A 115343-nucleotide genomic window follows, 5' to 3' on the forward strand; every position below is an offset into this window, starting at 1 on the left:
CGGAGCCGGCTTGCGGCGGCGCAGCGTGCTGGCGGTGGTGCCGCCCGCGCGGCCCCGCAAGCTGGCGAAGGTGCCCTTCGTCGAGCTGGCCGACGGGCGGTTGCAGGGCGTCGTCTCCAGCGGGTCGGACATCGAGCGGGTCTACGTCTCGTCGATCTCCGCCGGCACCCACGCCTACCAGTGCAGCACCAACAACAACCGACCCTGCGGCGGCCTGCGCGGCGCACCGTGCAAGCACCTGCACGCGCTCACCGACGAGGCGCTCCTCCAGTACGGCGCCGACCGGGTCGCCCGCTACCTGCGGGTCGACATCGGCGACGGGGTGGCCGGCGGCGCGGACCTGCTGGCCCGACTCGACGGCCAGCCCGAGCCGGCCTCGGCGGCGATGGTGTTCAGTCGCTTCCTGCGTCACCTGTCGTACCTGGAGCTGCCGGGCAGCACGAGCGCGCTTCCCGAGCTCCAGTGGTTCCCGGGCACCGGGGCGACCCGCTGATGCGCGGCACGCACCTCGCGCAGCTCCGCGAGGTTCCGGTCGGGTTGGCCGACACGCTCGACGTGGTCGCCGGCTTCGACGACGCCCTCACCAACGGCTTCGGCCGGGTCGGCGAGCGGGACGGGGCAGCACTGGCCGCGTTCGCCCACGCGTTCGTCGGCACGCCGCTGGCCGACCCGGTCGCCGCCGCTGTCGCCGCGATCACCGCCGGGTCGGTCAGGCCGGAGCACCTCGGCGCGCTCGCCGGGGCACGCTCGGCGCTGCTCGGCGCGGCACACGACGCACTGCTGACGCAGTTCGACACTGCGGCGACCCGGGCACGGTCACCATGGACGGCTCCGACGGTCCAAGCCGCCGAGGCGTTGCCCGCCCTCGCGGGTGCGCGGGCGTGGTGGCACGAGGTGGCGGTCGCCGGCTGGCGCGGTGTCGACCACGAACTGCTGTCCTCTGCCGCCTCGACCGTCGAGGCCGCCCTTGCCGTGCCGGCGCTCCGTCGGCTCGCGGTGCTGCTCGACGGCCTGGCCGCCGAGCTGCGGGCCTGCGTGCCGATCGCCACGATGGCGGAGGTGCCGGCACAGCGCTGGGCCGATCTCTGGGCCCGGGGCGTGCTCCTCACCGAGGGCACCCAGGTCACCGACGAGGCACCACGGGTCTCCGGGCGACTGCTGCCGCTCGGCGTGGACCTGCACGTCCACGACACGGCAGTGCAGGTGCAACTGCACGCCGTTCTGGAGCCGACTGACGGCGGGCAGCCTCTGCTGGTCCGCACGGCGGTCGCCGCCGCGAAGGTGGCCACAATCGTCGGTCCGGCAGTCTGGCGGTTGCTGTCGACGCATCCGACGCTGCTCACGGCGCTGGCCGAGCAGCGGGCACTGACAGTCACCGAGCTGCCGCTGCACGGCGGCGACCTGGGCTGGGCCGACGAACGGGTCCGACTCGACGAGCCTGCGGACCCGTTCGCCACTGCCCGGGTGCTGCTGCCCGCGGCCGTCGCGGCGGCGACCGCCCCACTGGACAGACACCCGACAGCCATCGGCGAGCCCGTCCTCATCGAGGGCACCCCGCTCCGCGACGAGGACGGGACGCTCGCCGTCGAGGTGGACGGCGAACGGGTCGTCCTGGCCGTCGACCGGTTACCGGCCGCCGGTCCCCTCACGGCAGAGCTGGTGGCCGCCTCGTCCGCCTGCCTGGGCCTGCTGCGCTGGGACGACTGCCGGTGGCAGCTCCAACCATTGGCGGTACGCGCCACTGTCAAGCGGCGGACGGTGCAGGCGCACAACGGCGACTGGGCGTGCGGCGTCACCGATCCGAAGATCGCCAAGGAGGAGGCCAGGGCAGGCGATGCCGTGGCCGTGTTGCGCGAACGCGCGGGACGGTTGCTGCGCCGATGACCGAGCCCACCACCACCGCCGCGTCCGCCGACGCCAACCGCCGCCAGGTCCTCTACTGGAGGCTGCTGTCACGCCTCTTCGACCGCGACGAGCAACCCAACCTGGAGTCGGCAAGCGTCGCACTTGTCGACGATCTCGGGCTGCCCGCCGCCCTGCTGGACCCGGCGGTCTCGGTGGACACCATCGTGCAGCGCTTCCCGGCGCTCGCGGCCGAGCTGCGCGGGCTGCTCACCTCCGACGAGGAGTCCGCCGCCGGCAGCTCTGCTGCCGACGCCCCTGGTGCCGGTCCTGGTGCCAGTCCTGGTGCCGGTCCTGGTGCCGACAGCTCTGCCGACGACGGCCCAGTTGCCGGCGCGATCTACCGGCCGGGCGAGGCCGAGGTGCGCCGGGCCGCGCTCGTGTCGAAGGTACTGCTCAACGTGTTCGCCACCGGCTCCGGTCCGGTAAGCGCCACCCAGCTGGCCCGCTGGCAGTCCGACGCCGGCTGGTTCGAGCAGGCCCTCGGAAGCGAGCCCGGCGACCTGCGCCGCGAAGGCAGTGGGCTGGGTGCCACCCTCGCGGGGCTGGAGGGTGACCTGGTCCGGCGGATGCACCTGCGGGAGGTGCTCGCCGACCCGGCGCTGGCCAAGGCGTTGACACCGAGCATGTCACTGATCGAGCAGTTGCTGCGGGACAAGGCCAACCTCTCCGGGGTGGCGCTGGCCAACGCCAAGGCGTTGATCCGGCGTTTCGTCGACGAGGTCGCCGAGGTGCTGCGTACGCAGGTGCAGCAGACCAGCGTGGGCGAACTGGACCGGTCGGTGCCGCCCAAGCGGGTGTTCCGCAACCTTGACCTCGACCGGACCATCTGGCAGAACCTGACCAACTGGAGCCCGGAGGACGAGCGGCTCTACGTCGACCGGCTCTACTACCGGCAGACCGCCCGGCGTACGACGCCGGCCCGGCTCATCGTCGTCGTCGACCAGTCCGGCTCCATGGTCGACTCGATGGTCAACTGCACGATCCTCGCGTCGATCTTCGCCGGGTTGCCGAAGGTCGACGTGCACCTGGTCGCGTACGACACCCGGGCACTTGACCTCACGCCGTGGGTGCACGACCCGTTCGAGGTGTTGCTGCGTACCCAGTTGGGCGGCGGCACCGACGGCACGGCAGCGCTGGCGCTGGCCCGGCCGAAGATCGCCGAGCCGAAGAACACAGTGCTGGTGTGGATCTCCGACTTCTACGAGGTCAACAACCAGGCGGTCTTCGACGGTCTACAGGCCGTCCACCGCTCCGGTGCACGGGTCATCCCGGTCGGCTCGGTAAGCAGTTCCGGGCAGCAGAGCGTCAACCCCTGGTTCCGGCAACGCCTCAAGGACCAGGGCACCCCGGTCATCTCCGGGCACATCCGCAAACTCGTCGTCGAGCTGAAGAACTTCCTCACCTAGGAGACCAACCCCCTCATGTCCGAGATGCTGCGCGCCCCCGCCGAGGTCACGTACGCCGACGAGCTGGATTTCCTCGAGTCGGTCGACACCGGCCCGAAGCCGTTCTCCTGGCGGCTGAGCCCACGCATGGTCCGTCTGTTCATCCTTGGCTCGGAGCGGGCCGACGGCCTGTCCCGGGAGATCCCGCAAAAGTGGTTCGGCGACCGCAGCTTCGTCGAACGGGCCATCGTCACACTGGCCTCGGATCGCGGCCTGCTGCTGATCGGTGACCCCGGCACCGGCAAGAGCTGGTTGGCCGAGTTGCTGGCCGCCGCGATCTGCCGCAACTCGACACTTGTCGTGCAGGGCACCGCCGGCACCACGGAGGACCACATCAAATACTCGTGGAACGTCTCCATGGTGATCGCCAAGGGACAGTCCCGGGACTCGATGATCCCGTCGCCGATCATGACGGCGATGGAGCAGGGTGTGGTCGGCCGCTTCGAGGAGCTGACCCGTTCCACAAGCGACGTGCAGGACGCGTTGATCTCGATCCTGTCCGAGAAGTACGTGGCCATCCCCGAGTTGGACCACGACAACATCGTCTTCGCCCAGCCCGGCTTCTCGATCATCGCGACCGCGAACAGCCGCGACAGAGGTGTCAACGACCTCTCCTCCGCGCTCAAGCGGCGGTTCAACTTCGTCCGGATCCCAGTGGTGACGAACAAGCGCAGCGAGGCCGAGATCGTCCGCTTCCGCACCGAGGAGCTGCTGCGCCGGCACCGCATCGAGCTGGACGTGCCGCCCACACTGCTCGACATCCTGCTGCAGAGCTTCGCCGACCTGCGGGCCGGTGCCGCCGCCGCGACAAGCGACGACGAAAAGCTGGAGTCGGCGCTGTCCACCGCCGAGCAGATCGGCGTACTGGAGGACGCCATCCTGCACAGCCAGTTCTTCGGCGACCGTACGCTGCGGGCTGCCACGATCGCCGGCTCCCTGGTCGGCTCGCTGGCCCGGCGCAGCCCGGAGGACCTGGCGATCCTCAACAAGTACCTGCACGGCGTGGTGGAGCCGCGCGCGCGTAAGGACGCCGACGGGTGGGCGGGCTTCCTCGACGGCGGTCGCCAGGCGATCGCGTCCCTGTCGTGACCGCACCGACCGTCGCCGGCACGTTCGGCGCGCTGCGCGAGCAGCTCACCGACGCGGCATCCGCGTTCGCGGGCTCCCCCGACGCGCTCGGTGCGATCCTCGCGGGCATCGTCGACGACGTCGACCGCGCCCTCGGCGAGCGGTTGGAGATCTTCCCGGTCTGCCACCACTCACCGGCGTCCGCGCTTGCCATGGTGCGCCGACTGCGGGCCAAGCAACCCCGGGTGATCTACCTGGAGCTGTGCGAGGATCTCCAGCCACTGCTCGGCGAGCTGCGCAACTGCCGTCTGCCGGTGGCGGTGCAGGCATTCGCGTCGGAGCTGTCCGGTTTCCCCGCAGACTGGGGGCCGCTAAGTGTGGTCGCGCCCGTCACGGAGGCGTCGGCGGAATACCAGGCCATCGCGTACGCGCTGGAGACCCCGGGCGTGGAGCTGGTGCTTGTGGACCGCTCCACCGACCACGTCTTCCAGTGGTCGCCGCGCCCGGATCCGACCGCCGAGGGCGGCGACACCGTGCCGGCCGCGCAGACCGGCGAAGAGTCCGGGTTGCACGGCGACGCCGTCGGGGTGGAGATCGGTGACCTGCGGCCCCGATTCGCGGAGCTGGAGGCGTACCTGCTGCACCACGGCAAGGTGCGGCACTGGTCGGAGTGGTGGGACCAGTACGTCGAAGGCCCGCTGGCCGACGCCGACTACGACACCTACCGACAGGTGATGGTGCTGATCGGCAGCCTGTTCCGGCGGCTGCGCCCGACCGGCACGGACCGGCTGGACCGTGACGAGGACCGCGAGCGGTACATGTGGACGCGGATGCGCCAGCACCTGGCCGCCTCCGGCGTCGATCCCTCCGAGTGTCTCTACGTCTGCGGCGCCTTCCACGCCGCAAGCCGGGTCGAGCAGTTCGGGCTGGACTCCGTCGCCGCCGATTTCACCATCACCCCGCGCACCGACACCCGCTGGCGGTACGGGCTGATCCCGTCCAGTCACTCCGCTATCGAGGCGCAGTTCGGCCTGGCGCCCGGCTCGGTGTCGATCGCCGCAGCGACGTGGACGAAGGCGGTGAGCCGTCACCGGCTGTCCCCGTACCGGCTGGAGGGTCAACGCACCACGGCGACCCGGGGCCGGCGGGGCCGCGCCCCGGCGGCGCCCTCCCCCGTCGACGGTCCGGTCAGCGACGTACTCACCGGTTTTCTCTCCGCCCCGCCGGCCCTGGACGGCCTCGACGAGGCGGAGCTGCGCGGCTGGTGCGTCGACATCGTCCGGCTGGCCCGCCGCAACGGGTACCTGGCCAGCACCGCCGACGCGATAGCCGTCTTCGAGACCTCGGTCCTGCTTGCCGGTCTGCGCAATCGGGCCCGACCCACCCCGTACGACTTCGCCGACGCGGCGGTCACCTGCATCGAGAAGGACGTGGTACCCGGCCGTCGCGACGTGCGGCGGCTCTGCGAGATCCTGTTGGGCGGCGACCGGGTCGGTCAGGTCGGCTACGACGCCCTCCCGCCCCTGGCCCGCGACGTCCTCGACAGGCTCCAGCCGCTCGGCCTGGCACTGGAGAAACGGTCCGTCCAACGGGCTCTGCTGGACCTGGCCGGTCACCCGGAGCTGGCCCCCTGCTCGGACCTGCTGTGGATCCTTCGGCACCTGCTACCGCCGGCCGCGGTACGCCCGATCATGGGTGAGCGCCGGCTCGGGCACCGTTCGATCCAGGAGAGCTGGGACCTGGCACTCGGCCACCACCAGCGCGCGCTCATCGAGCTGGGCTACGAAGGTGTGACAGTCGAGCAGGTCCTGGAGCAGCGGCTGCGCCGGGCGGTACGCGGCCCCGACGCCACCGCCTCAGGTGCGCTCGCCGCCGTGGAGGACGCCATCCGGCTGCTCGGCAGCCCCCGCCTGGTCGACGAGTTGGGCGCGCGGGCGGTGGACCTGCTCGCCGCCGAGCGCACCGTCGACGGCGCCCCGGACGTGCTGCGGCGTATCCGTCGACTGTTGGCTCACTACCGGGCCACCACGGCGAGCCTGCCGGCCTGGTGCGAGGCGTTCGTCACCACCGGGTACGCGCACTACTGCACCCTGCTGCCGACCGCCGTGACAGCGGAGGAGACGGAGGTCCGGCAGGTCGCCGCGATGCTCGGCTTCCTGTTCTCCATGGAGGGCCTGGCCCTGTCACTGGGCTGTGATCGGCACCAGTTGGAGTTGGCGGTCGCACAGTCACATCCGACGGCTCCGGCGAAGGTCGCCCTGCTCTGGGCGGGTCAGCACCAGCTCGGCCAGCTGCCGCTCGCCGAGCTGCGGGTCCGGTGCGCCGAGCTGCTGGCCAATCCGCTGGTGGTCCCCGCCTTCCCGCAGTACCTTGCCGGGCTCGTGCACGCGCTGGAGCCGGTGCCCGGGTTGGCGCCGTTCGTCGTCGAGACGATGTCCACCGCCTTCGCCCAACTGCCCGACCCGGTGCTGCTGCCCTGGCTGCCCACCCTCATCACCACACTGCGGGACCAGGGGCCGGAACTGGTCCCGTTGCTGGTCCGCGAGGCGGGGCGCATCTTCCCGGGGGCGCTGCCGGAGCTGGATGCCTGGGTGCCGCCGTGGCTGGCGCCTCCGACCCCCACGGGCGCGGTCGCCGCTGCCGCGCCACAGCCTCTGGTAGGCGCCCTGCTGGCCGCCCATCCCGAGACCGCCGAGGCCGTGAGCGCGCTCCTGGCACAGCGTGGGCGTGGGCGCCCCGCGATGTGATCTCCGGGCATGCGCTCGGCGGCGCCGGGTAGGCAGCGGCCCGGCGTCCTGTCGACACCCGCCGGGCAGGAGGCTCCGATGAGCACGTACCGGGATGAACAGGACGCGGCGTTTCCTCCCCCAGAGGCGGATGCGCTTGAGCAACGGCAGAACGCCGTCGACTACGGGCCGCCGGACCGGGTGTCTGGTGACATCGACCCGGAGGCGTCCGAGGCGGATCTGGCCGAGCAGGGCGCCCTGCCGGCGGGAACGCTTGAGGAGGTCACGACCCTTCCGGCCGACGCCAACCCGGCGGACGCCCTCGAACAGCGCCAGGAGATCCCCACCCGCGACGAGGGCCGCCGGACCTGACCGAGACCCAGCCAGCCGGGCCGGGCCCGGCCCCTCCCCGACGCGGTGATGTCTGTGAGTCATTTTGATGACTCACAGACATCACGCGGACGGCGGCGGCAACCGACCGCCCGGCCGGCTCGGACTCACAGGCCTCACGCTCGCGCCGCACGACGGCGGCACAGCGGGCGGTTCAGCCGGCGACGACCTGCCAGAGCAGGAACGCGTTCAGCGCGACCACCAGCAGGGCCACGAGCGATGCGGCGGCGGTGGTGAGGGGGTGGTTGACCAGGTTGCCCATGAGGTCGCGCCGGCGTGTGAAGGCGACCACCGGGATCAGCGCGAACGGGATGCCGAAGCTCAGGATGACCTGCGACAGCACGAGAGCGCGGGTGGGGTCGAGGCCGATGGCGAGCACTGCCAGCGCGGGCAGCAGGGTCACGAGTCGGCGCAGCAGCAGCGGGATCCGTCGGCGCAGGAAGCCCTGCATGATCACTTCGCCGGCGTAGGTGCCGACGCTTGTGGAGGCGAGGCCGGAGACCAGCAGGGCGATGGCGAAGCCGAACGCGGCGGCGGTGCCGATGGTCTCGCCGAGACCGCCATGCACGCCTTCCAGGCTGTCGGCGCCGGCCGGGCCGCCGCCGCGGAAGCTGGCCGCGGCGATCAGCAGCATGGCGAGGTTGACCGCGCCGGCCGCCGTGAGGGCGAGCAGCACGTCGGTCCGCTGGCCACGGAACAGCGTACGGCGCTCGGTGTCGTCGGCGGCGGGGATGCGGTCCCGGGTCAGAGCCGAGTGGACGTAGATGACGTGCGGCATGACTGTGGCGCCGAGGATGCCGGCGGCCAGCAGGACGCTGTCCGTGCCCTGGAGCCGAGGCACCAGGCCGGCCACGGCGGAGCCCGGGTCGGAGCCGGCGGCGAGCAGGTTGGCCGCGAAGGCCAGGACGATGATGCCGAGCCCGATCGCGATGGCGATCTCGAAGGCGCGGAAGCCCCGCGAGCGCAGGGCGAGCACGGCGAACGCGCAGGTGCCGATGATGATGCCACCGGGCAGCAGTGGGATGCCGAAGAGCAGGTACAGGGCGACCGCGCCACCGATCACCTCGGCCAGGTCGGTGGCCATCGCCACCAGCTCGGCCTGCACCCACATCACCCGGTTCAGCGGTCGGGGCAGGCGTTCCCGGCACAGCTCGGGAAGGCTGCGACCAGTGGCCAGGCCCAGCTTGGCGGTGAGCGTCTGCACCAGCATGGCCATCAGGTTGGCCACCACCACGACCCAGACCAGCAGGTAGCCGTAGCGGGCGCCGGCGGCGGAGTTGGTGGCGAAGTTGCCCGGGTCGACGTAGGCGACGGCGGCGACGAACGCCGGACCGAGCAGGATCAGCCGCCCCCGTATCCGGCCCCGGGCGCGGGCGATCTGCAACGGCGTCGCCGTCGTCGCCCTGACTTCGTTGGTGACCACCGAACACCTCCTGTCTTCGTGGGATCGCGTGCCCGTTCCCTTCCCGGCCGCTTGGCCCTTCGGTGCCAACGTGTGGCCCGGACGTGCCACACCGGATCGGGTGGGATCGGCGGCGACTCGCCGCGATGCCCTTGACAGCGCTGCGCCATCCGCCGAAGCTGTCTATTAGTCCTACTGTCGTAGGACAATAGAAGGGATCATCCCGAGTGATCGAGTTCGTGCTGGACAGCCGGTCGAAGGTGAACACCTACATGCAGCTCGTGCAGCAGGTGAAACAGGCGCTGCGGGTCGGCCTGCTGTCGCCGGGAGATCAGCTGCCAAAGGTGCGGGACGTCGCGCAGTCCCTGGCGATCAACCCGAACACGGTGCTCAAGGCGTACCGGGAGTTGGAGATCGAGGGTCTGGTCGGCGGCCGACCAGGGGTGGGCACGTTCGTCCAGCGCACCCTGGCCGGCGCCTCCCTGCCCAACCAGGCCGAGCTGCGCGACGACCTGGTCGCCTGGCTGCACCGGGCGCAGGCCGCCGGCCTCACGGCCGAGGACGTCATCGCCCTGGTGGAGACCACGCTGCGCGCCACCCTCGCCGACGACGCCCCGCAGAAGGAACCCGCATAGCGGAACGAGAGGACAGAGATGGACATGGTCTTGGAGGCCGACCGGCTGGGCAAGCGGTACGGCGGCACGTGGGCGTTGCGGGACTGCTCGCTGCACCTGCCCGCCGGCCGGATCGCCGCGCTGGTCGGGCCCAACGGCGCCGGTAAGAGCACACTGCTGCACCTGGCGGTCGGGCTGCTCAAGCCCGACGCGGGCGCGGTGCGGGTGTTCGGCCGGTCGCCGTACGGCGACACGGAAGGACTGGCGGACATCGGGTTCGTCGCCCAGGACACCCCGTTGTACCGGGACTTCACCGCCGCCGAGCTGGTCACGGCCGGCGGCAAGCTGAACCGGCGGTGGGACGCCGCGCTGGCCCGTACCCGGCTGGCACAGCTCGGGATACCGCCCGACAGGCCGGTCGGCAAACTCTCCGGCGGGCAGCGAGCCCAGGTGGCCCTCGCGCTGGCGCTGGCCAAGCAGCCTCGGCTGCTGCTGCTCGACGAGCCCGTGGCCAGCCTCGACCCGCTGGCCCGGCGGGAGTTCCTCCAGTCGCTGATGGGCAGCGTGGCAGACGCCGGGACCACCGTTCTGCTCTCCTCGCACCTACTGGCCGACCTGGAACGCGTCTGCGACTACCTGATCGTGCTCAACGCCGCCCAGGTGCAGCTCGCCGGCGGTGTCGACGATCTGGTGGCCGAGCACCGTCAATTGGTCGGCCCACGGCACGATGGCGGCCCGATCGGGGGCGTCGCCGCCATCGTCCGGGCCAGCCACACCGACCGACAGTCCACGTTGCTGGTCCGCACCGACGGCCCGATCACCGATCCCTCCTGGACGGTGCGCGAGGTCAGCCTGGAGGACGTCGTCCTGGCCCACCTGGCCGACGGCGCCACCCGGACGAGCCACAGCGAGTGGGGAGTGCCGGCATGATCTGGTTGACCTGGCGGCAACACCGCAAGCAGGCGCTCTACACCTTGCTGGGGTTCGTGGTGCTGGCCGCGGCCCTGGTGCCCATCGGCCTGTCGATGCGGAGCACCTTCGCCGACCTCGGCCTGGCCGACTGCGTACGTCAGCTCAACGACGCGAACGTCGCCCAGGCGACGCGAGAGACCTGCGAGGCGTCCTTCCACCGCTTCAGCAACAGGTACGGCAGCCTCAACCTGGTGGCCGTCCTGCTGATCACCCTGCCCGTACTGGTCGGCCTGTTCTGGGGCGCCCCGCTCGTCGCACGCGAGGTGGAGCAGGGCACCCACCGGTTCGTCTGGACCCAGGGCGTCGGCCGTACCCACTGGGCGCTGGTGAAGTTCGGGCTCGTCGGCGCCGCGGTGCTGCTCCTCGCGATCGGCTACGGGCTGGGCATGTCGTGGTGGGTCGCACCGCTGACCGAAGCCGCCCGGGAGGGTCGACTCGGGCTGATCGTCTTCGACCTGCAGGGCATCGTCCCGATCGGATACACCCTGTTCGCGGTGGCGCTCGGCATCTTCGCCGGCACCGCGTCGAAGCGGGTGCTTCCGGCCATGGGCATCACCCTGGCCGGCTTCATCGGGGTACGAGCGGCGGTGGAACTGCTGGCCCGCCCGCACTACCAGCCGGCCCGCACGCAGACCTTTCCGATCGAGGGTGTCGGGGCGCCGGAGGGCGACCGTGGTGACTGGATCCTCTCCCTCGGGATCCGGAACGCCGATGGGACGATGGTGGCGGAGGATACGCGGATCCAGTGCCCATCGGGCGGCAGCGGCCCGGACGGCCGAGCCTGCGGCGCCGAACTGGGCCTCCAGCCCGGGGCGTACAACTGGCAGCTCTACCAGCCGGCGGACCGATTCTGGCTGTTCCAGGGCATCGAGACGGGCATCTTCGTCGCTCTCGCCCTGATCCTGCTCTATCTCGCGGTGCGCCGGATCCGCCGGATCGCGTAGCCGGGCGACGGGCCACCGACATGACCCGGCCCACGGAGTCGGATTCCAGGCCGGTCGCCAACGCGACTGAACGCGTCTGTCCGATCTCGATCAGTGCTCCGATGTGGACCGTGAGCCCGCGTCCGGCGGGCCGCAGGGATGGGAGCGCACGCGTGAAGTCCAGAATCCTCAGTCGGGTCGCCGCGTCGGCCGTGGCGCTCGCCTGCGCCATGGCCGGTGCGGTGGCGCTACCGGCCGCCCCGGCCGCCGCCAGTCCGATCCGCAACGCCACCGCCTGGTCAGTGCTGCTGTGCAAGTTCAGCGACAAGCCGGCCGAGCCGCGAACGCCGACGCACTTCGCCAACTTCCTCACCGCCGCCGGGATCGGCACCGGCGGGGTGGCGGACTACCTGGCCGACCAGTCCGGCGGACGGGTATCGCTGGCCGGGTCGGTCGTCCGAGGCTGGTACACCATGCCGTACACGCTGGCGCAGTTCCAGTCGATCAACCGGGGCACCCGGATCCAGCGCTGCGTGGACACCGCGGCGACCGCCGGCTACACGGTTCCGGCCGGCAACCGGATCGCGGTCATGCTCAACGACTGGGTGGATTCGGGTGCGTCCGGCGGGCGGGTGCTGCTCGACCCGGGCGCCTGGAACGTCGGCTTCGCCGCGCACGAGATGCTGCACGGCTACAACCTGGGGCACTCGTTCTCCAACGACACCACCTACCAGAACGCGTCCTGGTCCCAGCCGGGCGAGTACGACGACCCGTGGGACGAGATGAGCGCCATGCACATCTTCGCGTTCACCACCGCGAACTACGGCACCAGCGCCGTCGGACTCAACGGACCCAACCGCGACGAGTTGGGCTGGCTGCCCAAGAACCGGATCTTCACCATGGCCGCCGACGGGGTCGGCTCGCGTACCCTCACCATGGCACCGCTGGAGGCGCCCGGCGCGACCGGCCCACAGTTGATCCGCATCCCGTTCGACCCGGCCGACCTCTTCCACTACTACACCGTCGAGTTCCGCCGCAAGACCGGCTGGAGCGCCGGCATCCCCGCCGACACCGTGCTGCTGCACGAGGTCCGCGACGGCACCCCCACCCTGCTCCGCACCGGCCCGGGCGGCGGGCCGGCCCAGTCGCTCAACGCCAACGGCGTCCAGATCGGCGTGAACTGGATCTCCGGCAACGCCGCATCGGTGACCGTGACCACCGATGTGGTCAACCGCTGCCTGCAGGGGTACGTCTGGCGCGAGGCCCGCCCCGGCGACCTGGTCTGCGTCACGGGCACCACCCGGAGCCAGGTGTGGGCGGACAACGCCTCGGCGGCCAGTCGCTGGGTGAACGGCCCGTACGGGCCGCACACCTGCGTCGCCGGCTACGTGTGGCGCGAGGCGTACGCCGGGGACGACGTCTGCGTAACCGGCACGCAGCGCAGCCAGGCCGCCGCCGACAACGCCGCCGCCGCGTCGCGGCGTAACCCGGCCCGACTGGTGGCCGGCCCGAACACCTGCGTCAGCGGGTACGTCTGGCGCGACGCCGACCAGTCCGACTACGTCTGCGTGACGGGGGCGACGCGTACCCAGGTGCTCGCCGACAACGCCTCGGCGGCGAGCCGCTGGATCAGCGGCCCGTACGGGCCGCACACCTGCGTCGCCGGCTACGTGTGGCGCGAGGCGTTCATCGGCGACGACGTCTGCGTAACCGGCACCCAGCGCAGCCAGGCCGCCGCCGACAACGCCGCCGCCGCGTCGCGGGTGTTGCGTCCCGGGGGCTGACCGACGCGCCCCCGGTGGCCGGGCCCACCGGGGGCGCACCCGCCCACTACTCAGCCGGCCGGCCGCCGGTAACGGGCGACCGAGAGTGGGAGGAACACGGCGACCAGCACTATCGGCCAGGCCACGGCCAACCAGGGGTAGTGCTGCGCCGCCCAGGAGTCGCCGCCCCAGCCGGGGTTGCCGAACATCTCGCGGGCGGCCCCGACAGTCGCCGAAAGCGGGTTCCACTCGGCCACCGCGCCGAGCCAGGCCGGCATGGTGGCCGGTGCGACGAACGCGTTGGAGAGGAAGCCGAGCGGGAACTCCAGGGTCTGCACGGCGACCACGGCCGACTGACCGCGGGTGACCAGGCCGAGGAAGATGCCGACCCAGACCAGGGCGAACCGCAACAGCAGGATCAACCCCACCGCGCCCAGCGTGGCGCCCGTCCCGCCGTGCGCCCGCCAGCCCACCGCGAGGCCCGTGACCAGCAGCACCGCCAGGGTGACCACGGCGAACAGCATGTCGGTCACGGCTCTGGCGACGAGGGGGGCAAGTGGTGCGACAGGCATCGAACGAAGCCGGTCGGTCACCCCGCGCTCCAGGTCCTCGGCGACGGCGATCGTGGTGAGACTGATGCCGAACACCATGGTCATCACGAACATGCCGGGCATCAGGAACTCCCGGTAGCTGCCACCGCCGGGCACCTGCAACGCCCCGCCGAACAGGTACGCGAACATCAGCACGATCAGGATGTTGAAACCGAGCGAAGCGACCAACGGGCTTGGATCGCGGCGCCACCGGGCCAGGCCGCGCCAGACGAGCGTGCCGCTGTCGGCCAGCGGAGCGGGTCGGCCTGGCGTCAGGTCCACCGTCGAGGGCAGGGTCACGCTCACGCTGCCACCTCCTCGGCGACACCGCGTCCGGTGAGGCGCAGAAACACGTCGTCCAGGGTGGGACGACGAAGGGCGCGGCGTCGAGCGCCCGCAGCACCTCCACGAGGGCACCGGGTCGATGCCCGCGTGGACCAGCTCCCGGATCGAAGCCCACACCTCGTTACGGCCCCGTGGGTCCAGCCCGGTCGTGGGCTCGTCGAGGAAGAGCACGGCAGGCGCCAGGACCATGCCGGCGGCCAGGTCGAGGCGACGACGCATGCCTCCGGAGTACGTGGTTACCGGTCGCTCGCCGACGTCGGCGAGGGGGAACCGCTCCAACAGCTCGTCGGCACGCTGGCCGGCTCGGCGGCGACCGAGCTGGAACAGCCGGCCGAAGAGCACGAGGTTCTGCCGGCCACTGAGCGCCTCGTCGAGCGCAGGGTGCTGCCCCACCAGGCCGATCCGGCAGCGCACCTGGTCGGGCTGGCGGGTCACGTCGAAGCCGGCAACCTCGGCCCGCCCTCCGTCCAGTCGCAGCAGGGTGGACAGGATCCGTACCGACGTGGTTTTGCCGGCCCCGTTCGGGCCGAGCAGGCCACACACCGTCCCGGCGTCCACCCGCAGGTCGAAGCCGTCCAGGGCGTACCGGTCCCGATACCGCTTCCGTAGCCCCTCGGCGACTATCGCCACACCGCTCGTTGTCACATCCATCCCCTTCCGACGCATCGAAGGCGCCTACCGTACAACATACGGTAGGAGATACGGGACCAGTTGATCGAGTACCTTCGGCGGCATGACGATCTCGTTGGACGGTCGGCGTTTCGCCGCCGAGGCAGATGTGGTGGCCGGCGAGGTGGGAACGGAGACGGTCTTCGCGTACCACGAGCGGGCCGGCGAGGTCTGGGCCGAGTACGCCGGGGGGTCGATCCGTCGCGGCTACCTCGTCGGCACCCGCGAGGGCGACCGGCTGGACTTCCGCTACGTCCAACTCAACGCCGAGGGGCAGACGTCGTCGGGGCACTGCGTCTCCGAGGTGACGGTGCTTGCCGACGGCCGGCTGCGGCTGGACGAGACCTGGTCCTGGGAGTCCCGGCCGGGCAGCGGCACGAGCGTGGTGCAGGAACTGCCCGCGCCTCGGCAGTAGGAGCGACAGCACCGGGCCAGGGCACCTACGCCGAGTCGGCGCACCCCAGCTGGCCGGCGACGCCGACGTTGAGTGGGTCGGCCAGCAGCTTGTCGAAGGCCAGTTCGGCGGCGCCGATCAGGACGGCGTTCTCGTCGAGGGCCGCCGGTTGCAGCCGCAGGTGCTCACGGGAGATCGGCAGCGGCATGGTGTCCAGCCGCCGACGGACGACGTCCGCGCCGGCGATGAAGACGTCGCGCAGCGAGCCGCCGAACACGACGGCATCCGGGTTGACGACGTTCACCAGGTTGCCCACGCCGAAGCCGAGCCAGTCGGCGACCTGCTCGACGGCCTCCCTCGCCCTCGGGTCGCCGTCTGCTGCCGCGGCCAGCACCTCGGTCACGGCGGCGCGGTCACCGGCGTCCCGGCCGGCGTGGCGCAGCAGGGCGGCCTCGCCGACCTCGGTCTCCCAACAGCCGCGCGAGCCGCAGCCGCAGGGCAGTCCGTTCGGGTTGACCACCATGTGGCCGACCTTGCCGCTGTGGCCCTGGTGGCCCATCACCAGCCGTCCGGCGACGATGATGCCGGCGCTGATGCCCACGTCGCCGTGCAGGTAGATGAGGTCGTCGACGTCCGCTGCCACGCCTCGGATGTGCTCGGCGAGGCCGGCGATGTCGGCCAGGTCACCGGTCACGAAACCCGGGCCGGGCCCGAACTCGGCGTCGAGGGCGGCACCCAGACTCTCGTCGACGCTTGCGATCCGAATGCGGCCGTCCGGATCGCGGGTGGTGTCGGTGACGGCGACCGCGCCGCCGACGAGCAGTGTGTCGGGTGCGACGGCGCGTTCCATGTCGCGGACGAGGTCGGCCAGGGGGCCGACGGCGTCGATCGCCGACATGCCTCCGGGTCGGACGACCTCCCGCAGGTCGAGGATGCGCCCGCCCAGGCCGACCCGTGCGGCACGCAGCCGGTCCGCGTCGATGCTCAACGCGTTTGCGTAGACGCGGTCGGAGCGCGGGCTGACCACCAGTGAGGGACGGCCGGCGCGGCGAGCGGTGGTCGGCACCTCCTCGGTGACCAGACCACTTGCGGTCAGTTCGGCAGCCAGGGCGCCGATTGTGCTGCGGTTGAGGCCGAGCCGGCTCGTCAACTCGGCCCGGGACGTCGGTCCGTGCAGGTGGACGTAGCGCAGGACGGCGCCGAGGTTCTGCCGCCGGATCTCCTCCTGGCTCGCGCCGGGGACCGACTGCAGTGGGGATTCGGGGTTGCGGCCGACTCCGGCGGGTCCGGACCGTGCGGGTGTTGCCACGGTCAGACCTCCTTCCGGTTCGGCACCGGTGGTGCCGGAACGACGATGGGTCCCGGAACAGGAGATCCGGGACCCATCGGCATTACCTGCGGTACAGAATTACTTGGTGAGCGGCGCGAGCTTCGGGTCGTTGGCGTACGCCTCGGCCGCGTTCGCCTTGGTGACGGCGACCGGCGGGAGGAGGTACGTCTCGACGACCTTGCTGCCGTTGTTGTAGGACTCGGTGTCGTTCACCTGCGGCTTGTCACCGGCCTGGAGAGCCTTGACCATGTTGATGGTCTCCTTGACCAGGTTCCGCGTGTCCTTGTTGATCGTCATGTACTGCTCGCCAGCCACGACCGACTTGACCGACTCGACCTCGGAGTCCTGACCGGTGACGACCGGGATCGGCTTGCCAGCACCCTTGACCGAGGTCAGGATCGCGCGGGCCAGCGTGTCGTTCGGGGAGAGGACGCCGTCCAACTCCTTGTTGCCGTAGGTCGAGGTCAGCAGCTGGTCCATGCGGGCCTGCGCACCCTCGGCCTTCCAGCCCTGGATGGCGGCCTGCTTGATGTCCTTCTGACCCGAGGTGACGACAACGTTGCCCTTGTCGATCTCCGGCTTGAGCACGTCCATCGCGCCGTTGAAGAAGACAGTGGCGTTGTTGTCGTCCGGCGAGCCGGCGAACAGCTCGATGTTGTACGGGCCGTTCGGCTTCTTGGCCTTCATGCCGTCCAGCAGGGCCTGGCCCTGGAGCTGGCCGACCTTGAAGTTGTCGAACGCGACGTAGTAGTCGAGGTCCGCCGTGTTCATGATGAGCCGGTCGTAGGCGATGACCTTGACGCCGGCCTGGTGGGCCGCAGCGACCTGGGTCGACAGCTGAGCGGCGTCGGTCGCGCCGATGACGATGACCTTGGCGCCCTTGGTCACCATGGCGGTGATCTGAGCCTGCTGGTCGGCGACAGTGGTCGACGCGCCGGCGTACTGCACGTCAGCCTGGAAACCGGCCTCCTTGAGACCGTTGGTGAAGAGGTCGCCGGCGAGGACCCAGTTCTCCGAGGTCTTGGCCGGCAGGGCGACACCGATCAGCGAGTTCGCCGCGAAGCCCTTGGCGTCTCCGTTGGAGCCACCGGACTCCTCGCTACGGCCGGAGCCGCAGCCGGCGAGGGCCAGCATGGCGGCGGCGCTGATGGCCACCACCGACGTGCCGAAGGATTTACGCATGGTGAGGACTTGCCTTTCTGGAAAGGGTGGAGACGGGTGGTGAGGGTCGGTGGCCGTTCAGCCGGACACCGCTGCCTTGGCGGGCTCGCGCTCCGCGTCCGGCGGTGAGGCGGGCGGTCCGGATTCCTCGCGACGGAATGGCCGCATCAGGCTTCCGATGATCGAGAAACGACCCTGGCTCTTGTTGTAGACGTCGATCGCGACGGCCAGCAGCAGGACCAGCCCCTTGATGATCTGGACGCGGTCGGTGCCGACGCCCATCAGTTGCAGGCCGTTGTTGAGCACGGCCATCACGAGACCACCAACGATCGACCCGCTGATGGTGCCGATACCTCCGGAGACGGCCGCGCCGCCGATGAAGACCGCGGCGATCGCGTCCAGTTCCCAGCCGTTGCCGTCCTGCGGACCGGAGGCCGCCGAACGGGCCACGAAGATCATGCCGGCCAGCGCTGCCAGGACGGACATGTTCATCATGACGAAGAAGTTGACCCGCTTGAGCTTCACGCCGGACAGCTCGGCCGCCCGGGAGTTGCCGCCCACCGCGTAGATGTGCCGGCCACCTGCCGTGTTGCGGGTGTAGAAGGAGTACGCGATGACGAGCGCGACAAGGATGATGCCGGAGATCGGGAAGCTGGTGCCGACGCGACCGCTGGCGAAGCGCAGCGCGGCGAAGGCGATGACCCCGACCATGACGCCCATCCGCAGGATGGAGATCCACATGGGCGCCGGGTCGGCGTCCATCTCGCGGCGGGTCTTGCGCGCCTGGAGTTCGCGCCACACCACGGCCACCGCCGCGGCGAGGCCGAGCAGCAGTGTGGCGTTGTTGTAGCCGGTGTCCGGCCCGAACTCGGGCAGGAAGCCGGAGCCGATCTGCCGGAAGCCCTCGGGCACCGGAATGGTGTTGGCGTTACCGATGAACTGGTTGCCGCCGCGGAAGAGCAGCATGCCGGCCAGGGTCACGATGAACGCCGGTACCCCGATGTAGGCCACCCAGAAGCCCTGCCAGGCACCGATGAGGGCACCGACTCCGAGGCCGAAGAGGATGGCGAGGGGCCAGGGCAGTGACCAGTCGGCCATCGCCTTCGCCACGAGGATGCCCGAGAAGGCGGCGACGGACCCGACCGAGAGGTCGATGTGCCCGGCGACGATCACCATGAGCATGCCGATGGCCAGGATCAGAATGTACGAGTTCTGCTGGAACAGCGCGATCAGGTTGTCCGACCGCAGCGTCAGGCCGTCGGTGAGGATCTGGAACAGGACGACGATCGCCACCAGGGTGAAGATCATCCCGAACTGGCGAGCGTTGGAGGTGGTCCCTCCGAACAGGTTCTTCTGAAGGTCCTTCAATCGGCTCATCGTGTCAGCATCTTCTTCGTCGAGGTCATCTGCTTCATGAGGTTTTCCGGTGTGGCATCGGCCCGGGCGATCTCGCCCGTGATGGCGCCTTCGAACACGGTGTAGATGCGGTCGCAGAGCCCGATCAGCTCAGGCAGCTCCGAGGAGATGACGACGACGCCCTTCCCCTGGTCGGCGAGCCGCTGGATGATGCCGTAGATCTCGTACTTGGCACCCACGTCGATACCGCGCGTCGGCTCGTCGAGGATCAGCAGGTCCGGGTCCGTGAACATCCACTTCGCCAGCACCACCTTCTGCTGGTTGCCGCCGGAGAGCTTGGAGACGCCCTCGTCGACCGTCGGCGCCTTCGTCCGCAACTCCTTGCGGTACGACTCGGCCGCCTTGTATTCCTCCACCTGGTTCAGCACGCCGCGGTGGGAGATCTTCGACAGCTTGGCGGCCACCGTGGACGCCTTGATGTCGTCGAGCAGGTTGAGGCCGATCGCCTTGCGGTCCTCGCTGACGTACGCGAGCCCGTGGTCGATGGCGTCGGCCACCGACTTCAGGACGATCTCCTTGCCGTCCTTGATGATCGTGCCCGACTCGTACACCCCGTACGAGCGGCCGAACACGCTCATGGCCAGCTCGGTGCGGCCCGCGCCCATCAGGCCGGCGAAGCCGACGATCTCGCCGCGGCGCACCACGAAACTCTCGTTCTTGCAGACCTGCCGGTCGGCGGAGATCGGGTGCCGCACGTTCCAGTCGCGGACCTCGAAGAAGACCTCGCCGATCTTCGGGGTGTGGTCCGGGAATCGGCTGCCCAGCTCGCGACCGACCATGCCCCGCACGATGCGGTCCTCGTCGACACCGTCGGCCTTGACGTCGAGCGTCTCCACCGTCCGGCCGTCGCGCAGGATGGTGATCTGGTCGGCGATCGCCTCGATCTCGTTCAGCTTGTGCGAGATCATGATCGAGGTGATGCCGCGTGAGCGGAACCCGCGCAGCAGGTCCAGCAGGTGCTTGGAGTCGGCCTCGTTGAGCGCGGCCGTCGGCTCGTCCAGGATGAGCAGCTTGACGTCCTTGGCGAACGCCTTGGCGATCTCCACCAGCTGCTGCTTGCCGACCCCGATGTCCTTGATCAGGGTGTCCGGGTCCTCCTGGAGGCCGACCCGGGCCATCAGGTCCAACGCCATCCGGTTCGCGGCCTTCCAGTCGATCGCGCCCCACTTGCGTGGCTCGTTGCCGAGGAAGATGTTCTCGGCGATCGACATGTCCGGGATGAGCGCGAGCTCCTGGTGGATGATCACGATGCCGGCGTTCTCGCTGGCCCGAATGTCGGAGAACTTGCTCTCCGACCCCTGGTAGATGATCTGGCCGTCATACGTGCCATGCGGGTAGACCCCGCTGAGGACCTTCATCAGCGTGGACTTGCCTGCGCCGTTCTCGCCGCAGATGGCATGGATCTCGCCGGCGCGAACCACCAGGTTGACGTCGGAGAGGGCCTTGACTCCGGGGAACTCCTTGGTGATGGAACGCATCTCAAGGAGGATCGGCACGTCGCTCATCGCTCGTACCACCTCGCCAACGTCATCGTTGCCTCCGGAAGGTTGGACCTTCACTTGGTTTTGTTGTTGTCGGCAACGTATTGCGGCGGACGGCCGATCTGCAAGGCGAGAGCCTGTTGAAAAGGTAACAATCCGGCAATATTGACGTGATCCATTGTTCACGTGCACCAGCAGTCCCAGCAGCCCCTCCCCGCCCGCGAGCAGCAGCCGCCCGACCCGGAGGACCTGCGGTTCCGCCTTGATCGAAACCGACCTTCGGCCGCGGGGCTCCCACCAGGCAGGACCCAGGGCCGCCGGGCGCGAGGCAGCCGGAGGCCGGCGGCCGGCACCGCACACCAGCCCACCCGGCAGCGGTACGCACCACCGGCGTTAAACCAAAATATTTCGCTGTTATCGATAACTCTGTTGGCCGTACCAATCAAAAAGGAGCGGTGCCCCACACTCGTCACCTCACGGCGCTCCGAAGCCCTGCCGTGACACGCTGTCTCTCGCTGCGCCGATCGTGCCCGTCTGCCCGGCCCACGCATCGGACGATCACGCCCGAGCCGGACGCCGTCGGCGCGACGCGATCCCCCGCGACGAACCAGGCCCCGCTGACGCTCAACTCGGGTGCAGCACCGCCTTGATCACTCCGTGCTCCCGGCTGTCGAAGCTGCGGTACAGCTCCGGGGCGTCGGCGAGGCTGCCGTGGTGGGTGACGATCATGCTGGGTCGGGCACGGCCGGCGACGACCACGTCCCGCAGCAGCACCGTGTAACGGCGGTCGTGCGTACGCCCGAATCGCACCGCGACACCCTTGCCGAACAGCGTCCCCCAGGGAGCACGCAGGTCCTCGTGGATGCTCGCCCCGGGGCGGGGATGCAGGTCCCTCTCCGGGTACACCCCGGCCACGGCGATCGCGCCGGCGGGGTTCACCAACCGGGCCGCGTCGGCGATCACCTGGTCCGGGCGCTCCTGGTCGGGGTGCTCCCGGTCGCGGGCCTGGAACCCGACCGCGTCGATGACCTTGTCGATCCCGCCCAGCTTCTCCTCGCCCAGCGGCAGCCCGGCACGGGCGCGGTCGGCGCGGATCTGTTCGACCGGGTCGCCGCGCCGGAAGTCGACAGGCGCCGCGCCGATCTCACCGGCCTTGTCGAGCCGGGCGTCGACGCCGTCGACGCAGTACACCACCCGTGCGCCCCGGATCAGCGCCGAGTAGGCGCTGAGCAGGCCGATAGTGCCGGCACCGAACACGGCCACCGTGTCGCCGGGCTGCACGTCGGCGAGCGCGGAGGCGGCGTGCCAGCCGGTGACGAACGCGTCCGCCAGCAGGACGAAGTCGTCCTCGTACGCGTCACCCGGCTCCCCCGGCAACGGCACGCAGTTCGCGTCGGCCCACGGCACCCGCAGCAGATCGGCCTGCGCACACCGGTAGGGACCCATCCCGGCGTAGCCGTACGCGGCGCCCGGCCCCTCGGCGCGCGCCCGCAGGCAGGCCGCCGAGAGCCCTCGGGCGCACATGACGCACGTACCGCAGAACAGATGCGTCGGCATGACCACACGGCTGCCCGGCCGGACGGTCTGCACTCCACTGCCCACCTGCTCCACCACGCCCAGCGGCTCATGACCGAGCACCAGCCCGGGGTCCGCGCCGGTGCGCCCGTCGTACATGTGCAGGTCGGTGCCGCACAGGGCGGTGGAGGTGATCCGCACGAGCGCGTCTGTGTCCGCCTCCAGCGTCGCGTCGGGCACCTCCCGCACGGCGACGGACCACACGTCGGCGTACACGACGGCTCTCATACCGACCCCCTCGCGCGGTGACGCCTGAAACGCCGGTCTTCCCGCCGCCCGCGCGATCATGCAACCCGTACCCGGGAGCGCGCTGGTCGGCGTCGCGACAGACATCGCATCGGCGAGGCACGATATTCAGGCGGACACGTCACCGACAGGATCGGGCCTTCGCCATGACGACCGAGCAGAGCACACCGACGGCCATGCGGGGGTACGCCGACACGGCCCGGATCGACGACCTGCGCGCCACCGAATACCGGCACCTCGACCAGGGCGGCCGGGTCTATCTCGACTACACCGGGGCGGGGGTCGCCGCCCAGGCGCAGGTACGCGCCCACCACGACCGGTTGCTCGCCGGCCTGTACAGCAACCCGCACTCGGAGAACCCCACCTCGGTGGCCTCCGGCGCGACAGTGGGATCGGCCCGCCGCGCGGTGCTCGACTTCTTCCGTGCCGACCCCTCCGAGTACGCGGTCGTCTTCACTCCGAACGCCAGCGGAGCGTGCCGGCTGGTCGGCGAGGCGTACGACTTCGGCCGGTCGTCGCCGTTGGCGCTGACCTGGGACAACCACAACTCGGTCAACGGCATCCGCGAGTACGCCCGATCAGCCGGAGCGCCGGTGCGGTACGTGCCGCTTGCCGGCCCGGAGCTGCGGGTCGCCGAGTCGGATCTGGTGCGGGTGCTGGACGCCGGCCATCGTCGGCTTCCCGGGTTGTCGGGTCGCCCATCCCGGCGTGGACTGTTCGCGTACCCGGCGCAGAGCAACTTCTCCGGGGTGCAGCATCCGCTGAGCTGGGTGGAGCTGGCCCACCAGCACGGCTACGACGTGCTGCTCGACGCCGCCGCGTTCGCGCCGACGAACCGGCTGGATCTGAGCGTCGTACGACCGGAGTTCGTCTGCCTGAGCTGGTACAAGCTGTTCGGGTATCCGACCGGCGTGGGCGCGCTGCTGGCCCGTCGGGACGCGCTGGCCCGGCTGCGCCGGCCGTGGTTCTCCGGCGGCACGATCCGCGCGGTGAGCGTGCAGGGCGACTGGCACCGCACGATGGACGACGAGTCGGCGTTCGAGGACGGCACTCTCAACTTCCTGAGCATCCCGGACGTGGAGTTCGGGTTGCGCTGGCTCGACTCGATAGGCGTGGATCTCGTGCACACCCGGGTCGGGCTGCTCACCGAGTGGTTGCTGGCCCGGTTGACCGCGTTGCGGCACGGCACCGGCCAGCCGCTGGCTCAGGTGTACGGGCCGGTGACGGGCGAGGGTCGGGGTGCCACTGTGACGTTCAACCTCCGTCGCCCGGACGGCACGCTTGTCGACGAGCGGCTGGTCGCGCGGGAGGCCGCATCGGCCGGATTCCTGCTGCGGACCGGCTGTTTCTGCAATCCGGGCGCGGGCGAGGAGGCGTTCGGGATCAGCCGGGGCCTGCTGCGGCGACGGGTGCCCGCCCGGCTCGACTCGATCGACCAGTACCTCCACGCGCTGCGGTTGCCGATCGGCGGCGCGGTTCGCGTCTCGTTCGGGCTGGTGTCCACGGCGGACGACGCGCAACGGTTTCTCGCGTTCGTCGAGTCGACCTATCTGGACCGCGACGCCACGAGCGGGCCGCCCCTGCCGCCCCGGCTGCGCTGTTGACCGGCTGCGCGGCCCGGTGGCGGGGTGTCGCTAGCTGACCTGGGCGACCGGCGCGGCGGTGTGCCGCTTCGTCTCCTCCATGAACGGGAACCGGGCGGTGAGCTCGGCGAGCGTCGCCCCGGCGTGCCAGGCCGCAGCCATCTGGGCGACCTGGAGCAGGTCCATGGCGTCGCCCCGGGCCTGCACCTCACCGTCGACCCGGAGATCGACCATGAAGTACCGGGCCTGTGAGCCGAGCCCGACGCAGACGACTCCCTTGTCGGAGTGCAGTTCGGCGCAGGTGAACCGGGCCCGTCCCTGGTCGGGGGCTGTCACCCGGCCGATGTCGAGCTGGTGCGCGGTGGCGGTTTCGATGAGCGCGGGGGCCAGGCCATCCCGCTCGACCAGGTCCGGGTAGAGGCGCACACCCAGCGCCGTCGACGCGTCGCTCATGACTGACTCCCACTTCCTTGTGACAGAGACCAGCAGCTCGCACGTTACGGCGAGGTTTCGAGCGAGCTTTCGTCATCCTGTCCCGCGTGGACGCCGACGGCAATAGCAGGAGTCGATTCATCCCCTATCGGAGGAAGGCGCGCTTCGCCCTTCTGGCAGGGCGACTCGGCCACTCCTTTAATTGGAAGGACTCTTGACAGAAAGGCGCCATATCGACATCCTTCGTCGAAAGAGCGCTCTCCGGATTTTCCGGCGCGAAGCCTCCGCCACCTCTCCCGCTGAGGAGCCTCCCGTGTTCACAGCCCGTCCCGCCCCCCGCCTGCGACCCTTCGTCCTCGCGGCGGTCGCGCTCATCGCCACCGCCGCCGCCCTCGTCGTACCCGGACACAACGACCAAGCCGAGGCCGCCATCGGCCCGATCACCTGGCAGGACGAGTTCAACGCCTCGGCCGGCACGCCCGTCGACCAGAACAAGTGGCGTTTCGACATCGGAGGCGGCGGCTGGGGCAACAACGAGCGGCAGTACTACACGAACAGCACAAGCAACGCCGTGCACGACGGCCAGGGCAACCTCGTCATCACCGCCCGCCGGGACAACCCGGCCAACTACCAGTGCCACTACGGGCGCTGCGAGTACACGTCGGCGCGACTGCTGAGCGCGTCCACATTCACCCAGACGTACGGCCGGTTCGAGGCCCGCATCAAGATTCCGCGCGGCCAGGGCATCTGGCCGGCATTCTGGATGCTCGGCACCGGCGGCGGGTGGCCCGACGCCGGCGAGATCGACATCATGGAGAACATCGGCCGGGAGCCCAACACCGTCTACGGCACCGTGCACGGCCCCGGCTACTCCGGCGGCGGCGGCATCACCGGCAGCCGCACCGTCGGCAGCCCGCTCGCCGACGGCTTCCACACCTACCGGGTGGACTGGGAGCCGAACCTCATCACCTGGTACCTGGACGGGGTGCAGTACCACCAGGTCAACCCGGCGCGGCTGGGCGGCAACCGTTGGGTGTTCGACCACCCGTTCTTCATGATTCTCAACGTGGCGGTCGGCGGCAACTGGCCCGGCTACCCGGACGGCTCCACCCAGTTCCCGCAGCAGATGCTCGTCGACTACGTCCGGGTGTCCGGCTACACCTCCGGTGGTGGCGGCGACCCCGCACCCGGCACCAGCCGGATCCGCGGCGCGCAGAGCGGTCGCTGCATCGACATCCCCAGCGCCAACCCGGTCGACGGCGCGAAGCTCCAGATCTGGGACTGCAACACCACCGCCGCGCAGGCGTGGACCTTCGCCTCGGACGGCACCGTCCGCGCCATGGGCAAGTGCATGGACCCCGCCTGGGCTGGCACCGCCAACGGCACCGAGGTCAACCTGGTGACCTGCAACGGCAATCCCGCGCAGCGCTTCACGCTCAACGGCGCCGGCGACCTCGTCAACATCAGCGCCAACCGCTGTGTGGACGTCCGGGAAGCCAACCCCAACAACGGTGGCAAGCTGCACCTGTGGGACTGCAACGGTGCGTCGAACCAGAAGTGGTCCCGCATCTGAGCACGGCACCGACGGCCTGCGGGCCGCCCGACACCGTTGTCGGGCGGCCCGCTGCCGGCAATCAGTCCAGACCCAGGCCGCGCCGACCGGTTGAGTTCAGGTCGTCGGCCTGGAAGCGGTTGGACCAACTGCGCTCGTAGTGCTCGGCCGGAAAGTCGGTCGGGCTGGACCCGGTCCGGAAGGCGTCGCGGACGGCCGCCGAGTACCGCTCGTTGCGCGGGCACCACGGCGCCGCGGGGATGTACATGACGTTGCCCCACCCCTGCTGGTCCCGCACCGGCGCGACGCTGTGGATCATGTCGCAGTGCCACCACACGGAGTCGCCCGCCCGGACGTCGGGAATGCCGGAGAGGGCCTCCAGCAGCAGCGGATGCCACCGCTCGCTCACCGGAAAGACCTGGTTGACGGTGACGCCGCACATGTCGTCCACCGGCACGTCGGCCAGCAGCGGCCGCAGCATCAGGTAGGCCATCGCCTCGGGGATCGGCACCGTGTGCAGCACCCCCTGGTCGTGGTCCATGTCGGACAGCGCGGTCCAGCCCTGAAAGGTGCGGAACGCCGAGCACATGGTGCTGCCGGGGTACTGCGGGCCTGCGGTGCGGTGGGCGGCGTCCCAGGGGTCGTACTCCTCGACCGTTCCGTCGAAGAGGTGCCGGAAGGCCCTCTGGTACGCCTCGGTCATCCACAGGTCCAGGGTGCCGGGGTCGAGGTGGGTGCCCAGGCCGTTGGAGTCGGCGCCCGGTGGCCGGCGGCGGATCCGGTCCGGGTAGAGCGAGTCGCGGTCGGGGTCGAACCAGCGCACGCCGTCGGACTCGTGCTTCCACTGGCTGTTGAGGAACGCCTGGACCCGGGCCATCCGGTCGCTCTGCCGGGCCTGCATCTGTGCTGGCGACCAGTAGATCGGGTAGATCTCGGGCTTCGACCCCACGCTTCCGAAGAAGTCGTCGCCGGGGCCCCGGTAGGTCTCGAAGAACCTGTTGGCCTCGACGTAGTCGACGATGTCGCGGTCCCAGTCCAGCGCCTGCTGGCGGTCGAAGTGCCCGCGTACGACGAGACAGCCCCGCTGGCGGAGCTTCGCCACCGCCTCAGGCGACACGGTGCCGGCGGCGATGTCGGCGTACTCGATGATCGGCCAGATCGTCTCGCCGCGGTCCCTGGCGGCGGCGATCTCCTCGACCCGCGCCCGGACGCGCTCCTCGACGACCGCGAACACCTCCTCGACAGTCCGGCCGGACGCCGCGATCCGGGCCCGCAGCGCCGCCTTGATCTCACCGATGGCGGCGGGCAGGTCGGCCGGGGTCGACTCCCAGTGCGGCAGTGACGGGAGCGGGGCGACGGCCAGGTCGGGCTGGGCGTTCATGGCGCGACTCCTTCTAGTAAGGGCTCCTTCTTGGAAAAGACTCTAGGCGCGTTCGCCATTCCAGGCAAGACTCCTGCCTAGAATCCTGGCGTGACCACCGCCAAGCCCTCCCTGGAGTTGCTCCGCTCGCTCACCGACGAGCACGTGCTCCGGGAGCTGATGCGGCAACGGCGGCTGACCCGGGCCGACCTGGCAACCCGCAGCGGGCTGTCCAAGCCGACCGTCGGGGAGAGCGTGCGCCGGTTGACCGAGGCCGGGCTTGTCGTCGACACCGGGGAACGCACCCCGGGCGGGCGAGGCATGGGCCGTGTCGGCTCGTACTACGCCCTCGCCGACTCGGCGGGCACCGCCCTGGCCGTCAGCATCGCCCCGGACGGGGTGGTGGTCGAGCGGATCGACGCCCACGGCGACATCGTCGGACGGACCCGGCACGACATCAGCCGGCCCGCGCACGCCGACCGGGTCGCCGCCGCACTGGGCACCGCCGCGACCCAGGCGGGAAAGGGCGGCGCAGGAGCCATCCGGCTGGCCGTCGTCAGCGCCGCCGACCCGGTGCACCGGGTCACCGGCCGGCTGGTCCGGCTACCGGACGCGCCGTTCCTGCTCGGCGACCTCGACCCGGTCGCCGTGCTGACGCCACACGTCGCCGGACCGGTCCTCGTCGACAACGACGTCAACTGGGCGGCGCAGGCCGAACGCGACCTCGACCCGGCTGGCCTGAGCGACTTCGCCTACGTCTTCCTCGGCGAAGGGCTGGGGTGCGCTGTCGTCAGCGACGGCGAGGTCCGCCGAGGCCACAGCGGTGTCGCGGGCGAGATCGCGCACCTGCTGACCACCGGCCCGGACGGTCGGGCAATCCGGTTCATCGACGTGTTCGCCGAGCTGGGCGTGCGCCACGCCGGCACGACGGCCATCGACATCGAGCGGGTCCGCCGCCTTCCGGCAGCCGGCAGGGCCCTGTTGGGACATGCCGTCAGCGGCGTACTCGCCGCCGTCGTCGCGCTAGCCGACCCCCGGCTCGTGCTGATCGGCGGCTCCTGGGGCACCCATCCGCCGATCCTCGACGCCGTCACCACGGCGTTCAGCGGGATGCCCCGGCACGTCGAGGTGCGTCCGGCCCGACTCACCGACGATCCGGCGCTGACCGGCGCCCGCGCGGAAGCCCTCGACCGTCTCCGCTCGGCAATCATCGCCCGCCGGACACCCTGACCGCGACGGCCCTCCGCCGGGCGTCACGCGCCCCTCGGACCTGGCCGTGCCAGGCACAGAGCGGACCCCGCCGGCCAGGCCGACGGGGTCAGTCCGCGAAATATGGGGAGGCTGTCAGCCAGCGATGTCGCGCGGGTCCCGGCTGCGCGGGTACGTGTTCTTCTCCCCGATCGTGCCGTCCTGCTTCTTGATCACGTGCTCGACGCCACGGTCGGCAGCCATCTCCCGGCCCTGGGCCTGCGCGTCGGCCTTGGCCTCATGCGTGCTGCTGGCCCGCTCGTTGCCCTCCGCCTTGTTCTTCCACTGCCCGTCCTCGTGGTACGTGTCGACGTCACCCTTGGCCATGGCCTGCTCCCTCCCTGCGTCTCTGCACTGTCCTTCGATCAGTGCCCCGAGCGGGGTCGGGCAAAACGCCGTCCTCAGGAGACGCAGTTGTTGCTCGTACGCCGCAGCGTCTGTTCGCGTTCGTCGGTGGTGATGCCCGACGGCGTACCGTCGAAGTAGGTTTCGACCTTCTCCCACCCTCGGCGCTGCTCGTAGTGCAGGTGCGGAGCGCCGGAGTTGCCGGTGCTGCCGAGCCGCCCGATCTGCTGGCCCTGCGTGACCTTTTGGCCCTCCTTCACCAGCGGCGGTTCGAGCAGGTGCAGGTACTGCGTCTCCCACTTGCCACCGTGGTCGATCTTCACCCAGTAGCCGCCGCCACGGCCGCGCGGACCGTCCGGGTTCTCCGGGGTACGCCCACCCAGGGTCCCGTTGATGCCCGCCACTGTGACAGTGCCGCCGTAGGACGCGAGCACGGGCCGCCCCCACGCCTCGCCCTCGATCGGGAACAGGTCGACGTCGAAGTCGTCGTGACCGGGATAGGTGCTCAACTGCCAGGTCTCGCCGCAGGCCACAGGCATCTGGAAGAGCGGGCGCGGACCCGCCGGACGCAGCAGCGGCACGACGACCACTGCCACCCCGACGACGACCGCAAGCGCGACGAGCCCGACGAGGACACCGATCAGCCGACTCCGGGGGCGGCGGTGGTTGCGGGCTCTGCGAGGGCTGCCGGTCGTCACCGGCCCGAGCATGACAGACGCCGGCAACGCGTGGGCTCCGGGTCGCGGCATCCCAGCCCGTACGCCAGCTCACCGCTGCCCAGCGGCGGTGAGCTGGCGTCAGGCCGTGCCGTCAGCAGCGCGGCACGTTCGGGATGTATCCGTCGTAGCCGGTAAGCAGGTACGCGTCGGAGACGTACCTGTTGGTGCCGATCCGGTTCCACACGGAGGTCGTGCCGTACGGGCCGGTGACAGTACTGCCGGCGGCCTGGCAGTAGATGGCAACTGTCGCGCCGTCGGCGACCGAACCCACGACCGGATAGCTGGCGCCGGGGCCGGAGCGCACGTTGAGGGTGCTCGCACTGGTGCTCACCGTTCCGGAGCCGACGCCGGTGATCCCGTTCACCAGTTGCATGTAGTAGGTCCAGTTCCAGTTCGGGCCCGGGTCGGTGTGGGTGGCGCCGGGCACCTCGTTGTGCCCGATGATGTACGCCCGAGTCTTGGGGATGCCGTACCTGTTGGCGAGGGTGCGGGTGAGCGCGGCGGATGCCCGGTACATGGCGTCGGTGAGCCAGGCGGCGTTGTCGACGTACCCCTCGTGTTCGATGCCTATCGACTGGGTGTTGTAGGTCCAGTTGCCGGCGTGCCAGGCGATGTCCTTCTCCCGCACCGACTGGGTGACGGCCCCGTCGGAGGACCGGAAGGTGTAGTGCGCGCTGGCCTGCGCGGCCGGGTTCTGGAACCAGTTGACGGTGCCGGAGTACGAGCCCTGCGCGGTGTGGATGACGATTCGGGTCACCTGGTGGCTGCCCGGCCGGCTGGCCACCGTGTAGTTGCTCGTGCTCGCCGGTGCCCACGCGGCCGGCCCATAGTCGGTGCTGAGGGTGCCGATCCCGCTGGGGTCGGCGGCGGCCGGTGCGACGACCGCGACGGTGAGCGCAGTGGTGAGCGCGGTGGTCAGGGTGAGCAGGAGGCGGCCTCGGAGGATGGGTCGAACGGACATCTGCACTCCTCGCGGGAACGGAGGTTGGCGACCCGTGGGGCCGCCAACCTCGGCGGTCGTACTCGTCAGCACCAGCCGTTTACCGGACCGTTCACACCTGTCGACAGGTACGCGTCGGACACCCAACTGCCGTCGCTCAACCGGTTCCAGAGCGCCGTGGTGCCGTACCGGCCGGTGTGGGAGGTGCCGTTCGCGGAGCAGGAGATGGTGACTGTCGCGCCGTCGCCCACCGAGCCGAGCGAGCCGTAGCCCGTTCCCGGACCGGCCCGGCGAGTGAGCGCGCCACCGCCGTTCGCGTCGACAACGCCCTGGTTGAAGCCGAGCGCGCCGTAGTTGTAGAGGCCACCGCCGACGCCGGCGAAGGCCGACCCGTGCCGCGCCCCGCCCTGGTAGGCGGCGCCGCCGTTGGCAAGCACCCACTTGCCGATGTCGTGCCCGGCGATCGGCACGTACGCGCTGTTCTGTCGCAGTCCGAAGTGGACGTGCCGGCCGTAGGCAGCCCCACCGCAGGTGACGTCGGTGCCGGTGTTGCCCAGGACTGCACCCTGCCCGACGCTGGCGCCGTTGACCGAGATGCTGTTCCACAGGTGGTAGTAGTCGGTCGAGTAGCCCCGGTCGTGGATGACCCGGATCCATCCCCGACACATGGTGTACGCCGCTCCGGCCCGGGTCGCGCGAACCACCTGGTCGCCGCCGGCCAGGTCGATCGAGCTGTACGGCGACTCGGTCCCGCCCCAGCCGTGCGGGCCGCTGGTGAGCGTCCACGTCTGTCCGACACCGAACGGCAGGGCCATTCCGGTCCGGTAGTCCCCGCCCGCGTACATCGGGGTCGGTGTGGTGGTGAGCACGCTTCTCTCCTGGCCGCCCACCAGGGGCGACTCGGCGGCCAGTTCGCCGAAGGCGGCCTCGCCGTCGAAGGCGATCCGCCATCCGGCGCGGTCGGCGCGGGCGATGAAGACCGACCCGGTCGGGTGGGCGTCCTCCTGCCGGGGGGCGACCGCGACGGCGGTGCCGAACGCCCACCGGCCACTGCTGCGGCTGACGGTGATCCGGGTGTCCTGTTGCGCGCCGGCGGTCGACATCTTCGCGGTGCCGAGGAGTTTGGCGGTCACCGCCTCGGTGAGCGCGGAGGCGTCGGCGGTCGGCGCGGCGACGCTGGGGGTCGCCCAGAACAGGCTGGTGACCGTCAGCAGGGCCGCGGCTGCGCCGCCTGCCCATCGTCGATCGAGTCTCATCGTGACCTCACTTTCGATACGGGGATCGAGGCCGGGGCGATGGAGAGCCTGCGGCCGCTGGCGGGGTGGGGGTACCGGCGAGGCTGAGCGGAGTGCCGCATAGATAGAGAGGAACGTGAATATTGACGATGATTGTTGTGTAGTAAACCGTCGAAGTCAACGTGCGCATCGAAGGTTTCCTACACTCTGCGCGCTTTGGCCAACCCGTCAGATCAGCGGTGACGAGACTCCGCGACGGGCAGCGATAACGACAGCGGCACCGGCGCTGCGGTGCCGCCTCCCTGGCCGGCCCTGGGGTGTGTCCGGTTCCCTGTAGAGCTGCCCCAGAAATGGGGCAGCGCCGACCGGATCACCGCGAGCAGCCGGAGCACCACAACCATCTCCGCAGGGCACGGTCCATATGTGGGGCAGCTCTACAGGACCACCGACAGGTGGGTCGACCCTGCAGGGCGGCTCAGGCATCGCCGCGGGAAGCCCTCAACCAGCGTGCCAGGCACCGGCGCGGGGTCGAGGCGGGCACGGTGTGCCTACCGACCACCTGTTGACGCGTGGCCCCTGCCCGCAGAGGCGGGCAGGGGCCACGATCGTGCTCTTGCGACGTCAGCGGGCCGTTCCGGCGCGGCGCTTGTTGTAGACGTCGAACGCGACAGCGACGAGCAGGACGAGCCCCTTCACCACCGACTGCGTCGACTGGTCGATTCCCATCAGCTGCATGCCGTTGCTCATCACCGCCATGATCAGACCGCCGACCATCGCGCCCACGACCGTACCGACCCCGCCGGTGACCGCCGCGCCTCCGATGAACGCCGCGGCGATGGCGTCCAGCTCGAACATGTTGCCGGCGGCGGGTTGCGCCCCGTTTGACCGGGAGGAGTAGATGACCCCCGCCACCGCCGCCAGGAAGCCCATGTTGACGAACATCCAGAAGTTGACGGTACGGACCTTCACCCCGGACAGCGCCGCCGCCGACAGGTTGCCGCCGATCGCGTAGACCTGCCGGCCGAAGACCGTACGACGGGTGAGCAGGCCGTAGACCAGCACCAGGACCGCCAGGATGATCAGCACGATCGGCAGGCCACGTGCGTGCGCCAACTGCCAGGCGAAGTACATGATGACAGCGCCCACCGCGACGACCCGGGCGACGAACAGCGGGAACGACTCGACGGGCTGCTGGTAGCGGATCCGTGCCACGCGGGTGCGGAACCCGCTTACCGCGTACCCGGCGACGGCGACGGCACCGATGAGCAGCGTGAAGGCGTCGAAGCCCTGACCGCCGAGCAGCCCGTTGAGGAAGCCCGCGGCGACGCGCTGGTATTCGGCCGGGAACGGCGACAGCGAGATGTTGTCGAGTACCTGCAAGGTCAGCCCACGGAACAGCAACATTCCGGCCAGGGTCACGATGAACGCGGGAATCCCGGCGTACGCGACCCAGAAGCCGTGCCACGCGCCGACCGCGACGCCCACGGCGAGCGCGGCCAGGACACCCACCCACCACGGGTATCCCTGCTGGATGACCAGGACGGCGGAGACCGCGCCGGTCAGCGCGACAACCGACCCCACCGACAGGTCGATGTGCCCGCCGATGATCAGGATGACCATCCCGATCGCCAGGACCAGGATGTACGAGTACTGGAGAACGATGTTCGTGATGTTGCCAGGGCTGAGTGACACCCCGTCGGTGAGGATCGCGAACAGCGCGACGATGACGGCCAGGGCGACGTAGATCCCGCTCTGCCGCAGGTTGTTCAACACAAGCGCCCGCAGGTCGCTCGTCCCGGTGTGCAGGGCGGCGGCCGGCGTGGCGTCCGGTGGCGTCGGGCGCTCCGTCGAAGGGGTCTTGATGCTTGTCATCCGACGAGCTCCTTGTCCTTTGTCATCAGCTCCATGAGGCTCTCCTGGGTCGCCTCACCCACCGGCATCTCGCCGGTGATCCGGCCCGCGGCGAGGGTGTAGATGCGGTCGCACATCCCGAGCAGCTCCGGCAGCTCGGAGGAAATGATGATCACCGCTTTGCCGTCGGCCACCAGCCGGTTGATGATCGTGTAGATCTCGAACTTGGCCCCGACGTCGATCCCGCGCGTCGGCTCGTCGAGGATCAGCACGTCCGGGTCGGTGAAGAGCCACTTCGACAGCACTACCTTCTGCTGGTTGCCGCCGGAGAGCTTGCCGACCACCGCCATGACACTCGGTGCCTTGATGTTCATGTCCCGGCGGCTCGACTCGGCGACCTTGATCTCCTCGTTACCGTTGACCCAGCCCATCCGGGACAGCCGGTCCAGGGCGGCGGCCGACACGTTGCGCCGTACGTCGTCGATGAGGTTGAGGCCGTACCGCTTGCGGTCCTCGGTGACGTACGCGATGCCGTTGTCGATGGCCTCCGCGACGGTACGGGCGTTGACCTGCCGGCCGTGCATGAACAACCGGCCGTTGATGTCCCGGCCGTACGACCTGCCGAACACGCTCATCGCCAACTCGGTCCGGCCGGCGCCCATCAGCCCGGCGATGCCGACGACCTCACCGGCGCGCACGGACAGGCCGACACCTTCGACGACCATCCGCTCCTGGGTGGGGTGGCGCACCGACCAGTCCTCGATCCGCAGCACCTCCTCGCCCGGCGACGACTCGCGGTCGGGGTAGAAGCTGTCCAGGTCGCGCCCGACCATGCCCCGGATGATGCGTTGCTGGTTCACGTCGTCGGCGCGCATGTCCAAGGTCTCCACAGCGCGCCCGTCGCGGATCACTGTCGTCGAGTCCGCGATCGCGGTGATCTCGTTGAGCTTGTGGGAGATCATGATGCAGGTGATCCCCCGGTCTTTGAGCTGTCGGAGCAGCCCGAGCAGGTGCGCCGAGTCGACGTCGTTGAGAGCGGCGGTCGGCTCGTCCAGGATGAGCAGGCGCACCTTCTTCGACAGCGCCTTGGCGATCTCCACTAGCTGCTGCTTGCCCACGCCGAGCTGGATGACCGGGGTGACCGGGTTCTCGTGCAGCCCCACGGACGCCAGCAGTTCCGCCGCCTCGGCGTTGGCCCGGTTCCAGTCGATGAGGCCGCTGCGGCCCCGGCGCTCGTTACCGAGGAAGAGGTTCTCGGCGATCGACAGGTGCGGCACCAGGGCGAGTTCCTGGTGGATGATGACGATGCCGTTTGCCTCGCTGTCCCGGATTCCCCGGAAGTGCATCGCCTTGCCGTCAAAGAGGATCTCTCCGTCGTACGAGCCCGATGGGTGTACGCCGGACAGCACCTTCATGAGTGTGGATTTGCCGGCGCCGTTCTCGCCACAGATGGCGTGGATCTCTCCCCGGCGCACCGCGAGGGTGACGTCCTCAAGGGCGGTCACCCCGGGAAAGGTCTTCGTGATGCGACGCATCTCGAGGATGGTGTCGTCCATGGTCGCTGTCCTCTGTCAGGTCCCGACGTGGTCCGCCACGACGTCGGGCCCGGCGGGGTGACCGCCGAGCCCGACGAATGGCTTACTTCTTGGCCTGACCGGCGGCGACCTCTTCCGCCGTCCAGTACCCGGAGTCGATCAGCGCGGTCTTGATGTTGTCCTTGTAGACCGTCACGAACGGCAGCAGGTACGACGGGACGACCTTGACGCCGTTGTTGTACGTCTGCGTGTCGTTGGCCTGCGGCTGCTTGTCCTGGAGGAACGCCTCGGCGGCGTTGACGGCCTGGTCGGCCAGCAGCCGGGTGTCCTTGAAGACGGTGCAGGTCTGCACGCCATCGTTGATCAGCTTGATCGAGGCGATCTCGGCGTCCTGGCCGGTCACCGCGGGCAGCTTCTTCTTGCCGCTACCGCCGTAGCCGGCGTTCTGCAGGGCGGTGATGATGCCCCGTGAGATGCCGTCGTACGGCGACAGCACGCCGTCGACCTGCGAGCCGTCGTTGTAGCTGGAGGTGAGCAGGTCCTCCATCCGCTTCTGCGCGGTCTCCTGTTGCCACCGCAGGATGGCCACCTGCTCGATGGTGGTCTGGCGCGACTTCACCTTCAGCGTGCCGGCGTCGATGAACGGCTTCAGCGTGTCCATGGCGCCGCCGAAGAAGTACTGGGTGTTGTTGTCGTCGAGCGAACCGGCGAACAGCTCGATGTTGAACGGGCCGGTGGCCGTACCCTTCGAGCCGTCCTGGTTCTGCAGGCCGAGGCCGACAAGCAGCCCGGTGGCCTGGGCGACGCCGACCTTGTAGTTGTCGAAGCTCACGTAGAAGTCGACGTTCTTGCTGCCGCGGATGAGCCGGTCGTACGAGATGACCGGGATCTTCGCGTCGGCTGCGGCCTGGAGCTGGCCGCTGAGCGCCGTTCCGTCGATCGCCGCGATGACCAGGACGTCCGCGCCCTGGGTGATCATCTGGTCGACCTGCTGCGACTGGGTGGGGATGTCGTCGCCCGCGTACTGGAGGTCGACCTTGTAGCCCTTGGCCTCCAACTTCTGCTTCACGGCGTTGCCGTCGGCGATCCACCGCTCGGAGGTCTGGGTCGGCATCGAGACGCCGATGGTCAGGTCGCCGGGCTTCTTCTCGCTCGTGTTACCGCCGCTGCCGGCGCCTTCGCCACTGCATGCCGCCAGGCTCAGCGCCAGCATCGCGCTACCCAGAGCAACCAGGAATTTCCTGCTCACGGGCCTCTCCTCCTCCGGATTCCCCCGCCGACCGCCGGGGCCCACGTGTCACCTTTGGGGTAGTGTTAGCGCTCACATAAGACACGTCAACAGTTGATCTGAAATACCGGTGTCACGGTCTCGTAACGAGAGGCTTTCCGACGGCGCGGCCTGGGATTCCGCCGTCCACAGTGGATGTCGTCGCCTCGATCGCACGCTGGGTAGCGGCTGCCTCAGCGTGACCGCCCACCACCGTCAGCGCAACGGGCGGCGGGACATCGTCGACCAGACGCGACGGGCCCTCAACACGACGGGCCGGCAGAACACCGCCGACAGGATGCGACAGGCCGGCAGGGCTCCGTCGACGACACGCGACGCGCCTCAGCGCGAAGGGGGCGGGGCAACGCTGTCGCGGGCGACAAGTGTCGGTGCGATGGTCTGCCGCAGAGCCCCGCCGCTGCCCGACTCGATCTGGGTCAACAGCATCTGCAGACTCGCCCGTGCCACAGCGTCGAAGTCGGGCCGGACGGTGGTCAGCGGCGGGATGAAATACGCGGCCTCCGGCACGTCGTCGAAGCCCACCACGCTGATCTCGGCCGGCACCCGCCTGCCGAACTCGTGCAACGCCCGCAGCACGCCCAGAGCGAGGTGGTCGTTGGCCGTGAAGATGGCGGTGACCTCGGGCATCCGTGCCAGCATCTGCCCGCACCGGTAACCCGATGCCGCCGACCAGTCCCCCGGCATCAGCGGCGGCGGGCTGATCCCGGCGGCCAGCAAAGTCTCCCGCCAGCCCTCGATGCGACCGGCACCGTCGAACCAGTCGGACGGCCCCGACACGTGCCACACGGTGCGGTGCCCGGCGTCGAGGAGATGCTGGGTCGCCGCCCGCGCGCCCGCCACCTGGTCGACAGTCACCAGCGGCATCGGCCGATGCGGGTCGCCGTCGACGGTGACCAACGGGACGTCCTGAGGCAGCCGCTCCAGCGCCTCGCCGGCCGACTCGACCGGCGCGATGACGACGATGCCGGCGACCCGGTGCGCCAGGTGCCGCTCGACCGCGGCCGAGATCGACCGGTGGTCGAGGTCCCGGACACTGCCCACGCTGACCGCGAAGCCCTCTTCCGCTGCGGTCTGCTCAAGGGCCGCCAGGAGCGACGCCGGGCCGTAGAGGGTGGTGTTCTGTGCCACCACGCCGATCACCTGCGACCGGCCGGTCACCAGGGCGCGTGCCGCGCCGTTCGGGCGGTAGCCGAGTTCGGCGATCGCCGCCCGCACCCGCAAACGGGTCTGCTCACGCACGTTGGGGTGCCCGTTGAGCACCCGTGACACCGTCTGGTGGGAGACACCGGCGAGACGAGCGACATCAGTCATCGCGGGACCATGGACGGCCATTTCACTCCCCCCGCCAAATCCGGACCGCAGCCCGTCGACGTCGACTGGAAGCGGCCCGGCCTGATCCCCCTCGCTCAGTCACCACGCCGGTGCTGAATCCCAGGTGACCAGCGCTGGATCGCCGACAGTCTACGCCAGCCATCGGCCTGGACAGGGCCTGGCTGTGGGCGAACGGCGCGACGGGTCGCAGGTCGGCGGCCCGGCCCACCCGTCACCCACACCGAGGGCGACGAACGGACCGGGCGGCGCCCGCGCCACCGACCGGTTCCCCGTTCCCGGAAGGGGCACGGAGCAGGGCGGCGACGGGCACGAACAGTGGCGCGGACCGCCCGTCCGAGATCCGGACGGGAAGTCCGCGCCACCGGTCAGATCGACAGCTGTGTGACAGGCGTCACGGTGTCGTCAGGTCGAACCGGTTGACCGTCACCGCTCCCCCGAGCGCCTGGGTGGCGTGGTTGAAGATGGCGAACCGGTAGCCCATGAAGAACTGCCAGTTGTTGGCGAGCGTCAGGGCGTTGCCGAACGACGTGAAGTTGACCCCGTCGGTGCTGTACGAGAAGCGGGCCTGACGGCCGGATCCGGGTCTGATGTCGGCGTTGGCGCGCAACCAGATCCGGCCACCGGAGACGGCGGTGCTCGCCACCTCGCTGCCGGTGCTGGTGGTGTTCCAGTTGCTGTCCATCGTCAAGCCGTTCTGCATCACCAGACGCGTGGAACCGTTGTCCCGCCGGATGCCGATCCAGGCCGACGAGTTGCGCAGCACCGCCAGGCCCGTGCGGTCACCGTCGCGCATCGTCGAGTAGTCAAGCTCGATGGTGGCGGTGGAGGTGGGGCCCTGGATGCGGTGCGTCAACGTGTTCCGGGCGGCGTACAGGTCGCCGGTGACGGTGGCGGTTTGCAGGCGGAGCCCGTTGTTTACCGAATACCGGCTGGTGTCCGGGTTGTGGTTCCACTCCCACTGCGGGCCGAGGGTCGTGCCGGAGAACGTGTCGGTGCCGGTGAGTGGCTTCACCGCCCGGGGCGCGGCGGGCAGGTTCGGCTTCGGGTACGAGCTGCCCCACGCGCCGTTCACCGTCTGCAGGACGGGCCACCCGTCGCCGGTCCAGGTGATCGGCGCCATGGCGGGCATCCGACCACCGGGGTACGCGTCGACGAACGCCATGTAGTACCAGTCGCCGTTCTGGGTCTGCACCAGTCCGCCCTGGTGCGGAACCCCGCCGCCGGAGATCGGGCCGGGCAGGTTGAGCAGCACCTGGCGCTGCTCGTACGGGCCGAACGGGCCGTTTGTCGACTTCAGCACGTACTGGCCGTTGGCCGGTCGGGTGAGCCAGATGTAGTAGGCGCCGTTGCGCTTGTAGAAACGCGCGCCCTCAAGCGTCCCGATGCTCGATGGCGTCTGGTACACCTGCTGGGCGCGGACCTGCGACTTCCCGTCGGCGGACAGCTGGGCGACGCTGATGGTGCCGTTGCCGTACGCCACGTACATGGTGTCGTTGTCGTCGATGAGCATCCCCGCGTCGTAGTAGCAGTTGGGGATTGTGGTGTGCTTGCTCCAGGTGCCGTCCACGGCGCTGGCGGTGTAGATGTGGGTCTGCGCGAAGTCGATGCACCCGGCCCAGTAGAACGTCCTGTTGCTCGGCCGGTAGTTCAGCGTCGACGCCCAGATCCCGTCGACGTACGCGTTACCGCCGCTCATGTCGTACTTCGACCCGAACTCCAGGCGTGGCACCGAGTGCCCGGCGAACTCCCAGTTGACGAGGTCGTACGAGCGCAGGACGGGAGCGCCCGGCGAGTAGTGCATTGTGGACGCCGACATGTAGTAGGCGTCGCCCACCCGGATGATGTCGACGTCGGCGAAGTCCTGCCAGACGACCGGGTTGGTGTACGTCCCGCCCGTCGGGGGCGGAGTCGTCGGCGGCGGTGTGGTGGGGTTGCCTCCGCTGCCCACCTGAACGAGCTGCCACTGCTGGTTGTTGCCGCCCCAGTCGTCGTACTGCACGATGTTGCCGCCGTCGGCGGTGGAGGCGTTCTGCACCTCGACCGCCTTGTTGCTGTTGCGGTTGATCAGTCGCACGTAGCCGCCCGAGGAGTCCGCCAGGCGGAACTGCTGGTTCACCCCGTTGCCGTCGGCCCACTGCACTATCGACGCGCCGTTGGCGGTGGAGAAGTTGTAGACGTCGAGCACCTTGCCGGAGTGCCGGGACTTCAGCCGGTAGTAGCCGCCGCCGGAGTCGACGAACTGCCACTGCTGCCACGCGCCGTCGTTGCGCGCCCACTGCGTGATCCGCGCGCCGTCGTTCGTGGCCTGGTTGTACACGTCCAGCGCCTTGCCGCTGTTGCGGTTCACCAACACGTACCAGGCGTTGGTGTCCACCGTCGCTGCCGATGCGGGTGACGCGGCCACCGCGGTGAGCGTGCCGCCCACCAGCACCGCCGCCGCGGCGGCGGTGAGCCGCCGCAACCACCCGCGCCGACGCGCGGGTGGTGTGGCCCAGGGAACCCGACCGATGGCAACCATGATCCTCCTTCGAGAACGCGAACCGAAGCGGTCTGGGCCGGCATCCCCCGGCACCGGGCGGGGTGCCGTGCCTGGCCACGGGCCCGACCGATGTGATCGCTAACATCGCTCCCCGTGCCGCGAGGGCGGCAATCAGTGAAAACCGGGGGGCGGACGCGATTCGCGGGCGGGTCAGCCGCAGATATTGACTGTCTTGGTTATAGACTGTGAGCGATAACACGCCCTTAGTCAAGACGTAACACAGCTGGCTCGCGGTCGTGCTAGGCGCACACGCAGACGGGTGGCGCGTCCCGACCGACAACGGCCGGTGGTGACGCCCCACCCGTCTGGGAAGGTGCTGCCGCGTGGGTCAGAAGCCGCGCGCCAACCGGTAGTAGGCCTGGTTCCACCGGATCTCGTCGGCGAAGCGACGCGGCTCGGTGTCGGCGTCGATGACGACGAGTTCGGTACGGCTCATCTCGGCCAGGTCGTGCAACTCCTCCACGCCGACTGCCTGGGACAGCACCGTGTGATGGGGAGCGCCAGCGGTGATCCACGCCTCGGCCGAGACAGGCAGGTCGGGTCGGGGACGCCAGACGGCCCGTGCCACCGGCAGTCGGCGCAGCGGCTGCGGCGGCGTCACCACGTCGATCTCGTTCGCCACCAGCCGGAAGCGCTCCCCCATGTCGGCAAGCCCCAGCACCACAGCCGGGCCGGGCTCGGCGTCGAAGACGAGGCGCACCGGGTCCTCCCGCCCGCCGATGCTCAGCGGGTGGATCTCCACGTTGGGTACGCCGGACGCGATGGTCGGGCAGACCTCCAGCATGTGGGCACCGAGCACCAGCTCCGAGCCGGGGGTGAGGTCGTAGGTGTAGTCCTCCATGAAGGACGTGCCGCCCTCCACGCCCACCGACATCGCCTTGAGGGTGTGCACGAGCACGGAGGTCTTCCAGTCGCCCTCGCCGCCGAAGCCGTAACCGTCGGCCATCAACCGCTGCACCGCGATGCCCGGCAGCTGACGCAGCCCGCCGAGGTCCTCGAAGTTCGTGGTGAACGCCCGGAACCCGCCGGCGTCCAGGAAGGCGCGCATGCCCAGCTCCAGGCGGGCCGCGTACCGCAGGGAGTCGTGCTGCTCACCCCCGGCCACCAGCGCCGGGACGACACGGTACGTGTCCTCGTACTCCTTCACGAGGTCGTCGACCTGCGAGTCGGTGACCTCGCCGACCACCTTGACCAGGTCGTTGACGCCGTAGGTGTTCACCGACACCCCGAAGCGCAGCTCCGCCTCGACCTTGTCGCCCTCGGTCACCGCGACGTCGCGCATGTTGTCACCGAAGCGGGCCAGGCGCAGCGACCGCATCGCCGACCAACCCAGGGCCGCCCGCGCCCACGCGCCGACCCGGCTGGTCACCCTCGGGTCGCTGACATGCCCCGCGACGGTCTTGCGGGCCACACCGAGACGCGTCTGGATGTACCCGAACTCGCGGTCGCCGTGGGCGGCCTGGTTCAGGTTCATGAAGTCCATGTCGATGTCGTCCCACGGGAGCAGGACGTTGGCCTGGGTGTGCAGGTGCAGCAACGGCGTCTGCAACGCGTCCAGGCCGGCGATCCACATCTTCGCCGGGGAGAAGGTGTGCATCCACGCGATGACCCCGATCGCGCCCTGAGCGGCGGCGTCGCGGCAGATCTGGAGGATCTCGCCGCTGTTGGTCAGGACCGGCTTCCAGACCACCCGGGCAGGGATCTGCGGCGAGTCGTCGAGCGCGGCCGCGATCTGGCGGGACTGCTCGGCGACCTGCCGGAGCGTCTCCTCGCCGTACATGCCTTGGCTGCCGGTGAGGAACCAGATCACGGGTTCGGGGTGTGGTGCCATGGGGTTGCCTTCCGCGAGAGGGGCGGTCACTTGTAACGGATTCCGATGAGGCGCTGCAGGAGGATGAAGACGAAGAGCAGACCCCCAATCACGATCTTGGTCCACCAGGAGTTGAGGCTTCCATCGAAGGTGATGAGCGTCTGGATCACGCCCAGGACCAGTACGCCGAGCACCGTGCCGAAGACGTACCCGGAACCACCGGTCAGCACGGTGCCACCGATGACGACGGCGGCGATGACGTCCAACTCCATGCCGACGGCGATCAGCGGCGCGCCGGAGAGCGTGTAGAAGGACAGCAGGATGCCGCCGATCGCCGAGCACAGACCACTGATCGTGTAGACGGCGATCCGGGTCCGCCCCACCGGCAGGCCCATCAGCAGCGCCGACTGCGGGTTGCCGCCGATGGCGTACACGTTGCGCCCCAGCCGGGTGTAGGCAAGCGTGTACGCGGCCACGGCCACCACGGCGAACGCGATGAGCACGCTGATCGAGACGAAGTTGCCCTTGGGGTCGCCGATCCGCTCCTGCGACATCCTGGTCCAGAACCCGTCGGTGATCGGGATGGACGAGCCGGAGATGAACGTGCACATGCCCCGGGCGAAGAACATCCCGGCGAGCGTGACGATGAACGGCTGGATCTCGAAGAAGTGGATGGCGCAGCCCATCAGCAGACCGAGCGTCGGGCCGATGAGCAGGGCGATGACGAGCACCAACGGCGCCGGCATACCCCCCTGGAGCAGCCAGGCCGACACCATCGCGGTCATGGCGACCACCGACCCCACCGACAGGTCGATACCGCCGGTGAGGATCACGAAGGTCATCCCCACCGCGACGACGAGCAGGAAACCGTTGTCGATGAAGACGTTGAAGATGACCTGCACGTTGGAGAACGCCGTGTACTGCGACACCCCGATGCCGTACATGACCAGGAGCAGGGCGAGCGTCGCCAGGACCGGTATCTGCCGCCTCGGCAGCCGGAACCGGGCGCGGCCGGCGGTGAGTGATCCAGTGGTCATGCCGGCACCTGCTCCTTCGGCTTGTCGGCGATGGCGGCGGGCGGCGGAGCGTTTCGCCTACGGCGGGCGAACCGGGCCCGGAAGGCCGGCGCCTGGATGAGGCAGACGGCGATGACGACGACCGCCTTGAACAGCAGCGCGGTCTGCGGCGAGATGTTCATTGCGTACACAGTTGTGGTGAGGGTCTGGATGATCAGCGCGCCGAGGATCGTGCCGCTGAGGAAGAACCGGCCGCCCGCGAGGGACGTGCCGCCGATGACCACCGCGAGGATGGCGTCGAGTTCGACCCAGAGGCCGGCGGCGTTGCCGTCGGCGCTGGAGACGTTGGCCGTCATCATGAAACCGGCGATCGCGGCGCACGCGGCGCTGATCACGTACGTGAGGAAGATGACCCGGGCGGATCTGATGCCGGCGAGCCGACTGGCGACGGCGTTGCCACCCACCGACTCGATGATCACGCCGAGGGCGGTCCGTCGGGTGAAGGCGGCCACCAGCAGGGCTGCGGCGAGGGCGATGAAGATGGCAAGCGGCAGGGTCAGCGCGTGGCCCAGACCGATCGCCCGGTACGGCTCCGAGTTGATCGTGATGATCTGACCCTCGGTGATCAGCTGGGCGAGACCCCGGCCGGCCACCATGAGGATCAGCGTGGCGATGATCGGTTGAATACCGATCACCGCCACCAGCACCCCGTTCCAGGCGCCGAGCACGAGCGCCACACCCAGCGCCATCGCGAGAGCGGTAAGCACCACCGTGAGGCTGTTCTGGTCGGGCTGCTTGCTGATGTACATGCAGGCGATCGCGCCGCTGATCGCGCAGACCGACCCGACCGACAGGTCGATGCCGCCGGTCGAGATGACAAGGGTCATGCCCAGCGCGACGAGGATGAGCGGTGCGCTCAGCCGCAGGATGTCGATCGGCGTGCCGTACAGGTGCCCGTCCTTGAGTTCGACGGACAGGAACCCGGGCCGGTAGATCGTGTTCGCGGCGAGCATGGCGACCAGCACGGCGGCGGGCCAGAACAGCCGGTGACCGATCATCGTCCGGTAGCGGCCCATTGTGTCGTTCATCGGTCTGCCTCCTCCCGGTGGGATCCGCTGGCGATGGTCTGCATGACGCGGTCGGCGTCGAGGTCGTCGTCGTTGGCGAGCTGGGCGACCATCTGCCGGTCCCGCATCACTGCCACCTTGTGGCTGAGGCGCAGTACCTCCTCCAGCTCGGCGGAGATGAACAGCACCGCCATCCCGCCGTCGGACAACTGCGTCACGAGCTTCTGGATCTCGGTCTTCGCGCCGATGTCGATACCCCGGGTCGGTTCGTCGAGGATCAACAGCCGTGGCTCGGTGATCAGCCAGCGGGCCAGCAGCACCTTCTGCTGGTTGCCGCCGGACAGGTTGCGCACCGGCACCTCCGGGTCAGCGGGCCGGATGTTGAGGGCCTTGACGTACTTGTCGACCAGTTCGTCCTGACGGCGACGCGGAATGGGCCGCAGCCAGCCGCGGGCGGCCTGCATGGCGAGAATGATGTTCTCGCGGACCGACAGGTCGGGCACGATGCCCTCCGCGCGACGGTTCTCCGAACAGAACCCGACACCCTGGTCGATGGCCTGCGCGGGCGTACGCAGACTGCTCGACGAGCCGTCCACAACCACCTGACCGCCGTCGGCCCGGTCGGCGCCGAACAACAGCCGCGCGACCTCGGTACGCCCGGAGCCCAGCAGGCCGGCCAGACCCACCACCTCGCCGGCATGGATGGTCAGGCTGAACGGCTCGACCGCGCCGGACCGGCCGAAGTTCGACACCGCCACCAGCGGCGTGCCCTCCTCAAGCGTGGCCAGGTCCCGTCGGGAGCTCTCCTCGATGCCCTCCAGGGCGTCGAGCTCCTTGCCGATCATCTTTTCGACGAGGCTGAGCTGGGGCAGTTCGGCGGTCTGGTACTCACCGACGAGCCCGCCGTTACGCAGCACTGTGATGCGGTCGGCGATCTCGTAGACCTGGTCGAGGAAGTGCGTCACGAACAGGATCGCGATGCCCTCGTCGCGCAGTTGGCGCATGATGCGGAACAGCTGCGCGACCTCACCCGCGTCGAGGCTGGACGTCGGCTCGTCCAGGATCAGCACCCGGGCCTTGATGTCGATGGCGCGGGCGATGGCGACCATCTGCTGGATCGCGAGGGAGTACGAACCGAGCGGCGCACTGACGTCGAGGTCGAGGTCGAGGCGGGTCAGCAGCGTACGGGCGCGGCGGCGGACCTCACCCCAGCGGACGGCCCCGAGGAGCCGGGGTTCCCGGCCGATGAAGATGTTCTCCGCCACCGACAGGTTGGTGCAGAGGTTGACCTCCTGGTAGACGGTGCTCACCCCGGCGGCCGTCGCCTGCATCGGCCCGCTGAAGGACACCGGCTCGCCGTCGAGGGTGATCGCGCCCGCGTCGGTGTCGTAGACACCGGTGAGCACCTTGATGAGGGTCGACTTGCCGGCGCCGTTCTCGCCCATCAGGGCGTGCACCTCGCCGGGAAAGAGCCGAAAGTTGACGTCGTGGAGTGCGCGCACCCCGGGGAAGGACTTGCTGATCCCGGTCATCGTCAGGACCGGACGGCTATCCGTCATCCCATCAGACCTCTTCTGGGGGTTGTCGACGCGGAAGGGCCGTCGCGCTCCCGCCGAGCCCGCCCGAGCCGCCCCGTGAGGGGCGGCTCGGGCGGGCGTGTCACGGGGTGATCGCGGGCCATGCCCGGTCCGTTGAGGGTTGGGGGCGACGCGGCGGGGCCGCCACGCGAGCGCGGCGACCCCCGGCGTCGATCAGTACTTGCGGTTGGGCAGGGCCTCCTTGGCCTGCTCACTCGTGAAGGTGGTCTCCTCGGTCTCGATCCGGGCAGGCACCTCCTCGCCCGCGTGCACCTTCTTGGCCAGTTCCATCAGCTGTGGGCCGAGGAGCGGGCTGCACTCCGCGATGAAGTTGAACTTCCCGTCGGCGAGAGCCTGCATGCCGTCCTTGACCGCGTCGACAGTGATGATGGTGATGTCCTTGCCCGGCTCCTTGCCGGCCGCGGTGATCGCCTCGAGCGCACCCAGACCCATGTCGTCGTTGTGCGCGAACAGCACGTCGATCTTCGGGTTGGCCTTGAGGAACTGCTCCATCACCTGCTTGCCACCGGCCCGGGTGAAGTCCCCGGACTGCGACGCGATGACCTTCAGGTTCGGGTTGGCGGCGATCGCCTCGGCGAAGCCCTTCTTGCGGTCGTTGGCCGGGGCGGCACCGGTGGTGCCCTGCAACTCGACGATGTTCACCGGACCCGAGGCGCTCTTCTTCTGCTCGACGAGCCACTCACCGGCGAGCCGGCCCTCCTTGACGAAGTCCGAGCCGAGGAAGGTCTTGTACAGGCTCTTGTCGGGCGAGTCGACCGAGCGGTCGGTCAGGATGACCGGAATGCCGGCGTCCTTGGCCTCCTTGAGGACGGTGTCCCAGCCGGATTCCACGACCGGCGAGAAGGCGATCACGTCGACCTTCTGCTGGATGTAGTTGCGGATCGCCTTGATCTGGTTTTCCTGCTTCTGCTGCGCGTCGTCGAACTTCAGCTCGATGCCCGCGGCGGCGGCCGCCTCCTTGATCGAGGTGGTGTTCGCGGTACGCCACCCGCTCTCCGCACCGACCTGCGAGAAGCCCATCGTGATCTTGCCGTCGTCCGTGGACCCGCCGCCGCCGGTGTCGCTGTTGCCGCAGGCCGCCACGCCGCCGACGAGCAGCACGCTGGCGAGGACCGCGACAGCGCGCCACGGCGCGGACTGCGTACGCATCTTTCTCATCAGTTCTCCTTGGCTGGGTGTGGTGGGGACCGCGTCAGCCGCCGACGTACGAGAGGCGACCTCTGCGGGTGGTGCGTGCTGGTACGTCGGTGGTGCAGACCTGCGACCCTGATCCACGCTGGACGCTCAGGAGCTCGCCGGTGCGACTGGTTGTTGACCGTAGACGTTCTGGTAGCGGTGATACAGGGCATCGATGTCCGCCTGTGCCATCGGCACCGGCTGACCGAGCGCCCGGGCCAGGTGCGCGGTGCGGGCGACGTCCTCACACATCACCGCTGCCTTGACCGCCGCGCGGGCGTCACGGCCGATGGTGAACACGCCGTGGTTGCGCATCAGCACCGCTGGTGAGCGGTGCCCGGCGAGCGTGGCGACGATGCCCTTGCCGATGTCGTCGCCGCCGATCAACGCGAACGGGCCGATCGGGATCTCGCCGCCGAACTCGTCGGCCTGCGCGGTGAGGTGGCAGGGAATGGACTCACCACGGGCCGCCCAGGCGGTCGCGTACGAGCTGTGGGTGTGCACGACCCCGCCCACCTCGGGCATGGCCCGGTAGACGTAGGCGTGGGCGGCGGTGTCGCTGGAAGGGGCGAGGTCGCCCTCGACGAGAACGCCGTCGAGGTCACAGACCACGATGGTGTCGGCCGTGAGGTCGTCGTAGCTCACACCGCTCGGCTTGATCACCATGAGGTCGCTGCCCGGTACGCGCGCCGAGACGTTGCCGGCCGTCCAGGCCACCAGCTGGTAGCGGGTCAGCTCGGAGTGCAGACGGGCGACCGTCTCACGCAGCTCGCGGATCTGTCGGGTCACCTCGATGGTCATGCGACGACCTCCAACGGGGTCTCGTGAGCGGTCACGGGGGCGCTGTCGGCCGGCGCCTCGGCGGTCCCCACCGCCGCGTTGCGGATCGCCCGCAGGCGGAGCATGACGTCGTTGCCGCCCCGGCCGAAGTGGTCGTGCAACGCCCGGTACTCCGCGTAGAGGGCGTCATAGGCGCGGGCCCGGTCGGGGTCCGGCCGGTAGACGGCCTCGTGCACCTTCCCCATCGCCTGCGACGCCTCGTGCACCGACGGGTACGCGCCGGCGGCGACGGCAGCGTGGATCGCCGATCCGAGCGCCGGGCCCTGCGCGGAGGCGATGATGTTCAGCGGCCGCCGGGTCACGTCGGCGTAGATCTGCATCAGCAGCTCGTTGGAGGTGAGACCACCGGCGATCACCAGGTCGTCGACCGGAACACCGGCTTCGACGAACGCCTCGATGATCATGCGGGTGCCGTAGGCGGTGGATTCCAGCAGCGCCCGGTAGATGTCCTGCGGCCGGGTGGCCAGGGTCATCCCGACGATCATCCCGCTCAGGTCGTGGTTGACAAGCAGCGAGCGGTTGCCGTTCCACCAGTCCAGCGCGACGAGGCCGTGCGCGCCGACCGGTTGGCTTGCGGCCAGCGCGGTGAGGTGCTCGTGCGAGGCGGCCCCGGCCGGGGCGGCGTGCTCGACGAACCAGCCGAAGATGTCGCCGACACCGCTCTGCCCGGCCTCGTAGCCCCACGCGCCAGGGCTGATGCCGCCGTCGACCACCCCGCACATGCCGGCCACCTCGGCGGGTTGCCGACCGTTTACCACGTGGCAGGTGGAGGTGCCCATGATGGCGACGAGCCGACCGGGCTCCACGGCCTGCGCCGAGGCCGCTGTGACGTGCGCGTCGACGTTGCCGACGGCCACAGCGATCCCCTCCGGCAGCCCGGTCCACGCCGCCGCGGTGGCGGTGAGCGTGCCGGCCTTGGCGCCCAGGGGCAGCAGCGGACCGTCCAGCTTGGCCACGAAGTCGCCGAAGCCCGGGTTGAGCGCGGTCAGGAAGCCCTCGGACGGGTACTGGCCGTCCTGGAGGATCCCCTTGTAGCCGGCCGTGCAGACATTGCGGGTCTCGGCGCCACAGAGCTGCCAGACGATCCAGTCGGCGGCCTCGATGAAGCGCTCGGCCCGGTGGTAGACCTCGGGGTCCTCCTCCAGGATCTGCAGGCCCTTGGCGAACTGCCACTCGGCGGAGATCTTGCCGCCGTACCGGCCGATCCACGGCTCGGCCCGCTCATGGGCCAACGCGTTGATCCGGTCGGCGTGCGGCTGCGCGGCGTGGTGCTTCCACAGCTTGACCCACGCATGCGGCCGGTCGCGCAGCTCAGGATCCTCGCAGAGGGGGGTGCCGTCGGCGAACGTCGGCAGCACCGTGCAGGCGGTGAAGTCGATGCCGATGCCGATCACGGCGGCCGGGTCGATCCCCGCTGCGGACACCGCTGCCGGCACGGCGTAACGCAGCACGTCGCGGTAGTCCTGCGGGTTCTGCAGCGCCCAGTCCGGGGGCAGCGGCCGGCCGCTGGGAAGCGCAGCGCTGATCACCCCGTCGCCGTACTCGTGCACAGCGGTCCCCACCTCGGCACCGTCACCGACCCGGACCACGAGTGCCCGCCCGGAGAGGGTGCCGTAGTCGACACCGACGACGTAGCTTTCGGCAGCTCCGTCCACACGGTTCATGTTCACCTCCGCCGTTAACGGGGATAGTGTTAACGCTCACATCCAGCCTCGTCAAGACATCTACCCGCAACAGCTCCGTAACGGAACGCGGAGGCCCCTCCAGGCACGCAGACCGCCAACAGACTGGGGCAAAGCGCGGAATTCCGGCATTCTGGGGACATGCTGACGGGTCGGCGGCCCCGTAGGGGCCTGCCTCGACGACGGCACCCTCCCCGACGGTCCCGGGACGAGTCGCCCGCCGTCGACCACGATCGCGAGGCGGACGTCCGAACAGGAGCGACTGCCGCCAGGCCCAGTGTCAGCGATAACATCATCGGGCTTCGAGGTCCTGTGGTCGGATCTCTGGATCGACCGACAGGTCACCACACTGCCCAGGATCAAGCGCTCCGGCGGCCAGCGGCGGCCCCGCCCGGCCGACTCGGCAAGACGTTGTTATCGATAACATTTGATGTTTGGTCGAACCCGTTCCGAGGGCCGACGCGAACCACGTCCGCGCCGGCAGCCCGGCCCATCGGGGCCGGGCTGCCGGGTGATCGTGCGGGCCGCCTCCGTTCGCGCCCCGCCTCGACCGGGGACCGCGCCGCGAGTCACGACGGGTGCGTGTCGGGTCAGGCGCTCGGGTCGCGGTTGTACAACGCCCTGGCCCAGAAGAAGCAGACCACGCTGATGGCCGCGCACCACGCGACCGCCTCGATCGCGTTACTGCCGATACCGGTGCCGAAGAACAGGCCGCGCAGGGTCTCCATGACCGGGGTGAAGGGCTGGTGGTCGGCGAACCACCGCACCGGGGTCGGCATCGAGTCGGTGGGGACGAACCCGCTGCCGAGGAAGGGCAGCAGCACCAGCGGCATGGGCAGATTGCTTGCCGTCTCGACGCTCTTGGTGACCAGGCCGAGCGCGACAGACAACCAGGTGACCGCAAAGGTGATCATGGCGAGGACGCCGACCGCGGCGATCCACTCGATCGCCGTGGAGTTGGGCCGGAACCCGACGAGCAGTGCCACCCCGGTGACCGCCGCGAGGCTGAGCAACGCCTGGACCAGGCTGCCGAGCACGTGGGCGGTGAGCACCGACGGCCGGAAGATCGCCATGGTACGGAAACGGGCGATGATGCCTTCGGTCATGTCCATGGCGACCGAGATGGCGGTGCCCTGCGCCGCGCTCGCCACGGTGATGAGCAGGATGCCCGGGGTGACGTAGTTGGCGTAGTCGGCGCGGTCGCCGGAGGGCCCGAGGCCGGCGCCCAGGGTGCCGCCGAAGACGTACACGAAGAGCAGCAGCAGGATGACCGGGATGCCGACGAGCATGAGTGTCAGCGACGGGTAGCGCCGCATGTGGAGCAGGTTGCGCCGCAGCATCGTGCCCGAATCGCGGGCGGCGAGGGTGAGGGTGCTCATCGCGCCATCGCCCCTTCCTTGTCGGTCTGGCCGGTGAGGGTGAGGAAGACGTCGTCGAGGTCGGGGGTGTGCACGGCGAGGCCGGCCACGCTTATCGACGCGCGGTCGAGCTGGTCGAGGACTGAGCGCAGCGATCCGACGCCACCGTCGCTCGGCACCTGAAGGGTGAGCGCCGCGTCGTCCCGGGTCGCACCGGCGAACGTACGGGCCGCCGCGTCGAGCCCGTCGTGGTCGGCGAACCGCAGTACGACGTGCCCACCGGGGATGAGCCGCTTGAGCGCATGCGGGGTGCCCTCGGCGATCAGGCGGCCGTGGTCGAGGAACGCGACGCGGTCGGCGAGGTGGTCGGCCTCCTCCAGATACTGCGTGGTGAGCAGGATGGTGACACCTTCGGCGGAGAGGTCGCGGATGATCTGCCACATGGAACGGCGGCTACGGGGGTCGAGGCCCGTCGTGGGCTCGTCGAGGAAGATGACGCGGGGGTCGCCGACAAGTGTCATGGCGAGGTCGAGCCGCCGTCGCATGCCCCCGGAGTACGTCGCCGCCGGCTTGTCCGCCGCTTCGACAAGGTCGAACTGCTCGAGCAGATCGGCGGTACGCCGTCGACCTGCCGCCCGGCCCAGGTGACACAGGTCAGCCATGAGGCGGAGGTTCTCCCGCCCGGTGAGCAGGCTGTCGACGGCGGAGAACTGGCCGGTGACGCCGATTAGCGCGCGGACCGCGTCCGGCTCCCGGGTCAGGTCGTGGCCGGCGATGCGGGCCTGGCCGGCGTCGGCGCCGATCAGGGTGGACAGGATCTGCACCGTGGTGGTCTTGCCGGCCCCGTTGGGACCGAGCAGCGCGAAGATCGTTCCCGCGCGGATCTCCAGGTCGATGCCGTCGAGGACCACCTTGTCGCCGTAGGACTTTCGCAGGCCGCTCGCGACGATCGCGGGCTGGGTTGGCACGGTCATGGCTCCTCGATTCGTGTCCGGTGTCGCCCGGCGGTCAGGCACGGCGGATCATGATGTCGCCGTAGGAGGTGTTGGCCCGGATCTCGACGGTCTCGTCGGTCTCTGCCGGGCTGTCGGTAGTAGAGAGCGCGTTGTGGACCCGGCCGTGCCGGGAACCGACGTCGAGCCACGCGGCGGTCCCCCGCCGGACACCGACCTCGATGGCCCCATACGAGGTCTGCAACTCCACGGACCCGCGGGCGACCTCGCCGAGTCGCACGTTGCCGTACGCGGTGCGTGCCGTCACCGAGGCCGCCGACTTGTCGACGGCGATGTCGCCGTGTGCGGTGTTGATCCGGATGTCTCCGCCGCCCCGGCCGATCCAGCAGTCGCCGGAGGAGTTCTTGATCTCGGCGGTGCCGCCGACCTCGCCGAGGCGCACCTTGCCGGAGGACGCCTTCACCCGGGCGGGGCCGTCGACACGTGTCACTGTGACCTCGCCGTGGTTGGTGTCGATGTCAAGCGGCCCGGTCTCGTCGAGTCGGATCGCGCCGCCGGTCTTGACGTGGCACTCGCCGAGCCGGCCCTCACCGCGGAACGCCGCCCACGACGCCTCGGCGTGCATCCGTGAGCCGGCCGGCACCTCGATGAGGACGTCGACCGAGGGCCCGGGGCCGGGGCCGTAGCGGCGCCAACTCTTCGGCACCCGGATCGTCAGTCGGCCGGAGGCGTACTCGATCGTGGTCTGTTGGGCGGCGCTCACGTCGGCCTTGCTCGACGGATCGCGGGGCCGCACCTCGACGACGGTGTCGGTGCGGTCGGACGCGGAGATCCACGCGTCGCCGACGGGCAGTTCGACATGCACGTTGATGGGCTCGGGTGTGTCGAAAACAGGCATGGTGGTCTCCCGGGAGGATGCCAGCGGCGTCGCCGCTGGTGAGCGGGGTGGAAAGAAAAGGAGGACGGGTGGGTCAGCGCGCCCAGCCGGTGAAGTGCTGGCCGGCGCGGGGCTCCGGCCGACGGGCGGTACGACGGTTCGCGTCACCGGCCCCGACGGCAGCGGCGACAGCCCGCACCAGCCAGGCGTTCACCGACAGCCCGGCCCGGCCGGCGGCCTCGTCGACGCTTGCCTTCAGATGGTCGGGAAGGCGCAGGTTGATCCTCGACGTGCCGCCGTCGTCGCCGTCCGGCGGCAGCACGGGCGCCGGCAGCGTCGCCGGCCCGGACTGCTCGGTCTGCTCGGCCGGATCGCTTGTCGGCGGGTTGGCCGGTGTCACCACGAAGTCGGGGTCGCGCCCGCGCAGCCGGACGTGCACCGACCCCGGAGCGAGGTCGCGGGTGATCTCGTCGGCGGCGTCGGACAGCGCCTCCAGCAGCGTGAGGTGGGTCGCCGCCTCCAGTTGCGCGAAGAGCCGCTCGGCCAGCACCCGGCTGTCCGGGTCGACGCCCTCGGCGGCGACGGCGAACTCGTTACGCAGGTTCTCGACGTACGGCCTCAGATCCATGACGCCATCATGGCACCACTTTGGCTCAGCATGCAACACCTTCGGCTCAGCGCGATGCCACTTCACTCGCCCGCATCGGCAGCACCGGGCCGGACCAGCTCTCCGAAGGCACGCCTGACCAGCCGATTCGCCGCCTCCTGAGTCAGCCCGGTCGCCACCAGCAGATCGCTGACAGTCGTTCGGACCTGTGCCACCACGACAGCACCGGAGAAGCCGACCCCCTCCCGATAGGCGTCACCGGCCCTGCACACCGCCCGCAACGCCTGCACCCGCGCCCGCTCGGGTTCGTGACCGGCGGCGAACTGCTGCTTGAGCAGCCGGACCGCCTCGGCCAGGTCGGTGACCGCCTGCGACATCGGCGCCGGAACCGGCTCACCGTCCTCGATCAGGCTCACCGCCCGGCGGATCAGCGTGCCGGTGTTGCGCATCGCCCTGTCGATCGGTTCCGCCGCCCACGCGTACCGACCCACCGGCCCGCGCCGCTCGTGCCAGTGCACCGGCGACAGGGTGCTGGCCTCCCGAGCGCCATGGGTCGCCTCGACGAGCGCGCTCACCTCGTCCTTGTTCTGCCGCAAGGCCGCCAGAGCGGTCCGGGCAGGGCCGGCGTCGCCGTTGGCCAACGCTCCAGCGGTGGCGTCGAGCTGCGTGCTGAGCAGGGCAAACGCCGGCCGGGCGGCCCGGTTGAGCACACGCAGCGGATTCAGGGGCAACAGCACGGCGGTGACCAACAGCGCCACGCCACCCCCGATGAGCGCGTCCACGAAGCGGGGGATCTCCAGGTCCCGCACGGAAGGGCTGAGGGTCGCGATGAGCACCGCCGTCGCGCCGGCCTGGATCACCACCGCGGCGCTGCCGACGAGAAAAAGCGCGACGAGGACCGCCAGCACGACGATCAGCACGAGCTGCCACCACCCGGTGCCCACAACGACCAGCAGCAGATTACCGACGAGCACCCCCACGGACACCCCGATGATCAGCTCGACGGTGCGTCGGAGGCGTTGGCCGACCGACGCGGCGAGGGTCGACACTGCGGAGATCGGCGCGAACACCGGCTGGGAGACGTGCAGGACGTCGTGCGCCAGCAGCCAGGACAGCGCGGCGGCCAGCCCGGCCTGCAGGGCCAGACCGCCGATGGCGTGTACCCGACGCAGACGGTCCCGCAGGGTCGCCACCGCACGCTCGCGGAGCCGGGCGACCGTCGCCGCCCGGCCCGCCCACGCGGAGTCGTCGGTACGGGTCGGAGCGCCCCCGTCCGTTCCAGGCCGACCGTCAGCCACCATGGCGGCGGCTACCCGGGGCGGCCCGACTCAACCCTGCCCGCGGCACTACGGACCGTCGCCGCCCGGCCGACCGGACGTCCCGCACCCGCGCGGCAGGGCAACACCACACGAATGGGTTCGCCGAACCGGGGTAGACCCGGGTCCGCCACACCGGTGGCGGGGCGTCCCCGGCCCGGATCGTCGGCCGGGCTGCCGGAACGCCTCGGGGGGCGATGGCGGATGGATCAGCACTGTTGAACGGGCGCGACACCTCCGGCGACATCATCGAACTGCGAGTGCACGGAGTCTCCGGCGCCGGAGCCGACCAGATGCTGGGTCTGCGGCAGTCGGCGCAGGTCGCCGGCGACCGCAGCGGGGGCTTCTTCCGGATACGCCCGTCCGGACCGGCACCGGAGGGCGTACCGGGCGTGACGCTGGAGGCGTACCGCTGGGGTGACCTGCCCTCCGGGACCGTGGCCCGGACCCTCGGATTGGTGTTCCTGCTGCCGTTCATGCTGGCCAACGTGGCGATCTGGATGCGCCCCGCGAAGCCGGGCTCGGAGGCGGTGGTCAAATCCCTCTGCAGGGTGCTGGCACTGATGCTCACCGTGCTGTACGTGTTGGCCGTCGCGGGCGTCGCCCTGGACCTTGTCGCCTGGAAGTGCCTGACGTCACCCCGCTGCCTGGCCGGGCGAAGCTGGCTGTCCTGGCTGAGCGGGCAGCGGGTCGGGGTGCGGCTGGCGGTGCTCGCGCTGGTCCCGGCCGCCGCGATCGCCCTGGTCTGGCGGCTCAGCAACCGGCCCGGAAGAACGTTCGAGGCGTTCCGGGCACCCGACGAGGAGCTGGGCGGGCATCGGCTCAGCGCAGTCGGCAAATGGGACGCCGAACCGCTTGTGGGGCGGCTCCGTTCGGTACACGTGGCGGCGGCGTTCGCGACGATGAGCACCGTCCTGCTCGCCGCCCGCGCCGCGAGCAGCGCCTCAGCCGTCACGCTCGCGCTGGTGGTCGCCACCGGCGTGGTCCTGACCGCCTGTGTGGGCCTGCTGTGCACCCCCGCGCTGATCGACAGGGCCCCGACAAACACCCGACTCGACACGATCACGCGCACGCTGCGGACCATCGCCGTCATCCTTGCCGTCCTAGCGGTGATCCACGTGCTGACCAGCCCCGAGCCATGGCAGGAGGGGCGCGCGCTGCCCGGCTACGAGGCGATACTGGCAGGGCTGTGCATCGCCCAGACGACATTGCTGGCCGTGTTCGGCGGGGTCCTGCTCCGGCACCGGGACCGCCAGAGCGACGGCAGTCCGCTGTTCGGTCTGGGAGCGCTGGCCATCTCATCCATCTCCATAAGCATTGCGGTGGCGTACTCCTCGGAGCTGGTCTACCGGGTCGCGGACTTCCTGGACCGCAACCTGCCGACCGGGGAGGGCCTCGCTGCCGGCCCGCCCGGGGCGTACACCTGGGCGATCTTCGGGTTTTTCCGGACCGTGCTGGTCACGACGGTCGTCGCCGGTTTTGTCGTGGTGCTCTCCCGCCCTGGCCGGAACCGCGCCGCGGCGGCGGTCGTCGCACGTGACTACCCAGATCGGCCGGCGGAGGCCCTGCCACGGCTGCGGCAGGTACGCGACGCGATAGCCAAGGCACGGTTCACCGAGAAACTGGTGCTGTTGGCAGTCGTCTTCGCCTGCCTCACCGGCGTCGGCATGGCCACCACCACCATCGGCCTGCTGGGGGTGTTTCCCAGCCACGTCGCCGAAAGGTACGTGGGAGTGCCCGCCGACGTGATCACCTTCGGCATCGCGCTCGGCAGTTGGAAGATCGCGGCGGTCATCCTCGCCCTGATCATCGGCGGAATCTTCGCGTACCGAACCGTCCCGTTCCGGCGGCACGTCGGTGTCATCTGGGACCTCGGCACCTTCTGGCCCCGGGCCGCCCACCCGTTCGCGCCACCCTGCTACGCCGAACGCGCCGTGCCGGAGCTGACCCGACGAATCACCTACCTGGTCGAACGCGGCGACAAGGTGCTGCTCACGGGGCACAGCCACGGCTCGGTCCTGCTCGCCGCGACAGTGCTCCAACTGCCGCCACGGATCGGCGCCCGCGTCGCGCTGCTCACCCACGGGTCACCGCTGCGCCGGCTCTACGCGCGGCTCTTTCCCGCGTACATCGACGACGCGGTGCTGCGCGATATCGGCGAGCGAATCGGCTGGCGGTGGGTGAACCTGTGGCGCGACACCGACCCGATCGGCGGCCGGATCCTCCCCGCAGACGCGTCACCTGAAGACGACAGCGACCCGGCGGCCACAGTGGATCGTCGACAGCGGGACCCCATCGACGTGGTGACCCCGCCGGGCGACAGCGTCCCCCCACCGATCCAGGGGCACTGGCCGTGCGAGTCCGACGAGCACTTCACCGACGCGGTACGGGAGTTGGCGCACCGCCTCGGCGGGCCCTCAGCGTGACGGTCAAGCCGCGTTCGAGGTCCGGGCGCGCCACTCGTCGAGGCGCGTGCCGGCGATGCGGGCGCCGTCGACGGGGACGAGTGAGCGCTCCTCCAGCTTGCTGCCGAAGTAGCGGGCGGCGGGGTCGGTCACCACCGAGCGGCGGTCGTCGCTGGCAGTGAGCACGGACCGGCCCAGTTCATCGAGGCGGAACTGCTCCGGGCCGGCGATCTCGACGACGCCGTTCGTCGGCGCGCCCACCACGACCGCCGCCACCCCGGCCGCGACGTCGTCGGCCGCCATCGGCTGGATCAGCACCGGCGCCAGTCGTACGGTGTCTCCGTCCGTCGCGGCGTCGACGATGCCCTGAACGAACTCGAAGAACTGCGTGGCGTGCACAAGCGAGTACGGCACTCCGGACCCGGCGATGAGCCGCTCCTGCGCGACCTTCGCCCGCATGTACCCGCTCTCCGCAAGACGGTCGGACCCCACGATCGAGAGTGCCACGTAGTGCCGCACTCCGGCGGCTGTCGCGGCGGCGAGCAGGGTCCGGGTGGACGTCTCGAAGAACTCCAGCGCGGCCCCGCCCTCGAGCGACGGAGAGTTGGAGGTGTCGACCACCACGTCCGCACCGGCGAGCACGTCGGCCACTCCCTCGCCGGTAAGCGTGTTCACGCCGGTCTTCGGTGACGCCGCCACCGCCTCGTGGCCTTGCTCACGGAGATCGCGGACGAGCTTGGAGCCGATGAGGCCACTGCCACCGATGACGACGATCCTCATGATCGAACCACTCCCTGTCCTTCAGGCGTCGGATCGAGCCGCTGTACCGGAACGGCGCCCAAGGGGCCGATTCCAGCCTACGTAGCTGCGCGTCACCGAGGCGCAGAGATCAGGCGTCATGATTGCCGTCGCCGAAGCGCCTGGCTGGCCTGCCGATGGCGGGGGCCCGCTAGCCTGCTGATGGCGGGTGGTCGGCGACACGGGGGCCGACACCCACACGCAGCGGGAGGTCGACGTGGCCGCAGTGTCCCATCCGGTGTTCGCCCGGGTCTACGAGCGGCTCAGTGTGGCGATGGACCGCGCCGGCCTCGACGAGTTCCGCCGGGACGTGGTCGCCGGCCTGTCCGGCCGGGTGATCGAGGTCGGCGCGGGCAACGGTCGGATGTTTCCCCACTACCCGCAGGGCGTCACCGAGGTCGTGGCGGTCGAGCCGGAGCCACGGCTGCGGGCCGCCGCCACCCGGGCGGCAACGACAGCGCCGGTGCCGGTCACCGTCGTCGACGGCCTGGCCGAGGCGTTACCCGCCGGGGACGGCGAGTTCGACGCGGCAGTCGTCGCGATGGTGCTGTGCACAGTGCCCGACCAGGCGGACGCGCTCGCCGAGATCGACCGCGTGCTGCGCCCCGGCGGTCAGTTGCGCTTCTTCGAGCACGTTGCCGTGGAAGAACCCGGACGGCTGCGCCGGATCCAACGGCTGTGCGACGCGACGGTGTGGCCGAAGCTGTTCGGCGGCTGCCACACCGCTCGCGACACCACCGCCGCCATCGGCGCGGCCGGGTTCACCATCGGGGAGCTGCGGCGCTTCCGGTTCCCGGCCACCAGTTCCAGCCCGTCCTCACCCTGCGTTCTCGGCCGGGCGGTCAAGCCGGGGCCGGGCCGGCGCTGAGGGCAGACCGGTCAGCCAGGCGTCCAGGGCCGCAGGGCTCTGGAACAGCAGCACCGGCGGCGCGATCGGATCGCTCTGCCAGGCCCGCATCCGCCGTCGCGCCCTGCCGAACGCGCCGACATGCCAGAGCAGGATCGAGTCCCGGGACAACACGCTGCCCAGCGACTCCCGATTGCCGTTGCAGATCACCTCGCGTGTCACGAGCCGGCGCAGAGTCCGGCGCAACGACCGCCAGAACGACAGCCACCGCGGATAGTCCAGGCCCACCACCAGGTCGGCGCGCGCAAGGGGTACGTCCCGCCACCCGTGGTAGGCACCATCGAGGATCCACGTGTCCCGGCGACAGATGGCCTCGATCCGGCTGCGCTGTTGCTCGACCGGCACCTCGACCCAGCCCGGCAACCACAACTGGTCGTCCACCGGATACCACGGCAACCCGAGGCGCTCGGCCAACTGCTGCGCCAGCGTGGTCTTGCCGGCGCCGTACACCCCGTAGACCAGGATGCGCCGTGGTGCGCTCATCGCGGAAGCGTACGCGCGAAAGTCGGTTGCCGCCGAGGACGGGTTCGGCCAGAGTGCTCCCCATGACGTACTGACGGACACCACCGCACCGCACCGGGCCCCCGAGGCCGACCGGTGCCGTACCGCCGTCTGTCCCTTGCGTTCTCAGCGAGAAGTGAGCGTCGTTGTCTGAGCACCACTCCCCTGGGGAGTCTCTGCCCCTGTCCACATCGGCCACCGTCACCGTGTTCGCCTCCCCCGCGAGTTGGATCGAGTCCGACGCGCTGGAGCAGTGCCGTCAGGTGGCCGCCCTCGACGGAATGATCCACGTTGCCGGCATGCCGGACCTGCACCCGGGCAAGGGTGCCCCGATCGGCGCCGCCATGGCGTCGAGCGTGCTGTACCCGCACCTGGTGGGATCCGACATCGGGTGCGGCATCGCCGTGTTCCCGTTCCGGCTCAAGCGCGTCGTACCGGAACGGCTGGCCGCCCGGTTCCCCGACCTCGACCGTCCGCTCGACCCGGAGCAGGACGCCGACGACAGGGCCTGGGACGTCCTGCGCGGTGAGGTTCCCGCAGGTCACCTGGACGGGCTCGCAACGGTCGGTCGCGGCAACCACTTCGTCGAACTCGCCCGCGTCGACACCGTCCTGCACCCGGGCCACGCGAGCCGCCTCGGGCTCGACGCCGGTGACCTCGTCCTCATCGTGCACAGTGGTTCGCGCGGTCTGGGCGAGCGGATCCTGCGGGCGCACACGAGCGTTCACGGTGCCGGCCCTGCGCCGGACCCGGCCGCCTACCTCGCCGCGCACGACGACGCCGTGCGGTGGGGCTCCCTCAACCGGCGTCTGCTGGCCGCCCGGGTGGCGCACGCCCTGGGGGCCGCGCCGACCGAGCCGATCGTCGACCAGTGCCACAACCTGGTCGAGGTCCGCGACGGGGTGTACCTGCACCGCAAGGGGGCCGCACCCGGTGACGGCCGCGACGTGCTCATCGCCGGTACGCGGGGCACGGCGTCCTACCTCGTGGCCGCGCACGCCGGGCCCGACGCCAACCACTCCGTGGCGCACGGCGCGGGCCGCAAGATGTCCCGCGCCGACGCCCTGCGCCGGGGCCGGGCCAAACACACGGTCGAGGAGTTGCGTCGCACGCCGGTGGGGTCGCTTGTGGTGTGCGGCGACCGCCAGTTGCTCTTCGAGGAGGCTCCCACCGCGTACAAGCGGATCGAGCAGGTGATCGGTGATCTGGTCGAGCACCGGCTGGCCACACCTGTGGCCACCACGACTCCGGTGATCACCTACAAGACGCGGGCCGCAGGGGCCACGCCACGACCGGACAGCCAGCGCCGCGGGCGGGGCCGATCATGAGTACGCGGCTGCTGCTGTCCAGCGGGCACGGCCCGCAGGAGTGCGCCTGGGCGCTGGCCCGGTTGCTGCGCCGGCTGGAGGGCGACGCCGCCGGGCGTGGCCTGACGGTCCGACGGGTCGAGGTGGTGCCGGGCAACCGGGCCGGCACCTACCGATCGGCGTTGATCCAGATATCCGGTGCCGACGCCGAGGCGTTCGCCGCCTCCTGGACGGGCAATCTGTGCTGGCAGGCGCCAAGTCCCTACCGCCCAGGCCACGGCCGGAAGAACTGGTATGTCACAGCGCAACCGCCGCCGGGTGACGCCGGGGCGACGACGTTCACGGAGGCGGACGTCGACATCGTGCCCTGCCGCACCGGCGGCCCCGGTGGGCAGCACCGGAACAAGGCGAGCACCGCCGTACGCGCTACCCACCGCCCGTCGGGGCTCGTCGTGGTGGTGGACAGGGAGCGGCAGTTCAGCCTCAACCGCGCCATCGCCATGCGCCTGCTGCGGCAGCGCATCGAGGCCGGCGACGAGGCGGCCCGGCGGGCGGTGACCACCGCCCGCTGGCGCATCCACGACGAGGTGGTGCGGGGCGACCCGGTCCGCACCGAACGCTGATGTCCCGTTCCCCGGCGTCGATCCCCGTACGCTTGTGGCATGGCTGAGCGATCCCTGACCCTGATGGCGGTGCACGCCCACCCCGACGACGAGGCCACCAGCACCGGCGGCGTCCTGGCCCGATACGCGGCCGAGGGAGTGACGACGGTTCTCGTGACCTGCACGGACGGCCGGTGCGGTGACGGGCCCGGCGGGGTGAAGCCCGGCGACCCCGGTCACGACCCGGGCGCCGTGGTGGCGATGCGCCAGGCCGAGTTGGAGGCCAGTTGCGCGGCGCTGAAGGTCACCCACCTGGAGACCCTCGGCTACGGCGACTCGGGGATGATGGGCTGGCCGAACAACGACCAGCCCGGCTCGTTCTGGTCGACGCCTGTCGCGGAGGCGGCGGACCGGCTGGCCGAGTTGATCCGCCGGTACCGACCGGACGTCATCGTCACCTACGACGAGAACGGCTTCTACGGTCACCCGGATCACATCCAGGCCCACCGCATCACCATGGCGGCCGTCGCGCAGACCGACGTTCCCGCGAAGGTCTACTGGACCACTGTGCCCCGCACCGCGTTCGAGGACTTCGGCCGGATCATGAAGGAGCTGGGCATCGAGTGGGCCGACCCGGACCCGTCGTCGCCCGAGCCAGCGCTCGGCCTCCCCGACGACGAGATCAGCACCTGGGTCGACACGAAGGCGTACGGCGACCAGAAGTTCGACGCCTTGGCGGCGCACGCCAGCCAGACCGAGAACATCTTCTTCCTGCAACTGGGCCGGGAGCGCTTCACCGAGCTGATGGGCGTCGAGACGTTCGTCCGCGTGCGGGACACCACGAACGCGCCGCTGCCCGAGGACGACCTCTTCGCCGGCCTACGCTGACGGTCCGCTCCGCTCACCCGTCCGTCCTGGCCACGGTCAGATCCGCGCGCCGGGGACCAGCAGGTTCACCAGCCTTGGGAACGTCGTCACGACACGCCGGGCGCCGTTGTGTGGGTCGACAACCACCAACTCGGTGGTGGTTGTCGTCATGCGTTGCAGGACAACGCCCTCGGGCACCACGCCTCGACACAGCTCCGCGCTCTGCCCGGGCACGGTCCGCACCTCGATCCCGGCGGTGGCCGCTCCGGTCTTCACGTCGACTCCCAGCAGCGTCCCCTGCCCGCTCTTCGAGGGGGCGTGCACCCAGATGGTCGGCGGGCTCCCGCCCGCGTACCACAACGCCAACATCGGAGGCGCCGTCTCGGTCATCTCCTGCCTGCCCACCGTCAGCCTCCGGGTCACGAGGGTGGCGATGTCCGTGAGCTTGACTGTCATCTCCGACGCGTGGTCGGTTGGCACCAATTCGTACGTCGCGATCTCCCTGCCGTTGATGAAGCCCGCCTCGGCGCTGATGGCTGAGGTGCGCATGTCGAGCTGTCGCACCTCGCCGTCGGGCAGGGCCATGACCGCGTAACCCCGGCCGTCCATGTCCGGCTTCATGAAAAGCGCCGACCGGGCGTCAGTCGACCACACGTCCAGCTCGTACTCGTTCGTGACCTCGTGCTCGGCTGTCCCCGTCAGGTCCCGCACCCGCCACCGACCGTCCCGTCGGTCGGCCAGCCAGCGTCCGTCCGGCGACAGGGACAGGTTCAGAGGCCCGACCCCCTCAGGCGTACGCCCGACGCGGAACTGCTCACCCGATACGGTGACCACGTAGACGTCGTGGCGCTCGAACGTCGCGCCGGTCGGGTCGAGGTCCTCCGGGTCGGTCTGCTGGTGGTAGATCAGCGCACCCCGGCCGACGCCACGGTCGGTGGGCAGGTCCACCGCCTGGGCCGGCGGTCGCACCTGCGCCGGCAGCGTGGAGAGGACCGGCTCGAACTCCGCGCCTGCCGCGGGCGTCGGGGCCTCCCGCTGCGTGGCGACCCCCCACACCACCACCCCGATCGCCGCCAGCACGACGAGCACCGCGCTCACCGCGGCGGCCCGCCGCCACCCCCGCTCCGGCACCGGATCTGTCTGCTCTGGTGGAGATTGCTCTGGTGGAGATTGCACCGCGCGACCCCCCGTCCCGGGCGCTTGTGCGCCCAGCACAACTAAACGTGGGCAGGCCCGCCTATCAACCCTGCGGCACTATCCGTCATCGAAAAATGCCCCGGTCGTGATCAGGTCCTCAGGGTGCGGCGAGCCACTGCCGACGCGCCGCGCGCTGAGTAGCCTGGTGCCATGATCTTCATTACCGCCAAGTTCCGGGTACGGCCCGAGCACGCCGACCAGTGGCCCCAGATCGCCGCCGCGTTCACCGAGGCGACCCGCGCCGAGCCAGGCTGTCTGTGGTTCGACTGGTCCCGCAGCCTCGACGACCCGACCGAGTACGTCCTGGTCGAGGCGTTCCGCGACGACGAGGCCGGCGCGGCACACGTGCAGTCGGCGCACTTCCGCGCGGCGCAGGAGGACCTGCCGCCGCACCTCGCAGAGACGCCGCGCATCGTCAACACCACAGTGCCCCAGCAGGACTGGTCGCTGCTCGGCGAGATGGCCGTTCCTGAAGGGCGCTGACCGGGGCTCACCACCCGGGCTCGCGACTTGCTCCGGGCTCGCGCCGGTGTTCTGGCCGGAGTCGCCGTTCAAGGCCGCATCGGTGCTTTGGGACCTGGAGGTACGTCGAGCCGGCGCCCAGGGCGGGCACCGGCTCGACTGTGGTCCTACCGCTGGCCGTGTCCGTTGGCGCAGCGCACTTTGATGATCAGCTGGCGGTGCAGGTGGGGGCCAGGCCCGTGGCGGTGCCCGTGCCCTGGAACCCGAACTCGGTCACCTGACCGGCAGCAAGCTGACCGTTGTAGTCCACGTTCGTGAACCGCACCGAGCCGCTGCTGCCACTGGCCGTGGCCGACCAGGTGTTCGTCACGCTCGCCCCAGCGGGCAGCGTCAGCGCGACGTTCCAACCCCTCGTGCCGGACGAACCAGCTGTCACCTTCACGTTCGCCACGAACCCACCGGTCCACGAGTTCACCGTCACCGACGCCGAGCACCCACTCGGCCCGGGCGGAGGGGTCGTCGGGTTCGGCGGAGGCGTGGTCGGGTTCGGCGGCGGGGTCGTCGGGTTCGGCGGCGGGGTGGTCGGGTTCGGCGGCGGGGTGGTCGGGATGGGCGTACCGCTGTTGAGGGCGTTGAGGACGGAGTCGTACGCCGCCTTCTTGTTGCCGTTGCAGTCGAACAGCAGGGCGTTGTCGGACCCGCGCCACGAGTCGCAGTCCCGTACGCCCCATACGGTGATGCCGGTGCAGCGGGTGACGGCCAGGCAGGCGCGGGTGACAGCGCCGAAGATGTTGGCCTGGTTGGAGCCGGTCATGACGTCCAACTCGGTGATCTGCACATCGACGCCCAGATCGGCGAAGCGTTGCAGGTTGGCCTGATAGTCACCGGCCAACGTCGTACCCAGATGCGACTGGAAACCCACGCAGTCGATCGGCACCCCACGGGACTTGAAGTCCCGCACCATGTTGTAGATGCCCGTCGACTTCGCGTTGATCCCATCGGTGTTGTAGTCGTTGTAACACAACTTCGCACCCGGATCCGCGGCCCGCGCAGCCCGGAACGCCGCCTCGATCCAATCGTTGCCGGTGCGCTGCAGATTCGAATCCCGCCGCCCACCACTGCCACCATCGGCGAACGCCTCGTTCACCACATCCCAGGCATAAATCTTGCCCCGGTAGTACGAGGCCACCTGCGTCACATGGTTGATCGCCGCACTGCGCAACGCACTACCCGACAAACCCTGCGCCCAACCCGGCTGCTGCTGGTGCCACAACAACGCATGACCCCGCACACTCATACCGTTGGCCTGCGCATGACTGACCAGACGATCACCACCGCTATAGCTGAACCGACCCTGCTGCGGCTCGGTGGCATCCCACTTCATCTCATTCTCAGCCACCACACTGTTGAACTCACGGTTCAGAATGTTGACGTACGTGCTGGTGGAGAGCTTGCCCGTGGCGACCGCGGCACCGAAGTAGCGGCCCTTCTCGGCTGCCGCCGTGCGCAGGGTCGTCCCGGCGCTTGCGGTCGGAGCCAGGGCCACCATCGTGGCGGCGGTCAGTGCGCCGGCGACGGCGAGGATCACCGTCGCCCGCACGGCTTTCTTGGGTTTCATGTCGAGTCCTTCGTGGAGGTTGCAGCGGTGGTGGTACCCGACGTCGCTGCCGGCGTCGGTTCCGGGATGCCCCGGGGTGGATCGCGCTCACGGCCGGCTCGCGCCGGCGTTCGATCACAGTGAATTCCGGGCCGGTCGTCCTGCGACGGTTGGCAGGCGCGATGCGCCGCCGTGTGGCCGGCTGCTGCTGCTGACACGGTGCTGATGCGACGTCCGCATGCCCTGGGGGGACGTCTGATCGTGAGGTACGACCAGCGGGCTCGCCCGGTGAGTCACAGCTGCTGTCGTCCTCGACATCGACTGTGAGCGATAACATGCCGTTCGTCAAGTCGTAACGAAGGACATCTATCAAGCCACCGCAAACGGGCTGCTGACCGCCCTGTTACCGGTAACAAGGCATCCCAGCGCTGCCCTCACCGGCGGTCCGCCGTGCCCTCGGGCAGACCGGACCGGGTGATCCGAAGGATCGGCGCAATTGATCGGCAGGCATCATGTCGGCGTGAACTCAACCCTGGCAGCCCTCCTCGGCTCCGCGATCACCGCCTTCGCATCACTGCTCGTGGTCCTGGTGCACTCTCGAATGAGGCGACGGCACCAGGAACGGGCCGACCTGCAACGGGCGTACGTCCTGATCCTGTCCGGCGCCCTGCGACTCGCGCACAAGGCCGAGGCGTTGCGGCAGACCAGGTACTGGCGTTCGAGCCTGCCGGAGGCGGGCAACGAACTGCTCGCGGGGCACAAGCCGCTGGGGCCCATGGCGCTGCACGACTGGCTGGCCCGGGACATGGCCACTGTGGAGAGCGCCTGGTCGCAGATCTGGACCCACGGCGACCAGGACGGCATCGCCCTCGCCAACGGGCTCATGACCGCGTTCAACGGGGTGATGGTCGCCGCCATGCAGTGCAGCGGCACCGAACCGTTCGAACCGTCCGACGAGATGACGATCGCCAGCCGTCGCCTCGGCGAGGCACGTCGGCAACTGGCTCTGCACGCCCGCCGGGTCGCGAAGCTGGGCCCCCGCGACGTGGACCTGTTCACCGATCGGGAGTACGGCCTCGCGGCGGGCTGACAGCACGTACCGGAGATGCTGCGCCTCGGCGGCGCCGGCTGACGACGGCTGCCCGTGTCAGCAGGCGGCTGCGCCGATGGTCCGTGTCAGCCGGCGGTCCGTGTCAGCCGGCGGCTGCGCCGAACCATCGGGGTAGCTGCTCAGTCAGGTCCTGCTGGTCGTCACCGGCCCAGGCCACGTGACCGTCCGGCCGCAGCAGCACCGCCGGCGCGTCCACCTCATCGCTGACATCGACGACGTGGTCGACCCGGTCCGCCCACCCCGCGGCCGAGAGCCGGCCGGTCTGGTCGAGCAACAGGCCGCGCCCGCCGTGCATCAGCGCGTAGAGCCGACCCCCCTTCAGACGTACGTCCCGCAGGTGCCGGCCGAGCAGCTCGTGCCCCGCCCCGAAGTCGTAGTGGACCCCGATCGCTGTGACCTTCTCGATGAGGTGACGGTTCACGTCCTCGAAGTCCATCAACTCCGCCAGCAGCCGACGTACCGCCTGGGCACCCGGCTCGGTGGACAGCAACTCCATCTGGGCCCGGGTGTTGTCCAGTACGTCGGCGGCGACCGGGTGCCGTTCGGCGTGGTAGCTGTCCAGCAGCCCGTCCGGCGCCCAACCGTTGATCTCGGCGGCCAACTTCCATCCCAGGTTGAAAGCATCCTGGATGCCCAGGTTCAGCCCCTGCCCACCGGTCGGAGGGTGAATGTGCGCCGCGTCGCCGGCCAGCAGCACCCGACCCGTCCGGTACCGCTCGACCAGCCGGGTGCCGTCACCGAACCGGGACAGCCAACGCGGCGAGTGCACGCCGAAATCAGTGCCGGCGACCGCCCTCAGCTGCCGCTTCACCTCATCGAGGGTCGGCGGCGCGGACCGGTTCTCCGCCAACCCCTCAGCCGGTACGACAACGCGGTACGCCCCCTCCCCGACGGGCCCGAGGCCGAACCGGAGCTGCGTTTTGCGGACCTCGGCCACCACACTGGCCACCGTCTCCGGCGGCACCCCCACCTCCATCTCACCGAGCAACGTCTCGACCCTGCTCGGCTCACCGGGAAAGCCCACGCCGAGCAGCCTGCGTACCGTGCTGCGACCCCCGTCGCAGCCGACCAGGTACCGCGAGCGCACCTGTGCGCCGTCGGCCAGCTCGACGGTCACCCCGTGCTCGTCCTGACGCAGTCCGACCACCTCACAGCCGCGCCGCACCTCGACGCCGACTTCGACAGCGTGCTCAGCCAGCAACCGGTCGGTGACGGGCTGCGGAATCCCCAGCACGTACGGGTGGGAGGTGTCCAGTCGACCCGGCGACGGCTTGGTGATGGCGGCGAAGAAACCACCCACCGGAAACTGCCGGCCGAGCGCGAGGAACCGCTCCAGCAGCCCGCGCTGGTCCAACACCTCAAGGCTGCGCGCGTGCAGGCCGAGCGCGCGAACGTACCTGGTCGGCTCCTCGTCCTTCTCCAGCACGAGCACGCGTACGTCGTGCAGCCGCAACTCACTCGCGAGCATCAAGCCGGTCGGGCCCCCGCCAGCAATGATCACGTCAATCATGAAAGGCATTCCCCCATTCGCCACTGTTGCGTCCGCGCCAGCCGTTTCAGCGCGATCCGCCCGGCACACGTCGCCCTCGTTTCCGCAGGCTGCGGGCCTCGGCTGGGAGATTCTGCGGTACGACCCGGGTCTTGCCGCAAGACCCCGGGTGCGGTATATGTTGAAAGTGGCAGGGAGTGCTGTCCTTACCTCCTGCGGCCGGATTTGCTCAGCCCACCCCTTTCGGTCGGCGCAATGCCCACCTCCTCCGGTCGGCGCAACGCCCCCTCGATCGGCGCAACGCCCACCCTTTTCGGTCGGCGCATCGCCCCCTCGATCGGCGCAACGCCCACCCTTTTCGGTCGGCGCATCGCCCCCTCGATCGGCGCAACGCCCACCTTTTCCGATCGGCGCAACGCCCACCTTTTCGGTCGGCGCATCTCTCAGCCCGCGACGCCCTTTCCGCTCGTCGTGTCCCACCGCGACGGCATCCCCGCCCCAACGTGGCGCGGCGATCGAGGCGGCGCAGCGCCATCGGGGCATGGCCCACGCGGCGACAGAGCGATCAATGCGTCCGAGCCGCCAAAAGGCGAGATCAACACGGGCTCCTTGAAATCGGGGTATCCCGCCATCAAGGACACCGCGATTTCAAGGAAGCCGAGTGGATCTTCGCCGAAATCTCGGCAGGTGAGAGAAACTGACCAGCAGATGGGAAGACGCTGCGTCAGGCATGCGATCCGCGCATGAACCCATTCGGCGCGACCTTCCGAACGCGTCATTTCGCCGGCATCGATCGCCCGGCTCACGCGTCGGCGGACCCGCACAACTGCCGCCTCAGAACAGGCAGCCAGGCCCACACGCCAGCAACACGCCAGGAACGCCAGGCCAACCGCCAGCAACACGCCAGCAACGCCAGGCCCCACGCACCAGCAACGCCAGGCCCACGCGCCAACAACATGCCAGCAACGCCAGGCAACGCGCCAGGAACGCCAGGCGCCAGGCAACGCCAAGCGCCAGGCAACGCCAGACAAGCAGGCGTCGTACAGCGCGGCCTTCGTACCCGCGTGGTGCGCGACGGTGGCGACGTCCACGCCGGCGGCGGCGGCGAGCGACGACGCCGCCGACAATTCAGCGCCCGCCAGTGCGGCAAATGTCGAGGTGCACAGCACCGAGCGGCAGAAGCACCAATAGCGGCAGGAGGCGTCGCGTGCGCTCGAGGAACGCGGCGGGCATCGGCGGTTCCCTGCCGGCGAGCGACCATCGGAGCCACCACATCTTCGAGGCAGTCGGCCCACCGAAGCGGCGCTCCGGGCACCAGCGGCGAGATCAACACGGGGTCAATGAAATCGGGGTGTCCCACTGCCAGGGACACCCCGATTTCAAGGAAACCGAGTCGATCAATCACGGCCGTCCCGGCCAGCAAGAGTGAACGACCGGGATATGGGATGACGACCCTCTGAGGTGCACCCCGCTCGGGCACGACGACAGGGGTGGGTCACAACGGTCGTGAGGCGGCGTACGTCAGGCCTGGCAGCCGATCTGGCTCGCTACCGTGGCACCGGGGCCGCCACCATCGAAAAACGGTGGCGGCCCCGGGTTCACTCATTCGCGCAGGTCCGACGTCAGCGCCGGCGCGTCGGCTCCTTCGACGTGTCCACTACCGATGTCTGGTCGAACGCGGGAGCACCGTCGACCGCGTCGGCTGCCACTGCCGTTGAGGTGGCGGCGTCCGGGAGGTCCAGGCTGGTCCGCAGGGTGACGGGCCGGAGCAGGAGCGCGGCGATGACACCGACGACCGCGATGGCGGCGGAGATGAGGAAGATGTGTCCGGTCGCGTCGCCGTACGCGGCACGGACGATCTCCTGCACCCCCTCGGGCAGGGCGGTGATGTTGAGGTTGCTGCTGCCATCGCTGCCGGCGGTGGGGATTCCGGCGGCTGCGAGGTCGCGGGTGATCTGGTCGCTGACCCGGCGGGCGAGGATGGCGCCGAGTACCGACACACCGATCGTGCCGCCGAGGGACCGGAAGAACGCGACGCTGGAACTGGCCGCGCCGATGTCCTTGAGCGAGACCGTGTTCTGCACGGCGAGGACGAGGTTCTGCATTGTCATACCGACGCCGGTGCCGACGATGAACATCGCGACGCCGACCAGGACGAGCGACGTCTCGTGGTCGACGGTGCCCAGCAGCGCGAACCCGGCGACGAGGATGATCGAGCCGGCGACGATGTACGGCTTGATCTTTCCGCTCTTGGTGATGAGTCGTCCGGCGATGATGGAGGACAGCAGTACCCCGGCCATCATCGGGATGGTGAGCAGGCCCGCCTCGGTGGGGCTGTAGCCGCGGCCGATCTGGAAGTACTGGCCGAGGAAGACGGCGCCGCCGAACATGGCCATGCCGACCGCGAGGCTGCCGAGGATGGCCAGTGCTGTGGTGTGCTGCCGCACGATGTCGAGGGGGACGACGGGCTCGCTGGCCCGCGACTCGACCCAGACGGCCATCGCGAGCAGGATGACCGCCCCGCCCACCATGGCCGCGGTCTGCCAGGAGACCCAGGCGAACGAGCTGTCGACGAACGAGATCCAGATCAGCAGTACGCTCACCCCGGCAGCGATAAGGCTGGCGCCCAGGTAATCGATCTTGACGTTCTCGCGTCGCGCGGTCGGCAGGTGCAGGGTGGCCTGGAGCAGGATCAGCGCGATGGCGGCGACCGGCACGCCGACGAAGAAGCACCAGCGCCAGCCGAGCCATGACGTGTCGACGATGAGGCCGCCGAGCAGCGGGCCACCCACGGTCGCGACCGCCATGACGCCACCGAGGTAGCCGTTGTAGCGGCCCCGCTCACGCGGCGGGATCATGGCGGCGATCGCCACCTGGACGAGGGCCTGAAGGCCACCGACCCCGATGCCCTGGAACGCGCGGGCGGCGATCAGTTGGCCTGCGGTCTGCGAGAACCCGGCGATGACCGAGCCGAGCAGGAAGACCACGATGGCGACCTGGATCAGGACCTTCTTGTTGAACAGGTCGGCCAGTTTGCCCCAGATCGGGGTGGTCGCGGTAGCGGTGAGCAGGGTGGCGGTGACGACCCAGGTGTACTGGGTCTGGGAGCCGTTCAGCGCTCCGATGATCTTTGGAAGGGCTGTGGAGACGACGGTGCTGCTGAGCATCGCGACGAACAGCACGAGCAGCAGACCACTTAGCGCTTCCAGCGTCCGCCGATGGGTCATCGGCTCAGCGCCGGTCATGGTGGGTGCGCTCATCGCGCGGCCTCCAGGTTGTCGTGGTTTCCGAGGGCAACCTCGATGTCGCGGGCGAACCGGCCCAGGGCGCCGCTCAGCGCGTCGACCTCGTCGGGAGTCCAGTCGGCCAGCGCACGGCCCAGCACGTCGCCGTACCAGCCGAAGCTCTCGGCCAGGGCGGCCCGGCCTGCGGGTGTGACCGCGAGGAAGCTCGCCCGCTTGTCGGACGGGTCCGGCCGGCGCTCGACCAGACCGTCCGCGACGAGTGCCGCGATCGAGCGGCTGACGGTGGACGGGTCGAGCCGGGTGCGCTGGGCCAGCTCACGGGCCTGGCAGTTGCCGGAGAGCTTGTCGATCTGCATGAGCATGCCGAGCAGGCCCGGCGCGACGGCCTGCCCCTCGTCAGCCCGGCGCTGCTTCAGTAACCGGACAGTCCGCACCAGGTCGTACAGCCGAAGGCCGAGCTCCCCCGCGGTGCTGTCCACGCCCTGCCCCTCACCTAGTTGGTTGCCTCACGCAAGCATCTACCGATCTTGCCCACTAGGCAAGTTTGCTCATTGAGAAGCACATCACCCCACTACGCTGGGGCCGATGGACGAGATCACCGGGCTACGGGAGCGCAAGAAGGCGGCCACCCGACTCGCCCTGCACGAGGCGGCGCTACGCCTGGCCGCCGAACACGGGCCCGACGGCGTGACAGTCGAGGCGATCGCCGACGCCGCGAACGTGTCCCGGCGGACGTTCTCCAACTACTTCTCCAACAAGGAAGAAGCGCTCTTTCACGGCGACACCGTACGCCTGCGGCGGCTGCTGCAACTGGTCCACGAGCGGCCGGTGGACGAGCCGCCGTGGACGGCGCTGAGCCGGGCGGCGGAGCGCTTCACGCCCGAGGCGTTCGGCGGGCGGGACCGGTCCTGGCTGCCCCGACGCCGACAGTTGCGTGGGCACCCCGGCCTGGCCGCACATCAGGTCGCGGCGTACACGGCGATCGAGCGCGAACTGGCGACGGAACTCGCACCTCGGCTCACCGGCGCGGACGTGGCGCTACGCGCCCGCCTCCTGGCCGCGACGTTCCTGGCGATCCTGCGCGTCGCCATCCAGCACTGGATCGACCACCCGGACGACCAGTTGCTGGACACCGTGCGGGCCGCGCTCGCCGAGGTCGCTCCCCCGACGGCCGGCCCGGATCGTACGAGCACCGCCGACGACTGACGTGAACGCACCGCCGCCGGCCACCACCACTGTGCGGTGATGACCGGCGGGCGGGTTGGTCCGCGAGCGCGCCGGCTCAGCGGTGGCCGGCAGCCACCCGGATTGGTCCGCGAGCGCGCCCGATTCAGCGGTAGCCGGCGGTCACCACATTGGCCTGCACCGCGTTCTCGGTCGCGTCGGACGGATAGCCGGCGACCATGGCTCCCTCGTAGAAGGTGCCGGCGCTCAGGTTCGCGCCACCGTCGGGCTTGCAGCAGTCCCCGCCACTGCCCAGGATGATCGCGCCCTGCTTCTTCATCGGGCTGTATCCGGGCGGGAGCGAGCCGTCCCAGAGGGTGTAGAGGCTTCCCGACTGGGCGTTGCTGCCCTTGATGGCGAACCGCGAAATGCCATTGTTCTTCAGCGTCGCGGTGACGAACTTGCTGGTGAAGGAACGCTGGTTGGGGTTCCAGGTCTGGCTGCCACCCGGGAAGAGACCCCATTCGAGATCCGCCTGCACCCAGGGGCCGGTGCCGGAGCAGCCGCCGAACCAGCACTGGGTGCCGAAGTTGATGGCGTCCATCGCACCGGCGGCGTCGGCCTTCCTCGTCGTCTCACTGTTGCCGTAGTCGAAGCAGCAGCCGTTGTTGACGTGGGTGCCGCTGGTCACCATGTACATGCCCTCGGGAGCGGCCCCGGTCGGCACCCCCGTCAGGTGCCCGTCGCGCCAGTAGCTGTTCCCCGGGTTGATGTAGAGCGAGTACGCCTTGGACCCGCCCACGGTCAGGGACTCCGAGGTCGCCACCGCAGGCCTGCTCTGCGGCGAACCGGGGACCACGCTCGACCCCTGGTACCAGAGGTCGTTTCCGCGCCCGGACTGGTCGTACACGACTGTCACCACGCATGTCGTGCCGGCACAGAACGCGTCCTGCGTGGCCGCGTTGGCGGTGCCACCGGCGTTCAGCAGCCCGATGTCGCGGGACGTGTTGTCCGACGAGCGCCGGACCTGGTACAGGTTGCCGGCGTACGCCAGGTAGAGCGCCCGCGTCGTGCTGTGCGCCGCGATGCACGGGGTGCCGCCGGAGGCGTAGATGTCGCACGGACGCGCACCGCTCGGCGGCGGGGTGGTCGGCGGCGGCGTCGTCGGCGAGGTGCTCGGCGAGGTCCATCGCTGGTTCGCGCCGCCGTTGCAGGCCCAGAGGATGAGTTTGGTGCCGTTGGCGGTCGAGGCGGCGTTGGCATCGAGGCAGAGCCCGGACTGCACGCCGGTGATGGTGCCGTTGGTGTTGACGTTCCACTGCTGGTTGTTCTGGCCGTTGCAGTCCCAGATGATCACTTGGGTGCCGTTGGTGGTGCCTCGGCCGTTGGCGTCCAGGCACTTGTTGCCGTACACCGTGAGCTGTTTGCTCGACGTCCAGGTCCAGGTCTGGCCGGCGCTGCCGTTGCAGTCCCACAGTTGGGTCTGGGTGCCGTTGGTGGTGCTGGAGTTCGGCACCTCCAGGCACCGACCGGACTGGGTGCCGACGATCGTGGTGCTCTGCCCCGGCTCGATCGCGGCGGCCACGGCCGCGGCGGCTTCGGCGGCGAAAGGTGCGGTGGCCGACGTGGTTCCGTAGCCGACGAGAACGCCGACCAGGGCAGCGGCCAGAAAGATCAGACGTCCGCCGCGGCGGCGTCTCGGGATGGGCTCGGGGGCCGTTGGAGGCCGCCCAGCGGGGGACGGGGTTCGCACGAAGGGCTCCTCGAAGTCGCGGAGGTGGGAGGTGGTCGACGCGCCACGGACGGCGGTGGTCGACGCGCCACGGGCGCAGGTGGGCCAACGAATCGATTCGCAAGGAATCGTAGGATCTTTAATCAATTTGTGTCAATGAATGCCCTCCGCCGAGTGCTGCGCTGGCCACCGCACGGACGGTCAGCGCAGCGCCTTCCCCGAGGGCACCTACCGGCCCAGGACCCGCCACGTCTGGTTCAACGGGCTACCCTGACCGGTCAGGTTGCAGGTCCACTGGTGCACGGGTGCCCGGGGCGCCGTGGAGATCGTGCTGACATCGACGCACTTGCCACTGTGGCGGGCCACGAGTTGGTAGTCGTGCGAGTCGTTGCCCGCGTAGGTCACCTTGCGGAGGGTGAACTGCTGGTTGAGGCCGTTCAGGCAGGTCCACTGGTGCACCGCCGCGCCGTCGGCGGTGGAGACGCCGCTGACGTCGAGGCACTTGCCGCTCTGCTGGTTGACCACCGTGTACGTGTTTGCCACCCCAGCGACCGGACGGAAGTTCCAGAGCTGCTGGTCGCCGCCCTCGCAGTAGAACTGCTGCTGGACGTTGCCGTCCGAGGTGCCCGAGCCGGGATTTTCCAGGCACTGCTGGGAGTGCTGGGCCACCGCCACCGACTGGAACCCGCCATCCGACGGCGGCAGCAGGGTGATCGTGTACGTGTCGGTCTGGTTGGTGTACGGCACTGTCACAGTGGCGTTGTTGTTTGCCACGCCGACGACGCTGTTCGAGACGGTGATCGGCCCCTGCACGGCACCGCCACCGTTGTGCGGGATGCGTTGGACGAGGACCCGGAGCTGGTTGTTCTGCACGATGCCGCTCGTCGTGTCCAGGCGTTGCAGATTGACCGTCAGGTTGCCGGTGGTCCGACCGCCGCCGACGAGGACCTTCGCCGTGCCGGTCGCCTTCGTGGCGAACGCGTCGTACGACTGGCTTGCGGTCACCGCGACCACCTGCCCCGTCTGCCCGGCGTAGAAGCGGTACGCCCACCACTCGCCCTTGGGCTGGTGCTGCCCTGCCGAGTTGCGGACCAACAGGTTGCCGAGGTCGTTGTGCAGGTTGCCGCCGCCGGCCCAGTTGGCGCGAAGGCCATCGGCGCGCGCTCGCTCCAGACGGGCGATGTACCACGCTCCGTCGGCAGGGTTCTGCTCCTCGGGCGCACCGTACTCGTTGATCTGGTACGGGCGGGGATGGGCGATGCCGCGCGGGTCGAGGGTGGCGTTGGCGGCGGCGACGTTGGCGACCGGGTCGCCCGGCAGCGAGTGCCAGCTGATGATGTCCGGCACTGTGTTCGTCGAGCGGACGAAGTCCAGGTACTGGTTCCAGAAGGTGTGCGTGGTGGACGGGACGCAGGCGCAGCTCGGCCCGACGATGAGCTGGTTGGGGAACTCCGCCCGGATGCGCTGGTAGGTGCGCCGCCACAGTTCGAGGTACTGGGAGATCGGCCGGTTCCAGAAGATGGTGATGTTGGGTTCGTTCCAGATGTCCCACTGCACGGAGAGCCCGGACGCCCGGACGTCGTTGACGAGGCGGGTCAGGAAGGCGTCGTAGTCGGCCCAGTTGCCGTTGTCGCCGGGGAAGCGGGAGATCCCTGCGCCGTCGGCGCCCCACAGATCGTGCGGCAGCAGGATGAACTGACCGCCGAGGGCGACGGTGCGACGCGCCTGGGCGACTGTGGAGTTCCACCGGCGGTCGTAGTTCCCACCGACCCAGCCACTTCCCGGCAGCTGCGCTCCGCCCGCGCGCATGTACTGGAACTTGACGTCCCGGTAGAAGTGGTCGGGCGGGCCGCTGGCGTTCTCGGTCATGCCGTAGATCCAGCCGGACGCGCGGTAGGTCGGCGTACCGCTTGTCGTGGAGAAGTTGACGCTTATCGACTCGTCGGCGGCCTGGGCCGGAGACGCGACGGCGACTGTGGTGGCGGCGACGGTGAGCAGGCCGGCGACGAGTCGGGCGACTGTCGCGCGGGTTCGTCCTGACCTGCCACGGGACGGGGTTTGCACGGGGCGGCTCCTTGGTGGGGCGTGGGGACGCTCTCCGGAGGGCAGCGCTTGCGAATCGATTCGCACGGATCGTAGGGCCGCATACTCAACCATGTCAATGCGATGACGATTCGATGAAGCGGGCGTTTCCAGGCAGCCGTGCATCCACGGCGATCAGCTGTTGACCTCCGGGCAGGGGCCGACTTATCTTCGGCCGAACCACTTGTCGAATCGGTTCGCTTCCCCGCCGAACCGAGACGCCCCCCCGACGGCCGATCCCACCCCACCTGACGATCGACGTGAAGTGAGGCACCAGATGACTCGACCCAGCCACCATTGGCGCCTGGCCGCTGCCGCCGTGACGGCACTCGCCGTCGCCGCCGGCAGCGCCTGTTCGTCCTCCGCCGACGATCCGGACGACGCCGCGTACGTCGTCTGGGATCCGTACCCGCAGTTCGCCGACGACTCGGAGTGGGTAGCACTGCTCGACAAATGCGGCACCTCCGCTGGGGTGACTGTCGAACGGACCGGCTACGACACCACCGACCTGACGAACAAGGCGCTGCTCGCCGCGCAGCAGGGAAACTCGCCGGACGTGCTGATCGTGGACAACCCCGTCATCTCCACACTCGCCGAGGCGGGCGCGCTCACCACCACCGACGACAACAAGCTCGACGTCTCGGCCATGGCACCGAACCTGCTCGGCGCGGGCCAGAGCGAGGGCAAGACGTATGGGGTGCCGATCGGGGCGAACACCCTCGCGCTCTACTACAACAAGGATCTGCTGACTGCCGCCGGCGTGGATCCGGCCACCATCACCGACTGGACGTCACTGACCACGACGCTTACCAAAATCAAGGCCGCGGGAAAGAAGGGCATCACCTTCTCCGCCATCGGCACCGAGGAGGGCAGCTTCCAGTTCCTGCCGTGGTTCTGGGGCGCCGGAGCCCAGTTGACAAGCCTGGACTCGCCGCAGGCGGCCTCCGCGCTGACGCTCTGGACGGACTGGCTCAAGCAGGGGTACGCCCCCAACTCCGTCATCAACAACACCCAGACCACGAGCTGGCAGGAGTTCGCCACCGGCGACTACGCGTTCGCCGAGAACGGGACCTGGCAGTTGGCGAACGCCGAGAAGCTCGGGTTCCCGTACGGCACCATCGCCATTCCGGCAAGCGCCGGTGGTCCGGCGCCGGCGCCCACCGGCGGTGAGTTCGTCTCCATCCCCGTGCAGAAGAACACCAAGCGGTACGCGACGTCGCAGAAGCTTGTCACCTGCCTGACAAGTGCCGACAACCTGCTCACCACCGACACCACGCTCTCCTACGTAGCGCCCGTCACGGCCGTGCAGGATCGGCAGGCGGCGGCGGACCCGAAGCTCACGGTCTGGGTGCAGGCGGTCCGGGCGGCGAAGGGTCGCACCGGGGACAACCTCGGCACGAAGTATCCGAAGATCTCCGAGGCCCTGTGGACGGCGGTGCAGGCTGCCCTGAGCGGTCAGAGATCGCCTCGTGAAGCGCTGAGCGCCGCGCAGGCCGCGGCGGCGACCAGGTAAGCGCGCCGAACCGACACCATGCCCCCGACGACACAGACCTCCACCAGCGCACGGGAACCGGGCGCACCGGCCACGGACACCTCACCCGGGCCTGCCCCGTCCCGTGTCCGACGCCCGCCCAGCCGATGGCCGGCCTGGGGCTTCCTGGCGCCCGTGACCGTCTACCTGACCGCCTTCTACGCCTATCCCCTCTACCGCAATGTCGAGTTGAGCCTGCGCGAGTACACCGTCCGCTCGTTCGTGCAGGGCGGCGCGCCCTTCGCCGGGCTCGACAACTACCGCACGGTCCTGACCGACAGCGCCTTCGGGTCGACGCTGGCGCACACAGTGGTCTTCACCGGCGCGTCGCTGTTCTTCCAGTTCACAATCGGCATGGCTCTGGCGCTCTTCTTCCACAACCACTTCCCCCTGTCACGCACACTGCGGGCGGTGATCCTCATTCCGTGGCTGGTGCCGCTGATCGTCTCGGCGTCGACCTGGTCGTGGCTGCTCAACAGCGACTCCGGGTTGGTGGACGCGGCGCTCGGCGTCCTCGGGATCGACAGGGTCAACTGGCTCACCACGCCGGGCTGGTCACTCACCTCGGTGATCATCGCGAACGTCTGGATCGGCATCCCGTTCAATCTCGTGGTGTTGCACAGCGGCCTCCAGGCGATCCCGACCGAGGTGTACGAGGCGTCGGCGCTGGATGGCGCGACGGGCTGGCAACGGTTCTGGTCGATCACCCTTCCGCTGCTGCGTCCCGTCTCGGCGATCACCCTGCTGCTGGGGCTCGTCTACACGCTGAAGGTCTTCGACATCATCTGGATCATGACCAGAGGTGGCCCCACCGACTCCTCCGCCACGCTCTCCACCTGGTCGTACCGGCTCGGTTTCGGCAATCTGCTGCCGGATTTCGGGCCCGGCGCGGCCGTCGGCAACCTGCTCATCGTGATGGCCCTGGTGGCCGGGCTCGGCTACATCCGTTTCCAGCGCAGGCAGGCCCTACGATGACCACCTCCCCGTCCCGCGCCTGGTGGAAGACCGGCGTCGGACTGTTGTTGACCGGGCTGATGCTCTTTCCGGTCTACTGGATGATCAACGTGTCGTTCACCCGGGACCAGAACATGCGGGCCACGCCCCCGCACCTGATTCCGACCGACGGCACCCTTGACGGCTACCGCGCGGTGCTCGACCAGCAACTCCCGTACCTCGGCACCAGCTTCCTTGTCGGTCTCGGCACTGTGGCGCTGACCCTGGCGCTGGCCGCCCCGGCCGGATACGCGCTGGCCAAGCTCCGCCCGCCCGGCGGGCCGGCGCTGAGCTTCGTGTTGCTGATCGCGCAGATGATCCCGGGAATCATCATGGCCATGGGCTTCTACGCCGTCTATCTCCACCTCGGCGTGCTCAACACGCTGCCCGGTCTGATCCTTGCCGACTCCACACTGGCCGTACCGTTCGGGGTGTTGATCTTCACGGCCTTCATGTCCGGGATCCCCGACGAGTTGCTCCAGGCCGCCGTGGTCGACGGCGCCGGCCGGCTGAGAACCTTCTGGTCGGTAGTACTGCCGGTCAGCCGCAACTCGATCGTCACTGTGTCGCTCTTCGCGTTCCTGTGGTCCTGGTCGGACTTCATCTTCGCCTCGACCCTCGCCGGTGGCGGCGACCACCAGCCGATCACCCTCGGCATCTACCACTACATCGGCAACAACAACCAGCAGTGGAACGCCATCATGGCCACCGCCGTCGTCGCCTCCCTCCCGGCCGCCGTGCTGCTGGTCCTCGCCCAGCGGTACGTCTCCACGGGCGTGACTGCCGGCGCGGTCAAGGACTGACCATCCACAGCGCAGAAAGGCAACCGCTACCCATGACCGTCGCCTCCCCCGGTCCGGAGTTTCCCATCCAGGACATCCCCTTCAGCTACCGCGGATCCTGGTTCAACCTCTCGCCTGTGGTAGCCGAGAAGACGTACGCCGACGATGTGCACCTGGTCTCGCACCAGACCGGGCTGCATCCGGTGCTGCGCCTCACCCCGGCGGTCGCCGGCACCACGGTCGTCGCCACGCCCGCGTTGCTGACCTGGCGCAGCGGCGCCGACCGGATCGAGGCCGTCTACGACGGGCCGGCCGCCCTACGGATCCGGGGCCGACGGCTCGGCCTGCGGATAGCCGCGGCGGCGGACACCCTCACCCCGTTCAGCGGCACCTACCTGTACCTCGACCCGACCGACGGGTCACACGTGTTCACCTCGTACGAGACCGGCCGCCGCTACCGGATCACAGTGCTCTCCGGCGCGCTCCGGCTGACCGCCGGCGTGGAGGCGCTCGGCACCGCCGACCGGTTCCTGGACCTCGGTGGCGAGCAACAGTGGGAGATCGCCATCGAGGAGTACGCCACCGCACGCCGGCCGTACACCCCGTCGGCCACCTTCGACGAGTTGTGCCGTCGCCGCAGCAGCGAGTTCGCCGCGTTCGTCGACGCGGTCGCTCCGTGGCGCGGCGCGGACACGCCCGCAGCCGAGCTTGCCGCGTACGTCCTCTGGTCGGCCACCGTCTCCCCCGCGGGCTTCCTCGCCCGACCGGCCGTCCTGATGTCCAAGCACTGGATGGACAAGGTGTGGAGCTGGGACCACTGCTTCAACGCGATCGCCCTGGCCGCCGGCGAGCCGGAGCTGGCCTGGCACCAGTTCCACCTGCCCTTCGACCACCAGGACGCGGCCGGTGCCCTGCCGGACTCGGTCGCCCACTCCGAGGTCCTGCACAACTACGTCAAACCTCCCATCCACGGCTGGGCCCTACAACAACTGCGCCGACGTCTCCCCCAACCCCCGGACCGGGTGGCGCTCGCCGAGACGTACGACCGGCTGGCCCGTTGGAGCCGTTTCTGGCTCGACGCGCGCCGCGCCCCCAGCCACGACCTCCCCCACTACCAGCACGGCAACGACAGCGGCTGGGACAACGCCAGCACCTTCGACCACGATCGGGTCCTGCAAACCGCCGACCTCGCGGCGTTCCTGGTCTCGCAACTGCGCTGTCTCGCCGACCTCGCCGTCGAGCTTGGCGAACCCGCCGAGCAGTGGTCCCGGGAGGCCGACCGGGTTCGCACGGCGCTGCTGCGTGACCTGTGGGACGGCGAGCGCTTCACCGCCCGCAGCCCACTCACCGGGCAGCGGCGGGTGAGCCGCAGCCTGCTCGACCTGATGCCCATCGCGCTCGGCGCGGACCTACCCGCCCCGGTCAGCGCCGCGCTTGCCCGGGGCGTCGAGGCCCACCTGACGACGCACGGCCTGGCCACCGAGCCGACGGACTCGGCCCACTACGTCGCCGACGGCTACTGGCGTGGGCCGATCTGGGCACCCTCCACTGTGCTCGTCGAGGACGGCCTGCGGCGGGCCGGGCACACCAGGATCGCCGACGATGTCAGCCGACGGTTCCTCGCTCTGTGCGAGAAGTCCGGCTTCGCGGAGAACTTCGACGCCGAGACGGGTGCCGGGCTGCGGGACCGCGCGTACACCTGGACGGCAAGCAGCTATCTCATCCTCGCCGCCGCCCAGGAACAGCGGCGGACGACAGGCGGGTAGGCATCGGGCCGGACGCGGCGGAAAGCGTCACCGGATCGGCTCACGAGTCCTCGGCCCGGTGCTTGAACGCAACGAGATGGGCGGGCTGTACAGGCGGTGCCGGGGCACCGCCCCCGGCTCGGCGATGCTCTCCAACAGCAGCGCCACCGCCTCGGCGCCCATCTCCCGGGTCGGCACGTCCGCGGCGGTAAGCGGTGGGCGGAAGTCCTCCGCCCAATGTTGGGCGGCGACTCCGGTGACGGAGAAGTCGGCCGGCACTGACAGCCCGGCGTTCGTCAGTGCCCGCTGCATTCCGGGCAACGCCGCCTCGTTGATGGTGGCCACCGCCGTCACCTCCGGGTGCGTGGCGAGCAACTGCTCGACGCACGCCTCACCGGCGGCGGTGTCGTCGCCGCAGCAGACGTCCAAGCCGCTGAGCCCCCGCTCCGCGACCGCCTCCCGGAAGCCGGCCAGCGCCCGGTGGCTGGGGCCGTACCCCGCCGCCACCAGCTCGGCGGAGCGGTTCACCAGCGCTACCTGCCGGTGTCCCAGATCGGCCAGATGGTGTACGCAACGGGCAATCAACCCGGCGTAGTCGACGTCGATCCAGCTCATGCCGCGCGGCTCGGCGGTCCGACCGATCGTGACGAACGGTAGACCCGCCTTCGCCAGCCGGGTCACCCGGTCGTCCTCCAGCCGGATCTCCATGAGGACCACGCCGTCGACCCGGCGGCCGGTGACGATCCGCTCGAACGACCGGTCGTGATCACCACCGGACGGGGACAGCAGCACGTCCAGGTCATGGCGGGCGGCCGCCTCGACGACGCTGGCGACGAAGCCCAACTGCATGTCGGTCAACCGCTGACTCGCCGGCGGGATCACCAGCCCGAGGGTGCGGGTGCGCCCCTCCTTCAAGGCGCGGGCGCTGGCGTTCGGCCGGTAGTCCAGCTCATCGATGACCGCCTGGATCCGCTGCCGAGTCGCCTGCGACACCGCCCGCTTGCCGCTCAGCACGTAGGAGACGGTGCTACGGGACACCCCGGCCCGGCGGGCGATCTCCCCGATGTTCATGTACGCCTCGAATCGACACCTGCCCCGAAGTGGGGACGCAGCATGCTCGCCGACGCGAGCATATCCGCCCGGATTCCCGTCCCCGGCTCGGCGACAGCTCGGCAGCCCGCGCATTCGATCAGGAATCAAGAAGCACCTCGGCGGTCGCCGGCCCTAACCTTTTCCCAGGTGGCCGGCGCACGCCGAGCCGTGAACGAGGGAGCCGAGAATGTCCACGACCACCGAATCCGATGGTTTCAGCGCCGCCGAGCGTGCCGCGATGAAGGAGCGCGCCGCCGAGATGCGTGCCGAGGGCAGGAAGGGCGCCAAGAAGGCCGACGGGCTACAGGCCGTCCTCGACCGGATCGCGCAGATGGCACCGGAGGATCGGGTGCTCGCCGAACGCGTACACGTGGCGATCACCACCGCCGCCCCCGAGCTGGCACCGAAGACCTGGTACGGGATGCCCGCGTACACGAACGCCGACGGCAAGATCGTCGTCTTCTTCCAGGACGCCGGCAAGTTCAACTACCGGTACTGCACGGTCGGCTTCCAGGACTCGGCAAACCTCGACGACGGCGACCTGTGGCCCGTGGCGTACGCGCTGACGGCCTGGAGCCCCGCCGTGGAGAAGAAGGTCATCGAGTTGATGCGTGCCGCGATCTCCTGACCCCGGGGTCAGGTGCCGCGGAAGGCTCGGCGGTACGCCTGCGGGCTGGTGCCGGTGACGAGTTTGAAGCGGTCCCGGAAGGCGGTGGTGGAGCCGAATCCGACCCGGGCGGCGACGCGGTCGACCGGATGGGCTGTGGTTTCCAGGAGGCGCTGGGCCTGGTGGACGCGCACGCGGAGCAGCCACTGCAGCGGGGTGGTGCCGGTCTGGTCACGGAAGCGGCGGTTAAGGGTACGGATGCTCATGCCGGCGTGCTGGGCGATGTCGGCGAGGGTCAGTTCGCGACGGGCGTTGTCGCGCAGCCACGCCAGCAGCGGCTCCAGGGTGATCCCGTCGGGGATCGGCGGTTCGTGGACGATGAACTGCGCCTGCCCGCCGGCGCGTTCCAGCGGCATTACCGACAGGCGGGCGGCGTCGGCTGCCACCGTGGCGCCGTAGTCGCTCCGGATCATGTGCAGGCACAGGTCGAGCCCGGCGGCGGCGCCCGCCGAGGTCAGGAACTGGCCGTTGTCGACGTAGAGGACGTTCGGGTCGACCTGGACCCGCGGAAACTGGGCGGCGAGCTGATCGGTGGCGACCCAGTGGGTGGTGGCACGGAGCCCGTCGAGGAGGCCGGTGGCGGCCAGGGTGAAGGCGCCACCGCAGATCGAGGCGATACGGGTGCCCATCGCGGCGGCGGCCCGCAGCGCGTCGAGAGCGGCGGCCTGGACGGCGGCGTCCGGGTCGGTGACACCGGGCACGATGATCGTGTCGACGTCGCCGAGGATGTCCAGCCCCCACGGCACCGCGATGCTGAACGCGCCGGTGGTCACCGTGGGCGTCGCCGCGCAGATCCGCACCTGGTAGCCGGCCCGGCCCTCGGCCAGCCGGGTGCGCTGGAACACCTCCATCGGTGTGGCGAGATCGAACGGGACGACGCTGTCGAGGGCGAGCACTGCCACGGTGCGCATCGCTGAAATCTAGCCAGTCAGGCCTCGACGCCGACGGTTGACGCGGGTCTGCCCGCACCGGTCGCCCGGCGGCGGACACGGCCGTACATGTCTCTGATCGACAGGCCCCCGGCGAAGCACCACAGGGCGATGACGGGATCGCAGAGGGCGCAGCCGAACGACGAGTCGTGCAGCGACGGGATGAGCGGGGTGCCGCGGCGGTGGTGCAGGACGTCCCAGGCGGTGTGCAGCAGCCATCCGACGCCGATGAAGGTGTAGGAGCTGAGGCCTGCGTAGCCCACAACGACCAGCACGGCGCAGAAGGCCAGTTCCCACAGGCCGAATCCACCGCCACTGATGTAGGCGGCACCGGCGCCCGTGACGATGAGCGCGTTCAGACGGCGGCGGTGCGGCTCGGGAACAAGGGAGTTGAGGCCGACGTAGACCAGCCCGATGACGACCGGCAGGACATAGCGAAGCATGATCACCTTTTCGGAACTCTGTATCGAAAAGGCAGCCTAGGCAGGGAAAACCGCGGCAGCGAGAGGCGAAGCTGCCACACCTCGACGGGTTCCGGCCAGCGGGGCGGTACCCGGCCTACCAGCGGTTGCGCGCCTCCTCGGCCCAGCCCACGAGCCCGTCGAGGCTCACCTTCGTCCCGTCGTCGGTCCTGGCCCATCCGGAGAAGTGCCCGAAACACTGGTGCGTCTCGTTCGCGACGACTCCCAGGTTGGTGCGGGCCACCTTCTCGTGGAACGGCTGGAACTCCGCCTCGACCCGGTCGCCGCTGATCCGCCACGGGCGAAGCCAGTCCGACCGGTCGTAGGTCCATCGCACCTCGTCGCCGATCTTGTGCAGCCGACCGTCGACGAACAGGCCGTTCTCGGTGACCCCGGTGCCGTCGGTCCACCGACCGCCGAGCTGGATCGCCCGCCCCGGCGCCGCGCCGGCCGCCCAGTTCCACGTGATCGAGTACGGCCACCTGCCGCGACCGTGGTCCAGCACGGCGAACGCGTCCGGCCCTCCGATCTCGTACGTCTGGCCGTGCAGCTCAAGCGTGCCGGAAACGGGGCGGCCGACGTCCTTGACCGTGTACTGGAACCGCGTCGGGCTCCACGGCACGACAACTGCGAGCGACTCGTGCCCGGCGGGCAGCGGCACCAGCACCTCCAGTCGTACACCGGGGGCGTTCGCCGAGATGGCGGTGCCGTCCGGACGCTGGTCGATCTGTATGTCCAGGTCACGGCTGCGCGCCCGAACCTCGCCCGCACCGCTGCGCGGCGGTAGCACCGCGCCGCGCGCCAGTGGCACCACCACATCGGTCTTCGTCTCGACGCCGCTCTCCCGGTCGAGCACGTAGCTGCTGTGCACACCGGCGTAGTCGAGCGACGAGACGACAAGCCCGACGATGTGTCGTGGCGTGACGATGCCCCAGTACTCCCACCGCTTGGTCCGGCCCCAGCCGCGCAGGTTCGCGGTGTGCAGGGGACGCCGGGACCAGCCGACCGCAGCCGGATTGAGCCGCCCGTCCGGTTGACACAGATCGACAGGTGAGGTCAGCTCACGTTCGTGGGTCACGGTGGGAGGATAGCCGCCACACGGCACACCACCAGCCGTGACGAGGGCGCGTCTGGCAAACACGGCTCGCCTGCGACGACCCGGCGAGCAGTCCCCTCGATCCGGCCACGGCGTCAGCGGCGGGCGTTGAGCCTGGCGGCCTGGCGCGTCAGGTGGTCCCGTTCGGCGAGGTTCGGCGCTTTCAGAGCCGCCTCGGCGTACAGCCGCGCCGCCGTCGCCAGGTCGCCGTCGCGTTCGCGCAGGTAGGCGGCGACCGCCGTGTGGCGGGGCAGCGCGTCGTCCAGCGCCGCGAGCGCCGCCAGGCCGGCGCGCGGCCCGTCGGCCTGACCGACGGCCACCGCCCGGTTGAGCCGCACGACAGGGCTGTCGGTAAGCCGCACCAACTCGTCGTACCACTCGACGATCTGCACCCAGTCGGTCTCCTCGGCGGTGGGCGCGTCGGCGTGCAGGGCCGCGATGGCCGCCTGGGCCTGGAACTCGCCCAGCCGGTCGCGGGCGAGGGCCGCCTGGAGGATCCCGATGCCCTCGGCGATCGACGCGGTGTCCCACCGGCTACGGTCCTGCTCGGCGAGCGGCACCAGGCTGCCGTCGGGCGCGGTCCGGGCGGACCGCCGGGCGTGGTGCAGCAGCATCAGGGCGAGCAGTCCCGCCACCTCCGGATGGTCGATGGCTGCCGCGAGCTGCCGGGTGAGCCGGATGGCCTCGGCGGCCAGGTCGACGTCTCCCGAGTAGCCCTCGTTGAAGACCAGATAGAGCACGCGCAACACGGTGGCGACGTCGCCGGGCTGGTCGAACCGCACGCCCGAGACGGTGCGCTTGGCCCGGCTGATCCGCTGCGCCATGGTGGCCTCGGGCACCAGGTAGGCCCGCGCGATCTGGCGGGTGGTCAGCCCGCCGACGGCGCGCAGGGTGAGCGCGACAGCCGACGACGGCGTCAGCGACGGGTGCGCGCACAGGAAGTAGAGCTGAAGCGTGTCGTCCACCGCGCTCGCCGGGCCGGGTGCCGCCTCCTCGTCGACGAGGTCCTCGCGCCGCCGACGTGCGGCGTCGGAGCGTGTCGCGTCGAGGAACCGGCGCCAGGCCACTGTGACCAGCCAGCCCTTTGCATCCTGCGGCGGGTCGGTCGGCCACACCCGGACGGCCTCGACCAGGGCGTCCTGCACGGCGTCCTCGGCCGCCGCGAAGTCAGCTCCGCGGCGGACGAGGACACCGAGCACGCTCGGCAGGAGGCGCCGGAGCAGGACCTCGTTCACTCAGTGATCGTGGGCGGTGCGGTGAGGAACGGGCGCAGCTCAAGCCACTCGTGGATGGGCTTCCCGCCGGCCCCCGGAGCGGCGGACAGCTCCCCGGCCAGCTCTACGGCGCGCTCGTAGCTGTCGACGTCGATCACCATCCAGCCGGCGATGAGGTCCTTGGTCTCGGCGAACGGGCCGTCGGTGACCGGCGGGCGGCCCTCACCGTCGTACCTGACGAACGTGCCCTCAGGGGCGAGCGCCTGCCCGTCGACGTACTCGCCGGTGCCTTCGAGCCGGGCCGCGAAGTCGTTCATGTACTGGATGTGCGCGGAGATCTCCTCCGGGGTCCACTTGTCCATGGGGACGTCGTTTACCGCCGGCGGTGCACCGCGGTAGTGCTTGAGCAGCAGGTACTTGGCCATCGCGTCTCTCCTCGATGCTGATCCGACCCATTGTGGTCGCGCTCATCCCGAGGACGGAACCAGACCCGCGTTCTCGACATCAGCGTCCGAAGAAAGTTGCGCGGCCCCGCCGGGCAGGGCACGTGCAGGAGCGTGATTCCGCTCCGACATCACGATGCCGGAGCGGAATCACGCTCTGAGGGGAGCCGGTGACGGGTTCGGAAACCAGTCGCCTAGCTTGCGTACGTCTCGAACTCGCCGACCCGGGGCGTACCACCGGAGCTGTTGATCTTGAAGTTGATCTTTGTCAGTGAGGTTGCCGCGAAGCTGATGGAGCCCGCCCCACTGCCGGAGGCCAGGACGGCTCCGGTGTCGTTGTTGATGAGCTGCCAGGACCCGATGGAGCCCTGGGTGCCTGACGGTTCGCGGATGACCACACGGGACACCCTGGTTGCGGAGCCCCACTTGATCGAGATAGTGCCGGTCGCCCCGGCCGGCGACCAGTAGGTGCCGAGGTTGCCGTCACGCACGTTGCCGTAGCTGGTCCCGCTTGCCTTGCTGGAGCCGTCCGCGCCGGCACCGAGGCTGAGGTTGGTCCCGCCCGACGGCGGCGGGGTGGTCGGCGGCGGCGTGGTGGGGGCCGGCGTCGTCGGCGGCGGGGTGGTCGGCGCGGGCGTCGTGGGCGACGGGGTCTGCGGCGAGCAACTGCCGTTCGACACCCTCAGGCCCGTGTTGGCACCCACCGTCTGACGGACGATGCCCGGCACGCAGCTCGCGCCGTCGAGGCTGTACGAGTACGGGATGTTGACAGTGGTGTTGGACGTCGGGTTGGGGCCGGCGGGGTAGTTCTCGCTGCCGGCGCTGGACCAGGTCACGTTGTCGAAGACGTTGCCGCTGACCTGCCAGTAGCCCCGCTCGTTCGTGTAGAACGTGCCCAGCACGTCCTTGGAGTTCTGGAAGTAGTTATTCTCCACCTTGGCCTTGGCCCCGGCCCGGGAGTTGATGCCGGACTCGCGCAGGCTCACGTAGTGGTTGTTGTAGATGTGGGCGGTGCCCCCGCGCAGCAGCGGAGTACGGGAGTCGATGTTCTCGTACAGGTTGTGGTGGTACGTGATGAAGCCGTTGGAGAGGTCGCTCTCGCTCGACCCGACCAGGCCACCGCGACCGGAGTTGCGCAGGATGCTGTAGGAGAGCGTGACGTACTGGGTGTTGTCCTTCATGTCGAACAGGCCGTCGTAGCCCTCCGACTCGCCACCGGACGCCTCAAGCGTGACGTGGTCGACCCAGACGTTGCGGACCGTGCTCTCCATGCCGATGGCGTCACCTCCGTTGGAGGTGGGCGAGCCCGACTTCTTGACGTTCCGGACCGTCACGTTCTGGATGATGATGTTGCTGGAGTCGCGGATGTGGATGCCGATCTGGTCGAAGACGGCACTGCCGACCCCGATGATCGTGACGTTGCTGATCTGCTTGAGCTCGATGACGCCGTCCGCGGTGTTGCAGCTCGAACCGGACACCTTGCTGGTGTTGCCGTGGTTGATGGTTCCGCTGACCTCGATGGTGATCGGGGTGCTGCTGCTGGCCCGCCCGCACAGCGCCGCGTGGATCGCGGTACCGGTGGTCGCGCGTACCGTCTGCCCGCCCGCGCCGCCGGTGGTTCCGCCGTTCTGGGTGGCGTAGCCGGTGGCGCTGCCGACAGCCGCCGACGCCTGCGGGGTCGACAGGATCAGCCCTGTCACGATCCCCACGGCCGCTGTGGCCACCACCGCCTGAAGTCGCAGTGCGACTGGTCGTCTCATCTCGCCTCACTTCGTATCGATTTGGTTCTGCCAGTGCGTGCGGCAGCCGTCGCGGCCGCGCTTCTTCGGCACGGGGCACCACCGACCGCCCGGAATCGGCGACGGTCAGTCGCAAAACAGCTCGCCGGAATGCCACAGCCCAGGAAATGGGGAACCGTCGCGCGAACGGCCCTGCGGCTGGCGGCAATTGTCGATGTGTGGCTGCCCGACCCACGAACGAAACATCGATGTAAGGCAATCGTAGGAAAGCGGTTTCCCTGGAGGCAAGAGCTGACGCTTGCAGGTTTGTTGCAGTGTCGGTGCCGGAGTCGGCACACCCGCGGTCCCGGCGGCGCGGCTCACACGCGTGACGCAGGCCGCCCGTACGACGGGTCGCCGCCGACAGCGGCGGCCCGCCACGCGTGCTGCGTGGCGGGCCGCCGGGTGGAGATCGAACGAGGCGTCAGTCGACGCCGAACTCCCTCACTGCGCTCAGTCGACGCCGAACTCCATCGCGGCGCGGTCGAGGGCCGCGTCGTCGGCGGACGAGACGCCCCGGGACGCGATCGCCTCCGCGCCGCCCTCCGGCATCGCGCCGATCAGCCCGGTCGAGGCGGCCTGCGCGGCCCCGACCATCCGCTGCGAGCTTCCGCCGCCGACGATGCCAAGCGTCGCGTACTGCTCAAGCTTCGCCCGCGAGTCGGCGATGTCCAGGTTGCGCATGGTGAGCTGACCGATCCGGTCCGACGGACCGAACGCCGAATCCTCGGTACGCTCCATCGACAGCTTGTCGGGGTGGTAGCTGAACGCCGGCCCGGTGGTGTCCAGGATCGAGTAGTCCTCGCCCCGGCGCAGCCGCAGCGTCACCTCGCCGGTGACCGCCGCGCCGACCCAGCGCTGCAACGACTCGCGCAGCATCAGCGCCTGCGGGTCCAGCCAGCGGCCCTCGTACATCAGCCGGCCGAGGCGACGGCCCTCGCTGTGGTAGTTCGCAAGGGTGTCCTCGTTGTGGATGGCGTTGACCAGTCGCTCGTACGCGGCGTGCAGGAGCGCCATGCCCGGCGCCTCGTAGATGCCTCGGCTCTTGGCCTCGATGATCCGGTTCTCGATCTGGTCCGACATGCCCAGGCCGTGCCGGCCGCCGATGGCGTTGGCCTCCAGCACGAGGTCGACAGCGCTGCCGAACTCCTTGCCGTTGATCGTCACCGGGCGACCCTGGTCGAAGCCGATCGTGACGTCCTCGGTCGGGATCTCCACAGACGGGTCCCAGAACCGGACACCCATGATCGGCTCGACGGTCTCGATGCCGGTGTCGAGGTGCTCGAGGGTCTTCGCCTCGTGCGTGGCGCCCCAGATGTTGGCGTCGGTGGAGTACGCCTTCTCGGTGCTGTCCCGGTACGGCAGGCCGCGCTCGAGCAGCCATTCCGACATCTCCTTGCGCCCACCCAGCTCGGTGACGAAGTCGGTGTCGAGCCACGGCTTGTAGATGCGCAGCTGCGGGTTGGCCAGCAGGCCGTACCTGTAGAACCGCTCGATGTCGTTGCCCTTGAACGTCGAGCCGTCGCCCCAGATCTGGACGTCGTCGGAGATCATCGCCCGGACCAGCAGGGTCCCGGTCACGGCCCGACCCAGCGGGGTGGTGTTGAAGTACGCCCGCCCGCCGGAGCGGATGTGGAAGGCCCCGCAGGTCAGCGCGGCCAGCCCTTCCTCGACCAGGGCGGCACGGCAGTCGACCAGCCGGGCGACCTCGGCGCCGTAGCTGAGTGCGCGACCGGGCACCGAACCGATGTCGGGCTCGTCGTACTGGCCGATGTCTGCGGTGTAGGCGCAGGGGACGGCGCCCTTGTCGCGCATCCACGCGACCGCGACCGAGGTGTCGAGGCCGCCGGAGAAGGCGATGCCGACACGTTCGCCGATGGGCAGGGAGGTGAGAACCTTGGACACGAGGAAGAGTATGCACCATGCCGCATGGTCATGCATAGTGAAGTGGTCGACGCCACGAGGTTTTAACAATGGGGCGACCTCCCGCCGGAAGCGGCGCTCGGGCCGCGCGATTCGCGCACCTCAATCCCGTCCCGTCGGCCGTAGTCTCACCGGATGACGGAACCGCAGGCGCACACCCTCGCCATAGCCGGTGTCGACCTGGTCTACGACGTTCGCGGCCCGCTGCCGCCGACCGACGGACGCCCACCACTGCTCATGATCGGCCAGCCGATGACGGCTGAGGGCTTCGACGCCCTCGCCCCACTCTTCCCCGACCGCACTGTCGTCACCTACGACCCGCGCGGGCTGGGCCGCAGCATCCGCTCGGACGGCCGGTCCGACCACACACCGCAGCGCCAGGCAGCCGACCTGCACCTGTTGATCGAGGCGCTCGACGCCGGTCCGGTCGACGTGTTCGCCAGCAGCGGCGGCGCGGTGACCGCACTCGAACTGGTAGCCACCCACCCCGGCGACGTCGTCACGCTTGTCGCGCACGAGCCGCCCATCAACGCCGTACTCCCGGACGCCACCGCCGCCGAGCGCGCCCGCGCCGCCTTCTACGACGCGTACCAGAGCAACGGCACCGGGGCAGGCATGGCCGCGTTCATCGCCATGACGTCCTGGCAGGGCGAGTTCACCGACGCCTACTTCGCCCAGCCCACGCCCGACCCGGCGATGTTCGGCCTGTCGACCGACGACGACGGCAACCGGGACGATCCACTGCTGTCCCAGAATTCGTGGGCGATCACCGACTACGTTCCCGACGCGAACGTACTCACCGCCGCGCCGACCCGGATCGTGATCGCGGTCGGCGAGGAATCGGCAGGGACGTACACCGCGCGTACGGCACTGGGCACCGCGGCGCTGCTGGGCCAGGAAGCCGTTGTGTTTCCGAGCCACCACGGTGGTTTCCTCGGCGGTGAGTACGGCTACGCGGGCAAGCCGGAGGAGTTCGCGGCGAGGCTGCGCGACGTCCTCGACGGCCGCTGACCAGCACGCTCCGAGACACCGGCCCAACCGGCACCCCAACACGACAGAAGGGACATCCGACGCACTAGCATGGCCGTCCGGACGGACTCTGCTGAAATGAGGCGACATGCGGTGGCTCCGGCAGTTGCTGGGCGGCGGCGGGCGGATCCAACTCGACGCCGAGCGGCAGCAGACACTGCTACACGACACCCGGCACCGGTACGGCGCCCACGCCCGGATCCGGTTTCCCGAGCAGGTCGAGGCGATCACCGGGATGCTCGACGGTGACGACGGCCTGGTGGTGGCAGCCCAGATCGTGAACCAGGTCGCCGACGAGGCCCACGGCGACCTCCAGGCCCAGGCACACGACATCCACCTGCGGACGGGCCGCCGGCTGGTGGTGAACCGCCGCAACTACCGGCCACTGTGGAAGGAGGCCGGTCCGGCCCTGCGCTGGCCACTGTTCGCGTTGCCGTCCGGCTTCCACCCGTACGCGCAGGTGACCGCCGCCGTCGCGGTGATCGGCAGTCAGGCGCCCCGGCTCGACCGGGTGACCGACCCCAACCCCCTGCTGACCCGCATGTTCGAGGTGCTCGACCTCACCACCGCCGGCTGGGAGTACGGGCGGGTGCGGGTCGACACCCACGCCGCCACCCTTGCCGACCGACTGATCTCCAGCACCGGGCAACTCCTCACCGCAGTGGACGATCCGCCCCGGCTGCCTCCTCCGGTCCGGGAACTGATGCGGCGCAACAACACCGTCGCCGTCCACGACCCCAACGGCCCCCGCCCGGTGGGTGGCATCAACCTGGGCGCGATGCTGCGCGAACGCCTCCTGGTCTGACAAGCGGCAGGTGATCGCGTCCGACACGAAGGGGCGGGCCCGGTGTGGCACCGAGCCCGCCCGTTGTTCGGCTCTGTCCGGTCAGCGTTGCAGGGTCAGCAGGCCCGGACGGTACGGCAGCAGACCATAGTCACCACCGGAGTTGGGCGAGCGGCCCTGGTACAGCAGTTGCAGGTTGCACGGATCCACAGTCATCGTCTGATCGGCGTTGGTCCGCAACAACTCACCATGACTGATGTCGTTGGTCCACGTCGCACCACTGTTGGCCTTACCCGCGAACGGGTTGCTCTCCGTGGCCGCCTGCGGAGTCCACGACCCACCCAGACTGGTGGCCGTGAACGACCGGAAGTAACGACCCTGCGACCCGATCGCCTCCACGATCATCAGATACCGACTCTGACCCTGAAGCTTGTAGACCTGCACCGCCTCGAACAGGTTGTTCGTCGAATCACTCATGATCGTCGTGTAGTTGCTGCCGAAGCTACCCGGGAAGTTCCCGATCGGCATACTCGCCCGATAGATCTTGCCGTTGTCACCGGCGAAGAACAGATACATGTTCTGGTCATCACCGATCACCGCCTGATCGATCGGACCCGTCCCCGAACCCGAGATACTCCCGGTGAACAACGTCTGCGCCGACGACCACCCATTAGCATTCGTCGGATCCGTCGACGTCCGATACGAGAACGCCGTCGGCCCCCACTGATACGCCAACACCCAGATGTTGCGCGGCGCGAAGTAGAACAACGACGGCGCCACCGTTCCCGAATTCATCGCGTTCTGCGACGCCGACGCCATCTCCGAGTAGTTCGTGAACAGGCTGAAGTTCATCGAACCCCAGCTCGATCCGAAATCGTGCGTGGTGGCGTAGACCAGCTGCTTGCCGTTGTACGGCGCGACGGTGAAGTCCTTGAGCGACACCCAGCCGGACCTCGGCTGTGCCAGCGCGCCGGTGGACGACCACCGGTACGTCGACGGCAGGTTGCACGTTCCTCCCGGCGGCGGAGTCGTCGGCGGCGGCGTGGTGGGGTTGCCTCCACCGTCGACGCGGACGAGCTGCCACTGCTGGTTGGCGCCGTTCCAGTCGTCGTACTGGACGATGTTTCCGCCGTCGGCGGTCGAGGCGCCCTGCACCTCCACGACCTTGTTGCTGTTCCGGTTGATCAGCCGGATGTAGCCGCTGTCCGAGTCGGCCAACCGGAACTGCTGGTTGGTGCCGTTGCCGTCGCTCCACTGCACGATGTTGGCGCCGTTAGCGGTGGAGAAGTTGTAGACGTCCAGCACCTTGCCGGACAGCCGTGACTTCACCCGGTAGTAGCCACCGCCGGAGTCCACGAACTGCCACTGCTGCTGGTTGCCGTTGTTGCGCGCCCACTGCGTGATCCGCGCGCCGTCATTCGTGGCCAGGTTGTACACGTCCAGGGCCTTGCCGCTGTTGCGGTTGACCAGCACGTACCACGCGTTGGTATCGACCGTCGCCGCTGCGGCGGGTGATGACACCACCGCCACGGCGGCACCGCCTACCAGCATTGCCGCCACGCCGGCGGTGAGCAACCGCGGCAACCATCCGCGCCGTCGCTTCGACGGCGGCGCGATCGATGGAGACCTACCAAAGGCAGACATGATCCTCCTTGACATGACCAAGAGCCGAACGGTCTGCCCGAAGATGGGCCCACCGCGACGCGTGGCCGGAGGCATGCGTCGAGAACATGTGCGGTTACAAGACGTCTGCATGCCTGGCGCACGCCTGAATCCAGATCGACGAAGCAGGCTCGCCCGGAAAGCAACAGGCATCGTCGTCCTTGAGCATCGACTGTGAGCGATAACATGCCGTTCGTCAAGACGTAATGTTCCGGAATCATCAGGCGGTGACAGCCTGTTGCCACGGGCGTGACCACTCCTGGTCGACCACCGTGAGCCTTACCGCCGACAGCCGCAACGGCTCAGAGCTGGGCACTTTGGGGACGGCGGCTGACTGGCGCTAACATCGACGCCAACGCATGACTTGATCAACCGACCCGCGCCGCGGGTCGGCCCGGGGGGCAGACGAATCGGACCCGGAGCCCCAGGCCGGCAGTCAAGGGAACGAACCACCGCAGCCTGGGCGGCTCGCCGCGCGGGTCACGCCGCCGAGCCGACCATCCGGCGAAGGGCGTTGGCTTTAGGCCAGACATCAACCTATGGTGGATGCATGCCACCGGTCACGTTCTGCTCGCCTACCGTCACTCACGTGACGGTGCTCGGCGCTGCCCTCGTGACGGCGGCGACGCACCGCATGGCGGGGATGCGCGTGCCTGTGGTCCGCGCACCGCACTTCGCGCCTACACAGGGGCTGTCGAGCCCGGCGCGAAGCGGTCGAAGCCCTCCTGCGGAATCGTTGCATCCCAAAACGACCGCCAGGGCGAAGCTATCCAGCTTCGGCCCTTTTTCTTTACCCGGATCTTGTTGAAAGGCAGACCATGAGCATCGACCATCGTCCTGTCGACCGCAGTTGGCTGGCTGATCTGCGCGCGTCCCTGGCCGACGACTTCGCCACACAGACGGCGCGGCTGCGGGAACTGACCGAACTCAGCGCGGACACCGGCGACCCCAGCGAGGCCCACCACCAGGCCGCGCTGCTGTCGGCCACCCGCCGCAACATCGAGCAGATCACCGGCGCGCTGGGCCGCATCTCCGACGGCACCTACGGCGCCTGCCAGAAGTGTGGCAAGTCCATTCCGGCGGAACGGCTCGAGGTTCTCCCGCACGCCCGCTTCTGCGTGCCGTGCCAGGAGAAGCACAACAGGTGACACCCGAGGTGGCTGCCGTGCCGCCCTACAGCACGGCAGCCACACCACCGGGTGCGAGGTCGTTGATCGGACGCGGTCGTGGGCCCCTGCCGGTCAGGTGACCGTGGCGGAGGCTCGGTTCACGGCACGTCCGGCGAGTTGGCCGGCTGCTGTCCCGGCCAGAAGGGCCACTCCTCGAACGACCGGCAACGTCCGTCGTCGGCGAACCGCATGACCCACAGGTCGCGGTACTCCTGGTGGACCGGGTCGCCGTAGCGGACCTCCTGGCGCGACACCGCCGTGTCGCCGTCGACCGCGACGATCTCCGTGGTCATCTGGAATATCTCGTCGGGGCCCTCGCGCTGCTTTTCCCACATCCGGGCGATGGCCGGCAGACCGACGACGGGCGTCCAGTACGGGCCCTGCTGGTAGCTCGCGTCCTCGGTGAAGAGAGCGGCAAGCGCGTCCGTGCCCGGCGTCCGCCATGCCCGCTCGTAGCCGGCGATCCAATCGGCGACGTCCTTCCTGTTCATGGACATCACCCTGCCATCCGCCGGGCGGTGCAGCCGGCCAAACGACGTCCGTGTGGCGTTGGACGTCGCTGCTGGCCGGCGGTCGCGATGCCTCCGCGCCAGCGATGCCCACGACTCGGGACGCCGTCGAAGTCAACGAAGCCGGGCCGAACAGGTGCGCCTAGATCGGGAAGCGGCCGCGGCGCCAGCGCCAGTGCCGTCCGGCCAGGAGATGGTCGACGGCGGCTCGCTGGAGCACGGTACGGCGTGGCAGTTGGTCGAGCGGCGTGGTCAGGGTCCGGAACACGAACCGCAGCACCTCGACGTCGGCGTCCAGTCCTTCCGGCTCCTCGTAGGGCTCCAACTCGAACCGACGCTGGAACCGGACGATGTTGGAGTCCTCCGGCAGGTATTCCCGCAGTTGCGGATCGAGGAGCCACGAGCCGCAGGTGAACTCCGTGTAGCGCTCGTCGGGGAAGTGGCGCGGAAAGAACGTCCGGGCCTCGTCGAGCGACGCGTCGATCGCCTGCGGGGTCAGCGGCCCCGCCTCGGGGATGTGCAGGTCGATGCCGGTGCCGCCGCGATGGTGTTGCAGCCGGCCCAGCTCGTAGACGGCACCGCGCGCGTGCAGCGTCAGCCAGCTCTGCATCACCGGCCAGCCCTCGCCGCGCATCCGTCGGTCGACGGCGAGGTTGCGGCCGAGGTCGGCGAGGGACGTCCAGGAGACGGCGTCGGCGACGCCGTGGTCTCGGTGGTATCCCCGGGCGACGTCGACCAGGGCCAGGTACGCGTACACGTAGAGGTGCCGCCAGGCGGGGCCTCGGTCGCGGGGCAGCTCCGGACCGGGCGACAGCCAGGTGTGGCCGCCGAGGTCGGCGCGGACCAGGGCGGTCGAGCGGTCGAGGAGCCAGCGCAGCTCAGGAGTCCACAGTGGGGAGCCCGGATCGGGCCAGCCGGCCATGATCTCGGCTGCGTCGTCCGGCGGTACGGCCAGTCGGTCGAGGAGCGCGGGCGCGTCGCCCTTGGGTGGCAGCGGAGCCGAGGGGTGGTCCCCGGCGAGGCGGTGTACGCGTTCGACGTCCGCCACGGGCACCTCGAGCCGGGCGGCCGTCTCGTCCAGATCCACGCGGACGACCCTACCGGCTGGCGGGCCGACTCTCCGGCCGCCGTTTCCCACTCCCGTCGACACACAGAATGAGCACCAGACGAACCCAATGTTCGGAAGGTGTCCAAAAGCGACTAGCCATCCCGATGAAGTTCGCTAGATGGTTCGGCCGTTGCGGTGCCTGAACATGTCGCGTACGTTTCACGGCATCGCCCTCCATCCCGGACTGGCGATGCCAATGTCCCCCCACCCGACCGCGCGGGGATCCGCGCGGCAGCACGGATAGGGATGTGACCATGAAACCTTCGACAAGACGGCTGACGGCAGCGGCGACAGGACTGTTGCTGGCGGTCAGCGCGAACGTCGCCGTGCGGGCACCGCAGGCCTCAGCGAACACCAACGCCCCGGTGAGCCTCGACTCGCTCGCCCGCGACGTCGAGCGGGTCGAAGCGCTGCGCGAGGTCAAGGACGTGCAGCGCTCCTACGCCCACCTGGCCCAGTTCGGTCGCTGGACGGACATGGCGAAACTGTTCAGCGGCAACGGCACGCTCCAGTGGGGCAACCAGGTCGTGACGGGCCATCAGTCCATCAAGGGATGGCTCGCCGCCGAGGCCGGGGCGATGAACGGCGCGAACCCGGGCGCGCTGCACACCACGGTGATCGACCAACCGCTTGTCAACCTCTCGGCCGACGGTCGCACCGCGAAGGGCCGCTGGTCCGGGATCCGCTTCCTGGGCGACGGCGCCGGCGCGGCCCGCATCGACGGCGGCATCTACCAGAACGAGTACGTGCTGGAGAACGGCGAGTGGAAGATCTCGCTGCTGCGCTACTACCCGCTCTACGAAGGCGATTACGCGACCGGTTTCCGGACGATCAACCGGCAACCGGTACCTGTCGTTCCCTACCACTTCACGCCCGACGTCGCCGGAGTGCCGATCCCAACGGCGACCGGGGAGGCACCCAGGACCAGGTTCAACGCGAAGGAGCTTGCCGACCGCATCGAGGCGCTCAACGACGAGGACTCGGTGCGCAATCTCCAGCACTCGTACGGCTACTACGTGGACCGTCGGATGTGGACGGATGTGGTCGACCTCTTCGCCAACGGCGCGAAGGTCACCATCGACGGCGTGGGCGTTTTCCGCAACGCCAGCGGCGTACGCCAGGCGATGGAGCGCATGGGTCCGGAGGGCCTGACGCAGGGCATCCTCAACGACCGGCCGCTGTTCGACACGATCGTCGACGTCGAGAAGAACGGCACCAAGGCGACCACGCGCGGCATCGAGGTCGGCATGCTCAACGACGCGAACGGTGCGTCCTGGCAGTTCTCCGTCTTCAGGAACAGCTTCGTCAAACAGGGCGGCCTGTGGAAGCTCAAGGAGATGCACCTGACGCCTTTGATCACGGCGCCGTACGGCACGGGTTGGGGCGATGGCGGGACCGACCCGGTCGCGTCCGTGAAGGTGCCGAAGTTCCTCGACGTCGCCGGCCGTACGCCCGCGTCGAAGCCCGGCAAGGCTACCGGCGCGCCGAAGGGCCCGAAGCACGACCTCGCTGACCTCCAGCGGAGGTTGAGCCGTTCGCTCGCCTACGACGGGTCCGAGAACGTCTCGGCTGCGTACAGCTATTACATCGACGACAGCCGTTGGCCGGAGATGGCGGCAGTGCACGCGGTGGAGGGCCACAAGTTGTCGCCGTTCGCCGGCTGGAACGGCACTCGCGAACGGATCCTCGGCTCGGTGGTCGCGACGTACGGCAACACCCCGCCGCCGACGACGAAGTCCTTCCTCGTGCTGCACTGGCGACCGCAGCCGGTCATCGACGTCTCGCACGACGGTCGCTCGACGGCGGTCCGGGCCCGACTGATGCACGTCAACGCGTCGGCGAACAACGCCGGGTACATCAACGGCGCGATGTACAACGACCAGTTCGTCCTCGAGGACGGGATCTGGCGGATCTGGAGCCTGGACATCGACGAGTTCTACTGGCAGTCGGCCAACTGGGCCCGGGGCTGGGGCGACGCGGTGCCGCGGGACCCGAGCCTGCCCGATCCGCCGCCGAGCAACCTCGTGAACATCTACCCACCGGACGTCCTGCACAGCGCGCTCGGCGAGCGGTCCAGGGGCTTCCGTGGCGGCAGCCCCGGGTACATCCAGTGGCCCGACATCGTGCCGATGTGGTTCCACTACCGCAACCCGGTCAGCGGTCGGACACCTGCCACGTTCTGGTACGACTGCGCTCCCTGCGAGGTGCGGCCGGACTGGAGCATGACGCGGCACGGCTATCAGCTGCCGCCGACCGGCCCGCAGGTGGACGGCGTGGAGGTCGGTTGAGCCGGCCCTGAAGGCCCGGCGCTCGCGCTGAGCCGATGACGAGGCGCCCTTCCCGATTGGTCCCGATCGGGAGGGGCGCTTCCTCGCGCTCCCCCTCGCACGTCTACCGGCTTGTTCGATACCATCGAACAAAGTCGGGCGGACTCCCCCGCCACCTCGACAGGAGGTCCTCGTGCGGTCCATGAACAGTCAGCCGCCGTCGGAGCAGGCCGGCCCGGGTGGCCCGACGGAGGAGAGCACCCCGGCCGGCGTGGTCGGCGCCCGCATCCGGCGGTACCGCAAGGAGCGCGGGCTCACCCTGCGCGGCCTCGCCTCCCGCGCCGGGTTGTCGATCGGCTTCCTGTCCCAGGTGGAGCGCGGCATCTCGTCCATCGGCCTGACCGCGCTCGGCAGCGTCGCGAAGGCGCTCGACCATTCGGTGGCGGATTTCTTCGACTCCGGCACCAGTTCCCCTGACAGCGCCGTGGCGCCGCTTCCCCGGCATTTCACGCTCACCAGGGCGGAGACGGTGACCACGCAGTACGTCTCCGGGCAGCAGACCTACCGCATGCTGTCCGACCGGGGGCCGGAGCTTGTGCTCGAACCGATGCTTGTGCACATCGCCCCCGGTGGCCGGCGGGAGAACGCGTACGGCCACAGCGGCGAGGAGTTCGCCTACGTCATCTCCGGCGAGCTGCTCTACGAGGTCGAGGGTGTCGAGCACCGGCTGTGCCCGGGTGACAGCGTGCACCTGCGGTCGTCGGTGCCGCACCAGTTGTACAACGACACCGACTCGGTGACGACTGTGGTCTCGGTGGTCACGCCCAGGCTGTTCTGACGCCTCCGGGCGCCCCGACCCTCACCCTTGTTCACATATGTGAACAGAGTGACGGGGGTTTTGCGGGGCACCCGGAGAGGTCACGCCTCACGGGTCGACGTGACGTCCCACGGCGGTCATGGTGGCCTGCCAGATGGCCGAATCCGGGTCGATGACGGCGAAGTGGTCCCCCGACTGTTCGAGGTAGCGCACGTCGTCGCCCGCGTCGCGGGCCGCCTCTGCGTACCGCCGGTTGGCGTCGACGAGGTCCAGGCTGTCCTCAGTGCCCTGCACGAGCAGGGCCGGCACCCGGATCGGCAGCCGCAGCATCGGGTCGCTCTCGGCGTACCGGCGCGGGGCCGTGGCCGGCGAGCCACCCAGGGCCTCGGTGATGGCGCCGTCGCCGAGGTTGCGCCGCTCGCCCTCGGTGAGGTCGAGCACCCCTGCCAGCGACACCACAAGCGCGACGGAGACGGCAGCGCGCTCACCCGCCGCCAGGTCCGCCGCGACCCGCAGGGCGAGCTGCCCGCCGGCCGAGTGGCCCAGGATCACGACCCGGTCCGCGTCCAGCGAACCGTCGCCCGCGAGGTCACGCAGCGCAGCGACGCCGGCCGCCACGTCCTCGGTGGTCGCCTCCCAGCCGTGCCGGTCCGGACGCCGGTACTCCATGTTCCAGGACGCGTACCCCCGCCCGGCCAGGTCGACGGCGACGGCGTCCATCAGGTCCGCTCCCCAGACCGATCGCCAGAAGCCGCCGTGCAGCAGCACCGCGACCGGCGCCGCCTCGGCGGACGGGGAGGACGGCAGCCGCAGATCGCCCCACTGGTCCGGATGCTGCCCGTAGGCGATCCGGGTTGCGGGTGAGCGCAGGCGGTGCACGGCGTGCCGGATGGCCCACGCCACGCCCCACAGTCCCCGGCCGGCCAGGTGGACCGCGCCGGGGACCGCCGGCTCGACCGTCGGGTCGTACCAGACGGTGTGTTGCGGTTCGGCGCCGATGAGGGCGCGCGCCTCGGGTGTCGGGCCGGGCAGCACCACCGCCGGCGGATCCGCGGCGGCGAGCAGCGACCGGATCTCGTCGGCCGAGGCGGCGGTGACGACCCGGCCTGTGACATCGAGTTCGGCGCAGGTGGCGGCGGTGAGCGACGCCAGCAGCGCGTGGTCGGCCACCAGGCCGGGACCGAGCACGACGGTGAGCCGCACGGGACTCACCTGCGCAGCAGGGGCAGGACGGCGGAACCGAGCAGGTCCACGCCGCGCTCGTCGGTCAGGCCGTGCGGCGTGCCGAACTCGACCCGGCGCACGCCCGCGTCGATGAGCGCCTGGGCCTGCGCGGCGACCTGCTCCGGCGTGCCGGAGAAGGCGAACCGGTCGAGCACGTCGTCCGGGATGAGCCGGCCCGCCGCCTCGTCCTCGCCCGCGTCGACGAGAGCGCCGACCCGCTCCACAAGGCCGTCGGGAAGCGCCACCGTCGGGTCGAGTTCCGCCACGACCGCCAGGTACATCGCCACCTCGGTACGGGCCTTGGCGCGCGCCGCCTCGCCGTCGGTGTCGACCACCGTCACGGCGCCCAGCACGATACCGATGTCGTCGACGTCGCGCCCGGCCTTCTCCGCCCCCACCCGGACCCGTTCACGGATCACCGCGACCATGTCGGGATTGGCGCTGCCGCCCACCTTGATCTCGTCGGCGATCCGTCCGGCGACGGCCGCGCCCTGCGGACCCCACGCCCCGAGCAGCAGCGGCGGGTTGGACCGCTGCACGGCGTAGCGCAGAGCGGTGTCGGGCGCCAGCGAGAAGACCTTGCCGGTGAAACCTGTCCGATCGCCCCGCAACAGGCGGTAGACGACCTCGACGGCCTCCTCGATCGTTGTCAGCGGCCGCTGCTGCGGCAGCCCGACCGCACCCAACCAGGTCCCGCGGGCCAGCCCCAGGTACGCCCGGCCGTGCGAGGCCAGATCAAGCGCCGCGAGCTGACCGGCGATCTCGTACGGTGCCATCGAGTACGGGTTCAGGCAGGCCGCGCCGAGGCGTACCCGGCTCGTCGCCTGCGCCATCTCCAGCAGCGGGAAGATCGGCGGCTGGTACATGAGATCACCGAAGACGGTAAGCACGTCGAAGCCGTGCGACTCGGCGGCGCGGGCCAGCCGGGCGTACGCGCCGGCGGGCTTGTCGCTCTGGAGGCCGAGTCCGATCTCGACGGTCATGTCAGGTCCGCCGAGTTCATCGTGCGCCGGCAGGTCCGTTCCACCTTCATGACGAGTCGCTCCTCCGGGTCGGGGCAGATGAAGTGGGAGTCCTGGGCCAGCCAGTCCCCCTCCGCCAGGTCGCGCTGCTTCGCGGCGAGGAAGGGAAGCACCGACGCGAGCGCGTACACGCAGAAGTGCTTTCCCTCGGGCAGCCGCAGATGCGCGCTGTTCGTCAGTTCGAAGTAGTCGCCCACGTCCATGCCGCACACCGACCGACCCTCGATCCGGTCGACTGTCACCTTCAGGTCGTAGATCTCCATGTCGCCGTCGGCGCTGTGGCTCACGGTTCCTCCCCCTCGTCGATCCGTACGATGATCTTGCCGGTGGTCCGTCGGGCGGCCAGTTCGGTAAGTGCCGCCGGCACCTCGTCCAGCGGGACGACCCGGCTGACCGGCGGCCGGACCGCGCCGGACGCGCACATGTCGAACAACTCCTGGTAGGCGGCCTCGACCGCCGAGGCGCGCTGCCACGGGTACCGGGAGCCCCAGGACAGGCCGATCAGTGTCGCGTTCGCCGCCATCAACCGGACCGGGTCGGCAGGTGGAGGTGCTCCACCTGCCGTTCCCACCGCGACAAGACGACCCTCGAACGCGAGGCACTCCCAGGACCTGGCGAACACGTCACCGCCCACCGGGTCCACGACGACGTCCACGCCCCGGCCGTCGGTGGCCTTGAGCACGGCCGCCACGAAGTCCTCCGAGGCGTAGTCGACGGCGAGCGCCGCGCCGTGGTCGCGGCAGATCGCCGTCTTGGCCGGGCCACCGGCGGTGGCGAACACCCGCGCGCCACGGGCCACGGCGAGCTGGATGGCGGCGATGCCGACACCGCCCGCGCCGGCGTGCACGAGCACCGTCTGCCCGGCCGTGAGGCCGGCCCGCTCCAGCGCGAACCACGCCGTCTGGTAGGTGACGGGCAGCGCCGCCGCCGTCACCGGGTCGACCGTGTACGGCCGCGGCACGACCACCGCGGCGTCCACAGTCACTGTCGTCCCGAGCGCGCCGCGCGGCAACGTCGGGCAGGCCACGACCTCCTGACCCAGCAGTTGCTCGGCACCGGCGCCGGTGGCGACGACCCGCCCGGCCGCCTCCACGCCGGGCGTCATGGGCGGGTCCGGCCGCACCGGGTACTCGCCCCGGCACAGCAGGACGTCGAGGAAGTTCAGGCCGACCGTGCGCACGGCGAGCCGTACCTCACCGGGGCCCGGCGGCGGGTCGTCGGGCAGTTCGGCCACCGACAGCACGTCCGCCGGCTCGCCGGTCCGCTCGGCGACCAGCCGCCGGATCATGCCGCGACCACCGGATCCCGTACCAACTCGGCGTGGTGGTGCACGATCACCCAGCGGCCGTCGATCCGGCGCAGCACGTCGGTGACCCGGGTGAACTCCGGTTCGTCGGCAGCGCCCAGCTGGGAGACCAGCACGTACCGGGCGACGCCGAAGTCGTCCCACACGTCGATGCGCTTGTCCCGCGCGGCGAGCACCGCCAACCGGGGCCGGTGGCCTGCGGCGTCGCGCTGCTCGCGGTACTCGTTCAACTCGGCACGGGTACGCAGCGGCCCGGGAAGGTGCGTCTCCCAGGTGGTCACCTCGGCGTGCAGGTGCGTGTCGAAGCGCTCGGTGTCCCCGGCGAGGAACGCGTCGTACATGTCATCGATGCCAGCGGCGATCGCCGCCGCGCCTGCTTCCACGAACGTCATCGCACGTCCTCCTGGTTCTGGTCGTCGCGGACGATCTGTCCGCCCTTCATCACCCACCGCACGTCCCGGAAGGCCGAGGTGTCGGCCAGCGGGTCGGCGTCCATCGCGATCAGGTCGGCAAGCTTGCCGACCTCGACGGTGCCGAGGTCGGACTCCGCGCCGAGCCAGCGGATGGGGCCGCGCGTGCCGGCGTGAATCGCCCGCGCGGTCCCGATCCGCTCGGACATGTACTCCAACTCCCGCACCGAGGCGGTGGTGCCCTCGAACTCCCAGAACGGGGGCATGTCGCTGCCGAGGAGCACCTCGACCCCGGCGGCGATTGCCATGTCGAAGCTCTCCAGGTGCCGGGGGCCGGCGCCGAGCGAGCGGCACTGCATCCACTCCGGCACGCCGAGTTCGTCGAAGAACTCCTTGCACCGGGTCACCAGCAGCGTCGGCACGAGCGCGGTGCCGCGCTCGGCCATCCGCGCCGCCACCTCCGGGGTGAGCTGGTAGCCGTGCTCCACACAGTCCAGTCCCAGCTCCACGGCCGCGCCGATCACGTCGGCCGGACCGGCGTGCGCCGTCACCTTGCGGCCCCACGCGTGGGCGGTCTCGATCACCGCGGTCATCTCGTCGGTGAAGAGCTGGGGCGTGCTGATGCGCTCGTGCTCACCGGCGATGCCACCGGAGATCATCACCTTGATCAGGTCCGCGCCGGCCTTGATCTGGCTGCGTACGCCCTGACGGAAGCCGACAGGGCCGTCACATTCGAGGGTGTCGTTGCTCTCGTGGCCGTGCCCGCCCGTGCAGACCAGCGCCCGACCGGCGGTGTAGATGCGGGGACCGGCGGTACGTCCGGCGTTGATGGCCCGCCGCAGGGCGAAGTCGGCGTGGTCCTTCTCCGCCACACAGCGCACCGTGGTCACACCGGAGCGCAGCGTGCGCCGCGCTCCGTTGGCCATGTAGTGGGCGAGGTCGTACGGGCCCATGCCCTTGACGTTGTCGCCCCCGGAGCCGGGCAGCGACAGCGAGAAATGGGTGTGCATGTTTACCAGGCCGGGGGTCACGTACGCCCCGTCGAGGTCCACGTTGGTCAGTGCGCCGGCGGCCCGCGCCTCGGCGGCCACCTCCGCGTACCGGCCGACGGCGGCGATCCGGTCGCCGCGGATCCACACCCCGGCATCGGTGACGGGCTCCATCCCGTCCACGACGCGGGCGTCCAGAACTGTGCAGTTGCCGAGCAGCAGGCTCGACGGCTCGGGCGAATAGGCGGCACTCACGCGATCACTCCATATATGTCTCGGGCGGACCGCGCTGAGACGTAGCCCTCGGCCACGTCCCGCCGGACCGCCTCCGGATCCCGACTCCCCGGGTCACCGTGCCCACCGCCACCGGCGGTCAACAACGTCACCCGGTCCCCCACCGCCACGCTCGTACGCTTGGTGCTCACCCGGTGCTCCCGATCCGTGCCCGGGAACACCACCACCTGGTTCGGCTCCGGCTGTACCCCACCGGCCAACGCCCACGGCGCGCTCTTCGTCTTCTTGATCACCGTCAGGAACTCACCGGGCGTCGCGAACCGGATGTCCCGCCGCAACCCACAACCACCCCGGAAACGACCCGCGCCACCGGAGTCCGTCCGGATCTCCACCCGTTCGAAGAACATCCCCGTCTTCGCCTCGAGCACCTCGACGGGTGTGTTGCGCGCCTGGGTCTGGCAGAGGTGGTTCGCCGGGCCGATGCCGTCGTGCTGCGGCGTGCCGCCCCAACCCACTGGGTCGTTGTTGCTGACCGCGAAGAGCTGGCCGGTGTCCGGGTGCTGGCCGACCATCATGAACCCGGGTACGTCGCCGCCACTGGAGGCCGCCAGCCGGTCCGGCATGCCCTGCGCCAACGCCTTGAGGATCAGCTCCAGGGCGACAGTTCCGGTCCACTGGGTGAACGTGGCGGCGGGGTACTGCGCGTGGAACAGCGACCCGGGCTCGGCGCGTACCCGAAGGGGCGCGAAGTGCCCGGCGTTTGTCTGCTCCCCAGGGGTGGTGACGCCCTTGAACGCGACCCGGCAGGTGGCGATGGTGGCGCCCAGCGGCAGGTTCACCGGCCCGGGCACCGCGGGTGACGAACCGGTGAAGTCCACAGTGAACTCGCCGTCGGCGACGGTGACGGTGACCCGCATCCGGATCGGGGTGTCGGTGACACCGTCGTCGTCGAGCCAGTCCTCGGCGGTCCAACTGCCCTGCGGCAGCGCGGCGACCGCCTCCGTGGCGCGGTGGGCAGCGTGGCGGATCACCTGGTCGACCACCGCGTCCACAACGGGCGTGCCGTAGTGCTGGTACAGCTCGGTCACCCGCCGCTCGCCGGTACGCAGCGCCGCGATCTGCGCGTTGAGGTCACCGATGACGAGTTCCGGCATGCGCGAGTTGAAACGGATCAGCTCGTGGATCTCGTGCACCGGCTCGCCACGGGAATACACCTTCGTGCCGGGGAAGACGATCCCCTCCTGGTGCATGTCGGTGGAGTCGAGCACGTAGCCGGGGTCCTTGGCGCCCAGGTCCATCCAGTGCGCGCGGATGCACAGGAAGCCGACCAGCTCGTCGCTGTCGGGCAGGACGACTGGCGCGAACAGGGTCGCGTCGTAGGTGTGCGCCGCGTTCCAGTACGGGTAGTTGAGCAGCACCACGTCGCCGCGGTGCAGGTTCTCCCTGCCCACGTACTCCACGCCCTTGCGCAGCGAGTAGTCGTTGGCGCCGAGGAAGCGGGACAGCCCTGTCGACTCCGCGACCAGCCTCAGCTCCCGGTCGTAGATGGAGATGCCGAAGTCGTACACCTCGTAGATGACCGGGTTGAAGGCGGTGCGCACCAGCGCGGCGCGCATCTCCTCGGCGGCCGAGACGAGATGGCTGCGGACGACCTCGACGGTCGCCCCGGTGGGTTCACCCATCGACGTCCACTCCGTAGACCTCCCGGGCCACCTCCGGTGAGACGTAGCCCTCGGCCACGTCCCGCCGGACCGCCTCCGGATCCCGACTCCCCGGGTCACCATGCCCGCCACCACCGGCGGTCAACAACGTCACCCGGTCCCCCACCGCCACGGTCGTACGCTTGGTGCTCACCCGGTGTTCCCGATCGGTGCCGGGGAAGACCACCACCTGGTTCGGCTCGGGCTGCTCGCCGCCCTCCAGGGCCCACGGAGCGCTCTTCGTCTTCTTGATCACCGTCAGGAACTCGCCAGGGGTCAGGAAGCGGATGTCCCGCCGCAGGCCACAACCACCCCGGAACCGGCCGGCGCCACCGGAGTCCGTCCGGATCTCCCACCGCTCGAAGAACATCCCCGTCTTGGCTTCCATGACCTCGATGGGGGTGCCCCGGCCGGTGCTGCCGGAGACGTGGGTGGCGGCGTCCATGCCGTCGTGCTGCGGCGTGCCGCCCCAGCCCACCAGGTCGTTGTTGCTGACCGCGAACATCTTTCCGGTGTCCGGGTGCAGGCCGACCATCATGAACCCGGGCACGTCGCCGCCGCTGGAGGCCGGCAACCGGTCCGGCATGCCCTGCGCCAACGCCTTGAGGATCAACTCCACGGCGACGATGCCGGTCCAGAGCGTGAACGTGGGCTGCGGGTAGACGGCGTGGAAGAGGCTGCCCGGCTCGGCCCGCACCTCCAACGGCGCCACGGTGCCCGCGTTCGACGGCTCGTCCGGCGAGGTGAGCGATTTCAGGACGACCTTGCAGATCGCCTCGGTCGCGCCGAACGGCATGTTGATCGGGCCGCGGGTGGCGGCGGCCGACCCGGCGAAGTCCACGATGAAGCGTCCGTCGGCGACGGTGACGGTGACGCGCATCTTCACCGGATCGTCGGTGATGCCGTCGTCGTCCACCCAGTCCTCGGCGGTCCAGGTGCCCTGCGGCAGGGTCGCCAGCGCGGCACGGGCCCGGGTCTCGCCGTCGGCGATGATCCGGTCGATGGCCTGGTCCACAGTGGTCCGGCCGAACTTTTCGATGATCTCCAGCATCCGGCGCTCGCCGGTGCGCAGCGCGGCGATCTGCGCGTGCAGGTCGCCGAGCACCGCGTCGGGCATCCGCGAGTTGAAGCGGATCAGCTCGTGGATCTCGTGCACCGGCTCGCCACGGGAGACCACCTTCGTGCCCGGGAAGATGACCCCTTCCTGGTGCATGTCGGTCGAGTCGAGCACGTAACCCGGGTCCTTGGCCCCCAGGTCCATCCAGTGCGCGCGGACGCAGAGGAACCCGACGAGATCGCCGTCGGCGTCCGGGTCGGCCGGGTCAGGCCGGAAGACCGGTGCGAACAGCGTGGCGTCGTAGGCGTGCGCCGCGTTCCAGTACGGGTAGTTGAGCAGCACCACGTCACCCCGGTGCAGGTTCTCCCGCCCCACGTACTCCACGCCCTTGCGCAGCGAGAAGTCGTTGGCGCCGAGGAAGAACGTCAGCCCGGTGGCCTCGGCGACCAACCGCAGGTCCGCGTCGTACATCGACAGGCCGAAGTCGTGCACCTCGTAGATGACCGGGTTGAAGGAGGTACGGATCAGCGTGGCCCGCATCTCCTCGGCCGCCGACAACAGATAGCTGCGGACGACCTCGACCTGGGCTCCGTCCAGCGTGGTCATGCGGCTTCCTCCAGAGTGACGAGCAGGTATCCGTGGTCGTCGACGGTGACGCGCTGGCCGCTGGGCACCACAGTGGTGGAGGTGCCCTCGTCGATAAGCGCCGGCCCGTCGAAGGTGTCGCCCGGCTCCAGGCCGGCCCGGTCGTAGACCGCGAACGGCACCACAGCCTGCTGCCCGAAGTCGTAGGCGTCCCGGTGGTTCAGCAGGGCCCGCGACGGGTCGCCGTCGCCGCGCGGCCGGGTCTGAAGCTCCGGCCGATCGGTGCGGCCGATGCCACGCACCCGCAGGTTGAGGATCTGCAACGGGTTGCCCATCGTGTGGCCGTACCGGCCGCGGTGCGTCTCGTCGAACGCGGCGCGGATCGCGTCGCGGTCCAACTCGCGCCCGACGGTGACCATGAGGCTGTGCTCCTGGCCGAGGTAGCGCAGCTCGAACTGCCGCTCCAGCACCGCCTCGCCGGCCGGCACCCCCTGCGCCACGAGCGACGCCACCGCCTCGGCCTCGACCGCCTTGAACAGCTGGTCCACCTCGGTCAGGTCCGCGTCGTCCAGGGTGGCCATGACGGTGCGGCTGAAGTCGTTGACGATATCGGCCGACAGCATGCCCCACGCGGAGAAACCGGACGGCGCGAACGGCACGATGACCTCGCCGATGCCCATCTCCCGCGCCAGCAGCGGGGCGAGCAGCGGCCCGGCACCGCCGAACGCGAGCAGCGCGAACTGCCGGGGGTCGTGACCCCGCTCGACGGTGATCTGCCGGACCGCGCCGACGGTGCGGGCCAGCAGCACGTCGAACACGCCGGCCGCCGCGTTCTCCACGGTCAGGCCGAGCGGCTCGGCGAGCTGCTCCTTGATGGCCGCGCGCGCCTCGGCGTCGCGCAGACCCATGGTGCCGGCGAGGAAGCGGTCCGGGTCCATGTAGCCGAGCACCACTGCCGCGTCGGTGACTGTCGGCTTCGTGCCACCTCGGCCGTAGCAGACCGGGCCGGGGTCGGCCCCGGCGCTCTGCGGACCGACCTTGAGCAGGCCGTGGTCCAGCCAGGCGATCGAGCCGCCTCCAGCGCCGATGGTACGGATGTCGTACGTCGGGATGAGCAGCGGGAAGTGCTCCAGCTGCGCCTCGTACGCGGCGACCGGATTGCCGCGCTCGATCACGCAGGCGTCAAGCGAGGTGCCGCCAATGTCGAATGTGAGCACGTTGTCGCGGCCCAACTCGGAGGCGATGTAGGCGGCGCCGACGATGCCGCCGGCCGGGCCGGAGAGCACTGTGTGGGTGGGTGCCGTCTTGGCGACCGCGCTGGTCATCGAACCGCCGCCGGAGCGCATGATCAGGAAGCGGCCGTCGAAGCCGCGCTCGGCCAGCCCGGCCTCCAGCTCGTCCACGTAGCGCTCGAAGATCGGCCGGATGTACGCCTCAAGCACTGTGGTGCTCGTCCGCTCGTACTCGCGGTACTCGCGCACGATGTCCGTCGACAGCGACAGGCTGACGTCGGGGAACTCCTCGTGGATGAGGCGCGCGGCCTCCCGCTCGTGGCTCGGGTCGAGGAACGAGTGCAGGAAGCAGATGGCGATCGAGGTGACCTGCTGGTCCACAACGAGTGTGCGGGCGGCGGCCCGGACGCTCTCCGGGTCCAGCTCCTCCACGACCCGTCCCCGGTAGTCGAGTCGGCCCCGTACGCCTGCGGTGAAGCGGCGCTGCACGAGGCTCTCGGGCCGCTGGTACTGGAAGTCGTACATGTGGTCGGAGGGCACGTTGCCGCGACCGATCAGGAAGATGTCCCGGAAACCCTCGTTGGTGATGATCCCGGTGCGCCCACCTCGGCGCTCCAGCACCGCGTTGAGCCCGAGGGTGGTGCCGTGGATGAACAACTCCACCTCGGACAGGTCGGTGCCGAGCGCGGTGATCGCGGCGAGCACGCCGTCCGCGGGTCGGGCCGGTGTCGTCGCCGCCTTGCGGAAGCGGACCCGGTTGGTGCGCGTGTCGAGTTCCATGGCGTCCACGAAGGTGCCGCCAATGTCGACGGCGAGCCGGATGGGGCGACGGGTCATGGTGTGACAGCCTGCCTTCCGATGAGGGCGGGGAGCTCGGGAACGCGCCAGCAGGCGGCCCGGCTCTCGCCGTACGACTGAAGCTCCTGCTGCTCCGCACGGCACCGGTCGGTGACGAACGGGCACCGGGCGGCCAGCGGGCACCCGGTCGCAGCGTCGGCTTCTTCGAGGTCCTTGACCAGTTCAACGGCCTGGCCGTCGGATCCGGCCGTCCCGCCGAGGCGGGGTGCGCTGCCAAGCAGCGCCCGGGTGTAGGGGTGCCGGGGGTTGTCGAAGACGACGTCCACCGGTCCCTCCTCGACGATCCGGCCGAGGTAGAGCACCACGACGCGGTCGGCGAAGCCCCGGACGGTCGCCAGGTCGTGGGAGATGAACACCGAGGCGCGGTCCGCGTCGGCGGCCACGTCGGCGATCACCGCGAGAATCTGCGCCTGCACTGTGACGTCCAGGGCCGAGGTCGGCTCGTCGAAGACGATCAGATTCGGCTCACCGACCAGGGCACGGGCGATGCCGATCCGTTGCGCCTGGCCTCCGGACAGCTCGTGCGGGTACCGCTGGAGGATCGAACGGTCCAGTTCCATGCGGTCCAGCACGGCGGTGACCCGCGCGTTCCGTTCCGCCGGGGACAGGCCGGCGGCCCGCAGCGGCTCGGCGATGGAGTCGCCGACCGCGCGGCGCGGGCTCAGCGAGCCGATCGGGTCCTGGAAGACGAGCTGGGCACGGGTACGCGCGCGCCGCAGCGCCCGCCCACGGGGTCGGGACCGGCCCGGCTGCTTGACCAAAGCCTGCCCGGCGACGGTGACAGTGCCGGACGTGGGCGCGACCAGACCCATGATGAGCTTGGCCAGCGTGCTCTTGCCGCAGCCGCTCTCGCCCACCACGCCGAGCGTCTCGCCCGGTGCGAGCCGCAGTGTGATGCCCCGCAGCGCGTGGTGCCCGCCGGAGCCGAACCGGCTGCGATAGACCACGTGCGCGTCGTCGATCTCCAGCACGGCCGCCTTGCGGTCCGCCTCGGCCGGCTCCGCGCCGGCCTCGGCAGCTGTGGGCGACGTCGACGGCGCGCCGGCGTCCAGCGGCCGGGTCTGCGGGTGGAAGCAGGCCAGGGACCAGTTCCCGCCGCCGCCGGCGAGTGGCTTGGTGGCCGGCCGCCGTGACGAACAGGTGCCGTCGGCGTGCGCGCAGCGGGCGACGAACGGGCAGTTCTCCGGTGCCTGGGTGAGCAGGGGCATGGCGCCCGGGGTGGCGACGACCGGCCGTCCGCCGACGTCCGGCACCGAGCGCAGCAACGCCCTGGTGTACGGGTGCGCGGGCTCCCGCAACACCTGCTCGGCCGGGCCGCTCTCCACGACCGTTCCGGCGTAGAGCACCACCACCCGGTCGCAGACCTCTGCGATGGAGGCAAGGTCGTGGGAGATCAGCAGCACGCCCCGGCCGTCGGTGTCGGCGGCGTGCCGGAACTGCCGCAGGATCTCCCGGGTCAGCGTCACGTCGAGGCCGGTGGTCGGCTCGTCGGCGATCAGCAGATCGGGGGCACACCCGGTGGCCAGCGAGATCATCACCCGTTGGGCCATGCCGCCGGACAGCTCGTGGGCGTACGCGTCGAGCCGGCGCTGCGGGCTGCGGATGCCGACCGCCTCGAACAGCTCACGCGCCGCCTCGCGAGCTTGGGCGCCGGACATCTCCTGGTGGGTCGCGAGCCGGTCGACGAGCTGCTTGCCGATGGTGCGGGTGGGGCTGAGTGCGCCGCGCGGGTTCTGGAAGCAGATCGCCACCCCCCGCCCTCGGTGGGCGGCCAACGCCGTGTCGTCCATGCGCAGCACGTCCGACCCGTCGAAGAGCACCTGCCCGGTGGCGTGTGAGCCGCCGGGGAGCAGGCCGACGATGGCGCGGGCCACCATGCTCTTGCCACCACCGCTCTCACCGACCAGGCCGACGACCTCGCCCGGTCGCACACTGAAGCTCACGTCGCTGAGCGCTGCCACCTGCCGGCCGGGCCGGCGGATGAGCACGGAAAGGTTCTCGATGGACAGCATGGTCACCGCCGCTTCGCGTTCGCGCGGTCCTGCAGGCCCTCGCCCAGCAGGCTGAACCCGAGGACGCAGACGAACAGGGCCAGGCCGGGTGGGACCGAGGTCCACCACCGTCCACCGACCACGTCTGCGGCGCCCAGGCTGATCATGGCACCCCATTCCGCCTCGGGGATGCTCACACCCAGACCGAGGAAGGAGAGCCCGGCCAGGGTGAGCATCGCCCAGCCGCAGTTCAGCGGCGCGATCACCCGGACGGGAGTGAGGCTGTTGGGCAGTATGTGCCGCCACAGCACGCCCACCGGCGAGGCGCCGGAGGTGATCGCGGCGTCCACGAACGGCAACTCGCGCAGCGACCGCACCTCGGCGCGGACCAGCCGGGCGTACGCCGGGGCGTTCACCGCGGCGATCGTGATGATGAGGTTGATCGTGCCGTTGCCGAGCAGGGCTGCCACGGCGAGCGCCAGGATGAACGTGGGGAACGACTGGAAGATGTCGACCACCCGCATCAGCACGTCGTCGAGCCAGCCGCCGAAGTAGCCGGCGATCAGGCCGAGCAGGGTGCCGACGACCACGGCGAGCGCGACCGCGGCCAGGGCGATGCCCAGGTCCAGGCGGGCGGCGTAGAGCATCCGGCTCCAGATGTCCATGCCGTTGCCGTCGGTGCCGAGCAGGTGGTTGCCACCCGGGGCGACAAGGGTGTTCGCCGGGTCGATCTCGGTCTCGCCCCACGGGCTCAGCAGCGGCGCGAACACCGCCACCAGCGCGACCACCGACAGGATCGTCGCGCCGGCAATGATCAGGCGCCGTGCGAAACGGCTGTCCCGGTCGCCACCCGGGATGACCACGGGCGCCGTGGAGTCGCCGGTGACGGCGGTGCGCAGCTCGGCCATCAGAGCCTCACTCTCGGGTCGAGGATCGCGTGGACCACGTCGGCGATGAGGAACACCAGCACGTAGCACAACGCGATGACCAGCACCGACGCCTGCACCACCGGGTAGTCCCGGTAGAGCAGACCGCGCAGGGCCCACTGGCCGAAGCCCTGCCACGAGTACACGTACTCAACGAGCACCGTCGAGCCGATGGCGGTGCCGAAGACCAATGCGGCAAGCGACGGCAGCCGGACCAGCGTCGCCCGCATCAGGTAGCCGTAGTGCAGGGTGCGGCCACGCAGGCCGTGTGCCTGCGCCGCGGCGTACGACTCGGAGTGCAGCACCTCCAGCGCGGAGGCCCGGACGCTGCGCAGCAGCGGCGCGACCACGCCGACGACGAGGGTCAGCACTGGCAGTGCCAGGTACGCCGCGGCGGAGGCGAACGCCGGTCCGTTGGCGGTGAGCACGGCGTCGACGAGGTCGGCGCCGGTGATCGGCGTGAGGTTCGTGTCGGGGTCGACGCGTCCGTTGGGCGCCGGGAACCAGCCGAGGATGCTGTAGCCGACGAGCACCAGCACCAGGCCGAGCCAGAACTCGGGTACGGAGTTGCCGGCCAGGGCGAACATCCGGACGCTGTGGTCGCCGAGCCGGTTGGCCCGTCGGGCCGACCAGACGCCGAGCACAGTCGCCACCACAAGTGCGATGGTCACGGCGATGACGACGAGTTCCAGGGTGGGCCCGATCCGTAGCGCCATCTCCGAACCCACGGAGTTGCCGCTCTGGATGGAGGTGCCGAAGTCCCCGGTGACCAACCCCCCGAGGTAGTCGAGGAACTGTTGCCACAGCGACTGGTCCAGGCCGAAGCGGACCCGGGCGGCTTCGGCGTCCTCCGCGCTGGCGTTCGGCCCGAGGATGCTGCGCACCGGGTCGCCCGGCAGCACGCGGACCAGGAGGAACGCCAGGACGACCACTCCGAGCAGAACGGGGATCAGCTGGAGCAGTCGCCTGACGACGAACCGGAAGATACGCATGAGCGGATGGCGTCCTAGGCCGACGCGCTCAGGTACCGCAGGCGGGCGAGACCGTCCATGGGCTGCACCCAACCGGCCACGGACTCCCGCACGGGCAGGTTGAAGTTCGGCTGGCAGATGACCACCCACGGCACGTCCGCGGCGAGGATCTCCTGGACCCGCTTCCAGAGCGCGTTACGGGCAGCCGTGTCGACTGTGGTGTGCGACTTCTCGTAGATCTGTTCGATCTCCGGGTTGCTGTAGTTGGAGTAGTTGAGGTTGGCGCCCTTCACGAAGCTCGTGGCGAGCATGTACTCGATGTCGTCGACCCAGAGCTGCCCGGAGGTGATCTGGAGCGGGATGTTCTTCTTGGTCCGTCGCTCGCCGAGGGTCGCGGGGTCCAGCGGGGTCAGCTTGAGCCTGATGCCCGCCTTCGCCGCCTCGCTCTGCACCTGGACGGCGATCTTCTGCTGCTCCTCGTTGTCGGACTCGAAGACCAGCTCGGAGTCCAGCGACGAGCGGCCGGCGGCGGCCATCGCGGCCTTGGCCTTGTCGATGTCGTGGGCGTACGGGTAGCCGTTGTCGTCGTGCCCTGGCATGTCCAGCGGCACCGTGCTCTTGGCCGCGCGGGCGTCACCGCCGTACACGTTGCTGATGATCTGCTCGTAGGGCACGGCGTAGGCGAGCGCCTTGCGGACG

Annotated in this window: 95 protein-coding genes and 2 pseudogenes (1 of these 97 only partly in view); 32 read left to right on the top strand and 65 right to left on the bottom strand. The window is 69.9% G+C overall.

The genetic code is table 11. From position 1 onward, the window contains the following. The first annotated feature begins 25 nt into the window (after positions 1-25). From ACLQ23_RS09065 to ACLQ23_RS09090, 6 genes and pseudogenes are all read left to right on the top strand, one after another. Complete coding sequence (locus tag ACLQ23_RS09065; RefSeq protein ID WP_355595530.1) at positions 26-493, top strand: hypothetical protein; 468 nt, start codon at positions 26-28, stop codon at positions 491-493. Further along, positions 493-1884 carry a hypothetical protein gene (locus ACLQ23_RS09070; protein WP_355595497.1) on the top strand — a complete coding sequence of 464 codons (1392 nt, stop codon included), beginning with the start codon at positions 493-495 and terminating at the stop codon, positions 1882-1884. The genes ACLQ23_RS09065 and ACLQ23_RS09070 overlap by 1 nt, the downstream gene beginning before the upstream one ends. Continuing rightward, positions 1881-3311 (top strand): VWA domain-containing protein, encoded by a 1431-nt coding sequence (locus ACLQ23_RS09075; RefSeq protein ID WP_425735475.1) that lies wholly within the window; start codon positions 1881-1883, stop codon positions 3309-3311. Before ACLQ23_RS09070 ends, ACLQ23_RS09075 begins: the two co-directional genes overlap by 4 nt. A gap of 15 nt (positions 3312-3326) precedes the next feature. Then, positions 3327-4439, top strand: coding sequence for an ATP-binding protein (locus ACLQ23_RS09080; protein WP_355595498.1), 1113 nt, complete (start codon positions 3327-3329; stop codon positions 4437-4439). Then, positions 4436-7132, top strand: a pseudogene (locus ACLQ23_RS09085) (DUF5682 family protein); the annotation flags it as partial. The gene ACLQ23_RS09080 and the pseudogene ACLQ23_RS09085, both read left to right, overlap by 4 nt. A 111-nt stretch (positions 7133-7243) precedes the next feature. Then, positions 7244-7516 carry a hypothetical protein gene (locus tag ACLQ23_RS09090; protein ID WP_355595502.1) on the top strand — a complete coding sequence of 91 codons (273 nt, stop codon included), beginning with the start codon at positions 7244-7246 and terminating at the stop codon, positions 7514-7516. A gap of 172 nt (positions 7517-7688) precedes the next feature. On the opposite strand, the gene ACLQ23_RS09095 is transcribed toward ACLQ23_RS09090, so the two are convergent. After that, positions 7689-8957 (bottom strand): Nramp family divalent metal transporter, encoded by a 1269-nt coding sequence (locus tag ACLQ23_RS09095; protein WP_355627991.1) that lies wholly within the window; start codon positions 8955-8957, stop codon positions 7689-7691. Positions 8958-9163: 206 nt separating this feature from the next. Here ACLQ23_RS09095 and ACLQ23_RS09100 point away from each other — a divergent pair, with 206 nt between their 5' ends. The 4 genes from ACLQ23_RS09100 (at position 9164) to ACLQ23_RS09115 (ending at position 13229) form a co-directional block, all read left to right on the top strand. Further along, entirely contained in the window at positions 9164-9571 is a 408-nt protein-coding gene (locus ACLQ23_RS09100) for a GntR family transcriptional regulator (RefSeq protein WP_355595506.1), read from the top strand. Between the two features lie 18 nt (positions 9572-9589). After that, positions 9590-10480: an ABC transporter ATP-binding protein gene (locus ACLQ23_RS09105; protein ID WP_355595508.1), complete on the top strand. Its 891-nt coding sequence runs from the start codon at positions 9590-9592 to the stop codon at positions 10478-10480. Then, positions 10477-11466, top strand: a complete 990-nt coding sequence (locus ACLQ23_RS09110; RefSeq protein ID WP_355595510.1) for an ABC transporter permease — start codon at positions 10477-10479, stop codon at positions 11464-11466. Before ACLQ23_RS09105 ends, ACLQ23_RS09110 begins: the two co-directional genes overlap by 4 nt. A gap of 152 nt (positions 11467-11618) precedes the next feature. After that, complete coding sequence (locus ACLQ23_RS09115) at positions 11619-13229, top strand: hypothetical protein (protein WP_355595512.1); 1611 nt, start codon at positions 11619-11621, stop codon at positions 13227-13229. A 50-nt stretch (positions 13230-13279) separates the two neighbouring features. On the opposite strand, the gene ACLQ23_RS09120 is transcribed toward ACLQ23_RS09115, so the two are convergent. Both ACLQ23_RS09120 and ACLQ23_RS09125 read right to left on the bottom strand, forming a co-directional pair. Beyond that, positions 13280-14098 carry an ABC transporter permease gene (locus ACLQ23_RS09120; protein WP_425735493.1) on the bottom strand — a complete coding sequence of 273 codons (819 nt, stop codon included), beginning with the start codon at positions 14096-14098 and terminating at the stop codon, positions 13280-13282. Positions 14099-14223: 125 nt separating this feature from the next. Then, positions 14224-14794: pseudogene (locus ACLQ23_RS09125) on the bottom strand (ATP-binding cassette domain-containing protein); the annotation flags it as partial. An 82-nt stretch (positions 14795-14876) separates the two neighbouring features. On the opposite strand from ACLQ23_RS09125, the gene ACLQ23_RS09130 reads away from it, so the two are divergent. After that, positions 14877-15227 (top strand): hypothetical protein, encoded by a 351-nt coding sequence (locus tag ACLQ23_RS09130; protein WP_355595514.1) that lies wholly within the window; start codon positions 14877-14879, stop codon positions 15225-15227. A gap of 25 nt (positions 15228-15252) precedes the next feature. Here ACLQ23_RS09130 and ACLQ23_RS09135 read toward each other — a convergent pair whose 3' ends face one another. The 5 genes from ACLQ23_RS09135 to ACLQ23_RS09155 all read right to left on the bottom strand — a co-directional run bounded on the left by ACLQ23_RS09135 (position 15253) and on the right by ACLQ23_RS09155 (position 22397). Beyond that, a complete protein-coding gene (locus ACLQ23_RS09135; protein ID WP_355595534.1) occupies positions 15253-16458 on the bottom strand; it encodes an ROK family transcriptional regulator in 1206 nt (401 codons plus the stop codon). A gap of 156 nt (positions 16459-16614) precedes the next feature. Beyond that, on the bottom strand, positions 16615-17718 hold the full coding sequence (locus ACLQ23_RS09140) for a sugar-binding protein (protein ID WP_355595516.1): 1104 nt from the start codon (positions 17716-17718) through the stop codon (positions 16615-16617). Between the two features lie 57 nt (positions 17719-17775). Next, positions 17776-19074, bottom strand: coding sequence for a multiple monosaccharide ABC transporter permease (mmsB, locus tag ACLQ23_RS09145; protein WP_053652775.1), 1299 nt, complete (start codon positions 19072-19074; stop codon positions 17776-17778). Beyond that, a complete protein-coding gene (mmsA, locus tag ACLQ23_RS09150; protein ID WP_355595518.1) occupies positions 19071-20618 on the bottom strand; it encodes a multiple monosaccharide ABC transporter ATP-binding protein in 1548 nt (515 codons plus the stop codon). The genes mmsB (ACLQ23_RS09145) and mmsA (ACLQ23_RS09150) overlap by 4 nt, the downstream gene beginning before the upstream one ends. Positions 20619-21218: 600 nt before the next feature. Continuing rightward, entirely contained in the window at positions 21219-22397 is a 1179-nt protein-coding gene (locus ACLQ23_RS09155) for an alcohol dehydrogenase catalytic domain-containing protein (RefSeq protein WP_355595520.1), read from the bottom strand. 164 nt (positions 22398-22561) lie between these two features. Here ACLQ23_RS09155 and ACLQ23_RS09160 point away from each other — a divergent pair, with 164 nt between their 5' ends. Next, on the top strand, positions 22562-24019 hold the full coding sequence (locus ACLQ23_RS09160; RefSeq protein ID WP_425880526.1) for an aminotransferase class V-fold PLP-dependent enzyme: 1458 nt from the start codon (positions 22562-22564) through the stop codon (positions 24017-24019). Between the two features lie 30 nt (positions 24020-24049). On the opposite strand, the gene ACLQ23_RS09165 is transcribed toward ACLQ23_RS09160, so the two are convergent. Continuing rightward, a complete protein-coding gene (locus ACLQ23_RS09165; RefSeq protein ID WP_425880527.1) occupies positions 24050-24451 on the bottom strand; it encodes a hypothetical protein in 402 nt (133 codons plus the stop codon). Positions 24452-24743: 292 nt separating this feature from the next. Here ACLQ23_RS09165 and ACLQ23_RS09170 point away from each other — a divergent pair, with 292 nt between their 5' ends. Then, positions 24744-26003 (top strand): family 16 glycosylhydrolase, encoded by a 1260-nt coding sequence (locus tag ACLQ23_RS09170; RefSeq protein WP_377669448.1) that lies wholly within the window; start codon positions 24744-24746, stop codon positions 26001-26003. A 61-nt stretch (positions 26004-26064) separates the two neighbouring features. Here ACLQ23_RS09170 and ACLQ23_RS09175 read toward each other — a convergent pair whose 3' ends face one another. Further along, a complete protein-coding gene (locus ACLQ23_RS09175; RefSeq protein WP_355598122.1) occupies positions 26065-27363 on the bottom strand; it encodes a DUF1479 domain-containing protein in 1299 nt (432 codons plus the stop codon). 90 nt (positions 27364-27453) lie between these two features. Here ACLQ23_RS09175 and ACLQ23_RS09180 point away from each other — a divergent pair, with 90 nt between their 5' ends. Continuing rightward, complete coding sequence (locus ACLQ23_RS09180; protein ID WP_355628000.1) at positions 27454-28572, top strand: ROK family transcriptional regulator; 1119 nt, start codon at positions 27454-27456, stop codon at positions 28570-28572. Positions 28573-28686: 114 nt separating this feature from the next. Here ACLQ23_RS09180 and ACLQ23_RS09185 read toward each other — a convergent pair whose 3' ends face one another. The 21 genes from ACLQ23_RS09185 to ACLQ23_RS09285 all read right to left on the bottom strand — a co-directional run bounded on the left by ACLQ23_RS09185 (position 28687) and on the right by ACLQ23_RS09285 (position 54659). Then, on the bottom strand, positions 28687-28917 hold the full coding sequence (locus ACLQ23_RS09185) for a DUF2188 domain-containing protein (protein ID WP_355598118.1): 231 nt from the start codon (positions 28915-28917) through the stop codon (positions 28687-28689). Between the two features lie 74 nt (positions 28918-28991). Then, positions 28992-29645 carry a M23 family metallopeptidase gene (locus ACLQ23_RS09190; RefSeq protein ID WP_355598128.1) on the bottom strand — a complete coding sequence of 218 codons (654 nt, stop codon included), beginning with the start codon at positions 29643-29645 and terminating at the stop codon, positions 28992-28994. 100 nt (positions 29646-29745) lie between these two features. Continuing rightward, positions 29746-30615 (bottom strand): N-acetylmuramoyl-L-alanine amidase, encoded by an 870-nt coding sequence (locus ACLQ23_RS09195; RefSeq protein WP_355598116.1) that lies wholly within the window; start codon positions 30613-30615, stop codon positions 29746-29748. Positions 30616-30680: 65 nt separating this feature from the next. Beyond that, positions 30681-31850: a peptidoglycan DD-metalloendopeptidase family protein gene (locus ACLQ23_RS09200; protein ID WP_355598114.1), complete on the bottom strand. Its 1170-nt coding sequence runs from the start codon at positions 31848-31850 to the stop codon at positions 30681-30683. 600 nt (positions 31851-32450) lie between these two features. Continuing rightward, positions 32451-33701 carry a multiple monosaccharide ABC transporter permease gene (gene mmsB, locus ACLQ23_RS09205; RefSeq protein WP_355598112.1) on the bottom strand — a complete coding sequence of 417 codons (1251 nt, stop codon included), beginning with the start codon at positions 33699-33701 and terminating at the stop codon, positions 32451-32453. Beyond that, the gene (gene mmsA, locus ACLQ23_RS09210) at positions 33698-35236 is read right to left on the bottom strand and encodes a multiple monosaccharide ABC transporter ATP-binding protein (protein WP_425880528.1); all 1539 of its coding nucleotides are present in this window, start codon (positions 35234-35236) and stop codon (positions 33698-33700) included. The genes mmsB (ACLQ23_RS09205) and mmsA (ACLQ23_RS09210) overlap by 4 nt, the downstream gene beginning before the upstream one ends. An 82-nt stretch (positions 35237-35318) precedes the next feature. Further along, on the bottom strand, positions 35319-36464 hold the full coding sequence (gene chvE, locus ACLQ23_RS09215; RefSeq protein WP_355598108.1) for a multiple monosaccharide ABC transporter substrate-binding protein: 1146 nt from the start codon (positions 36462-36464) through the stop codon (positions 35319-35321). Positions 36465-36824: 360 nt separating this feature from the next. Further along, on the bottom strand, positions 36825-37814 hold the full coding sequence (locus ACLQ23_RS09220; protein ID WP_197281424.1) for a LacI family DNA-binding transcriptional regulator: 990 nt from the start codon (positions 37812-37814) through the stop codon (positions 36825-36827). Positions 37815-38226: 412 nt separating this feature from the next. Then, complete coding sequence (locus tag ACLQ23_RS09225) at positions 38227-40353, bottom strand: family 43 glycosylhydrolase (protein ID WP_355598106.1); 2127 nt, start codon at positions 40351-40353, stop codon at positions 38227-38229. A 349-nt stretch (positions 40354-40702) separates the two neighbouring features. Continuing rightward, positions 40703-42205 carry an L-arabinose isomerase gene (gene araA, locus ACLQ23_RS09230; protein ID WP_355628003.1) on the bottom strand — a complete coding sequence of 501 codons (1503 nt, stop codon included), beginning with the start codon at positions 42203-42205 and terminating at the stop codon, positions 40703-40705. A gap of 26 nt (positions 42206-42231) precedes the next feature. Next, positions 42232-43221 carry a galactofuranose ABC transporter, permease protein YjfF gene (gene yjfF, locus ACLQ23_RS09235; protein WP_355628005.1) on the bottom strand — a complete coding sequence of 330 codons (990 nt, stop codon included), beginning with the start codon at positions 43219-43221 and terminating at the stop codon, positions 42232-42234. Beyond that, positions 43218-44288 (bottom strand): ABC transporter permease, encoded by a 1071-nt coding sequence (locus ACLQ23_RS09240; protein ID WP_425880529.1) that lies wholly within the window; start codon positions 44286-44288, stop codon positions 43218-43220. Before ACLQ23_RS09240 ends, yjfF begins: the two co-directional genes overlap by 4 nt. Next, on the bottom strand, positions 44285-45826 hold the full coding sequence (locus ACLQ23_RS09245; protein WP_355628010.1) for a sugar ABC transporter ATP-binding protein: 1542 nt from the start codon (positions 45824-45826) through the stop codon (positions 44285-44287). The genes ACLQ23_RS09240 and ACLQ23_RS09245 overlap by 4 nt, the downstream gene beginning before the upstream one ends. A gap of 192 nt (positions 45827-46018) precedes the next feature. Continuing rightward, positions 46019-47023: an ABC transporter substrate-binding protein gene (locus ACLQ23_RS09250; protein WP_425735471.1), complete on the bottom strand. Its 1005-nt coding sequence runs from the start codon at positions 47021-47023 to the stop codon at positions 46019-46021. Between the two features lie 126 nt (positions 47024-47149). After that, positions 47150-47842, bottom strand: coding sequence for an L-ribulose-5-phosphate 4-epimerase (locus ACLQ23_RS09255; protein ID WP_053652793.1), 693 nt, complete (start codon positions 47840-47842; stop codon positions 47150-47152). Continuing rightward, positions 47839-49545, bottom strand: coding sequence for a ribulokinase (gene araB / locus ACLQ23_RS09260; RefSeq protein WP_355628016.1), 1707 nt, complete (start codon positions 49543-49545; stop codon positions 47839-47841). Before araB ends, ACLQ23_RS09255 begins: the two co-directional genes overlap by 4 nt. Positions 49546-50153: 608 nt before the next feature. Further along, positions 50154-50942: an ABC transporter permease gene (locus ACLQ23_RS09265; protein WP_355632592.1), complete on the bottom strand. Its 789-nt coding sequence runs from the start codon at positions 50940-50942 to the stop codon at positions 50154-50156. After that, complete coding sequence (locus ACLQ23_RS09270; RefSeq protein ID WP_425880530.1) at positions 50939-51895, bottom strand: ATP-binding cassette domain-containing protein; 957 nt, start codon at positions 51893-51895, stop codon at positions 50939-50941. The genes ACLQ23_RS09265 and ACLQ23_RS09270 overlap by 4 nt, the downstream gene beginning before the upstream one ends. A gap of 34 nt (positions 51896-51929) precedes the next feature. Further along, positions 51930-52772 carry a DUF4097 family beta strand repeat-containing protein gene (locus ACLQ23_RS09275; protein WP_355632598.1) on the bottom strand — a complete coding sequence of 281 codons (843 nt, stop codon included), beginning with the start codon at positions 52770-52772 and terminating at the stop codon, positions 51930-51932. A 73-nt stretch (positions 52773-52845) separates the two neighbouring features. Next, positions 52846-53379: a hypothetical protein gene (locus ACLQ23_RS09280; protein ID WP_425880531.1), complete on the bottom strand. Its 534-nt coding sequence runs from the start codon at positions 53377-53379 to the stop codon at positions 52846-52848. 62 nt (positions 53380-53441) lie between these two features. Continuing rightward, the gene (locus ACLQ23_RS09285) at positions 53442-54659 is read right to left on the bottom strand and encodes an FUSC family protein (protein ID WP_425880532.1); all 1218 of its coding nucleotides are present in this window, start codon (positions 54657-54659) and stop codon (positions 53442-53444) included. A 233-nt stretch (positions 54660-54892) separates the two neighbouring features. Between ACLQ23_RS09285 and ACLQ23_RS09290 the strand changes: the two genes are divergently transcribed. After that, positions 54893-57100: a hypothetical protein gene (locus ACLQ23_RS09290; RefSeq protein WP_355632607.1), complete on the top strand. Its 2208-nt coding sequence runs from the start codon at positions 54893-54895 to the stop codon at positions 57098-57100. A gap of 3 nt (positions 57101-57103) precedes the next feature. Here ACLQ23_RS09290 and ACLQ23_RS09295 read toward each other — a convergent pair whose 3' ends face one another. Next, entirely contained in the window at positions 57104-57859 is a 756-nt protein-coding gene (locus tag ACLQ23_RS09295) for an SDR family oxidoreductase (protein WP_355632609.1), read from the bottom strand. A 187-nt stretch (positions 57860-58046) separates the two neighbouring features. On the opposite strand from ACLQ23_RS09295, the gene ACLQ23_RS09300 reads away from it, so the two are divergent. Further along, positions 58047-58745, top strand: coding sequence for a class I SAM-dependent methyltransferase (locus tag ACLQ23_RS09300; RefSeq protein WP_425880533.1), 699 nt, complete (start codon positions 58047-58049; stop codon positions 58743-58745). Here the strand turns inward: ACLQ23_RS09300 and ACLQ23_RS09305 are convergent. After that, entirely contained in the window at positions 58695-59267 is a 573-nt protein-coding gene (locus ACLQ23_RS09305; RefSeq protein WP_425880534.1) for an adenylate kinase, read from the bottom strand. The two genes, ACLQ23_RS09300 and ACLQ23_RS09305, sit on opposite strands and share 51 nt — an antisense overlap. Positions 59268-59431: 164 nt before the next feature. Between ACLQ23_RS09305 and ACLQ23_RS09310 the strand changes: the two genes are divergently transcribed. The 3 genes from ACLQ23_RS09310 to ACLQ23_RS09320 are packed head-to-tail and all read left to right on the top strand — an operon-like array spanning position 59432 to position 62082. Then, positions 59432-60613, top strand: a complete 1182-nt coding sequence (locus ACLQ23_RS09310; protein ID WP_425880535.1) for an RNA ligase RtcB family protein — start codon at positions 59432-59434, stop codon at positions 60611-60613. After that, a complete protein-coding gene (prfH, locus tag ACLQ23_RS09315) occupies positions 60610-61215 on the top strand; it encodes a peptide chain release factor H (RefSeq protein ID WP_355598088.1) in 606 nt (201 codons plus the stop codon). Before ACLQ23_RS09310 ends, prfH begins: the two co-directional genes overlap by 4 nt. 39 nt (positions 61216-61254) lie before the next feature. Next, a complete protein-coding gene (locus ACLQ23_RS09320) occupies positions 61255-62082 on the top strand; it encodes a PIG-L family deacetylase (RefSeq protein WP_355598086.1) in 828 nt (275 codons plus the stop codon). Between the two features lie 36 nt (positions 62083-62118). Here the strand turns inward: ACLQ23_RS09320 and ACLQ23_RS09325 are convergent, their stop codons facing one another. After that, entirely contained in the window at positions 62119-63192 is a 1074-nt protein-coding gene (locus ACLQ23_RS09325; protein WP_355598084.1) for a TolB family protein, read from the bottom strand. 216 nt (positions 63193-63408) lie between these two features. Between ACLQ23_RS09325 and ACLQ23_RS09330 the strand changes: the two genes are divergently transcribed. Further along, a complete protein-coding gene (locus ACLQ23_RS09330) occupies positions 63409-63741 on the top strand; it encodes a putative quinol monooxygenase (RefSeq protein ID WP_355598082.1) in 333 nt (110 codons plus the stop codon). A gap of 187 nt (positions 63742-63928) precedes the next feature. Here ACLQ23_RS09330 and ACLQ23_RS09335 read toward each other — a convergent pair whose 3' ends face one another. Continuing rightward, a complete protein-coding gene (locus ACLQ23_RS09335) occupies positions 63929-65338 on the bottom strand; it encodes an endo-1,4-beta-xylanase (RefSeq protein WP_425880536.1) in 1410 nt (469 codons plus the stop codon). Positions 65339-65837: 499 nt separating this feature from the next. On the opposite strand from ACLQ23_RS09335, the gene ACLQ23_RS09340 reads away from it, so the two are divergent. Next, positions 65838-66407 (top strand): hypothetical protein, encoded by a 570-nt coding sequence (locus ACLQ23_RS09340; protein WP_355598389.1) that lies wholly within the window; start codon positions 65838-65840, stop codon positions 66405-66407. A gap of 103 nt (positions 66408-66510) precedes the next feature. On the opposite strand, the gene rox is transcribed toward ACLQ23_RS09340, so the two are convergent. The 4 genes from rox to ACLQ23_RS09360 all read right to left on the bottom strand — a co-directional run bounded on the left by rox (position 66511) and on the right by ACLQ23_RS09360 (position 71641). Beyond that, positions 66511-67938 (bottom strand): rifampin monooxygenase, encoded by a 1428-nt coding sequence (gene rox, locus ACLQ23_RS09345; protein WP_355598387.1) that lies wholly within the window; start codon positions 67936-67938, stop codon positions 66511-66513. A gap of 422 nt (positions 67939-68360) precedes the next feature. Next, positions 68361-69086 carry a hypothetical protein gene (locus tag ACLQ23_RS09350; RefSeq protein ID WP_425880537.1) on the bottom strand — a complete coding sequence of 242 codons (726 nt, stop codon included), beginning with the start codon at positions 69084-69086 and terminating at the stop codon, positions 68361-68363. A 453-nt stretch (positions 69087-69539) separates the two neighbouring features. Then, positions 69540-71177: an MDR family MFS transporter gene (locus ACLQ23_RS09355; RefSeq protein ID WP_355598383.1), complete on the bottom strand. Its 1638-nt coding sequence runs from the start codon at positions 71175-71177 to the stop codon at positions 69540-69542. Next, positions 71174-71641: a MarR family winged helix-turn-helix transcriptional regulator gene (locus ACLQ23_RS09360; protein WP_355598381.1), complete on the bottom strand. Its 468-nt coding sequence runs from the start codon at positions 71639-71641 to the stop codon at positions 71174-71176. Before ACLQ23_RS09360 ends, ACLQ23_RS09355 begins: the two co-directional genes overlap by 4 nt. A gap of 106 nt (positions 71642-71747) precedes the next feature. Between ACLQ23_RS09360 and ACLQ23_RS09365 the strand changes: the two genes are divergently transcribed. Then, positions 71748-72368 (top strand): TetR/AcrR family transcriptional regulator, encoded by a 621-nt coding sequence (locus tag ACLQ23_RS09365; protein WP_355598379.1) that lies wholly within the window; start codon positions 71748-71750, stop codon positions 72366-72368. Between the two features lie 124 nt (positions 72369-72492). Here ACLQ23_RS09365 and ACLQ23_RS09370 read toward each other — a convergent pair whose 3' ends face one another. Both ACLQ23_RS09370 and ACLQ23_RS09375 read right to left on the bottom strand, forming a co-directional pair. Next, positions 72493-74079, bottom strand: coding sequence for an arabinofuranosidase catalytic domain-containing protein (locus ACLQ23_RS09370; RefSeq protein WP_355598377.1), 1587 nt, complete (start codon positions 74077-74079; stop codon positions 72493-72495). Positions 74080-74286: 207 nt separating this feature from the next. After that, the gene (locus ACLQ23_RS09375) at positions 74287-76122 is read right to left on the bottom strand and encodes an RICIN domain-containing protein (RefSeq protein ID WP_425735467.1); all 1836 of its coding nucleotides are present in this window, start codon (positions 76120-76122) and stop codon (positions 74287-74289) included. Positions 76123-76417: 295 nt separating this feature from the next. On the opposite strand from ACLQ23_RS09375, the gene ACLQ23_RS09380 reads away from it, so the two are divergent. The 4 genes from ACLQ23_RS09380 (at position 76418) to ACLQ23_RS09395 (ending at position 81212) form a co-directional block, all read left to right on the top strand. Then, positions 76418-77653 carry a sugar ABC transporter substrate-binding protein gene (locus tag ACLQ23_RS09380; protein ID WP_355598373.1) on the top strand — a complete coding sequence of 412 codons (1236 nt, stop codon included), beginning with the start codon at positions 76418-76420 and terminating at the stop codon, positions 77651-77653. A gap of 153 nt (positions 77654-77806) precedes the next feature. Beyond that, positions 77807-78646: a carbohydrate ABC transporter permease gene (locus ACLQ23_RS09385; RefSeq protein WP_425880538.1), complete on the top strand. Its 840-nt coding sequence runs from the start codon at positions 77807-77809 to the stop codon at positions 78644-78646. After that, positions 78643-79467, top strand: coding sequence for a carbohydrate ABC transporter permease (locus ACLQ23_RS09390; protein WP_355598369.1), 825 nt, complete (start codon positions 78643-78645; stop codon positions 79465-79467). Before ACLQ23_RS09385 ends, ACLQ23_RS09390 begins: the two co-directional genes overlap by 4 nt. Positions 79468-79499: 32 nt before the next feature. Continuing rightward, complete coding sequence (locus ACLQ23_RS09395; RefSeq protein WP_355598367.1) at positions 79500-81212, top strand: amylo-alpha-1,6-glucosidase; 1713 nt, start codon at positions 79500-79502, stop codon at positions 81210-81212. 27 nt (positions 81213-81239) lie between these two features. Here ACLQ23_RS09395 and ACLQ23_RS09400 read toward each other — a convergent pair whose 3' ends face one another. Then, positions 81240-82262 (bottom strand): LacI family DNA-binding transcriptional regulator, encoded by a 1023-nt coding sequence (locus ACLQ23_RS09400; RefSeq protein WP_355598365.1) that lies wholly within the window; start codon positions 82260-82262, stop codon positions 81240-81242. 208 nt (positions 82263-82470) lie between these two features. Between ACLQ23_RS09400 and ACLQ23_RS09405 the strand changes: the two genes are divergently transcribed. Continuing rightward, complete coding sequence (locus tag ACLQ23_RS09405) at positions 82471-82911, top strand: iron chaperone (RefSeq protein ID WP_355598363.1); 441 nt, start codon at positions 82471-82473, stop codon at positions 82909-82911. Positions 82912-82919: 8 nt separating this feature from the next. Here the strand turns inward: ACLQ23_RS09405 and ACLQ23_RS09410 are convergent, their stop codons facing one another. From ACLQ23_RS09410 to argG, 7 genes are all read right to left on the bottom strand, one after another. Then, positions 82920-83861 (bottom strand): GlxA family transcriptional regulator, encoded by a 942-nt coding sequence (locus tag ACLQ23_RS09410; protein ID WP_355598361.1) that lies wholly within the window; start codon positions 83859-83861, stop codon positions 82920-82922. Between the two features lie 17 nt (positions 83862-83878). Next, on the bottom strand, positions 83879-84322 hold the full coding sequence (locus ACLQ23_RS09415) for a DUF6010 family protein (protein ID WP_355598359.1): 444 nt from the start codon (positions 84320-84322) through the stop codon (positions 83879-83881). A gap of 115 nt (positions 84323-84437) precedes the next feature. After that, complete coding sequence (locus ACLQ23_RS09420) at positions 84438-85418, bottom strand: DUF2804 domain-containing protein (RefSeq protein WP_355598357.1); 981 nt, start codon at positions 85416-85418, stop codon at positions 84438-84440. Between the two features lie 113 nt (positions 85419-85531). Continuing rightward, the gene (locus ACLQ23_RS09425) at positions 85532-86671 is read right to left on the bottom strand and encodes an RNA polymerase sigma factor (RefSeq protein WP_355598355.1); all 1140 of its coding nucleotides are present in this window, start codon (positions 86669-86671) and stop codon (positions 85532-85534) included. Further along, positions 86668-87075: a YciI family protein gene (locus ACLQ23_RS09430; RefSeq protein WP_053657123.1), complete on the bottom strand. Its 408-nt coding sequence runs from the start codon at positions 87073-87075 to the stop codon at positions 86668-86670. The genes ACLQ23_RS09425 and ACLQ23_RS09430 overlap by 4 nt, the downstream gene beginning before the upstream one ends. Positions 87076-87287: 212 nt before the next feature. Beyond that, entirely contained in the window at positions 87288-88853 is a 1566-nt protein-coding gene (locus ACLQ23_RS09435) for a pectate lyase family protein (protein ID WP_355598353.1), read from the bottom strand. 471 nt (positions 88854-89324) lie between these two features. Continuing rightward, positions 89325-90776 (bottom strand): argininosuccinate synthase, encoded by a 1452-nt coding sequence (gene argG, locus ACLQ23_RS09440; RefSeq protein WP_355598351.1) that lies wholly within the window; start codon positions 90774-90776, stop codon positions 89325-89327. 153 nt (positions 90777-90929) lie between these two features. Between argG and ACLQ23_RS09445 the strand changes: the two genes are divergently transcribed. Both ACLQ23_RS09445 and ACLQ23_RS09450 read left to right on the top strand, forming a co-directional pair. Next, complete coding sequence (locus ACLQ23_RS09445; RefSeq protein WP_425880539.1) at positions 90930-91805, top strand: alpha/beta fold hydrolase; 876 nt, start codon at positions 90930-90932, stop codon at positions 91803-91805. 106 nt (positions 91806-91911) lie between these two features. After that, positions 91912-92628 carry a hypothetical protein gene (locus ACLQ23_RS09450; RefSeq protein WP_355598347.1) on the top strand — a complete coding sequence of 239 codons (717 nt, stop codon included), beginning with the start codon at positions 91912-91914 and terminating at the stop codon, positions 92626-92628. 81 nt (positions 92629-92709) lie between these two features. On the opposite strand, the gene ACLQ23_RS09455 is transcribed toward ACLQ23_RS09450, so the two are convergent. Beyond that, positions 92710-94251, bottom strand: a complete 1542-nt coding sequence (locus ACLQ23_RS09455; protein ID WP_355628795.1) for a non-reducing end alpha-L-arabinofuranosidase family hydrolase — start codon at positions 94249-94251, stop codon at positions 92710-92712. An 836-nt stretch (positions 94252-95087) separates the two neighbouring features. On the opposite strand from ACLQ23_RS09455, the gene ACLQ23_RS09460 reads away from it, so the two are divergent. Next, the gene (locus ACLQ23_RS09460) at positions 95088-95417 is read left to right on the top strand and encodes a TraR/DksA family transcriptional regulator (RefSeq protein WP_355598627.1); all 330 of its coding nucleotides are present in this window, start codon (positions 95088-95090) and stop codon (positions 95415-95417) included. 119 nt (positions 95418-95536) lie between these two features. Here the strand turns inward: ACLQ23_RS09460 and ACLQ23_RS09465 are convergent, their stop codons facing one another. Together ACLQ23_RS09465 and ACLQ23_RS09470 are read right to left on the bottom strand one after the other, a co-directional pair. Then, positions 95537-95929 carry a YybH family protein gene (locus tag ACLQ23_RS09465; RefSeq protein WP_355628792.1) on the bottom strand — a complete coding sequence of 131 codons (393 nt, stop codon included), beginning with the start codon at positions 95927-95929 and terminating at the stop codon, positions 95537-95539. Positions 95930-96089: 160 nt separating this feature from the next. After that, positions 96090-97034, bottom strand: coding sequence for an acyltransferase domain-containing protein (locus ACLQ23_RS09470; protein WP_355628788.1), 945 nt, complete (start codon positions 97032-97034; stop codon positions 96090-96092). A gap of 275 nt (positions 97035-97309) precedes the next feature. Here ACLQ23_RS09470 and ACLQ23_RS09475 point away from each other — a divergent pair, with 275 nt between their 5' ends. Then, positions 97310-99343 (top strand): nuclear transport factor 2 family protein, encoded by a 2034-nt coding sequence (locus tag ACLQ23_RS09475; protein ID WP_355628785.1) that lies wholly within the window; start codon positions 97310-97312, stop codon positions 99341-99343. Positions 99344-99524: 181 nt separating this feature from the next. Next, positions 99525-100160: a helix-turn-helix domain-containing protein gene (locus ACLQ23_RS09480; RefSeq protein WP_355628826.1), complete on the top strand. Its 636-nt coding sequence runs from the start codon at positions 99525-99527 to the stop codon at positions 100158-100160. A gap of 87 nt (positions 100161-100247) precedes the next feature. On the opposite strand, the gene ACLQ23_RS09485 is transcribed toward ACLQ23_RS09480, so the two are convergent. The 13 genes in view from ACLQ23_RS09485 to ACLQ23_RS09545 are tightly spaced (at most 14 nt apart) and all read right to left on the bottom strand, a layout consistent with a single transcriptional unit that may run on beyond the window. Next, positions 100248-101342 carry an alpha/beta hydrolase gene (locus ACLQ23_RS09485; RefSeq protein WP_425880540.1) on the bottom strand — a complete coding sequence of 365 codons (1095 nt, stop codon included), beginning with the start codon at positions 101340-101342 and terminating at the stop codon, positions 100248-100250. A 5-nt stretch (positions 101343-101347) separates the two neighbouring features. Then, complete coding sequence (locus tag ACLQ23_RS09490; RefSeq protein WP_425880541.1) at positions 101348-102346, bottom strand: LLM class flavin-dependent oxidoreductase; 999 nt, start codon at positions 102344-102346, stop codon at positions 101348-101350. Then, the gene (locus tag ACLQ23_RS09495; RefSeq protein ID WP_355596200.1) at positions 102343-102672 is read right to left on the bottom strand and encodes a TIGR04076 family protein; all 330 of its coding nucleotides are present in this window, start codon (positions 102670-102672) and stop codon (positions 102343-102345) included. The genes ACLQ23_RS09490 and ACLQ23_RS09495 overlap by 4 nt, the downstream gene beginning before the upstream one ends. Then, on the bottom strand, positions 102669-103673 hold the full coding sequence (locus ACLQ23_RS09500; RefSeq protein ID WP_425880542.1) for a zinc-binding dehydrogenase: 1005 nt from the start codon (positions 103671-103673) through the stop codon (positions 102669-102671). Before ACLQ23_RS09500 ends, ACLQ23_RS09495 begins: the two co-directional genes overlap by 4 nt. After that, positions 103670-104083 carry a nuclear transport factor 2 family protein gene (locus ACLQ23_RS09505; protein WP_425880543.1) on the bottom strand — a complete coding sequence of 138 codons (414 nt, stop codon included), beginning with the start codon at positions 104081-104083 and terminating at the stop codon, positions 103670-103672. Before ACLQ23_RS09505 ends, ACLQ23_RS09500 begins: the two co-directional genes overlap by 4 nt. Further along, positions 104080-105345 (bottom strand): amidohydrolase family protein, encoded by a 1266-nt coding sequence (locus ACLQ23_RS09510; RefSeq protein WP_355596205.1) that lies wholly within the window; start codon positions 105343-105345, stop codon positions 104080-104082. Before ACLQ23_RS09510 ends, ACLQ23_RS09505 begins: the two co-directional genes overlap by 4 nt. Continuing rightward, positions 105342-107006 (bottom strand): hydantoinase B/oxoprolinase family protein, encoded by a 1665-nt coding sequence (locus ACLQ23_RS09515; protein WP_355628770.1) that lies wholly within the window; start codon positions 107004-107006, stop codon positions 105342-105344. The genes ACLQ23_RS09510 and ACLQ23_RS09515 overlap by 4 nt, the downstream gene beginning before the upstream one ends. Further along, a complete protein-coding gene (locus ACLQ23_RS09520) occupies positions 106999-108687 on the bottom strand; it encodes a hydantoinase B/oxoprolinase family protein (RefSeq protein WP_355596209.1) in 1689 nt (562 codons plus the stop codon). The genes ACLQ23_RS09515 and ACLQ23_RS09520 overlap by 8 nt, the downstream gene beginning before the upstream one ends. Then, positions 108684-110735 carry a hydantoinase/oxoprolinase family protein gene (locus ACLQ23_RS09525; protein ID WP_355596211.1) on the bottom strand — a complete coding sequence of 684 codons (2052 nt, stop codon included), beginning with the start codon at positions 110733-110735 and terminating at the stop codon, positions 108684-108686. The genes ACLQ23_RS09520 and ACLQ23_RS09525 overlap by 4 nt, the downstream gene beginning before the upstream one ends. Beyond that, complete coding sequence (locus tag ACLQ23_RS09530) at positions 110732-112768, bottom strand: dipeptide ABC transporter ATP-binding protein (RefSeq protein ID WP_425880592.1); 2037 nt, start codon at positions 112766-112768, stop codon at positions 110732-110734. The genes ACLQ23_RS09525 and ACLQ23_RS09530 overlap by 4 nt, the downstream gene beginning before the upstream one ends. A 2-nt stretch (positions 112769-112770) precedes the next feature. Beyond that, on the bottom strand, positions 112771-113655 hold the full coding sequence (locus ACLQ23_RS09535) for an ABC transporter permease (protein ID WP_355596213.1): 885 nt from the start codon (positions 113653-113655) through the stop codon (positions 112771-112773). Then, on the bottom strand, positions 113655-114665 hold the full coding sequence (locus tag ACLQ23_RS09540) for an ABC transporter permease (RefSeq protein ID WP_355596215.1): 1011 nt from the start codon (positions 114663-114665) through the stop codon (positions 113655-113657). The genes ACLQ23_RS09535 and ACLQ23_RS09540 overlap by 1 nt, the downstream gene beginning before the upstream one ends. 14 nt (positions 114666-114679) lie before the next feature. After that, a protein-coding gene (locus ACLQ23_RS09545) for an ABC transporter substrate-binding protein (protein WP_355596217.1) crosses the window boundary here: on the bottom strand, positions 114680-115343 show its 3' portion. 992 nt of this gene lie beyond the right edge of the window; the window shows 664 of its 1656 coding nt (coding positions 993-1656); the start codon falls outside the window, past its right edge — the gene reads right to left on this strand; it ends in the stop codon at positions 114680-114682.

The sequence above is a fragment of the Micromonospora sp. DT41 genome, assembly GCF_049841715.1.
Lineage (GTDB): Bacteria > Actinomycetota > Actinomycetes > Mycobacteriales > Micromonosporaceae > Micromonospora > Micromonospora profundi.

Bases quoted from the DNA above. Each gene is read 5' to 3' on its own strand.
- mmsB (WP_053652775.1), bottom strand. From the start codon at position 19,074: ATGAGCCGATTGAAGGACCTTCAGAAGAACCTGTTCGGAGGGACCACC.
- ACLQ23_RS09280 (WP_425880531.1), bottom strand. From the start codon at position 53,379: ATGGATCTGAGGCCGTACGTCGAGAACCTGCGTAACGAGTTCGCCGTC.
- ACLQ23_RS09275 (WP_355632598.1), bottom strand. From the start codon at position 52,772: ATGCCTGTTTTCGACACACCCGAGCCCATCAACGTGCATGTCGAACTG.
- prfH (WP_355598088.1), top strand. From the start codon at position 60,610: ATGAGTACGCGGCTGCTGCTGTCCAGCGGGCACGGCCCGCAGGAGTGC.
- araA (WP_355628003.1), bottom strand. From the start codon at position 42,205: ATGGCACCACACCCCGAACCCGTGATCTGGTTCCTCACCGGCAGCCAA.
- ACLQ23_RS09395 (WP_355598367.1), top strand. From the start codon at position 79,500: ATGACCGTCGCCTCCCCCGGTCCGGAGTTTCCCATCCAGGACATCCCC.
- ACLQ23_RS09430 (WP_053657123.1), bottom strand. From the start codon at position 87,075: ATGGCCAAGTACCTGCTGCTCAAGCACTACCGCGGTGCACCGCCGGCG.
- ACLQ23_RS09305 (WP_425880534.1), bottom strand. From the start codon at position 59,267: ATGAGCGCACCACGGCGCATCCTGGTCTACGGGGTGTACGGCGCCGGC.
- ACLQ23_RS09070 (WP_355595497.1), top strand. From the start codon at position 493: ATGCGCGGCACGCACCTCGCGCAGCTCCGCGAGGTTCCGGTCGGGTTG.
- ACLQ23_RS09285 (WP_425880532.1), bottom strand. From the start codon at position 54,659: ATGGTGGCTGACGGTCGGCCTGGAACGGACGGGGGCGCTCCGACCCGT.
- ACLQ23_RS09110 (WP_355595510.1), top strand. From the start codon at position 10,477: ATGATCTGGTTGACCTGGCGGCAACACCGCAAGCAGGCGCTCTACACC.
- ACLQ23_RS09225 (WP_355598106.1), bottom strand. From the start codon at position 40,353: ATGGTTGCCATCGGTCGGGTTCCCTGGGCCACACCACCCGCGCGTCGG.
- ACLQ23_RS09520 (WP_355596209.1), bottom strand. From the start codon at position 108,687: ATGACCACGCTGGACGGAGCCCAGGTCGAGGTCGTCCGCAGCTATCTG.
- ACLQ23_RS09160 (WP_425880526.1), top strand. From the start codon at position 22,562: ATGACGACCGAGCAGAGCACACCGACGGCCATGCGGGGGTACGCCGAC.
- ACLQ23_RS09450 (WP_355598347.1), top strand. From the start codon at position 91,912: ATGCGGTGGCTCCGGCAGTTGCTGGGCGGCGGCGGGCGGATCCAACTC.
- ACLQ23_RS09140 (WP_355595516.1), bottom strand. From the start codon at position 17,718: ATGCGTAAATCCTTCGGCACGTCGGTGGTGGCCATCAGCGCCGCCGCC.
- ACLQ23_RS09130 (WP_355595514.1), top strand. From the start codon at position 14,877: ATGACGATCTCGTTGGACGGTCGGCGTTTCGCCGCCGAGGCAGATGTG.
- ACLQ23_RS09200 (WP_355598114.1), bottom strand. From the start codon at position 31,850: ATGAGACTCGATCGACGATGGGCAGGCGGCGCAGCCGCGGCCCTGCTG.
- ACLQ23_RS09265 (WP_355632592.1), bottom strand. From the start codon at position 50,942: ATGAGCACCCTCACCCTCGCCGCCCGCGATTCGGGCACGATGCTGCGG.
- ACLQ23_RS09500 (WP_425880542.1), bottom strand. From the start codon at position 103,673: ATGATCCGGCGGCTGGTCGCCGAGCGGACCGGCGAGCCGGCGGACGTG.
- ACLQ23_RS09320 (WP_355598086.1), top strand. From the start codon at position 61,255: ATGGCTGAGCGATCCCTGACCCTGATGGCGGTGCACGCCCACCCCGAC.
- ACLQ23_RS09155 (WP_355595520.1), bottom strand. From the start codon at position 22,397: ATGAGAGCCGTCGTGTACGCCGACGTGTGGTCCGTCGCCGTGCGGGAG.
- ACLQ23_RS09090 (WP_355595502.1), top strand. From the start codon at position 7,244: ATGAGCACGTACCGGGATGAACAGGACGCGGCGTTTCCTCCCCCAGAG.
- ACLQ23_RS09525 (WP_355596211.1), bottom strand. From the start codon at position 110,735: ATGACCCGTCGCCCCATCCGGCTCGCCGTCGACATTGGCGGCACCTTC.
- ACLQ23_RS09075 (WP_425735475.1), top strand. From the start codon at position 1,881: ATGACCGAGCCCACCACCACCGCCGCGTCCGCCGACGCCAACCGCCGC.
- ACLQ23_RS09465 (WP_355628792.1), bottom strand. From the start codon at position 95,929: ATGAACAGGAAGGACGTCGCCGATTGGATCGCCGGCTACGAGCGGGCA.
- ACLQ23_RS09435 (WP_355598353.1), bottom strand. From the start codon at position 88,853: ATGAGACGACCAGTCGCACTGCGACTTCAGGCGGTGGTGGCCACAGCG.
- ACLQ23_RS09475 (WP_355628785.1), top strand. From the start codon at position 97,310: ATGAAACCTTCGACAAGACGGCTGACGGCAGCGGCGACAGGACTGTTG.
- ACLQ23_RS09405 (WP_355598363.1), top strand. From the start codon at position 82,471: ATGTCCACGACCACCGAATCCGATGGTTTCAGCGCCGCCGAGCGTGCC.
- ACLQ23_RS09445 (WP_425880539.1), top strand. From the start codon at position 90,930: ATGACGGAACCGCAGGCGCACACCCTCGCCATAGCCGGTGTCGACCTG.
- yjfF (WP_355628005.1), bottom strand. From the start codon at position 43,221: ATGACCACTGGATCACTCACCGCCGGCCGCGCCCGGTTCCGGCTGCCG.
- ACLQ23_RS09105 (WP_355595508.1), top strand. From the start codon at position 9,590: ATGGACATGGTCTTGGAGGCCGACCGGCTGGGCAAGCGGTACGGCGGC.
- ACLQ23_RS09080 (WP_355595498.1), top strand. From the start codon at position 3,327: ATGTCCGAGATGCTGCGCGCCCCCGCCGAGGTCACGTACGCCGACGAG.
- ACLQ23_RS09190 (WP_355598128.1), bottom strand. From the start codon at position 29,645: ATGCTCGGGCCGGTGACGACCGGCAGCCCTCGCAGAGCCCGCAACCAC.
- ACLQ23_RS09270 (WP_425880530.1), bottom strand. From the start codon at position 51,895: ATGACCGTGCCAACCCAGCCCGCGATCGTCGCGAGCGGCCTGCGAAAG.
- ACLQ23_RS09455 (WP_355628795.1), bottom strand. From the start codon at position 94,251: ATGTCTGCCTTTGGTAGGTCTCCATCGATCGCGCCGCCGTCGAAGCGA.
- ACLQ23_RS09175 (WP_355598122.1), bottom strand. From the start codon at position 27,363: ATGAACGCCCAGCCCGACCTGGCCGTCGCCCCGCTCCCGTCACTGCCG.
- ACLQ23_RS09390 (WP_355598369.1), top strand. From the start codon at position 78,643: ATGACCACCTCCCCGTCCCGCGCCTGGTGGAAGACCGGCGTCGGACTG.
- ACLQ23_RS09330 (WP_355598082.1), top strand. From the start codon at position 63,409: ATGATCTTCATTACCGCCAAGTTCCGGGTACGGCCCGAGCACGCCGAC.
- ACLQ23_RS09410 (WP_355598361.1), bottom strand. From the start codon at position 83,861: ATGCGCACCGTGGCAGTGCTCGCCCTCGACAGCGTCGTCCCGTTCGAT.
- araB (WP_355628016.1), bottom strand. From the start codon at position 49,545: ATGAACCGTGTGGACGGAGCTGCCGAAAGCTACGTCGTCGGTGTCGAC.
- ACLQ23_RS09480 (WP_355628826.1), top strand. From the start codon at position 99,525: ATGAACAGTCAGCCGCCGTCGGAGCAGGCCGGCCCGGGTGGCCCGACG.
- ACLQ23_RS09165 (WP_425880527.1), bottom strand. From the start codon at position 24,451: ATGAGCGACGCGTCGACGGCGCTGGGTGTGCGCCTCTACCCGGACCTG.
- ACLQ23_RS09365 (WP_355598379.1), top strand. From the start codon at position 71,748: ATGGACGAGATCACCGGGCTACGGGAGCGCAAGAAGGCGGCCACCCGA.
- ACLQ23_RS09530 (WP_425880592.1), bottom strand. From the start codon at position 112,768: ATGCTGTCCATCGAGAACCTTTCCGTGCTCATCCGCCGGCCCGGCCGG.
- ACLQ23_RS09540 (WP_355596215.1), bottom strand. From the start codon at position 114,665: ATGCGTATCTTCCGGTTCGTCGTCAGGCGACTGCTCCAGCTGATCCCC.
- ACLQ23_RS09380 (WP_355598373.1), top strand. From the start codon at position 76,418: ATGACTCGACCCAGCCACCATTGGCGCCTGGCCGCTGCCGCCGTGACG.
- ACLQ23_RS09220 (WP_197281424.1), bottom strand. From the start codon at position 37,814: ATGACTGATGTCGCTCGTCTCGCCGGTGTCTCCCACCAGACGGTGTCA.
- ACLQ23_RS09245 (WP_355628010.1), bottom strand. From the start codon at position 45,826: ATGACGGATAGCCGTCCGGTCCTGACGATGACCGGGATCAGCAAGTCC.
- ACLQ23_RS09240 (WP_425880529.1), bottom strand. From the start codon at position 44,288: ATGAACGACACAATGGGCCGCTACCGGACGATGATCGGTCACCGGCTG.
- ACLQ23_RS09415 (WP_355598359.1), bottom strand. From the start codon at position 84,322: ATGCTTCGCTATGTCCTGCCGGTCGTCATCGGGCTGGTCTACGTCGGC.
- ACLQ23_RS09295 (WP_355632609.1), bottom strand. From the start codon at position 57,859: ATGAGGATCGTCGTCATCGGTGGCAGTGGCCTCATCGGCTCCAAGCTC.
- ACLQ23_RS09460 (WP_355598627.1), top strand. From the start codon at position 95,088: ATGAGCATCGACCATCGTCCTGTCGACCGCAGTTGGCTGGCTGATCTG.
- ACLQ23_RS09515 (WP_355628770.1), bottom strand. From the start codon at position 107,006: ATGGGTGAACCCACCGGGGCGACCGTCGAGGTCGTCCGCAGCCATCTC.
- ACLQ23_RS09250 (WP_425735471.1), bottom strand. From the start codon at position 47,023: ATGAGAAAGATGCGTACGCAGTCCGCGCCGTGGCGCGCTGTCGCGGTC.
- ACLQ23_RS09185 (WP_355598118.1), bottom strand. From the start codon at position 28,917: ATGGCCAAGGGTGACGTCGACACGTACCACGAGGACGGGCAGTGGAAG.
- ACLQ23_RS09355 (WP_355598383.1), bottom strand. From the start codon at position 71,177: ATGAGCGCACCCACCATGACCGGCGCTGAGCCGATGACCCATCGGCGG.
- mmsA (WP_355595518.1), bottom strand. From the start codon at position 20,618: ATGAGCGACGTGCCGATCCTCCTTGAGATGCGTTCCATCACCAAGGAG.
- ACLQ23_RS09490 (WP_425880541.1), bottom strand. From the start codon at position 102,346: ATGACCGTCGAGATCGGACTCGGCCTCCAGAGCGACAAGCCCGCCGGC.
- mmsA (WP_425880528.1), bottom strand. From the start codon at position 35,236: ATGGACGACACCATCCTCGAGATGCGTCGCATCACGAAGACCTTTCCC.
- ACLQ23_RS09535 (WP_355596213.1), bottom strand. From the start codon at position 113,655: ATGGCCGAGCTGCGCACCGCCGTCACCGGCGACTCCACGGCGCCCGTG.
- ACLQ23_RS09195 (WP_355598116.1), bottom strand. From the start codon at position 30,615: ATGTCCGTTCGACCCATCCTCCGAGGCCGCCTCCTGCTCACCCTGACC.
- ACLQ23_RS09335 (WP_425880536.1), bottom strand. From the start codon at position 65,338: ATGAAACCCAAGAAAGCCGTGCGGGCGACGGTGATCCTCGCCGTCGCC.
- mmsB (WP_355598112.1), bottom strand. From the start codon at position 33,701: ATGACAAGCATCAAGACCCCTTCGACGGAGCGCCCGACGCCACCGGAC.
- ACLQ23_RS09400 (WP_355598365.1), bottom strand. From the start codon at position 82,262: ATGAACATCGGGGAGATCGCCCGCCGGGCCGGGGTGTCCCGTAGCACC.
- rox (WP_355598387.1), bottom strand. From the start codon at position 67,938: ATGATTGACGTGATCATTGCTGGCGGGGGCCCGACCGGCTTGATGCTC.
- ACLQ23_RS09505 (WP_425880543.1), bottom strand. From the start codon at position 104,083: ATGACGTTCGTGGAAGCAGGCGCGGCGGCGATCGCCGCTGGCATCGAT.
- ACLQ23_RS09255 (WP_053652793.1), bottom strand. From the start codon at position 47,842: ATGACCATCGAGGTGACCCGACAGATCCGCGAGCTGCGTGAGACGGTC.